Origin of the sequence: Rhodopseudomonas boonkerdii, from assembly GCF_021184025.1 — a bacterium.
Lineage (GTDB): Bacteria > Pseudomonadota > Alphaproteobacteria > Rhizobiales > Xanthobacteraceae > Tardiphaga > Tardiphaga boonkerdii.
Map to the genome: position 1 here is coordinate 2,338,650 of NZ_CP036537.1, position 115,343 is coordinate 2,453,992.

Annotated in this window: 98 protein-coding genes and 2 pseudogenes (2 of these 100 cut by a window edge); 51 read left to right on the forward strand and 49 right to left on the reverse strand. The window is 62.3% G+C overall.

Features of this window, described 5'->3' with window-relative positions; all coding sequences use genetic code 11:
- Window positions 1-1,323 carry the final stretch of a GAF domain-containing protein gene (locus tag E0H22_RS10880; RefSeq protein ID WP_233025659.1) on the forward strand. Its footprint begins 1,869 nt before the window's first position, so 1,323 of the gene's 3,192 nt are visible here — the last part of the coding sequence; the start codon falls outside the window, past its left edge; its stop codon occupies window positions 1,321-1,323.
- 274 nt (window positions 1,324-1,597) lie between these two features.
- On the opposite strand, the pseudogene E0H22_RS10885 reads toward E0H22_RS10880, so the two are convergent.
- The 3 genes and pseudogenes from E0H22_RS10885 to E0H22_RS10895 all read right to left on the reverse strand — a co-directional run.
- Window positions 1,598-2,173: pseudogene (locus tag E0H22_RS10885) on the reverse strand (FAD binding domain-containing protein); the annotation flags it as partial.
- Between the two features lie 2 nt (window positions 2,174-2,175).
- A complete protein-coding gene (locus E0H22_RS10890; RefSeq protein ID WP_430715272.1) occupies window positions 2,176-2,739 on the reverse strand; it encodes a 2Fe-2S iron-sulfur cluster-binding protein in 564 nt (187 codons plus the stop codon).
- 163 nt (window positions 2,740-2,902) lie between these two features.
- Entirely contained in the window at window positions 2,903-3,784 is an 882-nt protein-coding gene (locus tag E0H22_RS10895; RefSeq protein ID WP_233025661.1) for a helix-turn-helix domain-containing protein, read from the reverse strand.
- Window positions 3,785-4,084: 300 nt separating this feature from the next.
- Here E0H22_RS10895 and E0H22_RS10900 point away from each other — a divergent pair, with 300 nt between their 5' ends.
- The 6 genes from E0H22_RS10900 to E0H22_RS10925 all read left to right on the forward strand — a co-directional run bounded on the left by E0H22_RS10900 (window position 4,085) and on the right by E0H22_RS10925 (window position 15,005).
- Window positions 4,085-5,668, forward strand: coding sequence for a Do family serine endopeptidase (locus tag E0H22_RS10900; RefSeq protein WP_233025662.1), 1,584 nt, complete (start codon window positions 4,085-4,087; stop codon window positions 5,666-5,668).
- A gap of 313 nt (window positions 5,669-5,981) precedes the next feature.
- Window positions 5,982-6,722 (forward strand): response regulator transcription factor, encoded by a 741-nt coding sequence (locus E0H22_RS10905; RefSeq protein ID WP_283818813.1) that lies wholly within the window; start codon window positions 5,982-5,984, stop codon window positions 6,720-6,722.
- 182 nt (window positions 6,723-6,904) lie between these two features.
- Window positions 6,905-8,344 (forward strand): sensor histidine kinase, encoded by a 1,440-nt coding sequence (locus tag E0H22_RS10910; protein ID WP_233025663.1) that lies wholly within the window; start codon window positions 6,905-6,907, stop codon window positions 8,342-8,344.
- Window positions 8,341-11,301, forward strand: a complete 2,961-nt coding sequence (locus E0H22_RS10915; protein WP_233025664.1) for a bifunctional [glutamine synthetase] adenylyltransferase/[glutamine synthetase]-adenylyl-L-tyrosine phosphorylase — start codon at window positions 8,341-8,343, stop codon at window positions 11,299-11,301. Before E0H22_RS10910 ends, E0H22_RS10915 begins: the two co-directional genes overlap by 4 nt.
- Window positions 11,302-11,507: 206 nt before the next feature.
- Entirely contained in the window at window positions 11,508-12,515 is a 1,008-nt protein-coding gene (locus E0H22_RS10920) for a Vgb family protein (RefSeq protein WP_233025665.1), read from the forward strand.
- 228 nt (window positions 12,516-12,743) lie between these two features.
- Window positions 12,744-15,005: a TonB-dependent receptor gene (locus E0H22_RS10925; protein ID WP_233025666.1), complete on the forward strand. Its 2,262-nt coding sequence runs from the start codon at window positions 12,744-12,746 to the stop codon at window positions 15,003-15,005.
- 80 nt (window positions 15,006-15,085) lie between these two features.
- Here the strand turns inward: E0H22_RS10925 and E0H22_RS10930 are convergent, their stop codons facing one another.
- The 3 genes from E0H22_RS10930 to E0H22_RS10940 all read right to left on the reverse strand — a co-directional run bounded on the left by E0H22_RS10930 (window position 15,086) and on the right by E0H22_RS10940 (window position 19,844).
- On the reverse strand, window positions 15,086-17,410 hold the full coding sequence (locus E0H22_RS10930) for a PAS domain-containing sensor histidine kinase (protein WP_233025667.1): 2,325 nt from the start codon (window positions 17,408-17,410) through the stop codon (window positions 15,086-15,088).
- Between the two features lie 257 nt (window positions 17,411-17,667).
- Entirely contained in the window at window positions 17,668-18,636 is a 969-nt protein-coding gene (locus E0H22_RS10935; RefSeq protein ID WP_233026282.1) for a zinc-binding dehydrogenase, read from the reverse strand.
- A 212-nt stretch (window positions 18,637-18,848) separates the two neighbouring features.
- Window positions 18,849-19,844 (reverse strand): NAD(P)H-dependent flavin oxidoreductase, encoded by a 996-nt coding sequence (locus E0H22_RS10940; protein WP_233025668.1) that lies wholly within the window; start codon window positions 19,842-19,844, stop codon window positions 18,849-18,851.
- A gap of 219 nt (window positions 19,845-20,063) precedes the next feature.
- Between E0H22_RS10940 and E0H22_RS10945 the strand changes: the two genes are divergently transcribed.
- The 5 genes from E0H22_RS10945 (at window position 20,064) to E0H22_RS10965 (ending at window position 25,051) form a co-directional block, all read left to right on the forward strand.
- The gene (locus E0H22_RS10945) at window positions 20,064-20,510 is read left to right on the forward strand and encodes a MarR family winged helix-turn-helix transcriptional regulator (RefSeq protein ID WP_233025669.1); all 447 of its coding nucleotides are present in this window, start codon (window positions 20,064-20,066) and stop codon (window positions 20,508-20,510) included.
- Between the two features lie 75 nt (window positions 20,511-20,585).
- A complete protein-coding gene (locus tag E0H22_RS10950; protein WP_233025670.1) occupies window positions 20,586-21,095 on the forward strand; it encodes a (2Fe-2S)-binding protein in 510 nt (169 codons plus the stop codon).
- The gene (locus E0H22_RS10955) at window positions 21,092-22,078 is read left to right on the forward strand and encodes an FAD binding domain-containing protein (RefSeq protein ID WP_233025671.1); all 987 of its coding nucleotides are present in this window, start codon (window positions 21,092-21,094) and stop codon (window positions 22,076-22,078) included. The genes E0H22_RS10950 and E0H22_RS10955 overlap by 4 nt, the downstream gene beginning before the upstream one ends.
- A gap of 41 nt (window positions 22,079-22,119) precedes the next feature.
- Window positions 22,120-24,387, forward strand: a complete 2,268-nt coding sequence (locus E0H22_RS10960) for a xanthine dehydrogenase family protein molybdopterin-binding subunit (RefSeq protein WP_233026284.1) — start codon at window positions 22,120-22,122, stop codon at window positions 24,385-24,387.
- Between the two features lie 178 nt (window positions 24,388-24,565).
- Window positions 24,566-25,051, forward strand: coding sequence for a hypothetical protein (locus tag E0H22_RS10965; protein WP_233025672.1), 486 nt, complete (start codon window positions 24,566-24,568; stop codon window positions 25,049-25,051).
- A gap of 304 nt (window positions 25,052-25,355) precedes the next feature.
- Here E0H22_RS10965 and E0H22_RS10970 read toward each other — a convergent pair whose 3' ends face one another.
- Complete coding sequence (locus E0H22_RS10970) at window positions 25,356-26,192, reverse strand: APH(6)-I family aminoglycoside O-phosphotransferase (RefSeq protein WP_233025673.1); 837 nt, start codon at window positions 26,190-26,192, stop codon at window positions 25,356-25,358.
- Between the two features lie 208 nt (window positions 26,193-26,400).
- Here E0H22_RS10970 and E0H22_RS10975 point away from each other — a divergent pair, with 208 nt between their 5' ends.
- A complete protein-coding gene (locus tag E0H22_RS10975) occupies window positions 26,401-26,922 on the forward strand; it encodes a GNAT family N-acetyltransferase (protein WP_233025674.1) in 522 nt (173 codons plus the stop codon).
- A 76-nt stretch (window positions 26,923-26,998) separates the two neighbouring features.
- Here the strand turns inward: E0H22_RS10975 and E0H22_RS10980 are convergent, their stop codons facing one another.
- The 9 genes from E0H22_RS10980 to E0H22_RS11020 all read right to left on the reverse strand — a co-directional run bounded on the left by E0H22_RS10980 (window position 26,999) and on the right by E0H22_RS11020 (window position 37,272).
- Window positions 26,999-27,430, reverse strand: coding sequence for a CBS domain-containing protein (locus E0H22_RS10980; protein ID WP_233025675.1), 432 nt, complete (start codon window positions 27,428-27,430; stop codon window positions 26,999-27,001).
- A gap of 339 nt (window positions 27,431-27,769) precedes the next feature.
- Window positions 27,770-29,056, reverse strand: a complete 1,287-nt coding sequence (gene oxlT / locus E0H22_RS10985; protein WP_233025676.1) for an oxalate/formate MFS antiporter — start codon at window positions 29,054-29,056, stop codon at window positions 27,770-27,772.
- 217 nt (window positions 29,057-29,273) lie between these two features.
- Window positions 29,274-30,779, reverse strand: a complete 1,506-nt coding sequence (locus tag E0H22_RS10990) for a tripartite tricarboxylate transporter permease (protein ID WP_233025677.1) — start codon at window positions 30,777-30,779, stop codon at window positions 29,274-29,276.
- Between the two features lie 38 nt (window positions 30,780-30,817).
- Window positions 30,818-31,315: a tripartite tricarboxylate transporter TctB family protein gene (locus tag E0H22_RS10995; protein WP_233025678.1), complete on the reverse strand. Its 498-nt coding sequence runs from the start codon at window positions 31,313-31,315 to the stop codon at window positions 30,818-30,820.
- 91 nt (window positions 31,316-31,406) lie between these two features.
- On the reverse strand, window positions 31,407-32,432 hold the full coding sequence (locus tag E0H22_RS11000) for a Bug family tripartite tricarboxylate transporter substrate binding protein (protein ID WP_233025679.1): 1,026 nt from the start codon (window positions 32,430-32,432) through the stop codon (window positions 31,407-31,409).
- A 494-nt stretch (window positions 32,433-32,926) separates the two neighbouring features.
- On the reverse strand, window positions 32,927-33,064 hold the full coding sequence (locus tag E0H22_RS11005) for a hypothetical protein (protein WP_233025680.1): 138 nt from the start codon (window positions 33,062-33,064) through the stop codon (window positions 32,927-32,929).
- Window positions 33,065-33,374: 310 nt separating this feature from the next.
- Window positions 33,375-34,652, reverse strand: a complete 1,278-nt coding sequence (frc, locus tag E0H22_RS11010) for a formyl-CoA transferase (RefSeq protein WP_233025681.1) — start codon at window positions 34,650-34,652, stop codon at window positions 33,375-33,377.
- Between the two features lie 67 nt (window positions 34,653-34,719).
- On the reverse strand, window positions 34,720-36,450 hold the full coding sequence (gene oxc / locus E0H22_RS11015) for an oxalyl-CoA decarboxylase (RefSeq protein WP_233025682.1): 1,731 nt from the start codon (window positions 36,448-36,450) through the stop codon (window positions 34,720-34,722).
- Window positions 36,451-36,540: 90 nt separating this feature from the next.
- Window positions 36,541-37,272, reverse strand: coding sequence for a GntR family transcriptional regulator (locus E0H22_RS11020; RefSeq protein WP_233025683.1), 732 nt, complete (start codon window positions 37,270-37,272; stop codon window positions 36,541-36,543).
- 189 nt (window positions 37,273-37,461) lie between these two features.
- On the opposite strand from E0H22_RS11020, the gene E0H22_RS11025 reads away from it, so the two are divergent.
- Window positions 37,462-39,624, forward strand: coding sequence for an acetate--CoA ligase family protein (locus E0H22_RS11025; protein WP_233025684.1), 2,163 nt, complete (start codon window positions 37,462-37,464; stop codon window positions 39,622-39,624).
- A gap of 139 nt (window positions 39,625-39,763) precedes the next feature.
- Here the strand turns inward: E0H22_RS11025 and E0H22_RS11030 are convergent, their stop codons facing one another.
- Both E0H22_RS11030 and pncB read right to left on the reverse strand, forming a co-directional pair.
- Entirely contained in the window at window positions 39,764-41,083 is a 1,320-nt protein-coding gene (locus tag E0H22_RS11030; RefSeq protein ID WP_233025685.1) for an alpha-amylase family protein, read from the reverse strand.
- 31 nt (window positions 41,084-41,114) lie between these two features.
- A complete protein-coding gene (gene pncB / locus E0H22_RS11035; RefSeq protein ID WP_233026286.1) occupies window positions 41,115-42,365 on the reverse strand; it encodes a nicotinate phosphoribosyltransferase in 1,251 nt (416 codons plus the stop codon).
- Between pncB and E0H22_RS11040 the strand changes: the two genes are divergently transcribed.
- Entirely contained in the window at window positions 42,318-42,506 is a 189-nt protein-coding gene (locus E0H22_RS11040; RefSeq protein WP_233026627.1) for a hypothetical protein, read from the forward strand. The two genes, pncB and E0H22_RS11040, sit on opposite strands and share 48 nt — an antisense overlap.
- Before the next feature lie 176 nt (window positions 42,507-42,682).
- Here the strand turns inward: E0H22_RS11040 and E0H22_RS11045 are convergent, their stop codons facing one another.
- The 3 genes from E0H22_RS11045 to E0H22_RS11055 are packed head-to-tail and all read right to left on the reverse strand — an operon-like array spanning window position 42,683 to window position 45,247.
- Complete coding sequence (locus E0H22_RS11045) at window positions 42,683-43,480, reverse strand: ABC transporter ATP-binding protein (RefSeq protein ID WP_233025686.1); 798 nt, start codon at window positions 43,478-43,480, stop codon at window positions 42,683-42,685.
- Window positions 43,477-44,220: an ABC transporter permease gene (locus tag E0H22_RS11050; RefSeq protein ID WP_233025687.1), complete on the reverse strand. Its 744-nt coding sequence runs from the start codon at window positions 44,218-44,220 to the stop codon at window positions 43,477-43,479. Before E0H22_RS11050 ends, E0H22_RS11045 begins: the two co-directional genes overlap by 4 nt.
- A 46-nt stretch (window positions 44,221-44,266) precedes the next feature.
- The gene (locus E0H22_RS11055; RefSeq protein WP_233025688.1) at window positions 44,267-45,247 is read right to left on the reverse strand and encodes an ABC transporter substrate-binding protein; all 981 of its coding nucleotides are present in this window, start codon (window positions 45,245-45,247) and stop codon (window positions 44,267-44,269) included.
- Window positions 45,248-45,448: 201 nt separating this feature from the next.
- Here E0H22_RS11055 and E0H22_RS11060 point away from each other — a divergent pair, with 201 nt between their 5' ends.
- From E0H22_RS11060 to E0H22_RS11095, 8 genes are all read left to right on the forward strand, one after another.
- Window positions 45,449-46,309: an alpha/beta fold hydrolase gene (locus E0H22_RS11060; RefSeq protein ID WP_233025689.1), complete on the forward strand. Its 861-nt coding sequence runs from the start codon at window positions 45,449-45,451 to the stop codon at window positions 46,307-46,309.
- Between the two features lie 4 nt (window positions 46,310-46,313).
- Entirely contained in the window at window positions 46,314-47,099 is a 786-nt protein-coding gene (locus tag E0H22_RS11065; protein ID WP_233025690.1) for an enoyl-CoA hydratase-related protein, read from the forward strand.
- A gap of 30 nt (window positions 47,100-47,129) precedes the next feature.
- The gene (locus E0H22_RS11070; protein WP_233025691.1) at window positions 47,130-47,939 is read left to right on the forward strand and encodes an SDR family NAD(P)-dependent oxidoreductase; all 810 of its coding nucleotides are present in this window, start codon (window positions 47,130-47,132) and stop codon (window positions 47,937-47,939) included.
- A 296-nt stretch (window positions 47,940-48,235) separates the two neighbouring features.
- Window positions 48,236-49,444: an ABC transporter substrate-binding protein gene (locus E0H22_RS11075; RefSeq protein WP_233026287.1), complete on the forward strand. Its 1,209-nt coding sequence runs from the start codon at window positions 48,236-48,238 to the stop codon at window positions 49,442-49,444.
- 68 nt (window positions 49,445-49,512) lie between these two features.
- Window positions 49,513-51,399: an ABC transporter permease gene (locus E0H22_RS11080; protein WP_233025692.1), complete on the forward strand. Its 1,887-nt coding sequence runs from the start codon at window positions 49,513-49,515 to the stop codon at window positions 51,397-51,399.
- Entirely contained in the window at window positions 51,396-52,163 is a 768-nt protein-coding gene (locus tag E0H22_RS11085; RefSeq protein WP_233025693.1) for an ABC transporter ATP-binding protein, read from the forward strand. Before E0H22_RS11080 ends, E0H22_RS11085 begins: the two co-directional genes overlap by 4 nt.
- Window positions 52,160-52,888, forward strand: coding sequence for an ABC transporter ATP-binding protein (locus E0H22_RS11090; RefSeq protein ID WP_233025694.1), 729 nt, complete (start codon window positions 52,160-52,162; stop codon window positions 52,886-52,888). Before E0H22_RS11085 ends, E0H22_RS11090 begins: the two co-directional genes overlap by 4 nt.
- A 131-nt stretch (window positions 52,889-53,019) precedes the next feature.
- Complete coding sequence (locus E0H22_RS11095; protein WP_233025695.1) at window positions 53,020-53,478, forward strand: MarR family winged helix-turn-helix transcriptional regulator; 459 nt, start codon at window positions 53,020-53,022, stop codon at window positions 53,476-53,478.
- Window positions 53,479-53,566: 88 nt separating this feature from the next.
- Here the strand turns inward: E0H22_RS11095 and E0H22_RS11100 are convergent, their stop codons facing one another.
- Genes E0H22_RS11100 through E0H22_RS11110 form a run of 3 tightly spaced genes read right to left on the reverse strand, consistent with a single transcriptional unit; the run spans window position 53,567 to window position 57,187 of the window.
- The gene (locus tag E0H22_RS11100) at window positions 53,567-55,864 is read right to left on the reverse strand and encodes a xanthine dehydrogenase family protein molybdopterin-binding subunit (protein WP_233025696.1); all 2,298 of its coding nucleotides are present in this window, start codon (window positions 55,862-55,864) and stop codon (window positions 53,567-53,569) included.
- A complete protein-coding gene (locus E0H22_RS11105; protein WP_233025697.1) occupies window positions 55,861-56,340 on the reverse strand; it encodes a (2Fe-2S)-binding protein in 480 nt (159 codons plus the stop codon). The genes E0H22_RS11100 and E0H22_RS11105 overlap by 4 nt, the downstream gene beginning before the upstream one ends.
- 40 nt (window positions 56,341-56,380) lie before the next feature.
- Window positions 56,381-57,187, reverse strand: coding sequence for an FAD binding domain-containing protein (locus E0H22_RS11110; protein WP_233025698.1), 807 nt, complete (start codon window positions 57,185-57,187; stop codon window positions 56,381-56,383).
- Between the two features lie 440 nt (window positions 57,188-57,627).
- Here E0H22_RS11110 and serA point away from each other — a divergent pair, with 440 nt between their 5' ends.
- Both serA and dusA read left to right on the forward strand, forming a co-directional pair.
- Window positions 57,628-58,881, forward strand: coding sequence for a phosphoglycerate dehydrogenase (gene serA, locus E0H22_RS11115; protein WP_233026289.1), 1,254 nt, complete (start codon window positions 57,628-57,630; stop codon window positions 58,879-58,881).
- 72 nt (window positions 58,882-58,953) lie between these two features.
- Complete coding sequence (dusA, locus tag E0H22_RS11120; RefSeq protein ID WP_233026290.1) at window positions 58,954-59,910, forward strand: tRNA dihydrouridine(20/20a) synthase DusA; 957 nt, start codon at window positions 58,954-58,956, stop codon at window positions 59,908-59,910.
- Between the two features lie 121 nt (window positions 59,911-60,031).
- Here dusA and E0H22_RS11125 read toward each other — a convergent pair whose 3' ends face one another.
- The 4 genes from E0H22_RS11125 to E0H22_RS11140 all read right to left on the reverse strand — a co-directional run bounded on the left by E0H22_RS11125 (window position 60,032) and on the right by E0H22_RS11140 (window position 63,546).
- Window positions 60,032-60,544 carry a TIGR02281 family clan AA aspartic protease gene (locus E0H22_RS11125; protein ID WP_233025699.1) on the reverse strand — a complete coding sequence of 171 codons (513 nt, stop codon included), beginning with the start codon at window positions 60,542-60,544 and terminating at the stop codon, window positions 60,032-60,034.
- 25 nt (window positions 60,545-60,569) lie between these two features.
- Window positions 60,570-60,788, reverse strand: coding sequence for a DUF1289 domain-containing protein (locus E0H22_RS11130; RefSeq protein ID WP_233025700.1), 219 nt, complete (start codon window positions 60,786-60,788; stop codon window positions 60,570-60,572).
- A gap of 103 nt (window positions 60,789-60,891) precedes the next feature.
- Window positions 60,892-62,493 (reverse strand): sensor histidine kinase, encoded by a 1,602-nt coding sequence (locus tag E0H22_RS11135; protein ID WP_233025701.1) that lies wholly within the window; start codon window positions 62,491-62,493, stop codon window positions 60,892-60,894.
- A gap of 183 nt (window positions 62,494-62,676) precedes the next feature.
- Entirely contained in the window at window positions 62,677-63,546 is an 870-nt protein-coding gene (locus tag E0H22_RS11140; protein WP_233025702.1) for an NAD(P)-dependent oxidoreductase, read from the reverse strand.
- A gap of 236 nt (window positions 63,547-63,782) precedes the next feature.
- On the opposite strand from E0H22_RS11140, the gene E0H22_RS11145 reads away from it, so the two are divergent.
- Window positions 63,783-64,928, forward strand: coding sequence for an Mrp/NBP35 family ATP-binding protein (locus E0H22_RS11145; RefSeq protein WP_233025703.1), 1,146 nt, complete (start codon window positions 63,783-63,785; stop codon window positions 64,926-64,928).
- Between the two features lie 207 nt (window positions 64,929-65,135).
- Window positions 65,136-66,227: a TRAP transporter substrate-binding protein gene (locus E0H22_RS11150; RefSeq protein WP_233025704.1), complete on the forward strand. Its 1,092-nt coding sequence runs from the start codon at window positions 65,136-65,138 to the stop codon at window positions 66,225-66,227.
- 188 nt (window positions 66,228-66,415) lie between these two features.
- Here the strand turns inward: E0H22_RS11150 and E0H22_RS11155 are convergent.
- A pseudogene (locus E0H22_RS11155) lies at window positions 66,416-66,763 on the reverse strand (GFA family protein).
- A gap of 180 nt (window positions 66,764-66,943) precedes the next feature.
- Between E0H22_RS11155 and E0H22_RS11160 the strand changes: the two are divergent.
- Window positions 66,944-67,687 (forward strand): 2-keto-4-pentenoate hydratase, encoded by a 744-nt coding sequence (locus E0H22_RS11160; protein WP_233025705.1) that lies wholly within the window; start codon window positions 66,944-66,946, stop codon window positions 67,685-67,687.
- A gap of 12 nt (window positions 67,688-67,699) precedes the next feature.
- On the opposite strand, the gene E0H22_RS11165 is transcribed toward E0H22_RS11160, so the two are convergent.
- The 5 genes from E0H22_RS11165 to E0H22_RS11185 all read right to left on the reverse strand — a co-directional run bounded on the left by E0H22_RS11165 (window position 67,700) and on the right by E0H22_RS11185 (window position 72,384).
- Window positions 67,700-69,109 (reverse strand): TRAP transporter large permease, encoded by a 1,410-nt coding sequence (locus E0H22_RS11165; RefSeq protein ID WP_233025706.1) that lies wholly within the window; start codon window positions 69,107-69,109, stop codon window positions 67,700-67,702.
- A 60-nt stretch (window positions 69,110-69,169) separates the two neighbouring features.
- Entirely contained in the window at window positions 69,170-69,679 is a 510-nt protein-coding gene (locus tag E0H22_RS11170; RefSeq protein WP_430715273.1) for a TRAP transporter small permease subunit, read from the reverse strand.
- A gap of 215 nt (window positions 69,680-69,894) precedes the next feature.
- On the reverse strand, window positions 69,895-70,926 hold the full coding sequence (moaA, locus tag E0H22_RS11175; protein WP_233025708.1) for a GTP 3',8-cyclase MoaA: 1,032 nt from the start codon (window positions 70,924-70,926) through the stop codon (window positions 69,895-69,897).
- Between the two features lie 181 nt (window positions 70,927-71,107).
- Window positions 71,108-71,551, reverse strand: a complete 444-nt coding sequence (locus tag E0H22_RS11180; protein ID WP_233025709.1) for a hypothetical protein — start codon at window positions 71,549-71,551, stop codon at window positions 71,108-71,110.
- 149 nt (window positions 71,552-71,700) lie between these two features.
- Window positions 71,701-72,384: an HAD family hydrolase gene (locus tag E0H22_RS11185; protein ID WP_233025710.1), complete on the reverse strand. Its 684-nt coding sequence runs from the start codon at window positions 72,382-72,384 to the stop codon at window positions 71,701-71,703.
- A 187-nt stretch (window positions 72,385-72,571) separates the two neighbouring features.
- On the opposite strand from E0H22_RS11185, the gene rpiA reads away from it, so the two are divergent.
- The 3 genes from rpiA to gor all read left to right on the forward strand — a co-directional run bounded on the left by rpiA (window position 72,572) and on the right by gor (window position 75,402).
- Window positions 72,572-73,270 (forward strand): ribose-5-phosphate isomerase RpiA, encoded by a 699-nt coding sequence (rpiA, locus tag E0H22_RS11190; protein ID WP_233025711.1) that lies wholly within the window; start codon window positions 72,572-72,574, stop codon window positions 73,268-73,270.
- A 24-nt stretch (window positions 73,271-73,294) separates the two neighbouring features.
- Entirely contained in the window at window positions 73,295-73,834 is a 540-nt protein-coding gene (locus E0H22_RS11195) for a DUF2059 domain-containing protein (protein ID WP_233025712.1), read from the forward strand.
- Window positions 73,835-74,007: 173 nt separating this feature from the next.
- On the forward strand, window positions 74,008-75,402 hold the full coding sequence (gor, locus tag E0H22_RS11200) for a glutathione-disulfide reductase (protein WP_233025713.1): 1,395 nt from the start codon (window positions 74,008-74,010) through the stop codon (window positions 75,400-75,402).
- Window positions 75,403-75,670: 268 nt separating this feature from the next.
- Here the strand turns inward: gor and E0H22_RS11205 are convergent, their stop codons facing one another.
- The gene (locus tag E0H22_RS11205) at window positions 75,671-78,025 is read right to left on the reverse strand and encodes a TonB-dependent receptor (RefSeq protein ID WP_233025714.1); all 2,355 of its coding nucleotides are present in this window, start codon (window positions 78,023-78,025) and stop codon (window positions 75,671-75,673) included.
- Window positions 78,026-78,484: 459 nt separating this feature from the next.
- Entirely contained in the window at window positions 78,485-79,375 is an 891-nt protein-coding gene (locus E0H22_RS11210) for an alpha/beta hydrolase family protein (RefSeq protein WP_233025715.1), read from the reverse strand.
- Between the two features lie 172 nt (window positions 79,376-79,547).
- Here E0H22_RS11210 and E0H22_RS11215 point away from each other — a divergent pair, with 172 nt between their 5' ends.
- The 4 genes from E0H22_RS11215 (at window position 79,548) to E0H22_RS11230 (ending at window position 83,834) form a co-directional block, all read left to right on the forward strand.
- Window positions 79,548-80,936: a class II 3-deoxy-7-phosphoheptulonate synthase gene (locus E0H22_RS11215; RefSeq protein WP_233025716.1), complete on the forward strand. Its 1,389-nt coding sequence runs from the start codon at window positions 79,548-79,550 to the stop codon at window positions 80,934-80,936.
- Window positions 80,937-81,025: 89 nt separating this feature from the next.
- Window positions 81,026-81,379 (forward strand): diacylglycerol kinase, encoded by a 354-nt coding sequence (locus E0H22_RS11220; protein WP_233026292.1) that lies wholly within the window; start codon window positions 81,026-81,028, stop codon window positions 81,377-81,379.
- A 192-nt stretch (window positions 81,380-81,571) separates the two neighbouring features.
- Window positions 81,572-83,323 carry an NAD+ synthase gene (locus E0H22_RS11225; protein ID WP_233025717.1) on the forward strand — a complete coding sequence of 584 codons (1,752 nt, stop codon included), beginning with the start codon at window positions 81,572-81,574 and terminating at the stop codon, window positions 83,321-83,323.
- A 130-nt stretch (window positions 83,324-83,453) separates the two neighbouring features.
- A complete protein-coding gene (locus E0H22_RS11230) occupies window positions 83,454-83,834 on the forward strand; it encodes a VOC family protein (protein ID WP_233025718.1) in 381 nt (126 codons plus the stop codon).
- Here the strand turns inward: E0H22_RS11230 and E0H22_RS11235 are convergent, their stop codons facing one another.
- A complete protein-coding gene (locus E0H22_RS11235) occupies window positions 83,835-84,320 on the reverse strand; it encodes a MarR family winged helix-turn-helix transcriptional regulator (protein ID WP_233025719.1) in 486 nt (161 codons plus the stop codon).
- 97 nt (window positions 84,321-84,417) lie between these two features.
- Here E0H22_RS11235 and E0H22_RS11240 point away from each other — a divergent pair, with 97 nt between their 5' ends.
- Window positions 84,418-85,584 (forward strand): MFS transporter, encoded by a 1,167-nt coding sequence (locus E0H22_RS11240; protein WP_233025720.1) that lies wholly within the window; start codon window positions 84,418-84,420, stop codon window positions 85,582-85,584.
- Window positions 85,585-85,597: 13 nt separating this feature from the next.
- Here the strand turns inward: E0H22_RS11240 and E0H22_RS11245 are convergent, their stop codons facing one another.
- The 3 genes from E0H22_RS11245 to E0H22_RS11255 all read right to left on the reverse strand — a co-directional run bounded on the left by E0H22_RS11245 (window position 85,598) and on the right by E0H22_RS11255 (window position 89,524).
- Window positions 85,598-87,655, reverse strand: coding sequence for a DUF1217 domain-containing protein (locus E0H22_RS11245; RefSeq protein WP_233025721.1), 2,058 nt, complete (start codon window positions 87,653-87,655; stop codon window positions 85,598-85,600).
- A 185-nt stretch (window positions 87,656-87,840) separates the two neighbouring features.
- Window positions 87,841-89,007, reverse strand: coding sequence for a DUF2865 domain-containing protein (locus E0H22_RS11250; RefSeq protein ID WP_430715242.1), 1,167 nt, complete (start codon window positions 89,005-89,007; stop codon window positions 87,841-87,843).
- Window positions 89,008-89,218: 211 nt separating this feature from the next.
- Window positions 89,219-89,524: a hypothetical protein gene (locus E0H22_RS11255; protein ID WP_233025723.1), complete on the reverse strand. Its 306-nt coding sequence runs from the start codon at window positions 89,522-89,524 to the stop codon at window positions 89,219-89,221.
- 311 nt (window positions 89,525-89,835) lie between these two features.
- On the opposite strand from E0H22_RS11255, the gene cysS reads away from it, so the two are divergent.
- The 3 genes from cysS to E0H22_RS11270 all read left to right on the forward strand — a co-directional run bounded on the left by cysS (window position 89,836) and on the right by E0H22_RS11270 (window position 92,386).
- Entirely contained in the window at window positions 89,836-91,230 is a 1,395-nt protein-coding gene (cysS, locus tag E0H22_RS11260; RefSeq protein WP_233025724.1) for a cysteine--tRNA ligase, read from the forward strand.
- 115 nt (window positions 91,231-91,345) lie between these two features.
- Entirely contained in the window at window positions 91,346-91,840 is a 495-nt protein-coding gene (locus tag E0H22_RS11265) for a GNAT family N-acetyltransferase (protein WP_233025725.1), read from the forward strand.
- Between the two features lie 156 nt (window positions 91,841-91,996).
- On the forward strand, window positions 91,997-92,386 hold the full coding sequence (locus E0H22_RS11270; protein WP_233025726.1) for a VOC family protein: 390 nt from the start codon (window positions 91,997-91,999) through the stop codon (window positions 92,384-92,386).
- 69 nt (window positions 92,387-92,455) lie between these two features.
- On the opposite strand, the gene E0H22_RS11275 is transcribed toward E0H22_RS11270, so the two are convergent.
- On the reverse strand, window positions 92,456-93,061 hold the full coding sequence (locus E0H22_RS11275) for an LOG family protein (protein ID WP_233025727.1): 606 nt from the start codon (window positions 93,059-93,061) through the stop codon (window positions 92,456-92,458).
- 202 nt (window positions 93,062-93,263) lie between these two features.
- Here E0H22_RS11275 and E0H22_RS11280 point away from each other — a divergent pair, with 202 nt between their 5' ends.
- From E0H22_RS11280 to E0H22_RS11330, 11 genes are all read left to right on the forward strand, one after another.
- The gene (locus tag E0H22_RS11280; RefSeq protein WP_283818816.1) at window positions 93,264-95,228 is read left to right on the forward strand and encodes an ABCB family ABC transporter ATP-binding protein/permease; all 1,965 of its coding nucleotides are present in this window, start codon (window positions 93,264-93,266) and stop codon (window positions 95,226-95,228) included.
- 50 nt (window positions 95,229-95,278) lie between these two features.
- Window positions 95,279-95,977, forward strand: coding sequence for a phosphatidylserine decarboxylase (locus tag E0H22_RS11285; RefSeq protein ID WP_233025728.1), 699 nt, complete (start codon window positions 95,279-95,281; stop codon window positions 95,975-95,977).
- Window positions 95,978-96,051: 74 nt separating this feature from the next.
- A complete protein-coding gene (gene pssA / locus E0H22_RS11290) occupies window positions 96,052-96,909 on the forward strand; it encodes a CDP-diacylglycerol--serine O-phosphatidyltransferase (RefSeq protein WP_233025729.1) in 858 nt (285 codons plus the stop codon).
- A 60-nt stretch (window positions 96,910-96,969) separates the two neighbouring features.
- Window positions 96,970-97,686, forward strand: coding sequence for an RraA family protein (locus E0H22_RS11295; protein WP_233025730.1), 717 nt, complete (start codon window positions 96,970-96,972; stop codon window positions 97,684-97,686).
- 207 nt (window positions 97,687-97,893) lie between these two features.
- Entirely contained in the window at window positions 97,894-98,667 is a 774-nt protein-coding gene (locus E0H22_RS11300; protein WP_233025731.1) for a motility protein A, read from the forward strand.
- Window positions 98,668-98,696: 29 nt separating this feature from the next.
- Window positions 98,697-99,527 carry an OmpA/MotB family protein gene (locus tag E0H22_RS11305; protein WP_233025732.1) on the forward strand — a complete coding sequence of 277 codons (831 nt, stop codon included), beginning with the start codon at window positions 98,697-98,699 and terminating at the stop codon, window positions 99,525-99,527.
- Between the two features lie 151 nt (window positions 99,528-99,678).
- Window positions 99,679-101,583: a potassium transporter Kup gene (locus E0H22_RS11310; protein ID WP_233025733.1), complete on the forward strand. Its 1,905-nt coding sequence runs from the start codon at window positions 99,679-99,681 to the stop codon at window positions 101,581-101,583.
- Window positions 101,584-101,709: 126 nt separating this feature from the next.
- Window positions 101,710-103,632, forward strand: a complete 1,923-nt coding sequence (locus tag E0H22_RS11315; RefSeq protein ID WP_233025734.1) for a potassium transporter Kup — start codon at window positions 101,710-101,712, stop codon at window positions 103,630-103,632.
- Window positions 103,633-103,895: 263 nt separating this feature from the next.
- Entirely contained in the window at window positions 103,896-104,216 is a 321-nt protein-coding gene (locus tag E0H22_RS11320) for a rhodanese-like domain-containing protein (RefSeq protein ID WP_233025735.1), read from the forward strand.
- 7 nt (window positions 104,217-104,223) lie between these two features.
- Window positions 104,224-105,378 (forward strand): aminotransferase, encoded by a 1,155-nt coding sequence (locus tag E0H22_RS11325; protein WP_233025736.1) that lies wholly within the window; start codon window positions 104,224-104,226, stop codon window positions 105,376-105,378.
- 11 nt (window positions 105,379-105,389) lie between these two features.
- On the forward strand, window positions 105,390-106,475 hold the full coding sequence (locus E0H22_RS11330) for a polyamine ABC transporter substrate-binding protein (RefSeq protein WP_283818817.1): 1,086 nt from the start codon (window positions 105,390-105,392) through the stop codon (window positions 106,473-106,475).
- Window positions 106,476-106,630: 155 nt separating this feature from the next.
- On the opposite strand, the gene E0H22_RS11335 is transcribed toward E0H22_RS11330, so the two are convergent.
- From E0H22_RS11335 to E0H22_RS11360, 6 genes are all read right to left on the reverse strand, one after another.
- On the reverse strand, window positions 106,631-107,566 hold the full coding sequence (locus E0H22_RS11335; RefSeq protein WP_233025738.1) for a lipid A biosynthesis lauroyl acyltransferase: 936 nt from the start codon (window positions 107,564-107,566) through the stop codon (window positions 106,631-106,633).
- Window positions 107,566-108,588: a zinc-binding dehydrogenase gene (locus E0H22_RS11340; RefSeq protein ID WP_233025739.1), complete on the reverse strand. Its 1,023-nt coding sequence runs from the start codon at window positions 108,586-108,588 to the stop codon at window positions 107,566-107,568. Before E0H22_RS11340 ends, E0H22_RS11335 begins: the two co-directional genes overlap by 1 nt.
- Window positions 108,589-108,820: 232 nt before the next feature.
- Window positions 108,821-110,101, reverse strand: coding sequence for a beta-ketoacyl-ACP synthase (locus E0H22_RS11345; RefSeq protein ID WP_233025740.1), 1,281 nt, complete (start codon window positions 110,099-110,101; stop codon window positions 108,821-108,823).
- A 39-nt stretch (window positions 110,102-110,140) separates the two neighbouring features.
- Window positions 110,141-111,346 (reverse strand): beta-ketoacyl-ACP synthase, encoded by a 1,206-nt coding sequence (locus E0H22_RS11350; RefSeq protein ID WP_233025741.1) that lies wholly within the window; start codon window positions 111,344-111,346, stop codon window positions 110,141-110,143.
- A gap of 152 nt (window positions 111,347-111,498) precedes the next feature.
- The gene (locus E0H22_RS11355; protein WP_002711294.1) at window positions 111,499-111,780 is read right to left on the reverse strand and encodes an acyl carrier protein; all 282 of its coding nucleotides are present in this window, start codon (window positions 111,778-111,780) and stop codon (window positions 111,499-111,501) included.
- A 190-nt stretch (window positions 111,781-111,970) separates the two neighbouring features.
- Window positions 111,971-112,306, reverse strand: coding sequence for a hypothetical protein (locus tag E0H22_RS11360; RefSeq protein ID WP_233025742.1), 336 nt, complete (start codon window positions 112,304-112,306; stop codon window positions 111,971-111,973).
- Window positions 112,307-112,477: 171 nt separating this feature from the next.
- Here E0H22_RS11360 and E0H22_RS11365 point away from each other — a divergent pair, with 171 nt between their 5' ends.
- The gene (locus E0H22_RS11365) at window positions 112,478-113,104 is read left to right on the forward strand and encodes a ParB-like protein (protein WP_233025743.1); all 627 of its coding nucleotides are present in this window, start codon (window positions 112,478-112,480) and stop codon (window positions 113,102-113,104) included.
- Here E0H22_RS11365 and E0H22_RS11370 read toward each other — a convergent pair.
- Together E0H22_RS11370 and E0H22_RS11375 are read right to left on the reverse strand one after the other, a co-directional pair.
- Window positions 113,065-113,574, reverse strand: coding sequence for an MgtC/SapB family protein (locus tag E0H22_RS11370; protein WP_233025744.1), 510 nt, complete (start codon window positions 113,572-113,574; stop codon window positions 113,065-113,067). The genes E0H22_RS11365 and E0H22_RS11370 overlap by 40 nt on opposite strands.
- 88 nt (window positions 113,575-113,662) lie before the next feature.
- On the reverse strand, window positions 113,663-115,343 hold the 3' portion of the coding sequence (locus E0H22_RS11375; RefSeq protein WP_430715243.1) for an ATP-binding protein. Its footprint extends 74 nt past the window's final position; the window shows 1,681 of its 1,755 coding nt (coding positions 75-1,755); its start codon lies off the right edge, out of view — the gene reads right to left on this strand; the stop codon is at window positions 113,663-113,665.

Genomic DNA, 115,343 nt, shown 5'->3' on the forward strand with positions numbered 1-115,343 from the left:
CTTGGCATTGCAGGACACGCGGCGACCGCCATCGACAACGCTCGGCTGTTCAACGCTGCCGAGCGCGAACTGAACGAACGTCGCCGCGCAGAAGCCGAGCTGCAGGCCTTGAACTACAGCCTCGAGCAGCGCGTGCAGGAAGAAATCGCAGAGCGATCCAAAGCTGAACAACAGCTGCAACAGGCGCAGAAGATGGAGGCGGTCGGCCAACTGACTGGCGGCATCGCGCATGACTTCAATAACATGCTCGCGGTCGTCATCGGCGGACTCAATCTTGCCAAGCGGAAGCTCGATCGCGGCGAAATCGACGTCACGCGGTTTATCGACGGGGCGCTGGATGGCGCGAATCGCGCAGCCAATTTGACGCAAAGACTGTTGGCATTTTCCCGCCAGCAGCCGCTTGCGCCCAAGGTGCTGGGGGTCAATCGGATGATCTCAGGGATGAGCGACCTGCTCGATCGCTCGCTTGGAGAGCTCATTCAGATCGAATCCGTGCTAGCGGCTGGACTGTGGAATGTGAAGGCGGATCAGGCTCAGCTTGAAAGCGCCGTGCTCAATCTGGCGGTCAACGCCCGGGACGCGATGCCGAAGGGCGGGCGTCTCACCATCGAGACCGCAAATGCCGCAGTCGATGAGAAGTATGCGCATGAGTACGCCATTCAGCCGGGCCAGTACGTTTTGGTTGCTGTCACGGACACCGGTGCAGGCATGCCCGCAGATGTGCTCACAAAAGCCTTCGACCCGTTCTACACTACGAAGGAGATTGGTAAAGGGACGGGCCTCGGCCTCAGCCAGGTCTACGGTTTCGTTCGGCAGTCGGGCGGTCACGTCAAAATCTACTCGGAAATCGGCGTCGGCACCTCGGTCAAGATCTACTTGCCACGGTTTCTGGGCGAGGACAGTGCGCACGAGCCGGCCAATGAGGGTATTCGGCAAAGCTGCGGGCAGCTCAAAGAGGTCATCCTGGTCGTCGAGGATGAAGATCGCGTCCGTGCCGTTTCGGTCGAGACCTTGCGGGAGCTCGGCTATAGCGTGATTGAGGCCGGTGGCGCCACGGAAGCCCTGCGCAAGATCAAGGACGGTGCAAAGCCGGACCTGCTGTTCACCGACGTGGTGATGCCCGAGATGACCGGCAGCGAACTCGCGAAGATCGTGGGAGAGCTCTGCCCCGGCATCCCTGTGCTTTACACGACCGGCTATACACGCAACGCCATCGTGCACAACGGCGTGCTGGACGCCGGGACGCAGCTGATCTCAAAGCCTTATACGATTGAAGAGCTGGCCAAGAAGGTCCGAAACCTACTCGATGACCTCGACAATTGAGGCGCGGGGCCTCTTAAGCCGATTTCCTGCTTGAAAGCTTCGCGCATGTCCCGCCGGGCCCAGCTCTTCTGCTGCTCGCCCTACGTGGCCCGGATGCCGTAGAGCGGCTGTTTCACTGTCCAATCGTGGCGGGCGCTAGCGAGTTCGATATATCTCTGCACATGTCGTTCGGCCAAATCATCATTGAGGCCCAGCCGTCCATGTCGGCGTTGCGGTTGGCCCTCAATCACCAGTCCGCTAAACTGGGCCACGCATCGTCACGCGCGGAGTCTCGATCGCCGATGCCGAACTTTCGCGTTTGGCCGGTCGCATCGACCGTCTCGATCTGTGCGTCGAGTGCGGTCATTGCGACCGCCATGTCGGAGGGATGCACGGCGATGCAGGATGAACTGGCGCCGAGAATGGCATGGGCGCGATTGAAGCCGCCGATGGCCGCGCAGCCGGAGCCCGGCACGCGTTTGTTGCAGGGCGTGTGGGTGTTGTAGAAATACGGGCAGCGCGTTCGTTGCAGCAGATTGCCGCCGACCGATGCCTTGTTGCGCAATTGCCCGGATGCGCCCGCAAGCAGCGCCTGGGTGAGCAATGGGAAATGCATGCGCACATGCGGATGCGCCGCGAGGTCGCTGTTGGTTGCCTGCGCACCGATCCGTAGGCTGCGATCGGGCTGTGTTTCAATCTCGTTCAGCGGCAGGCGGCTGATATCGACGAGATGCGCGGGCCGTTCGATGCCGAGCTTCATCAGATCGAGCAGGTTGGTGCCGCCGGCGATGAATTTGGCGTCGGGGCGCCTGACGACCGAGGCGATGGCGCCGGAGACGGTCGTGGCACGTTCATAGGTGAAGGGCTGCATGGTCAGGCCTTCCCGGCTGCGTCGCGGATGGCGGCGACGATGTTGGGATAGGCGGAGCAGCGGCAGATGTTGCCGCTCATGCGCTCGCGGATTTCGTCATCGGTGAGGGCGATGGTGGTCGCCGCGACATTGCCACTCACATGGCTCGGCCAGCCCGCCCGCGCTTCCTGCAGCATGCCGATGGCGGAGCAGATCTGGCCGGGGGTGCAATAGCCGCACTGGAAACCGTCGTGCGCGATGAAGGCAGCCTGCATCGGGTGCAGATCGTCACCTGTCGCAAGGCCCTCGATGGTGGTGATGTCATCGCCCTGATGCATCACGGCGAGCGACAGGCAGGCATTGATGCGCCGGCCGTGAACGAGCACGGTGCAGGCGCCGCACTGGCCGTGATCGCAGCCCTTCTTCGTGCCGGTGAGACCGAGATGTTCGCGCAGCGCGTCGAGCAGTGTGGTTCTTGTATCGAGGTGCAACGCCGTCGGCTGGCCGTTTATGATGAGCGTGAATGCGACAGGCTCGATGGCGACCGCCGATGCGACCTCCGTAGCGGGCGATGCAGCCTCCGCCATGCCGTTGGCCATCACCAGCGCAAGGGCCGAGCTGCCCTCCAGGACCTGCCGCCGCGTCGGCAGAAAGGGATTGATCGCACCGTCCATCGCACACTCCATGTCGTGGGTGTGCTGGAGATGGACCTTTCAGCGGCGATGGTCTTCCACGATCCCGGGACGGATGTCAGGATTCCGGAACGGCGCGTGCGAAAGCGGCGGGCGTGATGCCGCGCAGGCGCTTGAAGGTGCCGGAAAAGTGGCTCTGGCTGCAAAATCCGGTCCGTGCCGCCACACTGGCGATCTGTGTCTCGCCGGCGCGCAGGATCATCTCGGCGTGGCGGACGCGCTGTTCGAGGATGAAGGCATAGGGCGCAAGGCCGGTGGTGGCCTTGAAGCGCCGCGCGAAGGTATCGACGGGCAGCCGCGCGATGTCTGCGAGCTGCTGCAACGTCATCTCGCTGGCGAGATGGGCATCGATGAAGTCTTCCAGCCGGCGCATGACGCCGCCGCTCAACGCGCCGTAAGTCTTGCGCTTCACCTTGCGGCGGTCGAGCTGCGCGATCCGGTGCACGATGAAGCCGGTGAGATGCTCGACATAGCCGCTGTCGAATTCGACGCCTGCGGCGAGATCTTCCTGAAAGGCCTGTAGCGCCGCCGCTATGGCGGTGTCGCGCTGATTGAGCAGGATGGGAAGCGTCTCGTTGCGGATGCCGAGCCGGGATGTGAAGTCGGGATCGATCCAGAGCGCCGTATAGACCAGATCGGCGTCACGATAACTGCCGTCGCGAACGACATTGGCGGGGACGAAGGACAGCGAGCCCGGCCGGTCCATGCCACGATAGCTGGTCTCGCCGGCACAGGTGATCGATGTCAGCGACGTGCCGCCACGGCGGGTCAGGATCACGACATGGGAGGGGGCCGACCAAGTCAGGTCGGCCTCGCGACATGTCCAGCGGCGATGGTCGAGGATGACGCGGCCGCCGAGCCAGCCGCGCGATGCAGCCGGATTCGCCATCACGCCTGATGCCCGGATACGACCTTTGCCGAGCAATGGGTCCAATGACATGTCGATCCTGCGTGTTTCGGGTGGCCGATGGCCGAAAGTCCTACGGGACGGGCAGGGCGGCAAGATGACGACGCGCTGCAGTTCGTAGCAATTGGCGGGATTTAGCGGCGTTTTCGCGCGATTTCGGCGTCCTTTCGGCCGTAAAGGGCAGGATGCGAAGCCCCGCGTCATCCCGCCACACCCCTTCCCGCCAAATTACAAAACCTTAATCCCGCTGCCAGCGGGCGGTAAGGTTCGCTCGTTCATCTTCGGATCACACAAGGCGCCTTGCCCCCCGCGCCGTGCTCTGGAGATTTCTCGATGTCCGACCGTCCCACCGATTTTTCCGGCCTGCCGTCCTACAAGGCGCCGCGTCGTTCGTTGCTGTCCATGCGCAAATTCGCCTTGATGGCCTCGGTCGTCGCCGGCCTCGGCGTCGCCGCTTATGGCATCTCGCCGTCGAACAACGGCATCAACTTCACCACCGCCGCCCATGCGCAGGTCGACAAGCAGGTCAAGGCACAGGCCGCCCAGCCGGTCGGCTTCGCCGACATCGTCGAGCGGGTGAAGCCGTCGGTGATCTCCGTCAAGGTCAACATCAAGGAGAAGGTCGCGTCGAAGGACGACGACAGCAGCGACTCGCCGTTCCAGCCGGGCTCGCCCATGGAGCGTTTCTTCAAGCGCTTCGGCCAGGACGGCCTGCCACCCGGCCTGCGTCCCGGCCCGCGCGGCGGCCGCGGCCCCATCAGCGGCCAGGGCTCGGGTTTCTTCATCTCGGCTGACGGTTATGCCGTGACCAACAACCACGTGGTCGATGGCGCCGACAAGGTCGAGGTCAACACCGACGACGGCAAGACCTATTCGGCCAAGGTGATCGGTACGGACCCGCGCACGGATCTCGCGCTGATCAAGGTCGAGGGCCGCACCGACTTTCCGTTCGCGAAGCTTGCCGACGGCAAGCCGCGCATCGGCGACTGGGTGCTGGCGGTCGGCAACCCGTTCGGCCTCGGCGGCACCGTGACCGCCGGCATCGTCTCGGCTTCGGGCCGCGACATCGGCAACGGTCCGTATGACGATTTCATCCAGATCGACGCGCCCGTGAACAAGGGCAATTCGGGTGGACCGGCGTTCGACGTGTCCGGCGAGGTGATGGGCGTCAACACCGCCATCTATTCGCCTTCGGGCGGCAGCGTCGGCATCGCCTTCTCGATCCCCGCTTCGACGGTGAAGACGGTGGTCGCCCAGCTGAAGGAGAAGGGCTCGGTCTCGCGTGGCTGGATTGGCGTGCAGATTCAGCCGGTGACGCAGGACATCGCCGACAGCCTCGGCCTGAAGAAGGCGGAAGGCGCGCTGGTCGCCGAGCCGCAGGCGGATGGTCCGGCGGCCAAGGCCGGCATCAAGTCGGGTGATATCATCACCCAGGTGAACGGCACGCCGGTGAAGGACGCCCGCGAACTCGCCCGCACCATCGGCGGCTTCGCGCCGGGCAACACGGTGAAGCTCAACGTCCTTTCGAAGGGTGAGGACAAGGTGCTGTCCATGACGCTGGGCACGATGCCGAGCGTGCAGGAGGCCAAGGCCGACTTCGACGGCGACAAGGGCTCGTCGTCGCGCGGCGCCGATGTGCCGAAGCTCGGCCTCACGGTCTCGCCGGCGAGCAGCGTCGCCGGCGCCGGCAAGGAAGGCGTCGTCGTCACCGGTGTCGATCCGAACAGCGCGGCAGCGGAGCGTGGCTTCAAGGAAGGCGATGTCATTCTCGAGGTCGCCGGCAAGAGTGTCGCCACTCCCGGCGAGGTGCGCGAGGCCATCGTGACCGCGCACAACGACAAGAAGAACAGCGTGCTGATCCGGGTTCGCTCGGGCGGCTCCTCCAAATTCGTCGCGGTGCCGCTCGCCAAGGGCTGAGTACCGCGGGGCGTCTGAGCATCGTCGATGATCGGACGCCCGGATTCTCCGAGTTGAGCATGATGGTTTCCGAAGATCGTATTCGCTTTTCGGGATCATGCTTTCGAGACGGAAGGTATCGCCGGCATAGTCGCCCCCGCTGACGGTGCTTTCCAGGGAGCGAGCCTCAAACTCGCTCCCGCCTCTTCCTTCCCTCGGCTGTGCCCGTTTCCGTCGGAAGGTACATGGGCGGTGAAGTTCCCCCAGCTTCACCGCCCATCCCCCATCAAAAGGCGACGACGATGCCGCCTTGCATGAGAGCGCAGTGCACGCCATGGTGACAGAGATTCAACCGATCCGCAGCGAAACCGCCACGTCCAGAGCCGTTCCCGAAATGCGCCTGCTCATCATCGAAGACGATCGCGAGTCCGCAGACTATCTGGTCAAGGCATTTCGCGAGGTCGGCCATGTGGCCGATCACGCGGCCGATGGCGAGGAAGGGTTTGCGCTCGCCGACAGCGGCGATTACGACGTGCTCGTCGTCGATCGCATGCTGCCGAAGCGCGACGGCCTGTCCGTCATCGGGGCATTGCGCGAGAAGGGCAACCGCACGCCCGCGCTGATCCTCTCTGCGCTCGGCCAGGTCGATGACCGCGTCAAGGGTCTCCGCGCCGGCGGCGACGACTATCTGCCGAAGCCCTATTCGTTTGCCGAACTGCTTGCGCGCGTCGAAGTGCTGTCGCGCCGCCAGGGCGGCCCGGCAGAAGAAACGACCTATCGCGTCGGCGATCTCGAACTCGACCGGCTGTCGCACGGCGTCAGCCGCGGCGGCCAGGAGCTGATCCTGCAACCGCGCGAATTTCGTCTGCTCGAATATCTGATGAAGCATGCCGGGCAAGTGGTGACACGCACCATGCTGCTCGAAAATGTCTGGGACTATCATTTTGATCCGCAGACCAATGTGATCGATGTCCACATCTCGCGGCTGCGCTCGAAGATCGACAAGGGTTTCGACCGCCCGTTGCTGCACACGATCCGCGGCGCCGGCTACATGGTGCGCGACGGGGTGAAGTGAGCTGCAATGCTTAAAGCTTGTCCCGGACGCCGTGCATCACGGAGTGGTGCGCTGCTGAGCTGGGACCTTAGGAATGACGGCGCTTCGGGCGGTCCCGGCTCTGCGGCGCAGCGCAAAAGCGCTGCACCGCGTCCGGGACATACTATATGGCTGACGTCATTCGTGTTCTTCAGAGACAATCCGTGACCGCCCTCGGCAAACTCTTCCGCACCACCGCATTCCGGTTGACGCTTGCTTATCTGCTGCTGTTCGCGTTCTTTGCGGCGGCGCTGCTCGGCTATTTCGCCTGGAATACGAACCGGCTGATCAACGATCAGATCACCACCACGGTGAATGCCGAGATGAGCGAGCTCAGTGAGCTCTATCAGCGCCGGGGGTTGCGCGGCATCGTCTTCGCCATCGAGAACCGGGCACTGCGGCCGGGCGCCAATCTCTATCTCATCACCACACCGGCTGGGCAGTCGGTGGCTGGCAACGTGTCCTCGCTGGCACCGGGCGTGATGGCGAGCACGGGCTGGTCGGAAACGCCGTATCGCCGGCTCGACGATCCGGACTCGTCGAACCATCGCGCGCTGGTCAAGGTGGAGCAGCTTTCCAGCGGCTTTCGCCTGCTGATCGGCCACGATCTGGAGGAGCGGCGGCGGCTGTTCGACATCGTCGGCGATGCCGCCAAATGGTCGGTGCTGATCGTCGTCGTGCTCGGTCTCGGCGGCGGCATTTTCGTGTCGCGCCGTGTGCTCCGCAAGATCGATGCGATCACCGGCACCACCCAGCGCATCATGGCGGGCGATCTCTCCGGCCGGCTGCCGGTGGGCCGCAGCGGCGACGAACTCGACCGGCTCGCGGAAAATCTCAACACGATGCTGGAGCGCATCGAGGCGCTGATGAGCGGCCTCAAGGAGGTCTCCGACAACATCGCCCACGATCTCAAGACGCCGCTGACGCGGCTGCGCAATCGCGCCGAGGAAGCGCTGGCGCGTTCCAGCAACGAGGCCGACTATCGGGCCGCGCTGGAAAGCACGATCGACGAATCCGATGGTCTGATCCGCACCTTCAACGCGTTGCTGATGATCGCACGCGCCGAATCCGGACAGGCGCGCGACAACATGACCTTGTTCGACGCGGCCGATGTGGCGGCCGGCATTCACGAACTGTATGAACCGCTCGCGGAAGACGCCGATCTCGTTCTCAAGGTCGAAACGTCGCTCGCCCCCTTGCGCGGCAATCGCGAACTGATCAGCCAGGCGCTCGCCAATCTCGTGGAGAACGCCATCAAATACGGCAAGCCCGAAACGGATGACGGCGCGGCCGCGTCCGACATTCTGATCGAGGCACGCCGCGAGGGCGATCACGTCCTGCTGAGCGTTGCCGATCACGGGCCGGGCATTCCGGAAGCCGATCGCAAACATGCGGTGGAGCGATTCGTGCGGTTGGAAGCCAGCCGGACATTGCCGGGTTCGGGTCTCGGTCTCAGCCTTGCGTCGGCGGTTTCCACGCTGCATGGCGGCGAACTGCGACTCGGCGACAACCATCCGGGACTGCGTGTGACACTGGTATTACCGGCCGCAGCGGGCGAGGCCCTTGCAGGGCAAAGCGCGAATGTGCAACAGAAGTCCGTATGACTTCAGCTACCGCAGGCGAGGGCCAGTCGATGCTGGCCGCGCAGTTCGTGAGCGGACCGGAACTGTTCGATCCTCATGAGGCCGAGCGCCGTTTCGCCGACTGGCTCACGGATATCGCGCCCGAACAGGCCAGCGCATTGCGGGCCATCGTCGATCAGTATCCCCATGCCCGTGCGATTCTGTTCGGCATTGCGGAAGCGTCTCCCTATCTGTTCGATCTGATCCGCGCCGACGCCGCGCGCGCCTTGCGCGTGCTGACTGGTGACGCCGACAAGGCGCTGCCCGATCTCATGGCGCGCGCCGTGAGGCTGGTTGGCGAGGCATCCAGCGAGGCCGACGTGATGACTGCGCTGCGGCGGATGAAGTCCGAGGCGGCGCTGATGATTGCGCTATGCGACATCGGCGGCGTATGGCCGGTGATGCGCGTGACGCGTGCGCTGACGGATCTCGCCATCGTTTCGGTGCAGACGGCGATCCGCTATCTGCTGACCCAGGAAGCCGGGCGCGGACGTATCCTGCCGCCGAACCCGGCTGCGCCCGAGGAGGGCAGCGGCGTGATCGTCTTCGCCATGGGAAAGATGGGCGCGGGCGAGCTGAATTACTCCAGCGACATCGATCTGATCGTGTTCTTCGATCTCGAGGCTCATTCGCTGCCCGAAGATATCGAGCCCAATACGTTCTTCGTGCGCATCGCGCAGGGGATGTCGCGGCTGCTGCAGCAGCGCACCGGCGACGGCTATGTGTTCCGCGTCGATCTGCGGCTGCGACCGGACCCGGCCTCGACGCCTGTGGCGGTCTCGACGGCGTCCGCGCTGTATTACTACGAGCGCGAGGGACGTACCTGGGAGCGCGCCGCGATGATCAAGGCGCTGCCATGCGCCGGCGATCCCAAAGCCGGTGAACGTATGCTGGCGGACATCGCACCGTTCGTCTGGCGCAAGCATCTCGACTTCGCGGCGCTTGCCGATGTGCACGACATGAAGCGCCAGATGCAGACCTATCGCGGCCAGAGCGAGATTTCGGTCGAAGGCCATAACGTCAAGGTCGGGCGCGGCGGCATTCGCGAAATCGAGTTTTTCGCACAGACCCAGCAATTGATCGCCGGCGGCCGTCATCCGGACTTGCGCGTGCGACCGACTCTCGACGCGCTGGGCGTTCTCGCCGCCAGCAACTGGATCACCGGCGACGTCCGGGACGAGCTGACGGTCGCCTACGAATTCCTGCGTCGGGTCGAGCACCGGCTGCAGATGATTGCCGACGAGCAGACGCACGCATTGCCGGAAGACGAGGAGGCCGTCGAACGCTTCGCGCGCTTTTTCGGCTATGCAAGCCGCGAGGCTTTCGCGCGCGATCTTCTGATGCACTTGAATTGCGTGCAGGGGCACTATGGCCGCCTGTTCGAAGGGGATGCGACGGACGACATTCATCTGCCCGCGGTCGATTACAAGGCCGGCGCTTCCGACCAGCGCCTGCTCGAACATCTCGCCAAGCTCGGATTCCGCAAGCCGGCCATGGTGGCGCAGACCGTGCAGCACTGGATGCTGGACGAGGACTATCGCGCGCTGCGGGTCGAGAGCACGCGGCAGGCCTTTCTCGATTTCGTGCCTTTGCTGATCGTCGGGCTGGCCAATGCCGAGGAGCCCGACAGCGCCGTGATCGCCTTCGATCGCTTCCTGCAGGCCCTGCAACGCGGTGCACGATTGATCTCGCTGCTGAGCCAGAATCGCGATCTCGTGGCACTCGTTGCGCTCGTGCTCGGCGCTGCGCCGCGGCTTGCCGACATGCTTGCCCGGCAGCCGCAGCTCGTCGACGGTCTGATCGATCCGCGCTTTTTCGGGGCCATGCCTGACCGCCGCGAACTGTCCCTGCGTCTCGCCGTCACGCTCGAAGATGCCAACTCCTATGAGGAATTCCTCGATCGTTTGCGTTTGTTCGGGCAGGAGAGCCTGTTCCTGATCGGCACGCGCATCCTGTCCGGCACGGTGACGGCGCCGCAAGCGAGCACGGCTTTCGCCGATGTCGCCGAAGGCATCGCGCAGACGCTGCATGGTCTCGTGCTCGATCAATTCGTCGAACAACATGGCCGCATCAAGGATCAGGAAACGGCGATCATCGCCATGGGACGGCTCGGCAGCCGCGAGATGACGGCGTCATCCGATCTCGATCTGATCCTGATTTACGACTTCGACCACGACGCACCCGATTCCGATGGCGCGCGCTCTCTGCATGGCGCACAATATTTCGCACGCCTGACGCAGCGGCTGATCAGCGCTTTCACGACGCGCACCAATTATGGCGTGCTGTATGAAGTGGATATGCGTTTGCGGCCGTCGGGACGATCCGGACCGCTGGCGTCGCGCATCGATTCCTTCTCTGAATATCAGCAGAACGAAGCCTGGACCTGGGAACATATGGCGCTGACGCGCGCGCGCGTCATCTCGGCGTCGCCGGCTTTCCGCGAAAGGGTGGAAGCCGCCATTCGCGACGTGCTCACCCGCCCGCGCGAGCACGGAATCATCGCCAACGATGTCGCCGAGATGCGTCAGGCGATCGCCGAGGAAAAGGGCGAGGACGATATCTGGGATCTCAAATATGCCGCCGGCGGCATGGTCGATATCGAGTTCATCGCGCAATATCTGCAGCTCGTTCATGCCGCCGAGAAACCCGCCATTCTGAACGTCAACACGCAGCAGGTGCTCGAAAACGCCGCCAGGCTGGGTGTGCTGCAAACCGAGCATTTCGACGTGCTGCGCCGTGCGGTGCGTCTGTTCAACGATCTCACCCAGATCCTGCGGCTCTGCGTCAGCGAGGGCTTCAAGCCGGAGTCCGCAGGCGCCGATCTGTTGCGGCTGCTGGCGCGTGTCAGCAACGAACCTGACTTCTCGTCGCTGGAAGCGCGCGTCCGCGAAATCCAGCAGGATGTGCGGCAGGTCTTCCGGCAGATCGTCGGTGGTTGAGAGACCTTCTCGGTCGAGCGCGTCTGCACGCTGTGCGTGAATGTTCCCCGGATAATCGGATTTGTGAACCGGTTAGACGAAATCTAATCGGTCGCAATTGTTGTCGCACCTCCTTGTCCGCTAGCTCCGGTCTTTTCGTCGCGTGAGCGTAACCTGAACGGTTGCGTGGCGCGCGGTGATCGAGCGCTTGGGGGGACGAGATGCGGTTGAGGTTTTTTCGTGTGATCGCAGCCGTTGCGGCCATGCTGGTGGCATGGGCCGGAGAAGGCGTGACGGCCGATGAGGTTGCTATCGTCGAGACGGCTCTGCCTGGCGAAGGGCAGCGGCCGCAGGCCATGGTCGTCGCGCCCGATGGCAATCTGTGGGTGACGGAAGTCCTCAAGCATCAGATCTTCCGCATCGAACCCAGCGGCGCCATCACGCCATTTCGTGTTCCGGGTGAGGCGGTCGGCGTTCTGCAGGGCATCGCATTCGGGCCCGACGGGCACATCTGGTTCACCTCGCGCGAAGAGAATGCGATCCGCCGCATGTCGGTGACGGGTGAGTTCAACGGCACCTTCGTCATTCCCTCACAGGCCACGAAGCCGACGCAGCTCAACAAGGGCTCATGGCCGCGCGGCATCACCGTCGGACCCGACGGACATCTCTGGTTTGCGGAAATGGCGGCCAACAAAATCGGTCGCATCACCGTGAATGGCGAGTTCACCGAATTCACGATTCCAACCGAGGACGCGCAGGCCTATGGCGTCGTAACCGGCCCGGACAGGAATCTGTGGTTCACCGAAAGCGGCGCCGGCAAGATCGGCCGGCTTGATGTGGCGACCGGCAAGATCACCGAATTCGCTCTGAGCAGTCCGCAGGCGAGACCGCGCGATATCACGGTGGGACCGGACGGTCATCTCTGGTTCTCGATGAACGGCACCGACCGCATCGGGCGCATCTCCATGCAGGGTGAGATGACGGAGTTTCCGCTTCCCGCCGACACCAAGCCGATCGGCATTGCAGCCGGCGGCGACGGCAATGTGTGGTTCACCGCCTTCAAGCCGAACAAGATCGGGCGCATCACGCCGGCCGGTTTCGTGACTCTGTTCGATCTGAAGACGGCGAATGCGCAGCCGTTTGGGATGACCGCCGGACGGAATGGTGTGGTCTGGTTCTCGTCGCAGGCCAATCACATCGGCCGCATCGCGCTTGCTGCCAAGCCTGCGCAATAGCGAAAGCCGCGAAGAGCTTGTGCGTGCGTTTTTCACAGTCCGGTGTGAAGCGGGGAGTCAAGCGAGGCTGCACGCTGCGGTCGGTTGCGTGCAGCAGTCATCGTCATCTGCAGGCGAAGTGCTAGACAGAATCTAAGTGCGCCGCATTGTGAACGCACAGTGACGTCCTGTAAGGCCCCAACGAGTTGGCTGATCGAACATCGGCCGGGACTTGGGGCGATCAGGCAAATGAACGACGCAACTACACTTCGCACGAATGGACTTCTGGCTGCAGCGAGCGCGCTTGCGTTGACGGTTGCCGGCAGCAACGAATCCGTTGCGCAGACGGCGCGCGAGCTTCCGGCCGTCGAAGTCCACGCGCCGAAGCCGCGTGCGACGCGCCGCGCGGTGCCGCGCCAAAATGCCGCAAGAGCACAGCAGGCGCAGCCGCGCGCGGTCGAGCGACGCGCACCCCCGACGCCGGCAACCGGTCTCACGGGCAATCTGCCGGCCGCCTATGCCGGCGGGCAGGTGGCTTCGGGCAGCCAGGTTGGCCTGCTCGGCAACCGCGGTGTGATGGACACGCCGTTCAACCAGACCAGCTACACCGCGCAGACCATTCAGGATCAACAGGCGCGCAAGCTCGACGACGTGTTCGCGAACGATCCGTCGGCACGCATCACCGTGCCGCGCGCCTATGGTTTCGATCAGTTGAACATCCGCGGCTTCAGCGTTTCCAGCACCGCTTATGGTCTGAACGGACTTTACGGCATCGCTTCCGCATTCTCGCTGTCTTCGCTCGGCGCCATCGAGCGCGTGGAGGTGCTGAAGGGACCGTCGGCGCTGCTCAACGGCATGCCGCCCGGTGGCGGCGGCGTTGGCGGCAGCGTCAATCTGGTGACCAAGCGCGCCCAGGACGTGCCGGTCGCGCAGATCACCAACACCTATTCGTCGCGCTCGCAGGTCGGGACACATATCGATGTCGGTCAGCGGTTTGGCGAGTTCAAGGAGTACGGCGTTCGCTTCAACGGCAGCTACAAGGATGGTGGCACCGAACTCGCCAACCAGAATCAGGAAGTCGGCAACGCCTTTGTCGGGCTCGACTACCGTGGCGAACGGGTGCGGCTGTCGGCCGATATCGGCTATGAGAAGAACAACACCACGGCGATGACACGGTTCATCGATCTCGGCAATCTCACGGCGCTTCCGGCGCCGCCCGATGCGCGCGCGAATTATATGCCGAACTGGGGCTTCTGGCAGTCGGAGTCCCGTTACGCCATCGTGCAGGGCGAAGTCGATATCACCGAGAACCTGACGGCCTATGCCCAGGCCGGCATCGGCACGAGCGACGTGCGCTATCTCTATTCGGATATCCGGATGGATAGTCTGAACGGAAACTTCAACGGGACGCCGCGGCGTAACAATCAGGCGCACGAGCGGTCGGCGGGCCAGGCAGGCTTCCGCGCCAATGTCGATACCGGGCCGGTCAACCACGCGATCAACTTCAACGTGGCCGCATCGGAAGCCTATGTCGGCATCCTGAACACCTCCGGCAGGCTGTTCCGCTCCAATCTTTACAATCCGACGCAGAGCGCAGTGCCGAATGTCGAGGTGGGTGCTCCGCGCCGGACTTCCGGCACGCAGCTCTCCAGCTTCGGTATGGCCGATACGATGTCGATCCTGGACAACCGGGTCCAGTTCACGGCCGGCGTGCGTCATCAGTATGTGGAATCGGAATCGTTTGCCCAGGGCACGGGCGTTCGCACCGGCGGCTATGACGCCTCCGCGACCACGCCGGCATTCGCTCTCGTGGTCAAGCCGCTGGAGAACGTCTCGCTCTATGGCAACTATATCGAAGCGTTCGAACCCGGTTCGGTCGTCGGCGAAAGCTTCGCCAATGCCGGGCAGGTGCTTGCGCCCTATCGCTCGAAGCAGAAGGAGGTTGGCATCAAGGTCGATTGGGGCCGTATCACGACCACCGTCAGCGCATTCGACATCATGCGCCCGTTCCAGATCGTGGATCGCGCGACCAACACCGTATCGCAGGGGGGCGCGAGCCGGAATCGCGGCATCGAGTTCAACGCCTTCGGCGAGGTAACCGAAGGCTTGCGCCTGCTCGGCGGCTTCATGTTCATCGATGCACGGCAAGAGACGACGCAGAACGGCACCTATGACGGGCTGCGCACGTTCAATGTGCCGGATGTTCAGGTCAATATCGGCGGCGAATGGGACGTGCCTTTCTTGAGCGGGCTGACGTTGACCGGCCGTGCCATCCACACGGGCGCCTATTACGCCGACCAAGCGAACCGGGTCGCGGGTGCGAGCTGGACGCGTTACGATGCCGGGGCGCGCTATACATTTGCGTCGCCGTGGAACAACAAGCCGGTGGTGTTGCGGTTCTCGGTCGAGAACGTGCTTGACAGCAATTACTGGCAGGCCGCGACCAACGATGGTTACGTCATCCTCGGTGCACCGCGAACCTATCTGGTCTCGACGACTTTCAATTTCTGAGGCGGCGCGTCTGGGCCGATACGTCTGTGCTGGCGGCTCGATCGGCATCGGACCGCCGTGGCTGCGGGGGCGGTCTTCTATCAGGCCGCTCTGGAAACGTAGAGCGCGCGGCGCTCGCCTTCCAGCGGCAGCGAAATGCAGACGACGGTGCCGACGTCGGGCTTGGAGCGCAGCTTCATCGCGCCGCCATGCAGGCCGGTCAGCGATTTGGCGATGGCGAGGCCGAGGCCCGAGCCGTGATAGCTCTTGGTGAGCTGGCTCTCGACCTGCTCGAAAGGGCGCCCCAATCGCTTCAGCGCATGCGGTGCAATGCCGATACCGCTGTCGGCAATGATCAGCGCGACCGAATGCTTCATCACGCGGCTGCGCACGGTGACACGTCCGCCATCAGGGGTGAACTTCACCGCGTTGGACAGAAGATTGACCAGGATCTGCTTGATGGCACGGCGGTCGGCGACGACGGCAGCGTCGGTCGCGATGTCGGCGCCGAGCGTGAGGTTCTTGGCTTCGGCGCGACCGGAGACGACGCGGATCGATTCCGACAGGATCTGGCCGAGATCGAGCGGTTCGAGATCGAGCTTCATGCGGCCGGCTTCGATCTTCGACATGTCGAGAATGTCGTTGATCACTTCCAGCAGGTAGTGACCGCTGGTGAGAATATCGTGGCAGTATTCCGAATATTTCTCCGAACCGAGATGGCCGAACATGCCGCTGCCCATGATTTCGGAGAAGCCGATGATGGCGTTGAGCGGCGTGCGCAGCTCGTGGCTCATATTGGCGAGGAATTTCGATTTCGTGGCGTTGGCTTCCTCGGCGCGGGTCTTTTCCTCGGAATATTTCTGCGCGAGATCGGCGAGTTCGAGCGCCTGTTTCTCGAGCGCCGCCTGGGAGTGCTTGAGATCGATGACCGAGGCGCGCAGGCGCAGGTCGTTGTCGATCAGCTTCTGCTCGTGTTCCTTGATGCGGGTGATGTCGGTGCCCACCGAGACGTAACCGCCATCCTTGGTTCGGCGCTCGCTGATATGCAGCCAGGCACCGTTTTCTAGCTGCGCCTCGAAGGTGCGTGCGCCCTGCGAGGCGTCGGCGGCGTCCGCAAGCCGGGAGCGTACTTCCGGCATGCTGCCGACCTCAAGCACGGTCTCATAGGGCGTGCCGGGCCTCACCGCGGAATCCGGCAGCTTGTGCAGGCGCTGGAAGTGTGAATTGCAGAGCACGAGGCGATCGTCGGCGTCCCATAGCACGAAGGCTTCCGGGATCGTCTCGATGGCATCGCGCAGGCGGACATCGGCTTCGATGCTCTTCTGTGCGAGGCTCTTCTGCTCTGTGACGTCGATGGCGATGCCGATCAGATGCTGGCTGCCGTCGCTCTGGCCGGCCACGAGCTCGCAGCGCAGCTGCAGCCAGATCCAGTGGCCGTCGCTGTGCTGCATGCGGAAGGTTCGATCGATGTAGTCGAGCTGCTGCGAGACCAGCTGATCGGCAATTTCGAACAGGTTGATATCTTCCGGGCGCACCAGCGCGTTTACTTCGCCGAAGGTGAGAAGGTCGCTGCGGCTGTCGAGGCCGAGCATGGTAAACATCGATTGCGACCAGAATATCCGGCCGCGCGACAGGTCCCAGTCCCACAGGCCGCAGCGGCCGCGGTTGAGCGCGGTGTCGATACGGCCGCGCACGGCATCGTTGATGGCGTCGCCTTCGCGGGCGCGGGTCGATTGCCAGTGGAAGGCGAAGCCGAGGATCAGCACGACGAAGCCCGTCGTCGCGGAAAGCGTGATCGACAGCGCCGATTCCGAAGGCCAGATCGACTCGTTGTTTTCCTGCAGCACGACGATCTGGCCGGGCAGCGCACGCACGATGCGGCGCGTGGCGAGAGCGTGATGGCCGTCGGATGTGACGATCTCGAACACATCCGTCCGCTGACTCTGTGCCGATATGTTCTGTACGGCGCTGAGAATGTCGAGGACGCGCCGGTCGTCGCCGGCGGGCACATCCGTCGGCATGCGGGCGATGATGCTCTGATCGGCGCCGAGCACGATCACGTGGCGGCCCGGGGCGATACCCCAGGCCGGGATCAGGCTCGGCAGCAACGCCTGCAGTCGCTCGAGGGAGGCTTGGCGATCCTGTCGAACGGCGCCGTTGCGATCGAGACGTTCGGCAACCATGTCGCCGAGCGCAGTGAGGTCACGCTTGAGAGAAGTCTGCTTCTGGCGGCTCTGGTCGACGACCTGCACGAAGGCGCCGAAGAAGATGGTGATGAGGAACGCGATGATCAGCGTGGGAACGGCGCGACGGAGTGCGGGCTCTGCGATGAGCAGCCGGTGATAGGCCGGCTTCGCGATCGATTGCGCCAATCCTTTGATGGAATCGGATTGGACGCATGCGTTGTCCGCATGCGCACGCGACATACTTGGCCCCCTCGGAAGATGTGTAGTGTCGATTCGACCCCCAACGCCCCGCCACTTCGAATCGACAAGGCAATATGAATCCACTTTCCGCACAGTGTCGAGAGTCAACGAAACGTTAACGTGAAATAAATGCTATCCAACGAAAACTGAGTGCGCGTTCGGACTCAAAAACGAGTCCGAAACGCGAACGCCGCGCAGACTGGCTCTCATGATGAGGGGCAGTGCGTGTGGAGATGCGAGGACTCGCATTGCGCGAGCTACAGCGTCACCACGATCTTGCCAAGATGCTTGTTGGCTTCCATGTGGTTGAACGCCATTGCGATCTCCGCGAACGGATACACCTTGTCGATCGGCAGTTTCAGCTTGCCGGCCTCGACCGCCGGCCAGATGTCGGCGCGCACCGCGCTGAAGATATCGCGGATCTCCTGCATCGACCGGGTGCGGAACGTGACGCCGATATAGCTGATACGCCTGGCCGCATGCAGATCGAAATTGAAATCTGCATGGGTGCCGCCGAGGCGGCCGACATTGACGATGCGGCCGAGCACCTTCGTTGCCTTGAGGTTCTGATTGGCAACGGGGCCGGAGATCTGGTCGACGATCAGATCGACACCGTCGCCAAGCGTCGCCTTGAGTACCTCGTTGACCCAGCCAACTTCTTTCGAATCGATGGCGAGATCGGCGCCAAATTCGCCCAGCCGGCCGCGGCGTGCGGCATGCGTGGATGAGCCGATCACCGGCCTGGCGCCCTTCAGCCTGGCAATCTGCAGGGCCATCAGGCCGACCCCCGAACTCGCGCCTTGAATGAGTACGGATTGCCCGGCCTGCAATCCGCCGACGGTGACCAGCGCGTTGTGCATCGTCGTCAGCGCCACGGGCAGGGTACACGCGGTGTCGAAACCCATGCCGGGCGGGATGTGGAACAGGCGGCCATGGTCGGTCACCGTGAATTCCGCGAATGCCGCGCCGCCCGAGCCCATTACGCGCTCGCCGACCGTGAAGCCTTTTGCCTCCGGTCCCAACTCGGCGATCTCGCCTGCCCATTCCATGCCGAGCACGGTGCCGACGCCGCCGGCTGCACCATGGACATGGCCCTTGGTCATGCCGAGATCGGCGCGGTTAAGGCCGCAGGCCTTTACCTTCACCAGCACCTGCGTGCCGGTCGGTTTTGGCGCAGCGACATCGACGATGGCCGCGCCGTTCTCTGTGTAGACGTAAGCCTTCATGATGTTGCTCTCTGCGAAGGTGTGCCTGGTGCTAGTCACTCAGGCTTGTCCCGGACGCGATGCAGCGCGCCTCTTTGGCGCGGTGCTTCGCAGAGCCGGGACCGTATCAGTCGCCGGAGTTTGTGACGGTCCCGGCTCTGCGAAGCGGCATAAAGAATGCCGCATCGCGTCCGGGACACCCGGAAGTGCGCAATGGCATTTCGCCGTTGTGATCACTCCGCGGCCTGACGCCGGGCGCCCGACAGCATCGCATCGAGGCGACCGCGAATGATGGTCTCCGCCTCATGCATGATGCGCGACACCAGTTCCTGGCATGACGGGATGTCGTTGATCAGGCCCTGGACCTGGCCGGCCGACCAGATGCCGTCCTCGCTGTCGCCGGTGGAATAGACCAGCTTGCCGCGCGCGCCGGCGACGAGATCCTTGATCTGTTCGAAGGTCGCGCCTTGCTTCTCCATCGCCACCACCTGCTGGCTCACCGCATTCTTGGCAACGCGCGAGGTGTTGCGCATGGTGCGGAAGATCAGGTCGGTGGCGCGCTCGTCATTGGCGACGATGCGCTCCTTCACCAGCTGATGGATCGGGCTTTCCTTGGTGCACATGAAGCGCGTGCCCATGTTGATGCCCTCGGCGCCGAGCGCGAGTGCTGCGACAAGGCCGCGTCCGTCGCCGAAGCCGCCGGACGCAATCATCGGAATCTTGACCTTGTTGGCGGCGGCCGGGATCAGGATCAAGCCGGGCGTATCGTCCTCGCCGGGATGGCCGGCGCATTCGAAACCGTCGATGGAGATGGCGTCGACGCCCATGCGCTCGGCGGAGAGCGCATGGCGCACGCTGGTGCATTTGTGGATCACCTTGATGCCGTGTTTGCGGAATTCGTCCACATGCTCCTGCGGCTTGTTGCCGGCGGTCTCCACCACCTTGATCCCGGCCTCGATGATGGCCTGGCGATACTCGGCGTAAGGCGGCGGCTTGATGGTCGGGAGAATTGTGAGATTCACACCGAACGGCTTGTCGGTCATCTCGCGGGTGCGCGCGATTTCCTTGGTCAGGTCTTCCGGAGTCGGCTGCGTCAGCGCGGTGATCAGCCCGAGCGCGCCGGCATTGGCGACGCCGGCGACCAGCTCGGCGCGGCCGACCCACTGCATGCCGCCCTGGACGATCGGGTGTTCGACGCCGACGAGTTCGGTGAAGCGTGTCTTGATCATGATGGGTCCTCTGGTTTCCCCGTGGCGCGCTTTCGACGCGGGCCGATCTGGTTGTTGTTTGTTCGCGGCGGAGGATGCCGGTGGCACGCGGCATTGTCTACCGCATCCGGGCATGGGCCCATGCGCAACCTCATGCATGACCAATGGAGATCGCAGACATTCCGTGGCGCGAGCTGCCATCGCTGGAACTGACGGGGCGAACATGCTTTTGTCGGCGTCATGACCAAGACAGCCACCGAGCCGACCCCGCAGCAGATCGAGCAGCTGACGCGCGCCTTCGAGCGATTTACGCGAAAATTCAAGGTCGCCGAAGCCGCCGCTGCCGCCGACAACGCGCTCAACGCCCTCGATGCGCAGACGCTGGTCTATGTCGAGGAACATCCCGGATGTTTGATGGGCGATGTCGCCCGCTATCTCAATGTCGCCATGACCACGATGTCCTCTGCCATCGACCGGCTGGTGAAGAAGGCCCTGGTCGAGCGCCGCCGCCCCGAGGATAACCGCCGGTCCGTGGCGCTCACCGCCACCGAGAAGGGCCGGGGGGCGGTCGAGGATCTGGCTGCGGGCTATCGCGCCGCCTGTCAGATGATGCTGCGGTCCCTCGACCCTATCGAGCGTAACGAGTTGATTCGGCTCACAGAAAAAATCGCCGGCAACGAAACTTGAACATTACGAAGTTCGTATTATTTCGGGGGTGCCCGCCGGCTTCATGTCGAATGCCGGCCGGAGGAGGAGGCGCCCGTGGCTGTTGCCGTCAATGGTACCGAATATCCGCTGCCCGATGACCCCAGGGTGTCGTTGCTTGATCTGCTGCGTGAGCGCGTCGGCCTGACCGGTACCAAGCTCGGCTGCAATCAGGGCGCCTGCGGTGCGTGCACCGTCATCGTCGACGGCCAGCGGGTGCTGTCCTGCCTGACACTGGCCGTGCAGGTCGACGGGCGATCGGTGACGACCATCGAAGGGCTGTCGAACGGCGATGGCGCGCTGCATCCGTTGCAGCAGGCCTTCATCGCCCATGACGGGCTGCAATGCGGCTATTGCACCCCCGGCCAGATCTGTTCCGCCGTCGCCATGATGGACGAGCTGCGCCGCGGCGACCCCAGCTATGTCACCGCCGATCTCGCCGTGGGGCCGGGCCCCCGGATGCGCGAGGAAATTCGCGAGCGCATGAGCGGCAATCTGTGTCGCTGCGGCGCGCATAACGGAATCGTCGAAGCCATCGAAGGCGAGCTCATCGGAGACGCAGCATGACGCCGTTCCACTATCAGCGCGCGACCGACGCGGCCGAAGCCTTGACCCTCGCGGATGCCAGCCGCTGCCGCTTCCTCGGCGGCGGCACCAATCTCGTCGATCTGATGCGGCAGAATATCGAGGCGCCGGCCGCGCTGGTGGATGTCAGCCGCATGCCGGCCTCCATCGAGGAGGAGGGCAATGGCGGCCTCGTGATCGGCGCGGCCGTCCGCAACAGCACGCTGGCTGCGCATCCCGTGGTCCGCGCGCGCTATCCCATGCTGTCCCGCGCTTTGCTGGCCGGCGCCTCGGCGCAGATCCGCAACATGGCGACGGTCGGCGGCAATCTGCTGCAGCGGACGCGATGCGCCTACTTTTATGACGCCGCCGGCTCGCGCTGTAACAAGCGCCAGCCCGGTGCCGGCTGCGATGCCATCGATGGCTTGAGCCGCAATCACGCGATCCTCGGCGTGTCGGACCACTGCATCGCGACGCATCCGTCCGACATGTGCGTGGCACTCGCGGCGCTGGATGCGACGGTGCATGTCAGCGGCGCCGACGGCACGCGGCATGTTCCGCTGGTGGATTTCCATCAGCTGCCCGGCACGCGTCCCGACATCGAGACCGTGCTGCGCCCGGGCGAATTGATCACGGCCGTCTCGATTGCACCGAGCGCGGCCGCCGCGCATTCGCGCTACCGCAAGGTGCGCGATCGCTCGAGTTACGCTTTCGCGCTGGTGTCCGTCGCGGCCGGGCTGGATGTGGCCGACGGCCGGATCAGGGATGTTCGTATCGCGCTCGGCGGTGTGGCGGCCAAGCCGTGGCGTGCGATGCGCGCCGAAGACGCCTTGCGCGGCGAAGCGCCGACGCAAGACAACTTCCTCCGCGCGGCCGAAGCCGAACTCGCTGCGGCCAAACCCACCGACGCCAACGCCTTCAAGGTCGAACTCGCCAAGCGAACCATGGCCGCCGTTCTCGGCGAACTGGCAGGAGGGCGCGCATGAGCAAGCTGCAGAACGCGATCGTCGGCGGTGTCCGTACGGCGATGGGCTATGTGCCGTCGAGCTGGCTACCGGGCGGTGTGCCCGATCCCTTGATCGACAAGCGCGTGGTGCTCGGCACGCAGCAGTCGCGCATCGACGGTCCCGACAAGGTGCGGGGCGCCGCGCGCTTCGCCGCCGAAGTGCGTATGGACCGGCTGACCTACGCGGCCTTCGTGCATTCGACCATCGCGCGCGGAAAGATCGCGCAGCTCGACCTCGCGGCGGCCGAGGCCGCGCCGGGCGTCGTGCTGGTGATGACCCATCGCAATGCGCCAAAACTGGCGCTGCCGCCGCCGATCGGCCTCACCAATCTCAAGGCCGCCGGCAACAACATCCTGCCGGTGATGCAGGATGCGGAGATCCGCTGGAACGGCCAGACGGTGGCCGTCGTGGTGGCGGAGACGCAGGAACAGGCCGATCACGCGGCCTCGCTGATATCAGTGCAGTATGAACAGGCCGTGGCGCGGACACGCTTCGACGATGCGAAGGCGCATGCGCAAACGCCGGACTCGCTAATGATCGAGCCCAACCGGCTCAAGCGCGGCAACGCCGATGCCGCGTTCAAGGCAGCGGCAGGCCGTGTCGATGCGGTCTATCGGACGCCCTGGCACAATCACAATCCGATCGAGCCCAATGCGGCGACCATCGCCTGGGACGGTGACCGCCTGATCATCCATGACGCCACCCAGGCGCTGAACGGCACGGCCGGGTCGCTCGCAAAGGTGTTCGGTATCAAGGAAACCCAGATCCATGTCAGCTCGCCCTATGTCGGCGGCGCATTCGGTGGCAAGGCGCTGTGGGATCACCAGATCCTCGGCGCGGCTGCGGCGAAGCTCGCCGGGCGGCCGGTGCGCATCGCGCTGTCGCGCGCGAGCATGCATCGCCTGATCGGCGGCCGGTCGCAGACCGAGCAGCGCGTGGCGCTCGCCGCCGCTGCCGATGGCAAGCTGACGGCCGTTCTCCATCACGGCTATTCGGTGAAACAGCCGCACAGCGCCTGCGATGAAGCTTTCACGCTGGCGAGCCGTTCGCTCTATGCGTCGGACAGTCACGACATCGTGCAGCACACGATCGATCTCGACCTGCTGGCGAACACGTTCATGCGTGCGCCGGGCGAGGCGGTGGGGACCTTTGCCATCGAGAGTGCGATGGACGAGCTTGCGCATGAGCTGGGCATCGATCCGATTGCGCTCCGGCGCCGCAATATCGGCGACAGCGATCCGGTGAGCGGCGCTCCCCGTTCGCAAAGCGACCTGATGCTGGCCTATGATCTCGGCGCAGCGCGGTTCGGCTGGCATCGCCGCGCGGCACAGCCGCGGTCGCATCAGGATGGCGAGTGGCTGATCGGAATGGGCTGCGCAACCGGCTCTTTCCCTTATGCGCGCATGCCCGGCATGTCGGCGAAAATCACTATCGATAGCGATGGATACGCGACCGTCGCCAGCGCCGCGCATGAGATGGGCATGGGCACCGCCACGGTGCAGCGGCAGCATGCCGCCGACCGTCTCGGCCTGCCGCTAGAACATGTGTCGGTCAGGATCGGCGACACCAGCCTGCCATTCGCCAGCTTTGCCGGCGGCTCCTCCCAGACGGCCTCGCTCGGTGCGGCCATCAATGCGGCCAGCAGCAAACTCGCGGGCGAATTGCTGCGGCTCGCAGGCAACGACACGCCGCTCGCAGGCTTGCGGGCGAGCGAGGTCGAGTTCGCCAATCACGGTCTGCGCAAGATCGGCGAGCCGTCGCGCTACGAGAGTTTTGCGTCGATCCTCAAGCGCGCGGCACGCAACGACGTCAGCGCGACGGGCGAGAGCGGCGCACCGCTGGAAATGCTGAAATTCTCGATGCACAGCCGGTCGGCGATTTTTTGCGAGCTGCGCGTCAGCGACGTGACCGGCGAGGTCCGCATCGATCGCCTTGTCGGCGCCTTCGATTGCGGGCGCATTCTCAATCCCAAGACGGCGACGAGCCAGTTCAAGGGCGGCATGATCATGGGCATCGGCATGGCGCTTACCGAGGAGACGCTGCTCGATCCGCGCAACGGCCGCATCATGAGCGCATCCATGGCGGACTATCATGTGCCGGTTCACATGGACGTACCGGAGATCGACGTTGTTTGGACCGACATTCCCGATCCCCGCACGCCGATGGGTGCGCGCGGCATCGGCGAGATCGGTATCGCCGGCGTCGCCGCTGCCGTCGCGAATGCGGTGTTCAACGCCACCGGTAAGCGCGTCCGCGATCTGCCGATCACACCCGACAAGCTGCTGTGAAGCAATGCCGTAGGGCGGATGAGCGAAGCGTCATCCGCCGCGGAGTTTCAACTTTGAAGTCGGCCGGCGGATGACGCCTTCGGCTCATCCGCCCTACGGAAGAAGCAATGAACCACCCGACACGATGCCGGCACAAATGATGCGACGCGACCGGCGTCGTTCGAAAAGGACACCTTCCATGATGACTTCACAGAAAGCTTTTGTGGCAGTCGCCGGTCTGGCGGCATGCATTCTCGCAGCGGCCACGCCGGCCTTCGCGCAATCGCCATTCGCGGGAATGCATGGCGCCTGGTCCGGCTCGGGCACGATTATGCTTTCCGACGGATCGAAGGAACGGCTGCGCTGCCGCGCCAGCTATCGCGTGTCGTCCGGCGACAATGCGCTGCAACAGTCACTGCGCTGCGCCAGCGACAGCTACAAGTTCGAGCTCAGCAGCGATGTGGTGAGCGAGGGCGGGCGTGTCTCGGGCTCGTGGAGCGAGACCTCGCGTGGCATCAGCGGCAGCCTGCAGGGGCGTGCGAGTGGAGGGCGGATCAATGTTGTGGCCGACTCGCCTGTCTTCACCGCGAATATCACGCTGACGACGACGGGTAACAAGCAGTCGGTATCGATCACCTCGCAAGGCGATATCCGCCAGGTGTCGATCGCGATGGTGAAGAGCTAGGTATTTTTAACCTAGAACCGTGTCCCGGGCGCGCTGCAGCGCAGGCGATGCGTCGCATCGTCGACAACGCTGCTGCGCAGAACCGGGACCGTGAAAAGCTCGGCGTTCGTTGCGGTCCCGGCTCTGCGAAGCGGCATAAGCATGCCGCATCGCGTCCGGGACACGAGTCCATCAAAGCAGAAACTGATTTAGCCGTCGCGTTACGGGTAAGGGACGTAGCGTCGGCCAATTCCCGCACCTTTTGGCGCTCCCATCATTTGATGATGCGACCGGAATGGCGGGGATCGCTTCGAATGCGGCGATGTCATCGCCCGCGCAATTGCTGCGCCAGCGCGTAGACTTGGAGGTCGATCTCCGCGCCGGCGTGATCGCCGTCCCCGATAAACCAGGCTGCGGAAAGTCCTGTCCAGGCCACGATCCACTCGAGAAGGCGAACGGTTTCGATACCGGTCTCTTCCGTGACAATGCCGAGACGCGCTTCAAATCGCCCTGGCAGCGTCGCCACCTGTTGCGTGGGATCGGCAAGGTCCGGGTTGGTGAAGATATTGGCAAAGTCGAATATGCGCTCGCCGACCAGCCCATGCGGATCGATGGCGAGCCACCCACGTTCGCCGAAGTCGAGAACGTTGTCATGGTGAAGATCGCCATGCAGCGGCCGGATGTCACGTTGATCTGCCAGCAGTCTCCGAGCTTGCTCTGCCGCAGGTGCCAGGACCGGATGGCTTGGCGACAGATCGAAAAGCGGCTGGAACCAGATATCCAGGCGATACAGCTCGGGCAAAGGTTCCGAACGCCGGACATGCAGTTGTTCGGCTGTCCGGCAGAGGATGCGGCAGGCCTCATCATCGCGTCCCGAACGCGCCATGTGAGCCAGACTGCGCGGGCCGGTGGCGCGCTCCAGAAGCAACGCGCCGTTTGAAGCGGCGATGGTCTTCGCCGCCCCTTGTCCGTTCCACCACGACATCAGCTGGTATCCGGCGTGCTCATCGGGAATGCGCGCGACTTTCAGCGTCGCAGGCTCGGATTGGCAGAGAACGGGTAACACCCAGCTCGAACGTGTGGTGATCAGAGGACCGTCAGGGACGAGAGCCCAATCCCTGAGGTATGGGTCAATCTCTTGCGGAAGGGATGCAGCGGTCATGCCCGCTGTATGAGGAAGCATCACGTGGAACGCAAGCGCACGTTCTTCATGGCCCGCAGGTCCGGGACGCGAGGTCGATCAGGCCACGGCGGCGTGAAGCTGTGGCGGCATCGTGGAGTAACGATGTCGCAAGCCCCATGGCAATCTCGTTGTTTTGCTAATGTCGCGCTCTAGAATGGCGACTTGAGTCATCCAGAAGAGCTTGATCATGGGCGCTGTGACTGCAATCCGACGCTTGAGATCAGACGACGCTGCGGCTTTCAAAGCCATTCGGCTGGAGGCACTGGCAGAGCGGCCGGAGTTGCTACGCAGCACTGTTGAGCTGGAGTCCAGACTGGATGTGTCCTGGTTCGCGGGCCGACTTGAAGACGCGCATGTGATGGGTGCGTTTCGCGACGACGAGCTTGTTGGGATGGCAGGCTTCGCTATTCAGCAAGGGGACCCCAATGCCCATAAGGGCAGGCTGTTTGGCATGTATGTTCGACCGAGCCTGAGAAATGCCGGCATCGGGCGGCTTTTGTTGAATGCCGCTCTGGAGGTCGCTCGTGAAAACGTCGAGTTGATTCAGCTAAGCGTGGTGAGCGACAACGAACCTGCTGTGCGGCTCTATGAAAGTGCCGGCTTTGAGGCGTTTGGCCGAGAGATAAAAGCGTCCAAGTATGGCAACCGATATTATGATGAAACGCTGATGGTTCTCGACTTCAGCCACACCTCGGCCGTAGGCGGATGAGCGAAGCGTAACCCGCCGGCGGAGTGTATTTGGCGAAGAACGGCGGATGACGGCTTCGCCTCATCCGCCCGACGGGCTACGCCACTGCCGCATGCAGCTGCGGCGCGTCGTCTCGATCGAGCGCACGGCTGATGTCGCGGATGCTGATTACGCCGACCAGCGTGTAGTCGTCGATCACAGGCACGTGGCGGATGTGATGACGGTTCATCAGGCGGCGGACATGTTCGAGCGTGTCGGTGGAGGAGCAGGAGATCAGCTGCTGCACCGAGATCATGTCCGACACCTTGCGATTGACGCCGGCGGCGCCGTGCTCGGCGATCGCGCGCACCACGTCGCGTTCGGAGAACATACCGACCGCGGTGTTGCCTTCGGTGCGGCACACATCCTTCACCACCAGCGCGCTGATATTCGCCGTGCGCAGCAGCTGGGCGGCGATGGCGACGGTCTCATTCATCCGGACCGTGGCGATACGGGTGCTCTTACGACGCAGAACGTCTCCGACTTGCATGGCAACCTCCCTCGATTTCCACTCGATTTTTCCTTGGGCCGATCGGCTGAGGATCGATCTCGCGACAATGAGATTGGTATATGGTATGCCAGTTGTCAACGCGTGATATCGCGGATTACAACCAAAATCCGCAAATGGGACAGTGATGCTGCCGTTTCTCGCCGTTTTTGTCGTGCGTTTTCGGTATCACGAGATTTCGTAGCGCTTTATCTGGTATGCCACGGTAGTTTTCTCTGCCTTCGTGACGCCTCTGATCTGCCACAAGGACTGCCACACGAAAAATGCGCTCATCCCCGCGAATGAGCGCATTTCGACGGTTTGAGAAACCGCTTTCCGGCGTCAGTTCATCGCCTTGGCCACGACCACCTTGCGCCACGGCTTGAGCACGAACAGGGCCAGCAGCGAGGCGAGGATGTTGGCGCCGGCGGCGATCAGGAACACGCTGTCCCAATGGCCGGACGATTGCTGCATGTAGTTCGCGACCGGCACGAGCAGCGCCGCGGTGCCTTTTGCCGTGTAGAGCAGGCCGGCATTGGTGGTGGCGAATTTGGCGCCGAACGTGTCCGTACAGGTCGACGGGAAGAGCGAATAGATCTCACCCCAGGCGAAGAACACGAAGCCCGACAGCAGCACGAACCACAGGGGATCCTGGCCCCACATATACAGCGCCCAGATGCCGAGGCCTTCCATGCCGAAGGCGATGAACATCGTGTTCTCGCGGCCGATCATGTCGGAGACCCAGCCGAAGAACGGACGCGTCAGGCCATTGAGTACGCGGTCGATGGTGGCGGCGAAGGTGACGGCGGTCATCGTCATCGCCATCAGTGTCACCGGCACATTGTCGATTTTCCAGTCGGCGGCGATGGGCTTGAGGTTCGCGGTCACCATCAGGCCGCCGGCGCCCACAATCACGAACATGAAATACATCAGCCAGAAGATCGGGTGGCGGATGACTTCGGTGGGCGCGTAGTTGCGGCGGGTCTGGATGATGTTGGCATTCTGCACCACCGTCGGGACCTGGCCGGCCTTCGGCGCGAACAGGAAGAAGGCGAGGAGCACGATGATGATGCCCTGGCCGAGACCGAAATAGAGGAACGTGGTCTGGAAGCCGGAATCCTTGATCATCGCCTGGATCGGCGCCACGGTGAGCGCGGAGCCCGCACCGAAGCCGGCGGCGGTGATGCCGGCGGCGAGGCCGCGCTTGTCGGGAAACCACTTCAGCGCATTGCCGACGCAGGTGCCGTAGACGCCGCCGGCGCCAATGCCGGCGATGATCATGCCGAGATAGAATCCGTTGAGCGTGGTGGCCTGCGCATTGATCGCCCAGCCCAGGCCGCAGAGGATGCCGCCGACGAGCACGACGATCTTCGGGCCGTATTTATCCACGAACCAGCCCTCGACCGGCACCAGCCAGGTTTCGAACAGCACGAACAGCGTGAAGGCCCACTGGATCGAGGCGCGGTCCCAACCGAATTTTTTCTGGATGTCGGGGACGAAGAACGTCCAGCCGTATTGATAGTTGGCGATCATCACCATGGCGCCGACGCCGATAGCGAGTTGCGTCCAGCGATAGGCATCGCTGACCCGCGCGGCCGTGGGCGCCGCTCCGTGAACTGCATCAGTCATACTTCCTCCTAATGCGCTGTTCTATTGCGTGTTCGACAGCTGCAACCGGGAGTTTGGTATATGATATGCCAACTAACAAGCGGAATTTTGACAATTTGTCGCAGCTAGTTTCGCATAACTGAATGTTGCGCCGCAGAAGGGCTGGCCTTCAACCAATAGCAAAAACCGGCGGGAAAATCCGCCGGCTTTTGTTTTTGAACGGCTATTTGACCTGTCGTTACGCTGTTGCAGTACGTGTGCGCAGGCGGGCCAGGCCGTTCGAGATCACCGACCAGAACAGCGCGATGAGACCAAGGATCATGATGGTCGAGACCAGCGGATTGGAGAAGAAGATCCCGAGCGATCCCTGAGAGCCGAGCAGGGACTGCCGGAAGGCTTCTTCGGCCTTGTCGCCGAGCACGATGGCGAGCACCAGCGGTGCCAGCGGATAGTTACATTTCTTCAGTGCGTAGCCGATCACGCCGAACACCAGCATCATCACCACGTCGAACGTGGAGTTGTGCACGGAATAGGCGCCGATCGCACACAGCACGAGGATGAGCGGCGCGATGATGCTGAATGGCACGCGCAGGATGGCGGCGAAGATCGGCACGCAGGTCAGCACGATGATCAGACCGACCAGATTGCCGAGATACATCGAGGCGATGAGGCCCCAGACGAATTCCTTCTGCTCGACGAACAGCATCGGACCGGGCTGCAGACCCCAGATCAGCAGACCGCCGAGCAGCACGGCTGCAGTCGGCGAGCCGGGGACGCCGAGCGACAGCATCGGCAGCAGCGCCGAGGTGCCGGCGGCATGCGCGGCGGTCTCCGGCGCGATGACGCCCTCGATTTCGCCCTTGCCAAAATTCTTGCCGTTCTTCGACACGCGCTTGGCGATGCCGTAGCTCATGAAAGAGGCCGGTGTTGCGCCCGCGGGCGTGACGCCCATCCAGCAGCCGATGATGCAGGAGCGCAGCGACGTCATCCAGTATTGCGGCAGGCTCATCCACGTGCGCAGCACGACACGCAGGTCGATCTTCGCCTTGCCGCCGCGGAAGTTGAGGCCTTCTTCCATGGTCAGGAAGATTTCGCCCAGGCCGAACAGGCCGATGACCGCGATCAGGAAGTCGAAACCGTTCAGCATTTCGGTGAAGCCGAAAGTGAGGCGAAGCTGGCCGGTAATGGAATCGAGGCCGACGGCGGCGAGCGCGAAGCCGATCATCATGGCCGCAATGGTCTTGAATGGCGGCTCCTTGCTCAATCCGACGAAACTACAGAAGGCGAGGAAATAGACCGCGAATTTCTCCGCGGGCCCGAATCGTAAGGCGAAGCCTGCGACCAGTGGCGCGACCAGCGTGATCATGATGACGGCAAACAGTGCGCCAACGAAAGAGGAGGTGAACGCGGCGGTGAGCGATTCCGCGGCTTTGCCCTGCTGGGCCATCGGATAGCCGTCGAAGGTGGTCGCCACCGACCATGGTTCGCCCGGGATATTGAACAGGATCGAGGTGATCGCACCTCCGAACAGCGCGCCCCAATAGATACAAGACAGCATGATGATCGCCGAGGTCGGCGGCATGCTGAAGGTGAGGGGGAGCAGGATGGCGACACCATTGGCGCCGCCGAGACCAGGCAGCACGCCAATGATCACGCCAAGCACGATGCCGAGTATCATCACGGCGATGTTGAAGGGCTCCAGAGCGACCGCGAAGCCGTGAAACAGATTGACGAGTTCTTCCATGTCGAAAAGTCCTTGAACCGACTGTCAGGCGCGACGGATTACAGACCGAGCAGTTCTTCGACCGGCCCTTTCGGAAGCGGCACGAGGAACCAGCGTTCGAAAATGAGATAGGTGACGATCGGCATGCCGAGCGAAATCGCGGCGACGATCGGCCAGTTGTATTTGCCGAGCCAGCGCATGAACCAGGCGATGAAGATCATCGATGCGACGTACAGTCCGATGAAGGGCAGGGACGCCACATAGATTCCTGTGGGAATGACGACGCTGAACACCTGACCGAGCTGCCCCCATTCGGCGAAGAGCAGATCGTCCTCTTCTCGCAAGGTGTTGAAGAGGTTCACGAGGCTGGAGATGATGATGAACAGGCCGATGTAGAACGGGAAGAAGCCCGCCTTTGGCCCTTCCGCGCCCCAGTTGATGCCGGCCTTGATGCTGCCATAGACGACAAGGGCTCCGAACAGGCCGATAACGGTGGTGACGCCGGCCTCGACCGCTTTATGAGTCGGACCTGTGGTGTGGGAATGCTGCGTGGTCATGAGACGTCCATTTCGAACTTGCGGATCGGGCTGGGAGCGGTCGGCTCAGCGACGTGAGCCGGCGCTGCGTGTGCGTCCTCGGTTCCCGCGTTCAGTTGCTCGCGAGGAAGCCGGCTTCCTTCATCAGCGTCTCGTGACGCTTCTCTTCGGTGCCCACCCAGCCGGCGTAATCGCCGCCGGTCATGAAGGTGGTGTTGAAGGCGCCGCTCTTCATGAGGTCCTGCCATTCTGGCGTGGCGCGAACCTTCTTGAACAGCTCGACATAGTAATCGACCTGATCTTTGGTGGCCTTGGGCGACATGAAGATGCCGCGCAGCATCACATATTCGATATCGAGGCCCTGCGACTTGCAGGTCGGAATGTCCTTCCAGCTCTTGCCGTCGGCGATGGGCTCGTCATAGGCCATCGGCTTGCTATCGAACACGCAGAGCGGACGAACCTTGCCGCCGCGCCACTGCGCTACTGCCTCGATGGGATTGTTGACGGTGGAGTCGACGTGCTGGCCGACGAGCTGGACCGCGACTTCGCCGCCGCCCTTGTACGGGATGTAGGTGAACTTGCTGCCGATCGCCTTTTCCATGGCGACGGTGATGATCTGATCTTCCTGTTTCGAGCCGGTGCCGCCCATCTTCATGGTGCCGGGAGGCGCCGCCTTCACGGCGTCGACAAAGTCCTTCACCGTCTTGTAGGGCTTGTCAGCGTTCACCCAGAGGACGAACTCGTCGAGCGCCAGCATGGCGACAGGGGTCATGTCCTTCCAGTTGAACGGAATGCCCGTCGCGAGCGGCGTCGTGAACAGGTTCGACAATGTAATGATGATCTTGTGCGGATTGTTGTTGGCGGTCTTCACGTCGAGAAAACCTTCGCCGCCGGCGCCGCCCGACTTGTTGATGACGACAAGGGGCTGCTTCATCAGATTGTGCTTGGTGATGATGCCCTGAATGGTGCGCGCCATCTGATCGGCGCCGCCGCCGGTGCCTGCCGGCACGATGAATTCGACCGGCCTCACCGGCTCCCATGCTGCGGAAGCAGGGAGGCTCGTCCCCAAGGCAAGAATGGACGCCGCGGCGGCCAGCGTGAGACATGAAGCCAAGCGATTCGAGGCAAAGCGTTTCATTGTTTCTCTCCCATTCGTTCTGATGCGTCGGTCGTCCGCCGACTTGTCATCGTCAGTGCAAAGGCGTCAGCGCGTGGTCAGTTGTCCTTCGAGTTTCCAATCGGCGGGCGGGCGAACATGCCCTTGCGCACGCCACATGCGCGCGTCAGACTGTTGAGCCGAAACGGCTCTCCTGCGGATTGGGTGGGTGGGTTTGGATCGCTGTGTCATAGCGCATACGGCATCGCGCGCCCGTCCAGGGCCGCTCGGCCTTCGTCCTCCCCCGGTATGCTTTCTATTCAAACCTGAAGCATTACCGTTGACGCAGTTTGGTATGCGATATGCCAGACGGCAAGCGATTAGAGACGTTAAAAGCGAGGGATGCCAATATGTCGCAGGGAGCGGGAATTCCCGCTGCAATGCAACCTTGAGGGCAAAAAAGAAGCCCCGGAAAACCGGGGCTAAGGTCGGGAGGAACGCAAACCGTGCGGGCGTATGCCCGCAGGAGTTGGAAATCAGAGGCCGAAACGCGGCAGGTCGCCGTTGCGGATCGAAATCCTGGCGCTGGTCATCAACGCGCGGTCGATCGAAGCGAGCAGGCGGCCGAACAAGCTGGTGTTGGCGCTGACCTCAAATGAAGCAATCTTGGACATCGGTATTCCCTTCCAAATGGCACCGGGCGCCACGTTCTGATCTTGGATTAATCTACGTATACCAGATGCCACGGACCAGTCGTTTGTTTGCATGGCAGCAGGAGAATTTTTCAATGCAAAATCAAACGATTGGGAATTCTTATTGAAGTTCCAGCTGTCATTTTGAGGAGCCAGCGACGAAGCAATCCGGTCTTTGTTTGTTGCCTATGGATTGCCTCGCTGTGTTCGCAATGACGACCGAGAGGTCAATGCAAAAAAAAGGCCGCCCACTGGGCGGCCTTTCGCATGAGACATTTACTGGCGGCGTTGCTTACTCCGCGGCGACCTTGCGCGGCGGATCGACGGCGCCGCTGTCGTGAATTTCGGCGATCTGGTGATCGCTGAAGCCGAGCACCTGCTTGAGGATCTCGTCGGTGTGCTCGCCGAGCAGCGGCGAGCGCTGCACGACGGTGGGGCTATCCGACAGCTTGATTGGATTGCCGACCGAGAGATATTCGCCGCGTGTGGGATGATCGACCTTGACCATGGTGCCGGTGGCATAGAGCGATTTGTCCTCGGCGATTTCCTTCATGGACAGGATCGGACCGCAGGGGATGTCGTCCTTGTTGAGGATGTCCATCGCCTCGAACTTGGTCTTGGTCATCGTCCACTGTTCGATGCGGGCGAAGATCTCGTTGAGGCGCGGCAGGCGGACAGCCGGCTTCGCGTAGTTCGGGTCGGTCTTCCAGCCGGGCTCGCCGATGACGTCGCAGATCTTCTCCCACACCGGCGCCTGGGTGATGAAATAGATATAGGCGTTCGGGTCGGTCTCCCAGCCCTTGCACTTCAGGATACGCCCCGGCTGACCGCCGCCGCTATCGTTGCCGGCGCGCGGCACGGCATCGCCGAACGGGACGCCTTCGCCATACTGGCTGTATTCCTTCAGCGGGCCATGGGCGAGGCGCTGCTGGTCGCGCATCTTGACGCGCGAGAGGTTGAGCACGCCGTCTTGCATCGCGGCGGTGACCTTCTGGCCCTTGCCGGTCTGGGTGCGCTGATACAGCGCGGTGACGATGCCGAGCGCGAGATGCAGGCCGGTGCCGCTGTCGCCGATCTGTGCGCCGGTGACGAGCGGCAGGCCGTCGCGGAAGCCGGTCGTCGATGCGGCGCCGCCGGTGCACTGGGCGACGTTCTCATAGACTTTGCAGTCTTCGTACGGACCGGGACCAAAACCCTTGATCGAGGCGACGATCATCTTCGGGTTGATCTCCTGGATCTTCTCGAACGGAAAACCCATGCGATCGAGTACGCCCGGTCCAAAGTTCTCGACGAGCACGTCGCACTGTTTCATCAGTGCGGTAAGGACTTCCTTGCCCTTCGGGTTCTTGGTGTCGAGGGTGATGGAACGCTTGTTGTGGTTCAGCATGGTGAAATACAGGCTGTCCACATTCGGGATATCCTGCAGCTGACCGCGGGTGATGTCGCCGACGCCAGGGCGCTCGACCTTGATCACGTCGGCGCCGAACCAGGCGAGAAGCTGCGTGCAGGTCGGACCCGATTGCACATGAGTGAAGTCGAGAATGCGAACGCCTTTGAGCGCCTGTGTCATGATGTTACTCCCATTATCATTGGTCTGCCGTATCGGCAGGTGAAAGTTGAAAGGGGGCGAACGCCCCTTATTTCTTTTTGCTCAGCACGCTCTGCGGATTGAGGTTGCCGATGCGGCCGCTTTCGCTGCCGGCGGCCGGATCGATGACCGCATTGATGAGCGTCGGTTTGCCCGAATCCATCGCCGCATTGACGGCGCGCTTGAGCTCGTCGGGTGAGGTGGCGTTCACGCCGACGCCGCCGAAGGCTTCCATCATCTTGTCGTAGCGCGAGCCCTTGACGAAAACGGTGGGGGCGACGTCCGGGCCACCGGTCGGATTGACGTCGGTGCCACGATAGATGCCGTCATTGTTGAAGACGACAATGCAGACCGGCAGATTGTAGCGGCAGATGGTTTCGACCTCCATGCCGCTGAAGCCGAACGCGCTGTCGCCCTCGATGGCCAGCACCGGCTTGCCGGTCTCGACGGCGGCGGCGATGCAATAACCCATGCCGATGCCCATGATGCCCCAGGTGCCGACGTCGATGCGCTTGCGCGGCTTGTACATGTCGACGATGCCGCGGGCGAGATCGAGCGTATTGGCGCCTTCGTTGACGAGCATGGCGTCGGGACGCTCGGCGATGATGGTGCGGAGGACGCCGAGCGCGCCGTGATAATCCATCGGCGAGTTGTTGTTCATGAGCTTCGGCGCCATCTTCGACACGTTCTCGTCACGCTTCTTGGTAACGGCGCCGATCCAGTCGGAGGATGCCTTCTGCCAGTTCTTGCCCATGCCATCGAGTAGCGCAGCCACGCAGGAACCGATATCGCCGACCACGGGCGCGACGATCTCGACGTTGGAATCCATTTCCTTCGGTTCGATGTCGATCTGGATGAACTTCTTCGGCTGATCGCCCCAGGCCTTGCCCTTGCCATGCGACAGCAGCCAGTTGAGGCGCGCGCCGATCAGCATGACGACGTCGCTATCCTTGAGCACGGTGGAGCGTGCTGCGCCAGCGCATTGCGGATGGGTGTCCGGCAGGAGGCCCTTCGCCATGCTCATGGGCAGGAACGGAATGCCGGAGGTCTCGACGAGCGCCTTCACGGCTTCGTCGGCCTGCGCATAGGCGGCGCCCTTGCCGAGAATGATGAGCGGCTTCTTTGCCGACTTCAGCACGTCGAGGGCGCGCTTGATGCTATCCGGGGCAGGGATCTGCGCCGGGGCCGCATCAATGACCTTTACCAGCGACTTCCTGCCGGCTTCGGCATTCATCACCTGGCCGAACAGTTTTGCGGGCAGGTCGAGATAAACACCGCCGGGACGGCCGGACACCGCCGAGCGGATCGCGCGGGCGAGGCCGATGCCGATATCCTGCGCATGCAGCACGCGATAGGCAGCCTTGCACAGCGGCTTGGCGATGGCGAGCTGATCCATTTCTTCATAGTCGCCCTGCTGCAGATCGACGATTTCGCGCTCGGACGAGCCGGAGATCAGGATCATCGGGAAGCAGTTGGTGGTAGCGTGGGCGAGGGCGGTGAGACCGTTGAGGAAGCCCGGCGCCGAGACGGTGAGGCACACGCCCGGCTTCTTGGTGAGATAGCCGGCGATGGACGCGGCATAGCCTGCAGCCTGCTCGTGGCGGAAGGAGAGAACACGAATGCCTTCGGCCTGCGCCATGCGGCCGAAGTCGGTAATCGGAATGCCGGGGACACCGTAGATCGTGTTGAGGCCGTTCAGCTTGAGTGCATCGATGATCAGATGGAAGCCATCTGTCAGTTCCTGTTCGGTTGAAGTGTCGATGCTGTGAACTGCGGACATTCCGCTCTCCCGTGACGTTTCTGAACGCGTATGGTTGTTGGTGGAAGCCACGCGGCAGGCCGCGCGACGGCGTTGGGTTAAAAGCAGGCTCTAGGTAAAAAGCTCCTGGCCATGCGCCTCGACATATGAGGCAAGGCCAAGCGTGTGATCGCGCGCAAGCTTCTCGGCGAGCTCGGTGTCGCGCTCTTCGAGCGCTTCGATGATGGCGAGATGCTCGGGCAAAGAGGTTGCGGTACGATCGACCCGGCCGATGGTGAGCTGACGATAGCCGCGCACATGCAGCAGGATATCGTTGGTCATGTCGATCAGCACCGGACTTTCGCTGAGCGACAGCACCGCCTGGTGAAAGGCGATATTCGCCTTTGAATATTCTTCGACATGATCCTGCGGCAGGCGGTCCTTGCCGAAATCCTTGAAGAAATCGCGCAGCGCCGAGATATCCTTCTTGCGTGCGGTGGTGGTGATCAGGCGCGCAGCCATGCTTTCCAGCGCCGCCCAGGCGCGGATCATGTCGACGATCTCGTTCTTGGTCTTGCGGACCACAACGATGCCGCGGCGCGGCACGGTTTTCACGAAACCGTCCTGTTCCAGCATCGCGATCGCTTCGCGGATCGGCGTACGGCTGACGCCGAGACGTTCGGACAGGGCGCGCTCGTCGAGCATCACCGGATCCGGCGTCGTGTAGATGTCCATCTTAAGAATGGCTTCTTTCAAGGCTTCATAGGCCTTGGTCTTGAAGCTGGTCTCGGGTGCGATCCGAACGATCGCAAGGTCGGCCTCAGACATAATGGACGGCGCCTTGGTTGGTTTTCGCGTGGGCATGAATCATCTCCGGTCGGAGATGTCGTACCACAGAAACAACGTGCAGAGTTTTTGGCATGCCAGATGCCAGCATGTCAAGCTGACGGCTATTTCGGCATTTTTGCGTTGCACCGCGCCTTGACTTTCAAGTTTCTGGCATACCAAATGCCATTAATTCGTCCGCGTCAAGAAACGCAATGGGAGAAGGCCATGTCTCAATCGAATCTCGCCATCAAAGAAGCTGCGCCCTCAGCCAAGGAGGCCGTGCGCAAGGTGCTGGATGCCGTCAAGGCGGACAAGCGGACCAGCCTGACGGCGCCGGAAGGCAAGCTCGTCTGCGACGCCTATGGCATTCCCGTTCCGAAAGAGGGCGTGGCCACCTCGGCGGCGGATGCTGCGAAGCTCGCCGGCGGCATGGGTTTTCCGGTGGTGATGAAGATCGTTTCGCCGGACATTCTCCACAAAACCGAAGCCGGCGGTGTCATCGTCGGTGTTAAGACGGCCGAGGGCGCGCAGAAGGCTTATGACACCATTCTGGCCAACGCGAAGAAGTACAAGGCCGATGCGAAGATCGAAGGTGTCCAGGTTCAGCAGATGCTGATGGGCGGCACCGAAGTGATCATCGGCTCGATCACCGATGGTTCGTTCGGCAAGCTCGTCGCCTTCGGTCTCGGCGGCGTGCTGGTGGAAGTGCTGAAGGATGTGACGTTCCGTCTTGCGCCCGCGACCAATGACGATGCACTGTCGATGCTCGACGGCATCCAGGCTGCAGAGATGCTGCACGGCGTGCGCGGCGGCGATCCCGCCAATCGCGAGGCGCTCGCCGACATCATCGTCAAGGTGTCGCAGCTCGTCAGCGATTTCCCGGAAATGGTCGAGCTCGATCTCAATCCGGTTTTCGCGACCAAGAAGGACGCGATTGCGGCCGACGTCCGCATCGTCGTCGATTTCGACTACAAGCCACGCCCGGCGCCGCGCCCGACCGCGGAAATCGTCACCGCGATGAACCGTATCATGCAGCCCAAGGCCGTTGCCGTGATCGGCGCATCGGCGGAGGACGGCAAGATCGGCAATTCGGTCATGAAGAACCTGATCAATGGCGGCTACAAGGGGCAAATCTATCCGATCCACCCGAAGGCCGACGAGATCATGGGCCTCAAGGCCTATAAGAGCGTCAAGGATGTCCCGGGTGAGATCGACACAGCGGTGTTCGCTATCCCAGCGAAGTTCGTTGCTGCCGCGCTGACCGAATGCGGCGAGAAGAAAATTCCGGGCGCGGTGCTGATTCCGTCGGGCTTCGCCGAAGCCGGTGCACCTGAATTGCAGGAAGAGATCGTCGCCGTCGGCAAGAAATACGATATCCGCCTGATGGGCCCGAATATCTATGGCTTCTACTACACGCCGTCGAATCTCTGCGCGACTTTCTGTACCGCCTACGACGTGAAGGGCTCGGCAGCGCTGTCGTCGCAGTCCGGCGGCATCGGCATGGCGATCATCGGCTTCTCGCGCTCGGCAAAAATGGGCGTGTCGGCCATTGTCGGTCTCGGCAACAAGTCGGATATCGACGAGGACGATCTGCTCGCCTTCTTCGAGCAGGATCCGAACACCACGATCATCGCGCAACACTGTGAAGACCTGAAGGACGGCCGTGCTTTCGCGGAAGCGGCCAAGCGCGTCTCCAAGAAGAAGCCGGTGGTTGTCCTCAAGGCAGGGCGTACCTCGGCCGGCGCCAAGGCGGCTTCGTCGCATACTGGCGCACTTGCCGGTAACGACAAGATCTATGAAGACGTGCTGAAACAGTCTGGCGTCATCCGCGCCCGCTCGCTGCGCCAGCTGCTCGAATTCGCCCGCGGCATTCCGGTGTTGCCGACGCCGAAAGGTGAGAACGTGCTGATCATCACCGGTGCTGGTGGTTCGGGCGTATTGCTGTCGGACGCGGTGGTGGACAACGGCCTGTCGCTGATGGCGATGCCGCCGGATCTCGATGCGGCATTCCGCAAGTTCATCCCGCCCTTCGGTGCCGCCGGCAATCCGGTGGATATCACCGGCGGCGAGCCGCCGATCACCTATGTCAACACGGTGAAGCTCGGCCTCGAAGATGAGCGCATCCATTCGCTGATCCTCGGCTACTGGCACACGATCGTAACGCCGCCGATGGTGTTCGCCAGGAACATGGTCGAGATCAAGAACGAGATGAAGAAGAAGGGCATCGAGAAGCCGATGGTGGCTTCACTCGCGGGCGATATCGAGGTCGAGGAGGCCGCGGAATATCTCTATCAGAACGGCATCCCGGCTTACGCTTATTCAACGGAGCTTCCCGTAGAAGTGCTCGGCGCCAAGTACAAGTGGGCGCGGGGGGCAGGGCTGCTGTAAGGCCTTCGTAGCGTTAGAAGACAAACGCCGTCCGGGAAAGCCGGGCGGCGTTTTTTGTCGTGTGCAGCCACTCTCAGCCGTCATTGCGAGGAGTGCGGCGATCAAAACGATCACCGGCTGCGCGACGATGCGCTGAGATTTACGTTTGCCCGAATACAGCCCAGCCGTGGCCGGGGATATGCCACTCGCCGGAATTGTTGCCGACGCCGTCGCTGCCGGCGAGTTTCGGCAGCTGTTCTGCGTCTTGCACCACCAGAATCTCCTCGCCGAGATTCAGCGCAACGGTGATGCGCCGGTCGCGGTCGACGCATTCATAGACGAATTGCGTGTTGGCCAGCGACAGCGTGTGGCTGCGCGCGCGGTGCAGCCAGGAATGGCGGCGCCGCAGACCGATCAGGTCCTGATGGTGCCGGTAGATCGGCCAGCCGAACGGCGCCAGATCCGCCGGTGCTGCGGGGAATGCTGGCCGGATTGCGTCGTCGCCGCCGGCGCGGGCTTCCTTGAGGCCGCGAAATGCCTGCTCGTCGCCGTAATAGATGCAGGGCGTGCCGGCGCATGTGAACAGGATCACCAGCGCGTGCGGCAGATGGCGCTGGTCGGCGATCTCGGTCGCGATCCGGGTCACGTCGTGATTGCCGACGAATGTCAGCGGCACGAATGTGTCGAGCCAGGTGTTGTGCCGTTGCAGCGTCCAGGCCAGTTCGAAGAAGTTGCGATCCTTGATCGAGCTCCAGATCGCCTTCCACAGTTCATATTGCGTGACGGCGTCCACCGTGGTGTCGCGGACGAAGCCGGCATAGTCGCCGTGAATGACCTCACCGAAAATATAGGCCTCAGCAAAATCCTCGCGAACGCGCGGCAGCACGTTTGCCCAGAAAGTGCAGGAGACCGCATAGGCTGCATCGAGCCGCCAGCCATCGGCACCGCGCGCCAGCCAGTGCCGCATCACATCGGTGACGAGGTCAGCCACCGCAGGTTCGTCGTGATTGAGCGCAGGGAGCTGCTGGTGGCCTTCGAAGGTCGCATATTCCGGTTCGCCGTCGGGCAGCCGCTTGTCGAGGTCGATATGAAACCACGATGCCTCGTGAGCCTGGGGACCTTCGCCGATGGCCCGCCGAAACGCCGGGAAATCGCGACCGACATGGTTGAACACGCCGTCAAGCACCACACGCAGCCCGCGGCCATGTGCCGCCACGATCAGAGCATCGAAATCGGCCTCGTCGCCGAGGCGGGGATCGATCCTGAAATAATCCGTGGTGTCATAGCCGTGGCTGGTCGACTGAAAGATTGGCGCCAGCAGCAATGCGGAGGCGCCGAGCTCGACGGCATAGTCGAGCCAGGCTACGAGCTGCGGCAGCCGATGCACAACGCCGGGCTCTGTGCGGAGCTGCCGTTCAGCGCCGGTGAAACCGAGTGGATAGACATGCCAGAAGACCGCGTGTTCGACCCAGTTCGGCAACGGCCTCGTCCTCTTCGTGTGGAACGCCGGTTCAGACAATCACCTTCTGCTCGGCGACGCCCTCGCGGCCGAAAATGCGCAGATAGCGGTCGATCTCTTCCGGACTGCCTCCCGTCGTCTTGGCCGGATTGTCTGACAGTTTCACGGCCGGTCGTCCGTTGGCCGCCGTGATCTTGCAGACGAGGCTGATCGGATCGAGCGTATCGAGCCCGCGCGGATGCGCGCCGCGGAAGTCGTTGGTCGCCATGGTGCCCCAGCCGAAGCTCTCGCGAATGCGACCGCGGAAGCGCTTATGCAGATCGATCATCAGATCGACTTCGAGCCCGTCGCTGAACATCGCGCGCTTCTTGCGCGGATCCTCGCCGCGCATGGCGTACCAGGCAATGACTTCCTCCCCGGCAGCGACAGGCTCCTTGCTGTCCATGCGCATGCCCGTCCATTTCGATGCCCATGTCGGGGCATCGCGCAAAAACTGGGTCATGCCGAACGTGTCGGGCAGGATGATCAACAGCTCGCCGTCATAAACTTCCTGCCACTTTGCCAGCACCTCATACTGCGCCTTTTTCAGCGCCTCGTCGCTGTCTGCGAGACAGCCGAACACCATGGGCAATTCGTGCGAATTGGTGCCGATGGCTTCGAACGAGTGCTTGAAGGCGAGCAGGGCATTTGAGGTGCCGACGAAACTGCGGCCGAGTTCGTTGGCCATCGCATCCGTCACCCATTCCTGCCAAAGGAAACCGTGACGGCGGCGGGTACCGAATTCGGCGAGGCGCAAATCCGGATAGGCCTGCAGCTTTTTGATCTTGCCCCACAGCTTGGTCTTGGTGTGGGCATAGAGAATGTCGAGCTCGAACTTGTCGAGCGTCGCCATCGCCATGCGCGAACGCAATTCGCTGACGATGGCGAGGGCGTAGATTTCCCACATGGTCACCGCGGCCCATTCGCCCTCGAAAGTGAGGACATATTGGCCATCAACCGTCTCGAGTCTGTAGTCGGGCAGCCGGAAGGTGCGCAGATACTCGATGTATTCCGGCCGGAAAATATCGCGGCGGCCGTAGAAGCGGTTGCCGGCCAGCCAGATCAGTTCGTTCTCGCGGAAGGTGAGGGTGCGGGCATGATCGAGCTGCGCGCGTAGAATGGCTTCCGGGATGATCTCCGCCAGCCGCACCGTTCTTGTGCGGTTGATCAGGCTGAAGGTCACCGGCACCTTCGGATACAGCATCCAGATAAACTGGTGCATCAAGAATTTGTAAAAATCCGTGTCCAGCAAGGAACGGATAATCGGATCGAGCCGGTAATTGTGGTTGTGGACCCGGGTGGCGAAATCCATCATCGCAACGCCACTCCCCAAATCATGCCTGACACGGCATTTTTCCATCAGCGGCATCGCCGCAATATCGGCGCCGCACCTGCGGCCCATTGATGAAATTGGCGTATCCGCCGGTCAAAAGGATGTCAACGCAATGACTGAATCCGGAATCCGCAAGCCGTGGCTGCGGATTAGGGCGGATGGAATGGGGGGCACAGTGAAACCCATCATTCCGTCGGTTGCCGGGGAGTTCGGCCGATGGAGTTGCTCCAGCGCTACGCGCCGACGCTCTACCCGTCCTCGAGTCCGCGCTTTAACCGTTCGTCGGGCGCATTCATCTGCAAGGTGTTCTGGATAGCGGAACGTAGCGTGGCGTGATCGCTGCGGCCCCAGTCGTTCATCCGGATATCGGCGAGCAGCGCAGCCGATTTGCCGAATACGACGATGCGATCGCCGACCGCCATGGCTTCTTCCAGCTGATGCGTGATCAGGATGGCGGTCGAGCGGAATTCGCGGGCGAGACCGACGAAGGTCTTGCGCAGGTCGTTGGCCGTGACCTCGTCGAGCGCGCTGAAGGATTCATCGGCGAGAAGGATTTCCGGCTGCACGGCAAAAGCCCGCGCGATGGCCACGCGTTGTCGCATGCCGCCGGAGAGTTCACGCGGATAGGCATTGGCGAATTTCTCCAGACCAAGCCGCTTCAGCCAGGACATTGCGCGCTCCTGCTGAATGTCCTCGGCGATCCCGATCAGTTCTAGCGGAAGCTTGACGTTGTCGATCGCCGAGCGCCATGGAAACAGCCGGTCCTGCTGGAAGATCGTGGCGATCTTGCCGCGAAAATCGCCAAAGTCGTCATAAGGCGTCTTGGTGCCGATCGTGATGCTGCCGGCGGTGGGATGTTCGAGGCCGATCAGGAGATCGAACAAGGTCGATTTGCCGCAACCCGTCTTGCCCACGATGGCGACCAGTTCGCCGGGAGCGATGCTGAGCGTGAGCTGATCGATGGCGACGATGGCTTCGCCCGTCGTGGTCTGCCGGAATACCTTTCGTAGCTGCGCGATCTCGATGGACGCCGATGTGCTGGTCACGCGCGCCACCTGAGTGCTCTGGTCTCGAGCAGCACGATCAGCGCCTCCAGGATGAAGAGCAGAACCACCAGTACGAAGGTCCATGCGAAAACGTCGGCGACCGAGAACAGTTCTTGTGCGACGGATAGCTGATGACCGATGCCTGTGACCGCGCCGACCAGTTCTGCAATGGTGACGACACGAATGGCGAGGCTGAGCGTGATCTTCCAGCTGGTGATGATGCCGGGGGTGATGGCCGGCAGCATCAGCTTGGCGAAGAATTGCAGCGGCGTCGGACGGAAGGAGCGGATCATCTGCTTCAGGTCGCGTGAGACGTCACGCATGTTGTCGAGCGCATCGACGGTGAAGACGGGTGCGCAGACGACGACCAATACGAAGACGATGCGGAATTCGACGCCCTTGAACCACAGTACGGCGAACAGGATCCACGACACCACCGGCACCGCCATCAGGATGCGGATCATGGGCTTGAGATAGCGCTCGATACTGCCAGACACGTACATCAGAACGGCGACGAGCATGCCGATGACGAAGGACACGAACAGCGAGAGCAGGACGCGGCCGAGCGTCACCGCCACATCGAGCGGGGTGATTTTGGTCAGGCTTTGCGCGATGCGGCCGAGACCGGGAATCGCGAAGGCCGGGATGCCGAGCGACGGCGCCAGATAGGACATGATCTGCCAGACGGTTGCGAAGAGCACAACCGAGATGATCGTCTCGCGCGGAAGGCCTGGCATCATGAGGACGCGATGCGGCTCTTCGAATGGCGTTGCCGGCCGCCCCTCGTCAGGGGGCATAGATGATCGCATCGTCAGGCAGCTTGGGATGAAAGCCGGCAGCGACCGCGCGCTCGAACGTATCCCAGATGCTCTTCTTCTCTGCGGCATCCCAGGCCGGCTTGGCGTCGAACACCCAGCGCTTGGCGTGGACGGCCTCCTTCAGGATGCCGGGTGGCAGTTTCACCGTCTCGACGGCAATCTTGTCGGCGCCGTCGGGATCGGTCTGCAGATATTTTGTGACATCCGCGAGAGCCGCGACAAATTGCTTCGGCGCGTTTCCGTTCTTCTTGATGGTGTCCTCGCGCATCGCATAGACGAGCTCCCAACCCGTCACACCGGCCATTTCCTTCCATGCTGCATCGGTATTGAAGACGATCTTCAGGCTGGGGTCTTCCTTGATCATCATGGTGGCGATGGGCTCGATGATCATCGCGGCCTCGACGCGTCCTGCCGCCAGTTGTGCGCGTGCCACGGCGAAGTTGGCATTGACCAGTGTCATGTCCTTGGCGAGATCGATCCCCTTCGACTTTGCGTAGATCGAAAGGATCTGAAATTGGCCGCTGCCCATATCGGCGGCGAGCTGCTTGCCTTTGAGCTCTGCGAGCGACTTGATCGCCGGATCCTTGGCGATGACCACGAGGTCGGCCAGCGTCGCCCCCGTTGCGACGATGCGCAGCGGCACGCCTTCGAGGCGGAGCTTCTGGAAATAAGTGGGGCCGCCGATCAGCGTATCGATTTCGCCGGTGGCGAGGCCGGCATAGTAGGCAGAAAAGGATGGATAGGTCTGCACCTCCGCTTCGAAACCATTCTTGGTATCGAACTTCTGCGCCTTCATGATGTTGACGACGATGGGAGCAAACACTGGAAGTGTAAGGCTGCCGACGCGAATTTTCGGGAGCGCCTGCGCCGATGAATTTGTGGCGTGTGTCGTGCCTAGCAGCGTAGCAGCGATGCCCAAGTTGAAGGCGCGTCGCGAAAGACCGATCATAAACATCTCCCGGGAAACGTGGTGGCAAACGTCGTGGCGCGTAGCTTTTCGATCATTTCCATGCGGCAATGCGGCATTCGTTTGTAAGCAAACGATATGCCAAAATTACATTCACTAAATCCTCTTGCTCAGGCGAACTAACGCTACTAGCATTTTGTATGTGCGCAAATGAAATCTGCTTTTGGCTTGCAGGAGACCAATATGCCGCACCTCACGACGCCGGACGGGACGAAGCTTTATTATGAGCAGGTCGGCACCGGGAGTCCTGTGGTTTTCGTGCACGAATATGCGGGCGATTATCGCACCTGGGAGCCTCAACTTCGTTACTTCTCGCGCGCGCATCGCTGTGTGACCTACAGCCAGCGCGGCTACCCGCCGTCGGATGTGCCGACGGACCCCGCGAAATACGGCCAGGATATCGCGCGCGACGACGTCATCGCGCTGATGGACGCGTTGAAGATCGAGAAGGCGCACATTGTCGGCCATTCCATGGGCGCATCGACGGCGCTGCATGTCGGTATCCATTATCCGGATCGCTGTCTTTCGGTGACGGCCGCGAGCTGTGGCTACGGTTCGAGCCCCGATCCGGCCTTTGTCGAACAGGGGCGTGCCGCTTCGCGCGAAACCGCAAAAATGTTCGAGACGGTCGATTGGCGAACGGCGGCAGCGCGTTACGCCGATGGTGCGACGCGGCAGACGCATAAGCATAAGGACCCGCGCGGCTTCGCGGAATTCGCCAGTATGCTGGCCGATCATTCGCCGATCGGTCACGCGCTCACCATGCGCGAGTTGCAGGCCAAGCGGCCGATGCTTTGGGAGATGAAGCCGCAGCTGGAAAAATTCACGCCGCCGCTGCTGATCGTCGTCGGCGACGAGGACGACTGGTGCCTCGATCCCAGCATTTTTCTGAAGCGCACGGTGCCGACGGCGGGCTTGCTGGTGTTGCCGCGCGCCGGCCATACCATCACCAGCGAGGAGCCGGCGGCTTTCAATGCCGCGCTTGCCGAGCTCTTTCCGGCAGCCGAATCCGGCCGCTGGATGTCACACCGGCCGGCGGTCTGATCCGATGGCAGCGCCCGGCGATATCTTCATCGATATTGCGGACGGCATTGCAACGCTGCGGCTCGCCTATTCGGCACGCCGCAATGCGATCTCAACGGTGATGTGGAACAAGATCGCGGCCTTCGCGGTGGAGGTGACGGCCCGCAAGGATATCCGCGTTGTCGTCATCCGCGGAGATGGAGAGGACATGTTCTCTGCCGGCGCCGACATCTCCGATTTTGCGACCGCGCGGAGCGGCGAGGGCAACGCCAGGGCCTATGACGATCTCGTCGAGAACACCTGCCGCGCCATCGAGGCGATCCCGCAGCCGACCATCGGCGTGATCTTTGGCGGCTGCATGGGCGCCGGCTCTTCGGTTGCCGCGAGTTGCGACATGCGGATCGCAGCGTCCGATGCATTCTTTGCCGTGCCGGCTGCGAAGCTTGGTCTCGGCTATGATCCGCGTGGCATTGCCCGTTTCATTCGCGTGTTCGGCGCCGGTGCTACGCGTCAGGTGTTGTTTACCGCCGATCGACTTCCTGCATCGCGTGCCTATGAGCTCGGCGCAGTGCATGTCCTCGTGCCAAAGGCGGAAGTCGCGCCGCTTGCCGTAGCACTCGCGCAGAAAATTGCCGGCAATGCGCCGCTGACGATCAAGGCGGCCAAAGCCGCGATCCGCGCGCTGACCGCCGACGCCGATCTCATGGCCGAGGCCGAACGCCTCTACGCCGATGCCGACGCGAGTGCTGACTACACCGAAGGCCGAGTGGCTTTCGCCGAGAAGCGGGCTCCGCGCTTTACCGGGAGCTGACACGACCTTTCAACCCAGAAGGACGATCTCATGGACCTCCAACTCAAAGGCAAATGCGCACTCATCACCGGTGGCAGCGAGGGTATCGGCAAGGGCATCGCCATGACGCTGGCGAAAGAGGGCGTCAACGTCGCGATCTGCGCGCGCCGCCCCGAACCGCTGGAGAAGACCGCCGAAGAGATCAGGGGAGCAACCGGCGTGACGGTCGTTGCGATCCCGGCCGATCTCACCAAGGATGCCGATGCCAAAAACTTCGTCGACACCGCGCACAAGAAGCTCGGTGCTATCGATCTGATGATCAACAATGCCGGTTCGGCGCCTGGCGGTGTGATCGAGACGCTGACCGAAGCCGACTGGGAACAGGCGCTGCAGCTCAAATTCATGGGCTATGTGCGCTGCCTGCGCTACGCGCTGCCGATCATGGTCAAGCAGGGCGGCGGTCGCGTGGTCAATCTTATCGGGAATGATGGCGTGAAGCCGTCCTATTGGGAAATCGCTCCCGGTGCGGCTAATGCCGCTGGACAGAACATGACGCTGTCCCTCGCTGGACAGTATGGGCGCCACAACATCTCGTTCTGCGCCGTGAACCCCGGTCCGGTCCGGACCGAACGCTGGGCTGGTCTTGTCGGCGCGATGTCGCGTGACATGAAGATCTCTTACGAGGACGCCGACAAGTTGGCGCCGGCCTCGATTCCACTCGGACGTATCGCGGAGGTCGAGGAAGTCGCCAATCTCGTGGTGATGCTGTCGTCGCCCCTGGTTCAGATGGCGAACGGCACCATGATCGAGATCGATGGCGGCCAGGACAAGGCGTTGATGGATCGCTTCCGCGACCGCTAGTCGCGGTACACGCGCGGCGACGTTGATTTCGTCGCCGCGTGCTGCTTTGTGTGTCCGGTCGATTCACGGGATGCGCCTGCAATGATCAAAAGATCAGCGATGTGCTTTGCACATTGCTAAAAGACCAGCCTTGACAACCTCAGGGGTGCGCCAGACTATTTGCGTACAAACTAATTCGAGTTGCTCGGCAAGATGCCATCGGCAGGATCGACCGATCCGCAGAGAAATGGCGCAGCCCGCGAAATTTCGACGATAACATCCATCGCAATCGTTGCTATCAACGGAGTTCGATCATGATGACGGCTCGTATATCTGGTTCATTCGCCCTAGCTGGCCTGTTCGCTCTTTCACTCACCCATGTCGCTGCTGCACAGGACACGATCAAGATCGGTGAGCTCAACAGCTACAAGACGCAGACGGCATTCCTGGATCCCTACAAGAAGGGATGGGAGCTGGCGATCGAGGAGATCAACGCCAAGGGCGGCGTGCTCGGCAAGAAGCTCGAAGTGATCTCGCGTGACGACGGCTCTTCGCCGGGCGATGCTGTGCGTGTCGCCGAAGAACTGGTGACGCGTGAAGGGGTGAATATTCTCGCCGGGACCTTCCTGTCGAACACCGGTCTTGCGGTGACGGAGTTCGCCGGCAAGAAGAAGGTATTCTTCCTCGCTGCCGAACCGCTGACCGACAAGATCACCTGGCAGAACGGCAATCGCTACACATTCCGCTTGCGCGCCACGACCTACATGCAGGTCGCCATGCTGGTGCCGGAAGCGCTGGCTGCGAAGAAGAAGCGCTGGGCGCTGGTTTATCCGAACTACGAATACGGACAGGCCGCGGCGGCGACCTTCAAGGAGATGATGAAGGCCAAGCAGCCTGACATCGAATTCGTCACCGAACAGGCGCCGCCGCTCGGCAAGGTCGATGCCGGCGCCGTCGTGCAGGCGATCGACGATGCGAAACCGGACGGGATCTTCAATGTGCTGTTTGGCGCAGACTTTGCCAAGCTGGTGCGCGAAGGCGGCACGCGCGGTGTGTTCAAGGATCGCACGGTCGTGAGCGTGCTGTCCGGCGAGCCGGAATATCTTGATCCGGTCAAGGAAGAAGCGCCTGTTGGCTGGATCGTTACGGGTTACCCCTGGGACAAGATCAAGATCCCGGAACACGCGACATTCCTCGCTGCCTATCAGAAGAAGTATAATGACTATCCGCGTCTCGGATCGATCGTCGGCTATGCCACCATGAAGTCGCTTGCTGCCGGTATCGCCAAGGCCGGATCGACGGACACCGAAAAACTCATCACGGCATTCCGCGGTCTTGATGTCGTTGGTCCGTTCGGCCCGTTCACCTATCGCGCCAGCGATCATCAGGCGACGGCCGGTGCTTTTGTCGGCAAGATCGCGCTGGAGAACGGCAAGGGCACCATGAGCGACATCAAATATGTCGATGGTGCCGCCGTGTTGCCGAGCGACGACGAAGTCAAGAAGCTTCGTCCGGCTACCGAGTAAGGTCACGAGCCGATGGCCGCAACGCTTGCTCTTCCCACGATCCCCGCGCGGGAAGAGGCGGGATTCTAATGAACCTGAATGCGTTCGTATTCCAGGCGATCAATGGACTGTCGGCGGCATCGGGCCTCTTTCTGGTCGCCGTCGGCCTGTCGCTGATCTTCGGCGTCACCAGGATCGTCAACATCGCTCACGGGTCCCTCTACATGCTAGGGACCTATATCGCCTATAGCCTCGCCACCAAGATCGGCGGTGCATTTGGCTTCTGGGGTGGCATCGTGCTGACCGCCATTCTGGTCGGCATTCTTGGTGCGATCATCGAGGTCTTGCTGCTTCGACGCATTTATCGCGCGCCCGAACTGTTTCAGTTGCTGGCGACATTCGCGCTGGTGCTCGTCTTCAACGATGCGGCGCTGTGGATCTGGGGACCGGAAGACCTGCTCGGTCCGCGTGCGCCGGGTTTGAAGGGCTCCATCGAAATCCTCGGGCGCCGGTTGCCGACTTACGATATCTTCCTGATCATTGTCGGTCCGGTCGTTTTGCTGCTGCTTCATATGGCGTTGTCCAAGACGCGTTTCGGTCGCCTCATGCGGGCGGCGACGCAGGACCGCGAGATGGTCGGCGCGCTCGGCGTCAATCAGGCCATGCTGTTCACCGGCGTATTCGCGCTCGGCGCCATGCTCGCGGGCCTCGGCGGCGCGCTCCAGATCGCCCGCGAGCCGGCGACGTTAACGACAGACCTGAATGTCATCGGCGACGCCTTCGTGGTGGTTGTGGTGGGCGGCATGGGATCGATCACCGGCGCCTATGTGGCCGCGGTGCTGATCGCCGAGGTGAAGGCTTTATGTATCGCGCTTGGCGTGATCGATTTTGGCTTGTTCACCGTCAATTTTTCCAAGATGACGCTGGTTGCCGAATTTCTGGTAATGGCCATCGTGCTGATTGCACGGCCTTATGGATTGCTTGGCCGCGAGCAAGGTGTGGTGCGCAGCGTCGCCGAGCCGGAGGAGCCGCTGCGTCCGGCCACCATGGCGACCAAGATCGGCGGACTTGTGGTGTTGTTTGTGCTGATCTGCCTGCCACTGATCGCGAAGGACTCGCCTTACACGCTGGTGCTCGGCATCGATGTGCTGATCGCGATCCTGTTTGCGACCAGCCTGCACTTCATCATGGGGCCGGGCGGGATGCATTCATTCGGCCATGCGGCTTACTTCGGTCTCGGCGCCTATGGTGCCGCTCTGCTGGCGAAGTGGTTCGCTGCTCCTATGGGGATTGCGCTTCTGTCCGCTCCGCTGGTGGCGCTGGCCGGCGCGTTGCTGTTCGGTTGGTTCGCCGTGCGCCTGTCCGGCGTCTATCTCGCGATGCTGACGCTCGCCTTTGCGCAGATCGTCTGGGCTGCCGTGTTCCAGTGGGAGACTCTGACAGGCGGTTCCAATGGCGTACTCGGCGTCTGGCCATCCGCACCGTTCGAGAGCCGTCCGATGTTTTATTATCTCACGCTTGCCCTCGCTGCGCTTGGCGTGTTCGCGATCCGGCGCTTCCTGTTTTCCCCATTCGGCTATGCCATGCGGGCGGGGCGTGACTCGCCACTGCGTGCCGAGGCAATCGGACTCGACGTGAAACGCATCCATTGGCTGGCCTTCGCCATCGCCGGGTGTGTCTGCGGCGTTGCCGGCGGGCTGTTTGCCTTCGCCAAGGGATCGATCTCGCCAGAGACGATCGCCGTCGGCCGTTCTATCGATGGTCTGGTGATGGTGCTGCTCGGTGGCCTGCAGACATTGACCGGTCCCATCGTCGGCGCCTCGGTCTTTGCCGTACTGCAGGACAGCATCATGCGTTCCACGGAATACTGGCGCGCGCTGCTCGGCGGCGTCATCCTGCTGTTGGTGCTGGCATTCCCGGCGGGGATCGTCGGCGGCCTCTCGAAACTGGTCGTGCGTCGGAAAGCTACGTCATGAGCGATCTCAGCATCCGTCGGCTGTCAAAATCCTTCGGCGGTGTGCGCGCCGTCAACGATGTATCGTTCGAGATCAAGCGCGGAGAATTTCTCGCGCTGATCGGGCCGAACGGTGCCGGCAAATCCACCTGTTTCAACATGATCAATGGTCAGTTGCCGCCGGATTCCGGCGAAATCTGGTTCGAGGGCAATGCGCTGAACGGCAGGAAACCGCGCGATATCTGGCGGCTCGGCATCGGTCGCACGTTTCAGGTGGCGGCGACTTTCAATTCGATGACCGTGATCGAGAACGTGCAGATGGCGCTGTTGTCCCATGCCGGTCAGGTCTATCGGCTGTGGCGACCGGCCCGCACGCTGCACCGCGGCCGTGCGCTCGAACTGCTAGCCCAGGTCGGCATGCAGGATGCGGCCGATCGGCCGAGCCGTGAACTGGCCTATGGCGACGTCAAGCGCGTTGAGCTTGCCATCGCCCTCGCCAATGATCCGCGGCTGCTGCTGATGGACGAGCCCACTGCAGGAATGGCGCCGAAAGAGCGCAACGATCTGATCGCGCTGGTAAAGCGGCTGGTGATCGAACGCGGAATCTCGGTGCTGTTCACCGAGCATTCCATGGATGTCGTATTCGCCTTCGCCGATCGCATCATCGTGCTGGCGCGCGGGCGCTTGATCGCCGATGGCGACGGGAAATCGATCCGCGATAATCCGCAGGTGCAGGAGGTCTATTTCGGTACCGGCAAGACCTTCAAGGTGGAAGCGAAGACATGAGCGTGCAGATGCTCACGGTGGAAGGGCTACGTGCCTCCTATGGCGCGGCGCAGATCCTTTACGATATCGGCCTCGAGGTCGGGCGCGGCGAGGTGGTGGCCCTGATGGGCCGCAACGGCGCCGGCAAGACCACCACCATGAAAGCGGTGATGGGTCTGATGACGCAATCGACCGGCAAGATCATGTTCGACGGGCACGACATCTCGGACTGTCAGCCTTACGAAATCGCGCGGCTCGGTCTTGGTTTCGTTCCGGAAGATCGCCGCATTTTCTCCGACCTGACCGTGCTGGAAAATCTCGACATCGGCCGTCAACCGCCGCGAAAGTTCAGCGACGGCATCGACGCGCCCGTATGGAACGAGCAGAAGCTCCTTGCCCTGTTTCCCAATCTCGGCGAGATGCCGAACCGGCCGGGTGGTCGCATGAGCGGCGGCGAACAACAGATGCTGACGGTGGCGCGGACGCTGATGGGTAATCCGCTCCTGATCCTGCTCGACGAGCCCTCGGAGGGTGTTGCACCTGTGATCGTGGAAATGATGGCGAACACGATCCTCGAACTCAAGAAAGCCGGTGTCTCCATTCTGCTCTCGGAGCAGAACGTTCATTTCGCAGAACTGGTGTCCGATCGCGCTTACATTCTTGAGAAAGGTCAAATTCGATGGAATGGGACCATGGCTGAGCTCGCCGACAACGTGGATATCCAGCGTGCTTATTTGACCGTCTAGCACGTGGTCCCTGAAAGCGGATCGCTCAAGTCAGCTTCATCGAAGGTGAATGAGACTTGGCGATCAAAACTTCATCTGTTCCTGTCGCCGCGGATCGTTCATAACTGAGGTCGCACAACGGGATCGCGGTGATGCAGAAATCGGGCAAGGTGAAATCTCAAGCCGGCGCCGAAGCGTCCGCCGGCTATGAGCTCGATGTACAGGTGGGTTTCCTGCTCCGCGTCGCGATGCAGCGTCACACCTCGATTTTCATGTCCAACATGATCGAGGAACTCACGCAGACCCAATTCGCCGTCATGGCCAAACTGCACGAAGTCGGGCCATGTTCTCAAAACCACCTCGGTCGTCTGGTCTATCTGGATGCTGCCACCGTCAAGGGTGTGGTGGACCGACTTGGACTACGCGGCTTTGTCAATGTGGGGGCCGATCCCGATGACCGTCGCCGACGAGCGGTGTCGCTCACGGAAAAGGGCAGCAGCGTGGTCGAGGCCGCTATTCGGGTGGCGACGGATGTCACCGCCAGGACGCTGAGGCCGCTGACGATCGACGAGCAGCGCACGCTGACGCGGCTGTTGAAAAAGATAACGTAGCAACTTGTAGAGGGGCAACGGCGCGAAGCGCCGTGCCTGCCATTGTCCGCTATGCATGGGAAGGTGCGCACGTTGCGCTTTGCCCGCCCTACATTTTCCGATTGATCAACGCCTTGATCTGCTGCGGCGACACCGGGAGCCGCGTGATGGCGCCAGGCCGGCCAAGCGCATCGTCGATGGCTGCGGCGATTGCCGCGCCGACCGCATTTGCGCCGCCTTCGCCGGCGCCTTTCAGCCCCATCGGATTGAGCGGGCTTGGTGCATCCTCGGTGATGAGGACCTCCACGGGTGGCACCTCGCGTGCGGTTGGCATCAAATAGTCTGCAAGCGTCACCGCCAGCGGTTCGCCGCGATCGTCATAGTTAAATTCTTCAAACAGCGCGCCGCCGAGGCCTTGTGCGACCCCGCCGACGATCTGGCCGCTCACAAGCATCGGATTGATCGCTTTGCCGATGTCGTAGGCCACCAGATAGCGCTCGACGGCGACGCAGCCGGTATCCGGCGCGATCGAGACGACAGCGATATGGACCCCGTAAGGATAGGTCATATGCTTGGATTCGAACGAAGCCTCCGCGACAAGACCCGGAGCGTGGTCATCCGCTTCAAGCACTTTGGCAATTTGGGCCAGCGACATCGACGGCCCGGCGCTGCCATCGGTACGCACGATCTCGCCATCGACGATATCGAGTTGATCGGCAGGCAACTGCATCAACTCCGCCGCGGTTGCAAGCGCCAGATCGCGCAGCTTCAGGGCGGCGAGGCGGGTGGCTTCGCCGGTCATCACGGTGACGCGGGAGGCGAAGGCGCCCAGACCGCGATCGATGCGATCGGTCTGGCCGTGGATGACGCTGACGCGGTCATAACCGACGCCAAGCTTCTCCGCGCAAATTTGTGCGATCACCGTCTCGACGCCTTGGCCCACCGAGGCGGCGCCGGTGACGACTTCCACATGGCCATCGATGCTGACGGCGATCCTGACATCGTCGAAGGGACCTAGCCCGCTCTTTTCCACGAACATGCCAAGGCCGGCGCCGACCCATTCGCCGGCCTTGCGCCGTTCGTCGATCTGTACACGCAGTTCCATCCAGCCGATCCCGTCGAGCGCTTTGTCGAGCAGTTTCGCATAGTCGCCGGAGTCGAGCACGATATCGGTGCCGAGCGTCTCCAGCGCGCGTTTCATCGGCATCTCGTCGGTATGGATCAGGTTGCGGCGACGGACTTCGGCGCCATCGATCCCGACCTTGGCAGCGACGGCATCGAGCAGGCGCTCGCGCACAAAAGTGCTTTCGTAGCGGCCCGGCGCACGATAGGTGCCGCCGGGCGTCTTGTTGGTGAGCCGGATATGCCCGCGGGCACGATAGGCGGGAATGCGATAGGGGCCCGGCAGCATTGCTGCGGTGAGGTCGGGGACGGTGGCGGCATGCGTGCGCATATAACCCCCCTGATCGTGGAAAAATTCGTCGTCGATGGCGAGAATATTGCCGTCCTTGTCGATGGCTGCGCGGATGTGATGCGTCTGCTGTCGGGAATGATTGGCCGATATCAGATGCTCGCGGCGATCCTCGATCCATTTTACTGGACGCCTGAGGCGCATGGCTGCGAGGCACACCAGCACATCCTCCGGATAGAGCTCGCCACGAATGCCGAAGCCGCCGCCGACATGGCCTTCATAGAGATGGGTGTTGGAAGCCGTGCGGCCGAACATTCTTGCTAGCTGGTCGCGGTTCCAGTGGGGCACCTTGGCGGCGCCGTACATTTCCAGCATGTCTGTTTCGACGATGTAGCGCCCGATGGCTCCCCGGGTTTCCATCGGAACGCCCGAGTGGCGCCCGATGGACAGAGAGAGCTCGATGGTCGCGTGCGCCATCGCGAAGGCGGCGTCTACGTCGCCATAGCTCTTGTCGATCAACGCCGCTTCGGTCGGCAGACCGTCCCGGAATTCGCCGATCTCTCCATCGGCATGCAGGATCACGGGCAGCTCCTCGATCTCGACATCGACATGGTCGGCTCCATCCTCGGCGAGATACGGATCTTCCGCGAACACGACGGCGACGGGATCGCCGACATAGCGTACCTTGTCCTTGGCTAGAATGGTCTGGCGATAGGCGGCGAGCTGTTCGAGGCGCGTCAGGCGAAAATCGATCGGAGGAATATCCGCGACATCCTCGAAGCTCCAGGCAGCGACAACGCCGGGCAGAGCGAGGGCTGGAGCGACATCGACCGATACGATGCGGCCATGCGCATAAGCGGAGCGGACAACGCGCATATGCAGCTGGTTCGGGAAGCTGATGTCGGCGGCGAACTTGCCTTGTCCGCGCAGCAGCGGTTCGTCTTCCTTGCGGGGAACGGATTTGCCAACCAGCATAGGCTTGGCTGGAGCGCTCACGGCAGGCGCATCTCGGCGGCCGCGGCGCGTACTGCCTTGATGATGTTCTGATAGCCCGTGCACCGGCACAGGTTCGATGACAGCACGTCGACGAGATCGAGATCGGAAATGTCTGGTTCACGTTCCAGCACGCCGACAGCGAGCATCAGGAAGCCCGGCGTGCAGAAACCGCATTGCAGGCCATGATTTTCGATGAAAGCGCGCTGCATCACATGCATCGTGTCGCCATCGGCGAGTCCTTCCACGGTGCGGATCGGCTTTCCCTCCGCCTGGTGGGCGAACATCAGGCAGGCGCGCACTGGTTCGTCATCCACCAGCACGGTGCAGGCGCCGCAGACGCCATGTTCGCAGCCGATATGGGTGCCGGTCAGCCCACATTCCTCGCGGATGGCATCCACCAGCGTGCGACGCGGCTCGACGCATATTGCATGCATTTTGCCGTTGATGGTGAGGGTGACGTCGCCCTTGTCGGTCATGGTGGTTTCCCGCTGTTGCGGGCGTGCTTTGCGAGCATGGTCATTGTTGCGAATGTTCGAGTGCGCGTCGCGTCACGGCACGGGCGAGATCGCGGCGATATTCGGCAGTCGTCTGGGCGTCTTCCATCGGATCGATGGCAATCGCAGCCGCTTCGCCGGCTGCGACGAACAGATCGTGGGAGGGCGGCCGCCCGTTCAGCACATGCTCTATCTCGGCAATCCGCCGCGCGCGGTCTTCGGCGCCTCCGATGCCGACGCGGGCATCGGTGATTTTTCCGTCCACCACCCGATAAACGACGAGCGCCGCGCACATTGCAAAATCGCCGGCGCGACGGCTAAATTCATAAAATCCGAATTTGGTGTCGCCCGGCAACAACGGCAGCCGCGCTTCGGCAAGCAATTCGTCTTCCTGCAGTGCCGTCGTCATAACGCCTTCAAGGAAGTCTTCGGTCAGCACGATGCGTTCGCCGCGAACGCTCTTTATGACCAGTTGCGCGCCAAGCGTCGCAGAGACGAGGCACCATTCCGATGATGGATCGGCCTGGGCGAGGCTGCCGCAAAAGGTCCCTCGCATGCGGATCGGATAGTGCGCGATATGTTTGGCGACATAGGCCAGCAGGGGCCCAAGCGGCCCGCCGACCACCGGCTTGTGGAAAGCGCCGTGGCGCACGCACGCGCCGATCGACAGATAGCCCGCATCGACGGCGAGGCGGTCAAGCCCTTTGACCTCGTTGATATCGATCAGATGTGCCGGCCGTGCCATGCGGAATGCCATGATGGGCACGAGACTTTGCCCACCGGCGAGAATACGTCCGTCCAGCGGCGCATATTCGGCCAGGGTACTCACGACTTCGTCCACTGTGCGCGGAACGTGGCGAGTAAACGGCGCCGGTTTCATTCGACCAACTCCAGAAGGAGTGCCAAAAATCGCTTGTATGCTAATAATCATCCCTTCCTTGTCAATCGGCGTGACTGATGGAATCGGGTCGGTTATCGCCTGCGAACGGGCACTCCTCAGGCGCGCGCGTGACGTTGCGCTGGGCCCCGAACGATGCAGCGACTCCCGGGCGAGCCGCTAAGACCGGAGCCGATACGGTCCTATGGTCAAAAAATCTTATTTTTCAATTTGTTGTGTCCCCACTTGGCATGATCGGGACGGCCGGATTAAAGATGCGGCCAAATCGAACCAGCGTCTGGCGTCCCGTCGCGCCGGAGCCCTCTGGGCTCCCGTTGCGTCGCCATTCCAACTGCCCCGCAAAGGACACCGCGCCCGTGTCAAAGACCGCCATGCTCGCCCCGCAGCTCTCGCTCCCGAAGGATAAGATCAAGATCCTTCTGCTCGAGGGCGTCAATGACAGCGCCGTCGAACTGATCGACATGGCCGGCTACACCAATGTCACGCGCCTGACCAAGGCGCTCGGTGGCAGCGAACTCAAGGAAGCCCTCAAGGGCGTGCATCTGCTCGGCATCCGTTCCCGCACGCAGATCACCCAGGATGTGCTCGACGCTGCGGATCGCTTGATCGCGATCGGTTGCTTCAGCGTCGGCACCAATCAGGTCGATATCGATGCCGCGCGCCGCAGCGGCATTCCGGTTTTCAACGCGCCGTTCTCCAACACCCGCTCGGTGGCCGAACTGGTCATGGGCGAGATCGTGATGCTGTTCCGCCGTATCGTCGACCGCTCGGTTGCCGCACATCAGGGCAAGTGGGATAAGTCGGCCACCAACAGCCATGAAGTCCGCGGCAAGACGCTCGGCATCGTCGGCTATGGCAATATCGGCTCACAGCTGTCCAACCTCGCCGAGACTTTCGGCATGAAGGTGATTTTCTACGATCACACCGACCGCCTGCGTCATGGCAATACGGAGCCGGTGGCGACGCTGCAGGAACTGATGGCGCAGAGCGACGTGGTCAGCCTGCATGTGCCGGAAACGCCGGCAACCCAGGGCATGATCGGCAAGACGGAGCTGTCCTGGATGAAGGATGGCGCCTATTTCATCAATAACAGCCGTGGCACAGTGGTCGATCTCGACGCGCTCGCCGACGTGTTGCGCAACGGCAAGCTGCGCGGCGCAGCCGTGGACGTATTCCCGGTGGAACCCAGCTCCAATCAGGAGAAATTCGTTACGCCGCTGCAGGGACTTCCCAATGTGCTGCTGACGCCGCATGTCGGCGGCTCCACGGAAGAGGCGCAGGAGCGCATCGGCGCCGAAGTGGCGCGAAAGCTGATCGACTACAGCGACACCGGCTCGACCGTGGGCGCCGTGAACTTCCCGCAGGTGCAACTGCCAGCCCGTCCGCAGGGGACGCGCTTCATCCAGGTCCAGCGCAACATGCCGGGCATGCTCGGCCGCTTGAACGAAGTGTTGGCACGCCATGCCGTCAATATCGCCGCGCAGTACTATGAGACCAATAACGATATCGGCTACGTCGTGCTCGACGCCGACGCGTCGGCCGCCGACAGCCAGCGCGTGCTGGAAGACATCCGTGCGCTCGATGGCACTATCCGCGCCCGTCTGCTGTACGAATACAAGGATTGATCGGAACGCCCGCCACTGCGGGCAGGGACCAAGCGCTTGACCTATCCGAACTGCACATTCTCCGTAGCGCCCATGATGGACTGGACTGATCGGCATTGCCGGGTGTTCCACCGTCTGCTGACGCGGCGTGCGCTCCTCTACACGGAGATGGTGACAACGCCTGCGATCATTCACGGTGATCGCCAGCGCCTGCTTGGCTTCGACGCGAGCGAGCATCCCGTTGCGCTTCAGCTCGGCGGTTCAGATCCGGTGCAGCTCGCCGAAGCCGCCAAGATCGGTGCCGATTTCGGTTACGACGAAATCAACATCAATGTCGGGTGCCCGTCGGATCGGGTGAAGGAAGGTCGCTTCGGCGCCTGCCTGATGGCCGAGCCCGATCTGGTTGCACGCTGTGTTGCCGCGATGAAAGCGGCCGTCGATGTGCCGGTGACGGTGAAATGCCGTATCGGCGTCGACGATCAGGACCCGGAAGTCGCGCTTGATGCTCTGGCGAAAGCGGTGGTCGCGGCAGGCGCCGATGGCCTCATCGTGCATGCCCGTAAGGCGTGGCTGAACGGTCTCTCGCCGAAGGAAAACCGCACCATCCCGCCGCTCAATTACGATCGCGTCTATCGGCTGAAGCTGGAGATGCCGGATGTGCCGATCGCCATCAATGGCGGCATTCCCGGGGTCACCGAGGCGAAGGCGCATCTGGCGCATGTGGATGGCGCGATGCTCGGACGAGCGGCCTATCAGGAGCCGTGGCGTCTGCTTGCCGTCGATCCCGAAATTTTCGGCACCCCTGCGCCGCACGCGACGATGAAGGACGCGATGGAAGCGATGATGCCTTACATCTCGGACCAGATCGCGCAGGGGACGCGGCTGCATTCGATCACCCGGCATTTCGTCGGCGCGTTCCATGCGGTGCGTGGTGCGCGGGCATTCCGCCGGCACCTTGCCGAACATGGCGTGAGGCACGGCGCGGGGATCGACGTGCTGCGTGACGCGATCGCGCTGGTGGAAGATGAGCCGGTCGCGGAAGCGGCGTAAAATGAGCTCCGCCCTCATCCTGAGGAGCGCGCCTTGCGCGCGTCTCGAAGGATGAACATAGAACTCCACATCTTATGGTTCGAGACGGCGCTTCGCACCTCCTCACCATGAGGGACGGAACTTACGGGTAACCACGCAGTTTTAGCTTGTCCGCACGCACTTCCCAGCTTTCCAGGCGATCCAGAAAGCTCATGCCCAGCAGATTGGTCTTCATCGATCCGCGCGGGACGATGAGGGCAGGGACTGCACGTTCCACCAGCTTGCCAATGGCGAGGCGATCCAGGGTCAGCCGCGCCGCTTTGGTCCGGCCGGAGACGGTTTCGACGTCGATATTGTAGGCGAGCAGTTCGACGGGCAGGCCGATCGCTTTCGCGGTTTCGTAGGACAGCATCACCGAGGTGGCGCCGGTATCGATAACCATCGGCGTGGCGATGCCGTTGATTGTCGCCTGCAAAGCGAATTCGCCGCCGTCGCCGCGCGGAACGTCGACGATGCGCGGCATCGGCGGGACCTGTTTGCGCAGGATTTCGGTGACGAGCGACCCCGCTTTCGTAATCTGTTTGGCATCGCCATAAGCGAGCGCCGCACCAGCAGTGGCGAGAATTGCGGCGATCAGCAGCAGGACGCGTGTCACGCTGCGCTCCCGAGGATTGCGCTGGTCAGGATGTCGCGGGGCGCGGCTTGCGAACGTAAGTCGAGGGGGGCGCGAAGCCGGCTTCCGTCATGCGCGTTTCGAGAGACGCCATGATGCCGAGGCGTTCTGCGCTCTCCATCCGGCCCCAACGCGCGATTTCCTGCAGCGTGCGTCCGCATCCAAGGCAGAGCTTCGCTTTGGGATCGATGACACAGATGGCGACGCACGGCGTTTCTTTGTTCATACGAGGATATTTGAGCGGTTTGGCGCATGTGTGCAAGCCGCGAAATTTGTTGTTCGCGCATGACCTGATCCGAAAACCGCTGCACACTTTTCGGGATCATGCGCTACAGACCCGTTCCCGCGTTCATGATCGGCTTGTTGCGGGCACGCCGTTTGTCGTCGGCGATGTTGAAATCGTAGTCCGGCTGGAGCGGCGGTGCGTCCTCCGTCACCGGCGCGAGCGCCGACATCACGCGCTCGGGCGGGAAGGTGATGATCACCTCGGTGCCGATGCGCAGCTTCGACTTCAGCGTGAAAGTGCCGCCATGCATGTCGATCAGACTTTTTGCGATCGGCAGACCGAGGCCGGCGCCTTGCTCGGCGGATTTGATCGAGTTCGAGCCCTGGCCGAACGAGGCCAGCACGATCGGAATCTCGTCTTCGGCGATGCCCGAGCCGGTATCCTTGCAGCTCAGATATTGGCCGCCCGAGGCCGTCCAGCCAACCTTGAGCCAGATCTCGCCGCCCTGCGGGGTGAACTTGATGGCGTTGGAGAGCAGGTTGAGCACGATCTGCCGGCAGGCACGCTCATCGCCCCAGATGCGCGGCATGCCGTGCTCGAACACCTCATGGATGGTAATGCCGCGGCTGGTGGCGCGCAGTTTCAAGAGATGATGACAGTCGGCGACGACATGTTCGAGCGAGACGGCTTCCTCGTTGAGTTCGTAGCGGCCGGCCTCGATGCGCGAGAGGTCGAGGATCTCGTTGATGAGGTTGAGCAGATGGACGCCGGAATTATGGATGTCCGCCGAATAATCCTTGTAGACGCCAATTGCATGCGCGCCGAAAATCTCGCTCTTCATCACTTCCGAGAAGCCGAGAATGGCGTTCAGCGGCGTGCGGAGCTCGTGGCTCATTTGCGCAAGAAAGCGCGACTTGGCGACATTGGCGGCCTCGGCGCGGTGGCGCGCTTCGTCCGAGATGGCCTTGGCCTGTTCGAGTTCGCCGATCAGCGCATCCTTCTCGGCGCGCGCTTCGAGCGCGGCCAGCGTGGTAGAGTGCAGGCGCTGGGCAAGCAGGATGAAATAGCCTTCCGCTGCAATGGCCAGCGCAGCGAGGACATAACTGTCGAAATTACCCCGCAGGATGAAGCTCAACGCCACGCCGAAGGTCACCGGGGCGGTGGCGGCGATGGCGGCGATGGGCAGGCTCGAGGCAAGCATACTGGAGACCGCCACCACCAGCAGCATCAGGAACATCATCATCGAATTGGAGACGATATCCGCGCCGGTGGGATGCACCAGGATCGATGTCCAGGCGAGGCCGTAGACAACGTCCAGCGCCATGAAACGCGTACGCCACTTTCGCGTGGTGTTCGGGCCGGTCGGCTCGGCGAGATAGCGGTTGCAGGCGCGCAGGATCGCCGCATGGATGCATAGCATGCCGCAGGCCCAGGCGGCGGCAGGCAGCGGCTGCAACCAGACGCCGAACACGATGCCGGTGCCGACCACCAGCAGCGTGACAACCAGCGAGGCGGAAAGGCGGGTCTGGGCGTATTGACGGAGAAGTTCGCGGTCGAAGGCGGGGCGCGTGCCGGACGTCGACGTCAGGCGGTCGCGGGCCTCGCGCACACGCTGCTGGGCTACCCGCCGGTTGCGTGCCGGTGCAGCGACGGGCTCTTCAGCCGGCAGCTGGACGACCTCGGGCCTGACGGCGGGCTCACTCATCACGCTTACACAAATCCTGCACGCAGAAGCGGGCGGTTTTCACAGATCATTATCTGTGCCGCACAATTCTTAAAGGGCGCCTTAAAGAACGCGGCAATCCGGTTAATTATCCGTGAAAATGAGTGCGGCCGGGGAAGCGCAAGACGCTTACCCGGCCGCAGCTTTGTGAGCGGTTAGAAGCGTTTACTTCTCGAATCTTGCGAGAAGGCTCGAAGTATCCCAGCGCTTGCCGCCGATCTTTTCCACCTCGGCATAGAAGTTGTCGACCAGCGCCGTGACGGGCAGGCTGGCGCCGTTGCGGCGGGCTTCGGCGAGGCAGATCGACAGGTCCTTACGCATCCATTCGACGGCGAAGCCGAAGTCGAACTTGCCCTCGTTCATGGTCTTGTGGCGGTTCTCCATCTGCCACGATTGCGCTGCACCCTTGGAGATCACCTCGACAACGGAGTTGACGTCCAGCCCTGCCTTCTTCGCAAAGTGGATGCCCTCGGACAGCGCTTCGACGAGGCCTGCGATGCAGATCTGGTTGACCATCTTGGTGAGCTGGCCGGAGCCGGCCGGACCGAGCAGCTTCTGCATCTTGGCATAGGCGGTGATGATCGGCTCGACCTTGGCATAGACGTCGGCCGTGCCGCCGCACATCACGGTAAGGGCGCCGTTCTCGGCGCCGGCCTGACCGCCGGATACCGGCGCATCGATGAAGTGGAAACCGCCCTTGGTCGCGGCTGCATCGAGCTCACGGGCCACTTCGGCCGAAGCGGTGGTGTGGTCGACGAAAATCTTGCCCTTGCCCATGCCGCTGAAGGCGCCATCGGAGCCGGTGGTCACCGAGCGGAGGTCGTCGTCGTTACCGACGCAGGCCATCACGAAATCCTGGCCCTCTGCGGCGGCCTTCGGGGTCGGGGCAGACTTGCCGCCGAACTTCTCTACCCATGCTTTCGCCTTGGCCGTATTGCGATTGTAGACGGTAACCTCGTGGCCGCCTTTGGTGGCGAGATGGCCGGCCATGGGGAAGCCCATGACGCCGAGACCGATGAAAGCAACTTTGGCCATATCCGAACCCTTAATGTGTTGCCGGCTTGGTCGCCGGCTATCGACTGTGGGGAGGTGAGCGTTCCGCCGGGGGAAACGCGAAGTCGGCGCAGCATAGTCGCTGGACAGGGTGGGGCAAGGGCCCGTTCTGGGCGCGCACATGGGCCTCATGACGAATTTGCGACCGAATTGGCATGGACATGAGACGCAAAGCCTCTATCTCTGCGGTCTGACTTGCGCCGACCGGGAGAGAGCATTTGAGCGTTTCGAAACAACAGGTTCTCGATGGCCTCGCCAAGGTGGCGTCGCCGCGCGGCGTGCCGCTTGTGCATGCCAATGTGTTGTCCGAAATCGCCATCATGGATGGCAAGGTGATGTTCTCCATCAATGTGGATGCGGCCGAGGCGCGCGCCTGGGAGAGCGTGCGTGCGCAGGCGGAAACTGCAGTGCGCGCCATTCCTGGCGTCATCGGTGCGATGGTGGCGCTGACGGCGGAGCGCAAGCCCAGTGCCGCGCCTGCTGCACCGGCGCCGCACCGCCACGGCCCGGGCCATTCCCATGGCGTGCAGCCGGTCTCCGCGCATCGGCCGCATCAGCCGCCGGGCGCACCGTCAGCCATGAGCAAACAGACGGAGATTCCCGGCGTGAAGGCGGTCATCGCCGTGGCGTCGGGCAAGGGCGGTGTCGGCAAATCCACCACCGCGCTGAATGTCGCGCTCGGCCTGCGCGATCTCGGGCTGAAGGTCGGGCTGCTCGACGCCGATATCTACGGCCCGTCGGTGCCGCGTCTCACCGGAATCAACGAGAAGCCGGTGCTCGATGACGAAAAAAAGATGATCCCGATCCAGCGCTTCGGCCTGGCGATCATGTCGATCGGCTTCCTCGTCGAGGAGGAGACCGCGATGATTTGGCGCGGGCCGATGGTGATGTCGGCGATCACCCAGATGCTGCGCGATGTCGCCTGGGGGCAGCTCGACGTGTTGGTCGTCGACATGCCGCCCGGCACCGGCGATGCCCAGCTGACGTTGGCGCAAAACGTGCCGTTGAAGGGCGCGGTGATCGTCTCGACCCCCCAGGACCTGGCGCTGATCGATGCCCGCCGCGGGCTTGCGATGTTCACCAAGGTCAACGTTCCCGTGCTCGGGATCATCGAGAACATGAGTTACTTCCAGTGCCCGGAATGCGGCACCCGCTCGGATATTTTCGGTCATGGCGGCGCCCGCCACGAAGCAGAGCGGCTGGGCGTACCTTTCCTCGGCGAGGTGCCGCTGCATATGTCTATTCGCGCGATGTCGGATGCCGGCACGCCGGTGGTGGTGAGCGAGCCGAACGGCCCGCATGCCGCTGTCTACCAGTCGATCGGCAAGCAGATCCGGGATCGGCTGCAGGCCGTTTTGGCCTGATCGCGCTGCGCCTGCGAAGCCGGCGCAGATGCCGTATAGAACTTTCGTCCAATCAGGCGAACTACGACGCTCGTCTCATTTTCCGCCGCTTCATAACCGTGTTACATCAGCCGCTACCAAGAGCGGCGGCGGTTGAATCGCGCGGTAGTCGCGCCGTCGAAAAGCTCGAAGGATTCGTGGGGAAACGCTTTCAAAAGGAGAGCTTGAATGAAGCGTCGTGAGTTTTTGAAGGTCTCGGCGGCTGGCGCTGCCGGGGCCGCAGCCATTGCCTCGCCGGCGATTGCGCAGTCGATGCCGGAAGTGAAATGGCGCCTAGCGTCGTCATTCCCGAAGTCGCTCGACACCATCTATGGCGGCGCCGAGATGATGGCGAAGCAGGTCTCCGAAATGACCGACGGCAAATTCCAGATCCAGGTCTTCGCGGCCGGTGAACTGGTGCCGGGCCTGCAGGTGCTGGACGCCACCTCGAATGGCACCGTCGAGATGTGCCACACCGTTTCGTACTACTATGTCGGCAAGGACCCAACCTTTGCGATCTTCGCGTCGGTTCCGTTCGGGCTCAATGCGCGCCAGCAGAATTCCTGGTGGTATCAGGGCGGCGGTGAGCAGCTCGGCACCGAGTTCTACAAGAAGTACGGTCTCATCGGTCATCCCTGCGGCAACACCGGCACTCAGATGGGCGGCTGGTTCCGCAAGGAGATCAAGACCGTTGCCGATCTATCCGGCCTCAAGATGCGCATCGGCGGCATTGCCGGTCAGGTCCTGCAGAAGGTCGGCGTCGTACCGCAGCAGCTCGCCGGCGGCGACATCTATCCGTCGTTGGAAAAGGGCACCATCGACGCGGCCGAGTGGGTCGGTCCCTATGACGACCAGAAGCTCGGTTTCCAGAAGGTCGCGAAGTACTACTACTATCCCGGCTTCTGGGAAGGCGGCCCGACGATCCATGCCTTCACCAATCTCGACAAGTTCAACGCGCTGCCGAAGAACTATCAGGCGATCCTCGCCAACGCCTGCGCCAACGCCAATAGCTGGATGGCGGCGCGGTACGACCTGCAGAACCCGCAAGCGCTGAAGCAGCTCGTGGCGTCTGGCACACAGCTGCGTCCGTTCACCAACGAAGTGCTCGATGCCTGCCTCAAGGCGACCAATGAGCTCTGGGCGGACATCTCGTCGAAGAATCCCGACTTCAAGAAGACCATCGATGCGATGCAGGCCTATCGTTCCGACGAATATCTGTGGTGGCAGGTCGCCGAATACACGTTCGATAGCTTCATGATCCGCTCGCGCACCCGCGGCTGATCGAGGCTTCCGGAAGATACGAAAAGCCCGGTCTCCGCGAAGAGGCCGGGCTTTTCATTTTCGTCATTGCGAGCGAGGCGAACCAATCCGGTTCTGTGCTGGCGGTTTGCTGGATTGCTGCGTCGCTTCGTTCGGGGAAGAGCCTTCGGCTTTTCCCGATCTCGCAATGATGGTGATATCTGCTGGCGCTAGAAACTCGCTCCGTCCACTTTTCGGATCTCCAGCGTCGCGAGATCGATCGACGGCACGCAGCGCAGATTGATGGCGGCCATCACCGCACCATTCGGGCCTTTGCCCTCGCCATAAGGTGCGATGCCACAGGTCGCACAGAAATGGTGCGCGATATTGTGCTTGTTGAACTGGTAAGTCGAGATCTTCTCAACAGGCGTTTTCAGCGTGAACTACTCGCGCGGTACGAAAGCCAAAAGCCCACCGCGCCGCCGGCACATCGAGCAATTGCAGTCTATGGCCGAGGTGAACTCTCCATCGACGTCGAATGCAATGCCGCCGCAATGACAGCTTCCTTCATAGCGCATGGATGATACTTCCCTTAGACGCAGCGATTCTATCGGTCAGTCAAATGAATACTACAGGCGACTGTTCATGTCTCGCTTCAAGCCCGCAACAGGTGCACTATGCTTGCGTCTCATGATGCGTCAGGATCGAAGGACTGGCGCGGTGTGAATAAGCAGAGCCGATCTGAAAGAAAGATTGTCATGACCGAAGCCGAAATCGCCGCCGCCGCCGAGATTCTCACCCAGGCACGTCGTAACGGAACTCAAATCGACGGCTTGCCGGTGACGCCATCATCGGTGGCGGAGGGACATGCGATTCAGGATCGCGTGGCGGCACTGCTCGGCGAGCCCATCGGCGCCTTCAAGGCCAGCGCGCCGCCGGATGGCGAGCCCACCCGCGGCCTGATCGAGGCGCGGATGGTACGTACGAGCCCGGCGCGGATGTTGGTCTCGGAAGCTCCGCATTGCGGCGTAGAGGGCGAGACCGCCTTTCGGTTCACCCGCGACCTGCCGGAGCGCAGCGAGCCCTATTCGCGCAAGGAGGTTGCCGCTGCGGTGTCGGTTTTGCCTGTCATCGAGGTCGTCTCAGGCCGCTTTCGCGAACCGCTCGCCCGACCGAAGCTGGAGCAGCTTGCCGATGGTGGGATCAATGCGGGACTGGTGATCGGGCCGGAGACAGCGGACTGGTCGCATCTCGATCTGGCGAACCTGCGCATGACCTTCATCGTCAACGGCGAGGTGCTGATCGAGCGCGAAGGCGGTCATCCCACCGATGATCCGATCGCAGGTGCCGTGGCACTGGCAAACATGATGCCGGGTGGCGTGAAAGCGGGGCAGATCGTGACGACGGGAAGCTGGACCGGACTGCCGTTCTTGCAGCCCGGCGATCGATGCATCGTTCGCTTTGAAGGGTTGGGCGAAGCCGAAGTGGTGTTCGACGGCTAGCCCGTTCTTCGACTATTTCGGCTGCCCGAAGTCCGGCATCGCCGGCATCTCGATCTGCGGGATCTCGATTTTCACGTTGCTCGTATCGACCACCGTGTTGTCGATCCAGTAGGTCACGAGGCCCGGCCACATGATGACGATGATCACGAGCAGGATCTGCATGCCGACCCACGGGATTGCGCCGAGATAGATGTCGCGGCTCTTCACTTCCGGCGGAGCGATGCCGCGCAGGTAGAACAGTGCGAAGCCGAACGGCGGATGCATGAATGAGGTCTGCATGTTGACGCAGAGCAGCACGCCGAACCAGACGAGATCGATGCCAAGCTTCGCTGCGACCGGTGCCAGCAGCGGAATGATGATGAAGGCGATCTCGAAGAAGTCGAGGAAGAACGCCAGGAAGAACACGAAGATGTTCACGAAGACCAGGAAACCGACCTTGCCGCCGGGCAGGCCCGTGAGCAGGTGTTCGATCCAGTGAGAACCGTCCATGCCCTGGAATACGAGGCTGAAGCAGGTCGAACCGATCAGGATGAACACCACCATCGAGGTCAGGCGCATGGTCGAGGTCATCGCCTGTTCGACCAGCGGCCAGGTGAGGCGCCGATGCAGAGCGGCGAGTACCATGGCGCCGACCGCGCCCATAGCGCCGGCTTCGGTCGGCGTTGCGAGGCCGAGGCCGATGGTGCCGAGCACCAGGAAGATCAGAACGATGGAGGGGATCATGCCCCACAGCACTCGGCTGATCAGTTTCCAGCCCATCGGCTCGCGTGCGTGCTCCGGAATCGGCGGCATCGAATTCGGACGCAGGATCGACATCATGACGATGAACAGCAGGAAGATCACGACCTGCAGGATCGAGGGGCCGATGGCGCCGAGATACATGTCGCCGACCGAACGGCCGAGCTGGTCGGCGAGCACGATCAGCACCAGCGACGGCGGGATCAACTGGGTGATGGTGCCGGATGCCGCGATAACGCCGGTGGCCAGCTTCATGTCGTAGCCGTAGCGCATCATGATCGGCAGCGAGATCACGCCCATGGCGATCACGGATGCCGCAACCGTGCCGGTGATGGCGCCGAGAATCGCGCCGACGATGATGACCGCGTAAGCGAGACCGCCGGGGACCTTGCCGAACAGTTGCCCGGTGCCTTCGAGCAGATCTTCGGCGAGACCGCAGCGCTCCAGAATGGCGCCCATGAATGTGAAGAACGGGATCGACAGCAGCAGGTCATTGGAGATGGTGCCATAGAAGCGGAACGGCAGCGCCTGCAGGAACGACGGATCGAAGTGCCCCGTGAAGATGCCGAGAATGCCGAAAAACAGGCCGACGGCGGCGAGTGAGAAGGCGACCGGGAAGCCGAACACCATGAAGCAGATCATGGTGCCGAACATCAGCGGGGGCATCACGCCATAGGAAAACATCGGTGGTCCCTAACTATCGAATGCGTATCGTCGAATGGGCGGGGCAAAAAGAAAACGCCGCTATTGCAGCGGCGCTTCGTAATGGGTGTCGATCTTGACGAGGCCGGCGAGGGCGGCGATGCGCTTGGCGAGTTCGGCAAAGCCCTGCAGCACCAGCAGCGCGAAGCCGACCGGCAGCACGAGTTTCACCGGCCACAGGATCAGGCCGCCGGCATTGCTGGAAGATTCCTGAGAATTCCACGAATTCAGGAAGAACGGGATCGTCATGTAAGTGAGATAGATCATCGCCGGCAGCAGGAAGACGCACAGGCCGATAATGTCGATCCACAGTCGTGTGCGGTCGGAGACGGCGGAGTAGAGCAGATCGACGCGCACGTGCTCGTTGAGGCGTAGGGTCTGCGCGGCACCGAAGAACACGATGCCCGCGAACATGTACCACTGGATTTCGAGCCAGCCGTTCGACGAGTAATGGAAGAGATAGCGGATGGTCGCGTTGCCGGCGCTGATCAGGCAGGCCAGCATCACCAGCCATTTTGCGACAAAGCCGAAGGCATCGCTCAGCCTGTCGATGGCGCTCGTGAATTTGAGTACGTCCACGGTTTCCCCCGAAATTCGCCCAGGTCTTCGCGAGCCTCGTCTTTCCCACTGAGAAAGCGGAGCTTTTTCCGCTGCGCGAAGAAAATTTGCGGCACCATTTCAGCGCGTCATGCGATCGTCAATCAGAAATTGACGATTGCGGACAGGCCATTGGTCGGGGGTCTTGGGGCGGGTACCGGGCGGGCAGGTCAGCCGCCGGTGACGCTCATATGCCGGGACACGCTCGGCCGGTTGTGACGGCGGTCGATGATGAAATCGTGGCCTTTCGGCTTCAAGCCGATGGCGCGGTCGATGGTGGCGTTCAGGAGATCGTTGTCGGCGGAGGCGCGCAGTGGCTTGCGCAGGTCGGACGCGTCCTCGTGGCCGAGGCAGGTGTGGATTGTGCCGGTACAGGTGATGCGGACGCGATTGCACGATTCGCAGAAGTTATGGGTCATCGGCGTGATGAAGCCGAGCTTGCCGCCGGTTTCCGCGACGCGGACATAGCGGGCAGGGCCGCCGGTATTGTCGGGCAGGTCGGTGAGCGTATAGCGGCTGGCGAGCCGCGCGCGCAGTAGCGACAGCGGGACATACTGGTCGATACGGCCTTCGCCGATATCGCCCATGGGCATCACCTCGATCAGCGTCAGCGCCATGTCGCGGCCATGTGCCCATTCCATCAGCAACGGGATCTCGTCCTCATTGAGATTCTTCAGCGCGACGGCATTGATCTTCACGGCGAGGCCGGCGGCCTGCGCGGCATCGATACCGGCCATCACCTTGGCGAGATCGCCCCAGCGCGTAATGGTCCTGAATTTGTCGGCATCCAGCGTGTCGAGCGAGACATTGATCCGCTTCACGCCGCAATCGGCGAGTTCGTCCGCATATTTGGCGAGCAGCGAGCCGTTGGTGGTGAGCGTCAGCTCCTTCAGTGCACCGGTCTTCAGATGTCGCGACAGCGAGCGTACGAGGCCCATCACGTTCCGGCGCACCAGAGGCTCACCGCCGGTGAGCCGGAGCTTGGTGACGCCCTTGGCAATGAAAGCCGAGCAGAGGCGGTCGAGCTCTTCCAGCGTCAGCAGATCGGCTTTCGGCAGAAAGGTCATGTCTTCCGACATGCAATAGAAACAGCGCAGGTCGCAGCGGTCGGTAACAGATACACGCAGATAACTAATCCGCCGCCCGAACGGATCGGTCATGGCAGAGGGGGTCTGTGCGGGGGTGAGCGTAGTGACCGACATTCCAAACGCCTTGCTACATGCAACGGACGGCGCGTCCGCCACTTGTCACAATGTAATCACGCAGCATCTCTGGCACAATTGCGCCGAACGTCGAGAGGCGTTTGCTTATGAGGCGATTTGAAAACCCTATTCCGGAGGATGATGGCGGATCGAACCTGGTCCGATCCGCCTGTCCGCGCCATCAGCGCGGATTGGGGAAAGGCGAGGTGCCCGCTTCAGCGGGGGCCGCTGCCGGAGCAGGCGCGGCGGCGCGCTTCTTGGCAGCCTTGCGGCCCTTGCGCGGTGGCGTCGCCGGCTGCAGCTCGGCGACAACCGGGCTCGGATCGACGGTGGTCCGGGCAGGCGAGGTGAAATCGCCGGGCACACGGGTCACGCTCACCGGAACCGTTACGGGCTGGAACTTCGGCAGCGTGAAGGTCACTTCGAAATTGCCTTCGGTGACGATCGGCAACGAACAGGGAGTCGTACAGGCCGGCCCGATCGAGGTCTTCGCCTCGGCGCCGGGCGGCGTCGATTCGAACTGGACGGTAACGGGCTCGGGTGCCGATTTGAAGGCATCCATGGAGAACGATGAGCAGCCAGCGAGGCTCAGGCCCGCTGCCGTCAATACCAATACTCGACGCATAGTTGAATCCGTATACTTTCGCGGCTTGCCGCAGTCCCCACAGGCACAATAGGAGCGCAGGTCCAATGACGCAACCAGCCGGCGCGTGATAGTTAATAGATGGTTAATCCCATCGTGGAGAAGCCTGAAAAACTCAACTAATTGAGCGGCTAAGGGCGTGTGGCATGGATCAGTCGCTCAACCGTGGCGGGCAAATCGCGGAAATGATCGATGATCACGTCGGGCTTCAGTTCGGCGATAGGGGTCTCCGTATAGCCGAAAGTGACGCCGATCACCGGCACATTGGCGCGTCGTGCCACGCCCACATCCGGTCCTGCATCGCCGACCATCACCACCGCCGACATCACGCCGCCGGCCTGGGCCACAGTCTGCTGCAGGATCACGGGATCGGGCTTGGAGACACCGAAGGTGTCGGCGCCGCAGATCGCCGCGAACCGCGCGCTGAGGCCGAGCTTGTCGAGCAGCAGTTTCGACAGCCATTCCAGCTTGTTGGTACAGACAGCGAAGCGGTAGCCCTTCCTTTCCAGCACATCCAGCGCCGCGACCAGCCCGTCGAAAGGGCGCGAGTCGTCGGCGATATGCGCGGCGTAATAATCGATGAAATCCGCGGTCAGCCGGGTCACCTCCCCGGGCGTCATTTCGCGGCCCTCGATCTCAAGCCCGCGCTCGATCAGGCGGCGGGCGCCCTGGCCGATCATCTTGCGCGCCGATTCCAGCGGCACGGGCGCGAGGCCTTCGCGCGCCAGCACATGATTGAGGGCGCTGATCAGATCGGGGGCGGTATCGACGAGGGTGCCGTCGAGGTCGAAAACGACGAGGGGAGCTTTGGTCATGCGGGATCGCTAGCGGGCCACGCCCGATCCCGCAAGACCGCTCTGCGGACGCCAGTCGGCTTTCCCGGGAAAGCAGGCCTGTTTCCTGGGAAAGCAGGTCTTGCACCCTGTTCCTCCCCCACAAACGTCGCTAGATATGCCGCGCTCCCGCCTGCGGGACCGATCTGACTGCGAGGACGACCAGCCAATGGATATGGATGCACTGAAACGACAGGCCGCCGCCAAGGCGCTGGAACAGGTGCAGGACGGCATGAAGCTCGGCCTCGGGACCGGCTCGACCGCGAAGCATTTCGTCGATCTTCTGGGCGAGCGCGTGAAGGGGGGGCTCAAAGTGGTCGGCGTGCCGACATCGGAGGCCACGCGCATCCAGGCCGAAGCTTGCAACATCCCGCTGACCACGCTGGACGACATCGATCATCTCGACATCACCGTGGACGGCGCGGACGAGGCCGATCCCGACCTCAATCTCATCAAGGGCGGCGGCGGCGCGCTGCTGCGTGAGAAAATCGTCGCGGCAGCCTCGGACCGCATGATCGTCATTGCCGACGACAGCAAATGGGTGCCGAAGCTCGGCCGTTTTCCGCTGCCCATCGAGGTCGTTCCGTTCGGTCTCGGCGCCACCCGCCGGGCCATCGAAAACGTGTTCGCGCAATGCCGCCTGTCCGGCGAGATGGCGGTTCGTCTTGGCAAGGACGGTCATGCTTTGGTCACCGATGGCGGCCACTGGATCGTCGATGCCAAGCTCGGAACCATCACCGACGCACCCCGTCTGGCGGCGCTTCTCGGTGCCATTCCCGGCGTCGTCGAACATGGACTGTTTATCGGCCTGGCGCGCACCATCGTGCTCGCCGGCTCGGATGGAATTCGCGTCGTTGAGCGGCCCTAGGGCTGCGTTCTCAAGGAGACTCCCATGAAAACCCTGTCGAAACTGCTGCTCTCCGCCAGCCTCGTGCTCGGCGCCGCGGCCGCAACCTTGCCGGCCTCCGCCCAGCAGCCCGCGACGCCGCCGGCTGAGCGTCCGATCAAGCCGGCATCGCCGGCCGCCATCGGCTACGCCAAGGAAATCCTGCAGATGAAGAATGCGAGCGCGATGTATGCGAACGCCATTCCGAACATGGTCCAGCGCGTCAAGGATTCGCTGCTCTCGAGCAATCTGAACTACCAGAAGGATCTCAACGAGGTCGCGGTGATCGTCGCGCAGGCCAATGCCGGCCGCGACAAGGAGATCGGCGAGCAGATGGCGAAGATCTATGCCAGCGACTTCACCGAAGCCGAGCTGAAGGATCTCGCGGCGTTCTACAAGTCGCCACTCGGCCAGAAGCTGCTGCAGATGGAGCCGCAGTCCATTTCTGCCAGCGTGAACTATATGCAGCAGTGGGCGCAGCAATTCGCCGAGCAGGTGAACGGCCAGTTCCGCGCCGAAATGCGCAAACGCGGCAAGGAAATCTGAGGAGGCGAACCTGTCCCGGACGCGGTGTAGCCTTGCGATGCAATTGCATCGCTGGCTTGCGCAGCTCCGCAGAGCCGAGACAGTTCTAAACGCCGGAGTTTGCGACGATCCCGGCTCTGCGAAGCGGCACTTCGCGCCGCATCGCGTCCGGGAAACAGAGTTCGGAGCAATTCATGTCCAGCAAGTCTGACTTCGACGTCGACCTCTTTGTTATCGGCGGTGGTTCAGGCGGCGTTCGCGCCGCCCGCATCGCCGCCGGTTACGGCGCCAGCGTCATGGTCGCCGAGGAATATCGCTTCGGGGGCACCTGCGTCATCCGCGGCTGCGTGCCGAAGAAGCTGATGGTCTATGCCTCGCATGTCGCGCGTGACATCGATGATGCCAAGGGATTTGGCTGGACGATCCCGACCGCGACCTTCGACTGGCCGACCTTCATCGCCGCGAAGGACAAGGAAATTGCCCGACTCGAGGGCATCTACACCGCCAATGTGGAGAAGCCCGGCGCAAGGACCGTCAAGGCGCGCGCCGTGTTCGAGGACCCGCATACGCTGAAGCTCAGCAATGGCGAGACCGTCCGTGCCAAACACATCCTGATCGCCACCGGCGGCACGCCCAGCCACGGGCCCGCGATCCCCGGCATCGAGCATGTGATCTCGTCCAACGAGGTTTTCCATCTGCCCGAATTGCCGAAGCGCATCGTCATCCAGGGCGGCGGCTATATTGCGCTGGAGTTCGCCTGCATCTTCGCCGGTCTTGGCTCGGCAGTCACCGTCGTCTATCGCGGTGACAATATCCTTCGCGGCTTCGATGAAGACGTCCGCGTCCATGTCCGCAAGGAGATGGAGAAGCAGGGCATCACCATCCTGACCGGCTGTACGGTCAAGGCCGTTGACAAGCATCGCCACGAACTCACGGCGCATCTGTCCGGCGGCGCCAGCATCGCCGCAGACCAGGTGCTGTTCGCCATCGGCCGGCACGCCAATACGAAGAACCTCGGCCTGGAGAAGGCCGGTGTGAATTTCAAGCACAGCGACGGCGCTATCATCGTCAACGAATTCTCGCAGACCAATGTCCCGCACATCTATGCGGTGGGCGATGTCACCAATCGCGTCAACCTGACGCCAGTGGCGATCCGCGAGGGCCATGCCTTTGCCGATACCGTGTTCGGCGGCAAGACCGTGAAGGTCGATCACAGCAATATCCCGACGGCGGTGTTCACGCAGCCGGAAGTCGGCACGGTCGGCATGACCGAGGAAGAGGCGCGCGCCAAATTCAGTCTCGTCGATATCTACAAGACCGATTTCCGCGGCATCAAATCCACCATTTCCGGCAGCGAGAGCCGTGTGCTGATGAAGCTGATCGTCGACGGTTCGACCGATGTGGTGGTCGGCTGCCACATCGTCGGCCCGGAGGCCGCGGAGTTGATCCAGATCCTCGGCATCTGCATCAAGCTAAAGGCGACGAAGGCGGATTTCGATGCGACGGTCGCCGTGCATCCCAGCGCCGCCGAAGAGCTGGTGACGATGAGGACGCCGACGGCGCGTTACGTGCGCGAGGCGGCGGAATAACGCTCTGTCCCTCATGGTGAGGAGGCGCGCAGCGCCGTCTCGAACCATGAGATGGCTGGCTCGGCGCTCTTCGGCCATCCTTCGAGACGCCGCTACGCGGCTCCTCAGGATGAGGGACGGAGAAGCGAGATGCTGAGTTGAACGCGGTATTGTCCCAAGCAAAAGCAGTCGAAAAGCGCCCCAGACCGCTTTATGAGTCAGACTTTCAGGATGAGGGAAGAGATAAAACGGGCGGCCCGAAAATAGGCCGCCCGTTTTGATATGCGCATCAAAAATTCCCGATCGCCGAGATACGGAATGTCCGCGGCAGGCCCGGCGACAGGTTGTTGTTGCCGTCCGCTGAGGCCCAGTAGCCCTTGTTGAAGATGTTCTCCACGTTGAGCTGCAGCTTCCAGTTCTGGTTGATCTTCGCATAGAGCGCGGCATCGAAGCGGACGAAGCCGGGCAGGCGTACGCTGTCATCCGACGAGGCGTAAGAGTTGGAGAAGTAGATCATGCCTACGGCCGCAGCCCAGATCGGATCGATCTGCACCTTGTTCCACCATGAGAACTGATTGTAGGGTACGAGCTGGACGCGATTGCCGGCGAGGATGGTCGCCGATGTATCGCTGGTCACCCGCGCATCCGTATAGGAATAGCCCACCGTCGACTGCCAGATATCCGTGACATAGCCGTTGAGGGTGGTTTCGAAGCCGCGGATGCGGTTCTTGCCGGACAGGAAGAAGGTGCCGTCGCCGTTCGGGTTGGCCAGCGGCACGTTCGTGCGGTCGAGCTGATACACCGCCGCAGTATATTGCAGGCGCGGCAGGATGTTGTACTTCACCCCGACTTCCTTGTTGTCGAACTTCTGCGGATCGAGCAGCACGGTGGACGACGACAATGCGCTGAACTGGTCGCCCGATGCCGGCAGATACGAAATGCTGTAGCTGCCATAGACCGAGAGATTGTCGATCGGCTTGACGATGACGGCGGCGCGCGGCGACAGCTTGCCGTCGGTACGGCTACGCGAGATACCGGTGTTCTGGTCGAGCGCCTGCAGATCGAAATTGTCGTAGCGTACGCCCGCGATCACCTGCAGCCAGCGGGTAATGTCGATCTGGTCCTGCACGTAACCCGACGCGATATTGAGGCGATATTTGCTGTTCGCATCGCTTGCCTGGTGAATGAAGGTCACCGGGCCGAGATAGGCGCTGTCGAAAGGATTGGCCGCGATGGTGTTGCTCAGGCCGCCGCCGGCCGTCGGGAAAAAGCCGGTGTTGCGGAAGGAGAGGCCACTCTGGCGGCCGAATTCGGTACCGAAAGCGAGGGTGTGGAACACCGGACCGGTCCACGTCTTGTAGGTGAAGTCGGTCTGGTTGAAGATGTTTTCGCGGTTTGTGGTGTTGTTATAGGCGGCGCGGTTGAACGATGTGTCTGACGTATTGACTGCGCCCGACAGTGCGCCGCCGCCGGGACAGATGTTCTGATAGCCGCGCTTGAAGTCGGCATACATCGTCGCATTGCGTACGGTGAGGCCGTTCTCGAAATCATGATCGATCACTGCCGATGCGCGGTTCATGTCGACATAGGACCGGTTCAGCCCCGGCGCGCCGAAAAAGGCGGTGAGGTCGCCATTCGGTGCGAAGGGCAGCGCCGGATTGAAGCGCGTCGAGGACGGTGCGGTGTTGCTCAGCGCCTGCGAGGGATTGCCGCGATCGGCGGTGCGCTCGTCATGGAACAGTTCGTAGTCGAGCTTGATCGTGGTGGTGTCGTTCGGTTTCAGCGTCACCGAGGGATTGAGGCCGTAGCGTTCCAGCTTGCCAAACTGGCGGAACGTGTCGGAGCCCTCATACATCGCGTTCAGGCGCACCGCGACGTCGGGATTGACGCTTTGTCCGAAATCCAGCGTGAAGCGGCGGTCGCCATAGGAGCCTGATTGCAGCGTGGTTTGATAGACGCGCTGGCCATCGGCTTCCTTCAGCGTGCGGTTGACCAGACCGCCGCCGGCGCCGCGGCCGAAGATCAGCGCGCTCGGGCCCTTCAGTACCTCGACGCTCTGCGCGTTGTAGAGATCGCGGAAATACTGCACGTCATCGCGGAAGCCGTTGACGAAAAAGTTGGCGCTGGAATCGACGCCGCGGATCACCAGTTCGTCGCGATTGCCCTCGCCCTGATGGATCGCGACGCCGGGCACGTAGCGCGTCACGTCGGTCATCCCCGGAAAGGCCTGGTCCTGGATATAGTCCTTGGTCAGTACGCTGATCGATTGCGGAATATTTAGCAGCGGCGTGTCGGTCTTGGTCGCGGTGGAGGTCGAGTTGGCATAGATGCCGACGGTGCCGGTGCGCACGTCATGCGGTTGGTTGAAGGCCGGCACCGGTTTGGCAGGGGGGTCCGGTCGCGTGGCGGCGGTACGGCGACGCGTGGTCGCGGCCGCACGCGGGGTGGCGGCGGTGCGGCGCGAGCGGCGTACGGTGTTCGGCGCATCCACCGTGACCGGCGGCAGCGCGGAGGCGCGCGGGGTCGTGGTCTGGGCGTGGGCATCCGGCGTTGCCAGCAGCGTCAGCGCCAGCGTGCTGGCGGACAGCAGCGTCGCGTGCGCCAGCAGTTTCGTGAGTGATAGTGTCTTGATGCCGTGACGCATGCGTCGCTCCCCAGAGGTCCCCGTACAAATTGTCGCACCTGTAAGTGCTTGATCGCTCATGGGGGAGGAAGGGCGCGCGCGTAAAGCCCAAAGGTGGCAACTAAATTTGTCCGCGCGGACGGAATAAATCCGGAAGTGTGCTGTCTGGAACGAGTCTAAGTTTGATGCGACGAAAAGCCCCTGAAAAATCGACGTTTTTCGATTGACGCCGTTTCGGCTCCGCCACCGGACGGCCTGGGATTGTTCGAGATATTCTAAGGTTGTGGGGAAATTGTAGAGGTCGTTTTGAACGTCGCACTGCTCCTCCGCCTCATCCTGAGGCGCGCGCATCGCGCGCGTTTCGAAGGATGGCCGCGCGCTCGGAGCCGGACAATCTCATGGTTTGAGACGGCGCTGTCAGCGGCGCAATTGCGCCGCTAGGCCTCCTCACCGTGAGGAGCGGACTAAGCCGCGCCGCCGCTAATCCTCCATCTGCAGCCATTCGGCCGCGCCCCGCCATAGCGTGTCGCGATGCTCCGGGCGGAAGAACCCGAAGTGTCCGATCTTGTCGCTGCCAGCCTCGATCGGCCGGATCGTATCGATGTCCGGCTTGATTGATGTGAAGCCCGCACACAGCATCTCTACCGCCGGCCGTGTCGCCCATGGGTCATCGGAGAAGCTCAGTGCCCGCAGTGCGCCGCGATATCTTGGGAAATTCGCCAAGGCGCGCAGTTTGCGGTCATCGAAGAAATAATGGTCGCTGGTCACCCAGTTCGCCCATTCGAGGAACACGCCTTTTGGCAAATCGAGCCCAAGGCCGATCTTGCCTGGGGCATAGCCCATCGCCTGTGCCAACGGCTTGCCGATGAATTTCATCAGCGCGTAGATGCGATAGTTCTCCGGCGGCGTCATCAGACGCCATGTGCCGGCCTGCGCCGCGACGAGCAAGGCGCGCGATACGTCCGCATTGTTCGGGATCAGTCCCAGCGCCTGGCCGCCGAAGGAGTGGCCGACATAGCCGAGCGGCAGCTTGTAGCGCTCGCGCATCCAGTTGACCGCCGCGACAACGTCGAGCGCTGCCCAGTCGGTCATCGAGGCCTTGAAGCCGCGCAGCGACGTCGCGCCCTTCGGCCGGGAGTCGCCGGTGCCACGATAGTCGTAAGTGAGTACGGCGCAGCCACGGTTCGCCAGATAGCTGGCAAAGCCCTTGTAGATTTTCCGCGGTACGGCAGTGGCGGAGTTGATCAGGACGGCATGGGTGCGGGTACCGCGCGGCAGATACAGCGTCGCGCCGAGCGGAAAACCGTCGGTGGCCGGAATAGCGATGTCGTCGGAAAATGCGTCGTCAGGCGCAGCGTCCGGCAGTCTCATCCTTTAGTTCCCCCAAATCACGACAAGCAAATGCGAATTCGGCTGCTCTGGCAAGGGCTTGACGCGCATCGCCGAAGCGCGCGGGGGTGGATTTCCAACTGGCGGAGCGTATATGACCCATGTATAACGCGGCCTCCGCAGCCATAACGCGCGGTTTTCAGGAGACAATTCAATGTCCGAGCGGTGGACACCCGAGAGCTGGCGGGGCAAGCCCGTCATGCAGATGCCGGAATATCCGGATGCCAAGGCCTTGGCCGATGTCGAGGCGCAGCTCGCAACGTTTCCGCCGCTCGTTTTTGCGGGTGAGGCCCGCAACCTGAAGAAGCAGCTCGCCAGAGTGGCCAATGGCGAGGCTTTCCTCCTGCAGGGCGGTGATTGCGCCGAGTCCTTTGCCGAGCATGGCGCGAACAACATCCGCGACTTCTTCCGCGCCTTCCTGCAGATGTCGGTGGTGCTCACCTATGCCGGCGCGCTGCCGGTGGTGAAGGTCGGCCGCATCGCCGGCCAGTTCGCCAAACCGCGCTCCTCGCCGATCGAGAAGGCGAACGGGCAGGAGCTGCCGAGCTATCGCGGCGACATCATCAACGACATCGCCTTCACGGCGGAATCCCGCGTGCCGGATCCGCAGCGCCAGCTAATGGCCTATCGCCAGTCGGCCGCGACGCTGAACCTCTTGCGCGCCTTCGCCTCGGGCGGCTTCGCCAATCTCGGCAGCGTGCATCAGTGGATGCTCGGCTTCCTCAAGGATTCGCAGCAGTCGCGCCGTTACAAGGAATTGGCGGACCGCATCTCCGACGCGCTGAATTTCATGCGCGCCTGCGGCCTCGATCTCGAAGCCCATCCGGAGCTGCGCTCGACGGATTTCTACACCAGCCACGAAGCGCTGCTGCTCGGCTACGAGCAGGCTTTCACCCGCGTGGATTCCACGACGGGCGACTGGTACGCGACCTCCGGGCACATGCTGTGGATCGGCGATCGCACGCGCCAGCTCGACCATGCGCATGTCGAATACTTCCGCGGCATCAGGAATCCGATCGGTCTCAAATGTGGCCCGTCGCTGAAGCCGGATGAGCTGCTGAAGCTGATCGATGTCCTCAACCCGGACAACGAGGCCGGCCGCCTGACGCTGATCGGCCGCTTCGGCCATGAGAAGGTCGGCGAGCATCTGCCGGGCTTTATCCGCGCCGTGCAGAAGGAAGGCCGCAAGGTGGTGTGGTCGTGCGATCCCATGCACGGCAACACGATCACGTCGAATTCGGGCTACAAGACCCGTCCGTTCGACCGCATCCTGTCCGAAGTGAAGTCGTTCTTCCAGATTCACCAGGCCGAAGGCACCCATGCCGGTGGCGTGCATCTGGAGATGACCGGTCAGAACGTCACCGAATGCACTGGCGGCGCCCGCGCGATCTCCGACGAGGATCTCAACGACCGCTATCACACGGTCTGCGATCCCCGCCTGAACGCCGAGCAGGCCATCGATATGGCGTTCCTGATCGCCGAACTGCTGAAGACCGCGCGCGCCGACAAGGCCCAGCCGCTGCCGGCCGTCTCGGGTCTCTGATTGCGTGTCCCGGCTCTGCGAAGCGGCACCTCGTGCCGCATCGCGTCCCGGACAGGGCGGGATGGTTCGTGTCGGGATCTGGTTTCGGATTGCATCGGCTCTGGCGGGCCACCGTCAATTCCTGGAATGGCCTGCGTTCCGGCATCAGATCGGAGCAGGCCATTCGTGAGGAGTTGGTGGCGCTTGCCCTCGCGCTCCCGCTGGCATTCCTGATCGGCACCAGCATGGCCCGGCGTTTGGAAATGATCGCGGTGGTGATGCTCGTCCTCACCGTCGAACTCCTCAACACCGCCATCGAGAAACTGGCTGACCGCGTCACGCTGGAACACGATTCACAGATTGGTCGTGTGAAGGATCTAGGCTCGGCGGCGGTGGGCGTCGCGCTGCTGATTGCGGGAATGGTGTGGCTGTTCGCGCTGGGTGAGCGGGTGGGGATGTTTTGAGAATAACGGAAGCATCGAAACTCCGTCTGTCATCGCCCGCGAAAGCGGGCGATCCAGTATGCGGGGACTTCTCGGTTCTATTTCGTCCGACAGTGTTTACTGGATCGCCCGGTCAAGCCGGGCGATGACAGTGGAGGTGCGTTGCGATCCCAGGCGGTTGCAACGCTTCAGCCCAAAGGCTTGAATGACGCCATGACAGATTCAAAGCGCTTCACCATCACGCTGGCCCAGCTCAATCCAACCGTCGGCGACATCGCCGGCAATGCCGACAAGGCCCGTCGCGCGCGTGCCCGGGCTGCCGCCGACGGCGCCGACGTGGTCGTGCTGCCCGAACTCTTCCTTGCGGGCTATCCCCCCGAAGACCTCGTGCTCAAGCCCGCTTTCCAGATGGCCTGCCGCGCTGAAGTGGAGGCGCTCGCCCGCGAGACCGCGGACGGCGGCCCAGCCATGCTCGTCGGCACCCCCTGGGTCGATGGTGGCAAGCTCTACAATGCCTGCGCGCTGCTCGACGGCGGCCGCATCGCCGCCATTCGCTTCAAGGTCAACCTGCCGAATTACGGCGTGTTCGACGAGAAGCGCGTATTCGCCCGCGGCACGGTCGGCGGTCCCATCACCATCCGCGGCCTGCGCGTCGGCGTGCCGATCTGCGAAGACACCTGGATGGAAGAGTCCGCCGATTACGAGGACGTGGTCGAGACCCTGGCCGAGACCGGTGCCGAAATCCTGATCGTGCCGAACGGCTCGCCCTATGCCCGCGGCAAGCACGATCTGCGCATGAATGTGCAGGTCGCCCGCGTCACCGAGAGCCATCTGCCGATGGTCTATCTCAATCAGGTCGGCGGCCAGGACGAACTGGTGTTCGATGGCGCCAGCTTCGTGCTCAATGCCGATCGCTCGCTCGGCGCACAGCTGCCGTCCTTCGCCGAAAACATCACGACGCTGATATTCGAGAAGGCGGGTGGCGCATGGCGTTGCAACGGCCCTGTCGCCAAGGTGCCGGAGGGCGATGAGGGCGACTACGCCGCCTGCGTGCTCGGCTTGCGCGATTACGTCAACAAGAACGGTTTTCCCGGCGTGCTGATGGGTATTTCCGGCGGCATCGACAGCGCGCTCTGCGCCGCGATTGCCGTGGATGCGCTTGGCGCCGACCGCGTGCGCGGCATCATGCTGCCGTTCCGCTACACCGCGCAGGTATCGCTCGACGACGCCGACAAGCTCGCCAAGGCGCTCGGCTTTCGCTACGAAATCCTGCCCATCGCCGATGCCGTGAACGGCTTCGAAAACATCCTCGCGGACACCTTCAAGGGCTTCGCCCGCGACATCACCGAAGAAAACCTGCAGGCGCGCACGCGTGGCACGCTGCTGATGGCGGTATCCAACAAGACCGGCGCCATGGTGGTGACGACAGGCAACAAGTCAGAAATGTCGGTGGGCTACGCCACGCTCTATGGCGACATGAATGGCGGCTTCAATCCGATCAAGGATCTCTACAAGACCCAGGTGTTCCGCATCTCGACCTTGCGCAATTCATGGAAGCCCGAAGGCGCCATGGGGCCGGAGGGTGAGGTGATCCCGAACAACATCATCATCCGGCCTCCCACGGCGGAATTGCGCGAGAATCAGACCGATCAGGACTCGCTGCCGCCTTACGATATTCTGGACGCGATCCTCGAACGCCTCGTCGAGCGCGAGCAGCCGCTGTCGGAGATCATCGCCGATGGTTTCGACAAGGATACGGTGCTGCGCATCGATCGCCTGCTCAACATCGCCGAATACAAGCGCCGTCAGGCTGCCCCGGGGGTGAAGGTGACGCGCAAGAACTTTGGCCGCGACCGCCGCTATCCCATCACCAACCGTTTTCGCGATCAGGCAAAGCCATTGCCGAAGCCCGATGAGGACTTGGTAACGCGTCCCGGCAAAGGCACGAGCGAGGCGTTCGATTGACCCGGTAATTCGTAGGGCGGATGAGGCGAACCCGGAATCCGCCGCTAACGCGCCAAAAGGATAGACCGCGGCGGATTACTCTGCGCTAATCCGCCCTACGGTCGTTGACGCCAGCTCTGAAGGAGAGCGCATGCTCACCGATGTTTCCGTTGGCGCCTTTGCCATCGTGCCGAGCAACGACCTTAAAGCGTCCATCGCATTCTGGGAACGACTGGGCTTCACACGCACAGGCGGCGAGGGCGACTATGTCGTCATGACCGGCTGGAATTGCGAAGTGCATGTGACGCAGGCGGGCGAAGGCCCGTGGCGCGTGCCGGAAGCCAACCCGTTCGGCATTTTCATTCGCACGCCCGATGTCGATGCCATCGCTGCGCGGGTGGACGATCTGATCGTCCGCCCCGGCGGCATCCTGCGCCATCGCGAATGGGGCATGTATGAGGTCGGCATCAACGGCCCGGATGGCTTGCTGGTCCGCATCGGATGGCCATCCCGCTTGATGAAAGCGGAATAGCTACTTCTGCGATGCCAACAGCTTCGCCAGCAACCCCGATAACTGACTCTGCTCGCGTGCGTTAAGGCCGCTCACGATGGCCTGCTGGTTCGCCACATGCGCATCGATCACGCGATCGATCAGAGCGAGCCCTTGCACCGTGAGCCCCACCAATGTGCCGCGTTTGTCGGCCGGGTTCGGTTTGCGCATGACAAAACCGACCTTTTCCAGCCGATCGATCCGGTTGGTCATGCTACCGGACGAGATCATCGCAGCTTCATAGAGTTCGGTCGGTGTCAGCGCATGCGGCTTGCCGCTTCGCCGCAGCGTCGCCAGCACGTCGAATTCCCCGGGCTGCAGATCGAAGCGTGCGAACAGCGGATTGAGTCTGTCGCGCGAAATCACCAGCGCGGCCTCGGCCAGCCGGCCGAGCAGCACCATCGCTCCCGTGTCGATCTCCGGCCGCTCGCGGGCCCATTGCTCGGCGGCACTCTCGGCTCTGTCCATCACAATCGTCTGTCTTGACGTCGAGACATAATTGTCTCTACGTCAAGATATATGAAGGCGCCCGCGAACGCAATCGGAAGGTGCCGATGGAGTCGTCATGTCTCGTTTTTCTTCCCGGCTGCTGTTTCCGGCGGCCGTCATCATCGTCGGCATCAATTTGCGTCCGGCGCTGGCTGCAGTCGGCCCGCTGCTCGATGCGATCCAGCGCGACACCGGTCTCGGCGATACCGGCGCCAGTCTGCTGACCACGCTGCCGGTGGTGCTGATGGGCGTGTGCCTGTTCGGCGCGGCGTGGCTGCGGCGTCTGTTCGGCGAGCGCGGCGGCATCGCGCTCGGCGCGGTGCTGATCGTGCTGGCCTGCGCCATGCGCTGGTGGTTTCCCGACCTGTCCACCTTGCTGTTGACTGCCGTGCTCGGCGGCATCGGTATCGCCATCGTGCAGGCGCTGATGCCGTCAGTGATCCGTGCGCAGGCCGGGGGAAGCGCGGCGCGGCTGATGGGACTGTATTCGACGGCGATCATGGGAGGCGCGCTTATTGCGAGTACGCTGAGCCCTTGGATCGCACGCAGCGTAAGCTGGCCTGCGGCGCTCGGCATCTGGGCCGTGCCGGCGCTCGTCGGGCTTGCCGCATGGTGGAAGGTGATGGATCGCCCCGACACTGCCACAAGCGGCTCTGCGCATCGTGCCATCTATCGCTTTCCGCGCGCATGGGTTCTGCTCGCCTTCTTCGGCCTTGGCACCGGCGCCTATACGCTGGTGCTGGCGTGGCTGCCGCCGTTCTACACCCGGTTCGGATGGACCGCGGAGGCGGCCGGGGCGTTGCTTGGTCTCGTGACCCTTGCCGAGGTGGTTTCGGGAATCGCGGTATCGCTCTGGATCAACCGTTTGCCGGATCGTCGCCCTGCGCTCCTGGTTGCGATCGGCGCGCTGCTTGTCGGCTTGCTCTGCCTGTGTCTTGCGCCGCTATCGCTCGCTTGGCCGGCAGCACTGTTCGCCGGACTCGGCATCGGCGCGCTGTTTCCGTTGTCGCTGATCGTATCGATGGATCACGCCGGGGATGCCGGCGAGGCCGGTGCCATCGTCGGCTTCGTGCAGGGCGGCGGCTATGTGCTCGCAGCCTTGCTGCCTTTCATTGCAGGGCTGTTGCGCCAGCATCTCTCGGATCTCACGCCGGCCTGGTGGCTGATGGCGCTACTCTGCGTCGTGATGGCCGGAATTGCAGTGCGGCTACGTCCCGAATGTCGCCTGTTATGTGACGTTTAGAGCTGTAAGGGTGTCACCGCGCCGTCTTCGCCACTGCGGCAAAGGCCGTATTACTCAGCAACCCGCCGCCTTGGTAAAGGGTGATCACCGGTGAGGATGCGACACCGGTGCCGTTCTTGATGTCATACAGCGCCGAGAAACGGTTCAGCAGCTTCGCGAGTTTGGCGGGGTCGGCGAGGTCCTTCAGGTTGAGGTGTTTTTCAACCACCTTGGCCTGCTGGTCGATATCCATGGCACCGACCTCGTCGGGCAGGCCGAAGGTGGTGCGGAATACTTCCGCCAGCGCCTTGTCGGCGAGCAGGTCATAGGCCGAAGTGATGCCCGGCGCCTTGCGCTCGAAATAAAGCGCGAGCCGGACGCCCGGATTGGTCTCACCCTGCTGCGTTTCCAGCGTCTGCTGCAGATACTTGCGCTGGGTTTCCATAAACTGGTCGCGGGTCTGCGGTCCGAATTTCGGCAACCGGGCGACCTCGCCGTCGTTGTCGAAATTGAACGAAGCCACCAGCTCCGCGAAGCGCGGATCGGTCTGGGTGTTGACGAAACTCTTGGGGTCTGTGAGGTCCGAGTCGAACATCTTGCGCAGGTCGGCGGTCGTCACCTTGGCGGGATCGAGACCCCTGGCGACGAGCGCGATGTCCATCAGCTTCCTGTCGGCGAGCAGCTCCTTCACGCTTCCGATATTGGCGATGGTGTTCTGATAGTAAACGGCGTCCTTGTCGGCGGCCTTGCGCAGCTCGGCCTGTTCCTTGTCCTTCGTGAAGCGCGTCTTGGCGATGATGTAGTCCTTCATCACCAGCTTCACTTCCGCGCCGTCCTGCGCCACCACTGGTGTGGTGACATTGCCGCTGCTGTCGAAATTGAACGCGCGCGCAAGCTGGACGAAGCGATCATCCTTCAGCTTGTTGACATAACTCTTCGGATCGTTCGGATCGCTCTTGAGTACATTCTTGATGATGGTCGGCGACACCGTCTCCGGATCGATTCCGAATGATTTCAGCGCGAAATTGAAAACGTTTGGCGTCTTCAGGAACTGGTCGACGGTCGTCACCTTGGCGAGGCCCGCGCGATACTGCTTGATCAACGATTCGGAATAGCTCGGGTCCGCCGCGAGATAGACCGCGCCCTGGCTGTTGACATATTTGGCATGGGTGTCGCTCTGCTGGGCAGCCGTCTGCGGGTCGGTGCCGGCAGGTAATGTCCCGTCCGATGCGAACTGAAAGGCGCTGGCAAGCGCGACATAGCTGTCGATCGTTTCGAGCGCCTTTCGGTAGCTGACGATGCTGATCTCGTTCATCGAACCGCGCGCGCGTTCCAGATCGATCTTGCGGCGCAGATCGGCCATATCGGCGCCGGGCTCCTTGAGTTGCGCCGTATAGGCGTCGATCTTGCTGGCGGCGTCGGCCATCGCCGCCTGCGCCTTGGTGATGTTGGCGTTGATGTCGTCTTTCTGCGACACCCAGACGGAATTGACATAACTGTTCGGATCGGATGGGTCGCTGCCCAGCACCTTGCTGATCGTGTCGTGCGACCAGTTGCTCTTGTCGATTCCGTAAGCCGAGAAGACGTAGTCCCGCAGTTTGTCGTCGGCGAGCAGGGCATTGACGTTGGTGATCTTGCCGATCGTCAGATTGTAGTAGTTCTTGTTCGCGTCCAGCGCATCCACGCCGCGTTTCGCCACTGCCGTATACAGGCCGATCATGTCGTCGATCTGGTTCGCGGACTGGGCGGTCTTGGTGTCGGCGCTGGCCGTGCCGAATGGGAAGGCAGCCGCGAATTCCCGGTAGCGCTTGTCGCTCAGCTTGTTGGCAAAGCTGTTGGCATCGGAGAGGTTGCTCTCCAGCACCTTGCGGATGAAGGCCTTGGCATAGGCCATATCCTCCAGGCCATAGGCCTTGGTGGCGTAGGTGTAGAGTCGATGGTCGTTCAGGAGATCGTCGACGCTCGTTACCTTGCCGATATTGGCTTTGTAGTAAGCGCTGTCCTTGCTCACTGCGGCCTGCTGCGAGACTTTTGTCATCGACTTCTGCAGGTCGCGCGAGACCAGATTGTAGTTGATATAGGTCGACACCATCGGACAGCGCCTTTCGGATTATTCCGATGATATTGCCGCGAGGTTATCCGAAGCTTGCGCGATTGCAGCCAACTGTCGCGATCGCGGTTGTCGCCCGAACGGTACGCAAGGCGAACGGATCGCCGGGATAGGCTGCAATTGTCCGCCAGGCGAGCGATGACGGATTTGGCGCGTCGCGATCTCGACTATTGCTTTGCGTTGTTCGGCAAGAATTGCGGGCCGACCTGACGGATCTGGCCAGGATTGCTCGGCGCCGCCGGCTGCTGTGCGGGTGCGGGCGATGAATCCGGCGTCGGGTTCTTTTTCAGTGCGGCCGGCGTGCCCTTTTGAGGCTGCGACAATCGCTTGGCGCGCTCTTCGGTGACGATGATGTCGCCATTTTCCGCCGCGGCCTTGTCGTCGATGGTCTTCAGCGCATCCGCCCAGGTCTGGCCCTGCGCCTTGCAGGAGCACGACGGATTGAACTCGGTGCGATACTTGAACGCGTTTGGCGACGATGAATAAGGCTGACCGGCGATCGATACCGCCGCATTCATGTCCTCGCCGGGATTGCGATAGGTGTAGAGATTGGCATCCGTGGCCGGGCACTGCGCCTTGCAGGCGCGCTCGTCATCGGCGAAGCGGGCAGGGACGGTCGTGAACGAGATCGGGAAGTAATACCCGTCGCAGGTGCGCACGCAGACGGTGCGATAGGTGCCCTGCGGGACATTGCTCATCATCGCGTCGCCGGCCGGCGGGATTTCGCCAGGGCTGGATTCGTTGTTACCGAACAGGTTGCTGAGGAAGCCGCCGGGGCCGGAATTCTGCTGCGCGCTGCGCGCTGCGGCGGCATATTGTGGACCGCAGCCGTTCTGCGCGAGTGCCAGCAGCACGGACCGGCGCTGGCTGTCGCGGTCCGACAGTCCCGGCGTGCCGACGCGCAGACGCTCGAGACTGTTGGTCATCTGATCGAGATTGCCGCGCATCTGCTGGATCTGGTTGTTGACCGGACCGCATTGCGCCGACTGGCCGGAGAACAGCGAGAAGAAGCCGGATGAATCGCAGCCCATCCGCCGCGCCTGCTGCGAGACGCGATCGAGCTCGGCCTGCTGGCGACTGATGGAATCTTCATAGCGCCTGATCTGATCGGCGCGCGCGGGGTCAATGCCGTTGCCGCGATCGATGGTGGCGAGCTGCGCCTCAAGCCGGCCGCACATCGGATTGGCGGATTGCTGCTGCTGCGCCTGGCCCGGCGGATAGACCTGCGCAGGATATCCCTGCGCGTATGCGTCACCATGAAATGCAGAGGCGCCGATCAGCGCGGCGCAGGCGAGGGCCCAGCGGAAAAAAGTGGCAGTCACAGGTACAGACATATCCGGCCGATGAACGAGGAACGGTCGGGTGCGCAATCAGCCGCGACCCGGGCCGTCATTGCCATATGCACGCGATGAAATTGCGGCGATGAACGCGTCTCATAGCCGCTTCTCAGGGCCGGGTCACGTCGAATTCCGGTGCCGCAAAGCCGCCGCAACGCGGCCTCCAGACTGCCGCACCGAACAGGTGCAAAAGCTGCAGAAAGAGGCGTTATCGCTGGCAGGTGATGGCGACGAATTCGTCGCATTTGCCGGACTTGCAGGCGCCGGTGCTCGACGAAATCGAGCCGGTCACTTCATCGGGATCGACCCGGCGATAGGCCACCGCCTGAGTGAATTCGCGCGACCTGCAATAGGATAGCGCAGCCGGCGCGCCGCATTTCTCGCCCTTGGCCAGACACTGGTCGATGCCATAGCCGTCGGACTGGTTGGCGACGATGAAAACGCGGGAATCGGCTGAGGCAGCCGAGGAGACGACCGCAAATGCCGCGGTCAGAGCAGCAAAAATGACTTTCATAACCCACCAGGCAGATGAGGAACCGAGTTCCACTCGATAAACCTCAATGGTTAACAAGGGTTAACCGTGACGGCCGGGTACGCACCGATTGCGGCTGAAATGTGCCGTCCTTGCGGGTTTCCAGAGGCGGATGCGGCACCTCGGTGGCGCTTGACGGTGAAACCGTGCTGCCCCATGGTGCCCGCATGAACGGTTTCCTCGCCATTTGCGGCATTTGCCGCGAGATTATGCGCTAGCGATTCGCTGGCTGAGGCCGTCTTTTTCTCATCCGAGATCACCGGACGCCCGGCCGCCAAGCCGACGGACATCCTATGGAACTGCGCCTCTACGACACCCTGACCCGCGAGAAACGGGTTTTTACGCCGATCGATGCGAACAACGTTCGGATGTATGTCTGCGGCCCAACGGTCTACGATTTCGCCCATATCGGCAATGCGCGGCCGGTGATCGTGTTCGACGTGCTGTTCCGCCTGCTGCGGCACATCTACGGCGAAAATCACGTCACTTATGTTCGCAACATCACCGACGTTGACGACAAGATCAACAACCGTGCGCTACGCGACTATCCCGGCTTGCCGCTCAACGAGGCGATCCGCAAGGTCACGGAGAAGACCGCCGATCAATTCCAAGCCGACGTGAAAGCACTCGGCTGCCTGCCGCCGACGGTGCAGCCGCGCGCGACCGAATTCGTGCTGCCGCGGCCCGATGGCAAGACCGATATGGTGACGTTGATCAAGGAGTTGATCGCGCGCGGTCACGCTTATGAAGCGGCGGGCGAAGTGCTGTTCGACACGCAGTCGATGCCGGATTACGGCGCGCTGTCGGGCCGCAAACTCGAGGACCAGCAGGCCGGCGCACGCGTCGCCGTGGACGCGCACAAGAAGCATCCGACCGATTTCGTGCTGTGGAAGCAGTCGTCACCGGAGGAGCCCGGCTGGGACTCGCCATGGGGCAGAGGCCGGCCCGGCTGGCACATCGAATGCTCGGCGATGTCAGCCGCCTATCTCGGCACGACTTTCGATATCCATGGCGGGGGGCTCGATCTGATCTTCCCGCATCATGAAAACGAGATCGCGCAATCGCGCTGCGCCCATGGCACGCATGCCATGGCGAATTACTGGATGCATAACGGCTTTCTGCAGGTGGAAGGCGAGAAGATGTCGAAGAGCCTCGGCAACTTCTTCACCATCCGCGAATTGCTCGATGACTGGCCGGGCGAAGTGCTGCGCCTGAACATGCTGAAGACCCAGTATCGCTCTCCGGTCGACTGGACGGTGAAGGGCCTCGAGGAAAGCGCAAAGACACTCGACGACTGGTATGCCGTGGCTGCCGATCATGCTGGTGGCGAGGTGTCGCCGAAGGTTATCGAAGCGCTGTATGACGATCTGAACACGCCGTTGCTTGTGGCGGCTTTGCATGGCCTGCGCAACAGCGCAGCCGCGGGCAGTGAGGCTGATCGAGCGACGTTTGCAGCATCGATGCGCATGCTTGGTTTCCTATTGGATTCAGCTTCAGCGTGGAACGATCGCAAGCAGCAAGCGAGTGGTATCGATGCAGCAAAGGTCGATGCGTTGATTATCGAACGCACCGCTGCCCGTGCTCGCAAAGACTTCAAGGAATCGGATCGCCTTCGCGACGAACTCGCTGCGATGGGCATTGTGATCAAGGACTCCAAGGAAGGCACCACTTGGGAGGTCGCGCGATGAGCCGTCCTGACACGCCGTTTCCAAAGCACTGGAAATACTACATCGCCATCAAATGGGCGCTCATCATCGGCGCCATCGCGCTGGCGCTGAAGCTCGTCGATTACTGGTGAGACCGATGGCTGCATCGAACGCCAAGCCGGGCCTGCGTCCGTTTCTTCCCGAAGACACCGCGATTGCCGCGGCGATCTATGTTGCGTCGATCGCGGAATTGACCGGTGACGATTACAGCGAGGCGCAGCAAGAGGCCTGGGCGCAGGCCGGCGATGACGAGGAGCGGTTCGGCAAACGCCTCGCCTCGCAGCTCACGCTGATCGCGACGCTCGATGGGATTCCGGTGGGATTCGCTTCACTGAAGGGCGCCGATCATATCGATCTGCTCTATGTGCATCCGAATGCGGTGCTGAAGGGGGTGGCTTCCACATTGATCGACGCGCTGGAGAAACTGGCTGGTGCGCGCGGTGCGACGGCGCTCACGGTGGATGCGAGCGACACTGCGCTCGAATTCTTCATGAAGCGCGGTTATGTGGCGACCCAGCGCAACAGCGTGCCGGTTCATGACGAGTGGCTGGCGAATACGACGATGAAGAAGGCACTCGCGGCAAATGCGTAGGATGGGTAGAGCGCAGGCGCGATAGCGCCGGAGTGAAACCCATCGGCCGAGTTTGCCGCAACGACGGAATGATGGGTTTCGCGGAGTTTATCATCGGGCGCGCTTCGCGCGACCCGTTGGCTCCACCGATCCTACGGTTCGGAGTTGGAGGCGAACATGATCGATCACGTCTCGATTGCCGTCAGCGACCTCGATCGCGCTGTCCCGTTCTATGAACGAGTCTTCGCACCGCTGGGCATGACCCGCCTGGTGACGAGGCCGAGCATGGTCGGCTTCGGCAAAACCTATCCGGAGGTGTGGATCAATCTTCGCGTCGGGATGGCGCCGCTATCACCAAGCAGCGGCGCGCATCTGTGCCTGCGCGCTAAGACGGCGACAGAGATCGACGCGTTTTATGCGGCTGCGATGCAAGCGGGCGCGGTCTCCGAAAGTGGGCCATCGATCCGGCCGCACGACCGTGTGCGCTACTACGCGGCCTTCATCGCTGATGCCGATGGCAATCGAATCGAAGCGGTGACGTTTCCGCAGGACGAGATGTCTCACTGACCGTGTCCCGGGCGCGATGCAGCGCTGCGGAGCGACACTGCATGCTGCGCCGCGTCCGGGATATAGACGTCAGAGACGCGCCGCGACGTCCGGGGCGAGCTTCTTGCCTTCATCCGGCGTCTTGGCAGCGGCCGCGCGCAGGCGGGGCAGGATGTCTTCGGTCTGATCGGCGGTGAGCACGTCGAGCGGCAGCGTCGGGCGGATGAAGGCCGTGGTGCGCATATGGATCAACAGCGTCAGCAGCGGCTCCCAGAAGCCGTCGATATTCGCCAGCAGAATGGGTTTGCTGTGGCGGCCTAGCTGCTGCCAGGTGAGCTGTTCGACCAGTTCCTCCAGCGTGCCGATACCGCCGGGCAGAGCGACGAAGGCGTCCGAGCGCTCGAACATCAGGCGCTTGCGCTCGTGCATGTCGTGGGTGACGATCAGCTCCTGCGCACCGACCAGCGCATTTTCGCGTTTGGTGAGGAATTCAGGGATGATGCCGGTGACGTGGCCCCCATGCTCCAGCACGGACTTCGCAACTGCACCCATCAAACCGATGGAGCCGCCGCCATAGACGAGACCGATACCGTTCTCGGCCATGATCTTTCCGAGGTGGACCGCCGATTGGATGAAGTGGGGATTGGTACCGGGGCCGGAGCCGCAATAGACGCAGATTGTTTTGATAGTGTTCATGTCGGGCATGTGGCATCGCCATATGACATGGTCAAGACGCTCTGAACGCATAGCGGGAAAATGATCCCCGATGCAGTCCGCCAACGGTAAATGATTCTTCGCAAGGGTGCGACAACGCGTCAAAGCTCCTATATGACGGCGATGACAATGACGTTTCCTGCGCGGCCCGGCGCCGCTGCTCGTCTTCTGCCGGGTGCGATCGATGACCGACAACTCTTCCAATAAGATGCCGAACAAGGTTCCAGCCGATCAGCTGGGGCAGGCGACACTGCTCGGCACGCTCAGACATCTGTGGCCCTATATCTGGCCGAGCGATCGCGCTGATCTGAAGCGCCGTGTCGTATGGTCGATGGTGCTGCTGCTGGTCGCCAAGCTTGCCACGTTGATCGTGCCTTTCACCTTCAAATGGGCGACCGACGCGCTCAGCGGCACCGGTTCGGCGCCGATTGCGCCATCGAACTGGATGCTGTGGCTGATCGCTTCGCCACTGGCGATGACGGCGAGCTACGGGCTGGTGCGCATCTTGATGGCGCTGTTTACGCAATGGCGCGATGGCATCTTCGCCAGCGTCGCCATGCATGCGGTACGCAAACTTGCCTATCTGACATTCGTGCATATGCACGAGCTGTCGCTGCGTTTCCATCTGGAGCGCAAGACTGGCGGCCTGACGCGCGTGCTCGAGCGCGGACGCGAGGGTATCGAGGTCATCGTCCGCATGGTTATCCTGCAGGCGATTCCTACGGTGGTCGAACTCGCGCTGGTGATGGCGGTGCTGGTCTGGCAGTTCGACTGGCGCTATGTCGTCGTGGTGGCTCTGACGGTGGTTGTCTATTGCTCGTTCACCTATGTCGCCACCGAGTGGCGCATCGGCATCCGTCGCCGCATGAACGAGTCTGACAGCGAGGCGAATACCAAGGCGATCGACTCGCTGCTGAACTACGAGACGGTAAAGTATTTCAGCGCCGAGGCGCGCGAGGCCGAACGGTACGATCGCAGCGTCGAGCGCTTCGAGCGCGCCAGCGTGAAGACCTATACGTCGCTCGCCGTGCTCAATGCCGGGCAGGCTGTCATCTTCACCATCGGCCTGACGCTGACCATGGTCCTGTGCGCCATCGGCGTCCGTGACGGTACGCATACGGTGGGCGATTTCGTCATGGTCAACGCGATGATGATTCAGCTCTATCAGCCTTTGAATCTCGTCGGCATGATGTATCGCGAGATCAAGCAGGCGATCATCGACCTGGAGAAGATGTTCGGCGTGCTGAATCGAGATGCCGAGGTGAAGGATCGCATCGGCGCCGCGCCGTTGGTGGTGACGTCCGGAGCGATCCGCTTCGACGATGTGCGTTTTGCTTACGATCCGGAACGGCCGATCCTGAAAGGCCTGAGCTTCGAAGTGCCGGCCGGCAAAACGGTCGCCGTGGTCGGCCCGTCCGGCGCCGGCAAGTCGACGATCTCGCGGCTGCTGTTTCGTCTGTATGACGTCTCAGGCGGACGCATTACCATCGACGGTCAGGACATTCGCGACGTCACGCAGTCGTCGCTGCGCGCGAGCATCGGCATGGTGCCGCAGGACACCGTACTGTTCAACGACACCATCCGTTACAACATCCGTTATGGCCGCTGGGATGCGACCGATGCCGAGGTGGAGGAGGCGGCGCGGATGGCGCAGATCGATCCGTTCATTCGCATGGCTCCAAAGGGTTACGAGACCGAGGTAGGCGAACGTGGCCTCAAGCTTTCGGGCGGCGAGAAACAGCGCGTGGCGATCGCGCGCACCGTGCTGAAGGCGCCGCCCATCCTGCTGCTGGACGAGGCGACATCGGCACTCGACAGTCACACCGAGCAGGAGATTCAAGATGCGCTGGAAAAGGTCTCGCGGGGCCGTACCTCGCTGGTGATCGCGCATCGGCTGTCCACCATCGTCGGCGCCGACGAGATCATCGTGCTCGAGCAGGGCCGCATCGCCGAACGTGGTACACATGAGCAGCTTATGGTGGCCGACGGCCTTTATGCCAGCATGTGGAACCGGCAGCGCGAGGCGGAAGCCGCCCGCGAGCGGCTGGCCCAGATCGATGACGAGGATGCGGCGCCCAACCGCCGTCCGCCGCTGGTGGCGGAAGAGGGAGAAGGGGAGGCCGTCGCAAGACATGACGCGGCGGAATAATCTCTGCTAAAGCAGACGCAGATTTTTCTGAACACAGGTCCCAAGCACTCATGTCCATCGCCAATTCCATCCGTGGCCAGATTCCCCCGATCCACAAGGAGGGCTATCCGTTCATCGGCATTTTCGCGCTGGCGAGCCTGGTTCTGTTCTGGATCTGGACGCCGCTCGGCTGGATCGGTACCGGCCTGACCGTCTGGTGCGCGCTGTTCTTCCGCGATCCGGTTCGCGTCACCCCCATCCGCGAAGGCGTCGTTGTGTCGCCGGCCGACGGCAAGGTGTCGATGGTGCAGCCGGTGCTGCCGCCGGCCGAGCTCGGTCTTGGCGATCAGCCGCTGTTGCGCATTTCGGTGTTCATGAGCGTGTTCAACGTGCACGTGAACCGCAGCCCGGTGGCCGGGCGGATCGAGCGCATCGCCTATCGGCCCGGAAAGTTCATCAATGCCGAGCTGGACAAGGCCAGCGAGGACAACGAGCGCAATTCGCTGGTTATCTCGACCCCGGGCGGCCGCATCGGCGTGGTGCAGATCGCCGGTCTGGTGGCGCGGCGAATCGTCTCCTTCGTGCGCGAGGGGCAGGTGCTGGAGGCCGGCGAGCGCTTCGGCCTGATCCGCTTCGGGTCCCGCCTCGACATCTATCTTCCGGAAGGCAGCAAGGCGTTGGTCGCGGTGGGGCAGACGGCGATCGCCGGCGAGACGGTGCTCGCGGACTTCCGCATCGGCGACGGCGGACGCACCTACCGGACCGATTAACCGCATTGGCGGGCCTGCCACGGCCCGCGGGTGCCGTCATGGCGGACCCAGGTGGGGTCTGCTAAGGTCGGTTCATGGAAATGCCTGACACTCCCCAAATCCCCGAAACCCGTCGCCGCCGGTTCCGCACCATCCCGATCCGGATGCTGGTGCCGAATCTCATCACCTTGCTGGCAATCTGCGCCGGCCTGACCGCGATCCGGCTGTCCACGGAAGGCCGGATGGAGCTTGCGGTGGCCGCCATCGTGTTTGCCGCGGTGCTGGACGGCGTCGATGGCCGCATCGCGAGGATGATCAAGGGCCAGTCGAAATTCGGCGCCGAGCTGGATAGTTTGGCCGATTTCGTCAATTTTGGCGTGGCGCCGGGGCTGATCCTGTATTTCTGGCTGCTGCACGACCTCAACAATGTCGGCTGGATCGCTTCGATGGTGTTTGCCATCGCCGGCTCCCTGCGGCTGGCGCGCTTCAACGCCACCATGGACGATCCGGACAAGCCGGCTTTTGCCGCCAACTATTTCACAGGCATGCCGGCGCCGCTCGGTGCGATCACGGTGATGCTGCCGGTCTATCTGTCGTTCCTTGACGTGCCGACGCCTCCGGCCGTGATCACCACTGCCTATGTGCTCGTGATCGGTTTCCTGATGGTGTCGCGCCTGCCGGTGTTCTCCGGCAAAGCCGTGAACATGCGGGTGCCGCGCGAACTGGTGCTGCTGATCTCCGCATCGGTAGTGCTCTTCGTGGCGCTGCTCATCGGTTACCCCTGGCATATGCTCTCGCTGATCTCGATCGGCTATTTGGCCAGCCTGCCATTCGGCTGGAAGTCCTATCGCGAGCAGGAGCGCGCGCTGGCAGCGCAGACGGAGGCAAGCGGGCAGGCACAGGGTGCGGAGCCGCTGCCATCATCCGACGACCCGCTGCCGCCTTTGCCTTGACTGGCGGCGATAAGATCCCCGGCAACGACCGGGTAAAATCATCAAAAGGGAGAAAACACCGTGACGAAGCCCGATACCCTGCTGCCCGCATCCGTGCTCGAGGCGCTCCGCCGCTACGATACGCCGACGATCTGCAACGCGCTGGAGATCGTGGCGCCGGAGCGCCGCCTGATCGGCTACACCACGCGGCCGCTGGTCTGCCCGTTCCCCAACCTGCCGCCGATCGTGGGCTATGCGCGAACCGCCACCATCCGCGCCACGGTGGCATCCGGTCTGCCTGCGGCGGAGCAGAAGGCGCGGCGTCTGGCCTATTACGAATATGTCGGCAGCGGCCCCGGACCGCAGATCAGCGTCATCCAGGATATCGACGGGCCGGATGCCGGTTATGGCGCATTCTGGGGCGAGGTGAACAGCGCAGTGCATAAAGCGCTCGGATGCCTCGGCGTCATCACCGACGGTTCGATCCGCGATATTCCGCAATGGGCCGACGGCTTCCAGGCGCTGGCGGGATCGATCGGTCCGTCCCATGCACATGTTCATGTCACCGACTTCGGCCATGAAGTGAGGGTTGCCGGCATGACGGTCGCCTCCGGCGATTTGATCCACGCGGACAGTCACGGCGCAGTCGTGATTCCGCCGGATGTGGCAGCCAAGCTGCCGGACGCCGCCGAGCTTTGCGCACGACGCGAGGAGCCGATTCTGGCCGTCGCACGCGATCCGTCTTTCTCGCTGGCCAAGCTGCGCGATGCGATGGCGAAGGCTTCGGAGATTCACTGACGCAAAACGCGGGCGACATGCGGAGGCGGAAACATCTCCGCATTTTCGTTCCGGCCAGCGCCGTTCCGACGTTAAGCCATCGTTAATGCGAGGTGAACGGTAACCCGTCTTTAATCGTAGTATCGCTAAGTTGCCTCCGTGCGCTCGATGGGAGCGCGCCGCCGTCCAGGACGGACGAGAGTCGGTACGCGTAGCGTCGGAGCTGTCATGGATATCACAACACTGCTCGGTTTTGTCGCCGGTGTCATCGTGTTGGTCACCCTCGTCCTGATGGGCGGCAGCTTCGGGATGTTCTACGACGTCCACGCCGTCATCATCATTTTCGGCGGTTCGTTTGCTGCCACGCTCATCCGCTTTCCGCTCTCGTCGATCCTTCATGGCATGCCGCTCGGCGCCAAATTCGCGTTCACGCTCAGCCGTCTGAACGCCCGCGATCTCGTCGACGAACTCGCCCGCATCGCTGAGATCGCGCGCAAGCAGGGGCCGGTCGGTCTGGAGAAGGTCGAGACTGCCGATCCGTTTCTTGCCAAGGGCATTCGCTTCGTGGCCGACGGTTACGACCTCGAATTCATTCGCGACAATCTTGAGCGCGACCGCGATAATTTCCTCATGCATCTCGACGAAGGCTCGAAGATCTATCGTGCGATCGGCGATTGTGCTCCGGCCTTCGGAATGATCGGCACGCTGATCGGCATGGTGCAGATGTTCTCGAACATGTCGGATCCCTCGAAGCTCGGCCCGTTCATGGCGGTCGCGCTGCTGGCAACGCTCTATGGCGCCATCGTCGGCAATCTCGTCTGCCTGCCGATCGCCGACAAGCTGCACGTCAAGGTGCTGGACGAGGAGACCAACCGCACGCTGATCATCGACGGCATTCTGATGATCCGCGATTCCAAGAGCCCGGCGCTGGTGCGAGAAATGCTGCTGGCCTATCTGCCGGAGAAGCATCGACACGAAGAGGGTGAGCCGGTCCCGGCATAGTGGCTGCTGGATCTGCGGAGTAGCGGCAGATGGCCAAGAAAAAGCGCGGCGCGGCACATGGCGGTCACGGCTGGTTCGTGACCTTTGCCGACCTGATGGCGTTGCTCATGAGTTTCTTCGTGATGCTCGTGGCGTTCTCGACGCAGGACTCGGCAAAGCTCAAAATCGTCGCCGGTTCGATGCGCGAGGCGTTCGGCGTACAGACCGACGCCCGCTATTCCGGCATCATCGAATCCGACGGTCTGCCCACGCGCGGCCTGGCCAAGAACAAAGATCATGTTTCGCCGCAGGATGCCTCCAACGTCACTACCCCTGACGAAAAGTCGGCCACTGCGCGTGCGTCCGGTGCGAGGCTGAAGCTGGACCGCGAATTCGCGCTGGCCTCGGCTTCGCTGCGGCAAGCGCTGCAGGACATGCCCGAGATCACCGAAATCTCCAAGAACATCATGTTCGAGGAAACCAAGGAGGGTCTCAATCTCGAAATCATCGACCAGAACGGCCGCTCGATGTTTGCTGAAGGTTCGAAGGTTCCGTATGAGCGTACCCGGCAGTTGCTGCAAAAACTGGCGGTTCCGCTAAAAGCCACACCATTGCGGGTGGCGATCGTCGGCCACACAGCCGCGGGCTTCGTGCCGTCGCGGAACGATTACGATGCGTTCGATCTGTCATCGGATCGCGCCAATGTCGTCCGCCAGATCCTCGAACGGGAAGGGTTGCCGCCGTCGCATATCTTCTCGGTGTCCGGTAAAGCCGACAGCCAACCGCTGTTCCCGGACGATCCGACAATGGCGGCCAATCGGCGCGTGACCATCACGCTGATGCGGGAAGACCCGCCACTCCCGCCGAACCTCAAACCGTAGTGCAGTCAAATCCTTTTTTTGCTGCTCCACGCCCTTTTTGCCATGTCCCGGGAGAGGCATCTGGCAGCGGGATCGGCTAGGCTGGCGGTTGACTGGCATGGTCCGGCACGCCATAGCGGGCGCCGGATTATTCTTAGGCGTTACCACCGGCATGGCTGTCACGGAAACAACAGGCGAGGTTACGACCGAAGCTCCGGCGGCGCAGGCCAGTTTCTGGTCCCTCATGGTCGGCAGCATCGGTGTCGTGTTCGGCGACATCGGAACCTCGCCACTCTACGCATTTCGCGAAGCGGTTCACGGCGCCACTCATGGTGGTCCTCCGACGCCTGTCATCGTGCTCGGGGTCCTGTCGCTGATCCTGTGGGCGCTGTTCATCGTCGTCACCGTCAAATACGTGCTGTTCCTGTTGCGCGCCGACAATAACGGCGAGGGAGGAACATTGTCGCTGATGGCGCTCGGTCAACGCGCGCTCGGTCGTCAGAGCTGGATTTTGCTTGCGCTTGGCGTGCTTGGCGCCTCGATGTTCATCGGTGATTCCATGATTACGCCGGCGATCTCCGTGTTGTCGGCAGTCGAGGGGCTCAAGCTCAAGGCTCCGGCACTCGAGCCCTATGTCGTTCCGATCACCATCATCATCCTCGTTGCGCTTTTCTCGGTGCAGCGGATCGGCACAGCCAAAGTAGCCTCCGCTTTCGGCCCGATCATGATCGTCTGGTTTTCCGCACTCGCATTGATGGGAGCTTCGCATATTTCAGACGACCCGACGGTGCTGAAGGCAATCAATCCGTACTATGCGGTGCAGTTCATGCTTACGCATGGCACGATCGGTCTGGTAACGCTCGGTGCAGTGTTCCTGGCGGTGACTGGCGGCGAGGCGCTCTATGCCGATCTCGGCCATTTCGGTCGCAGGCCGATCCAGTATGGCTGGTTCTTCTTCGTGCTGCCGGCGTTGCTGATCAATTATTTCGGGCAGGGTGCGCTCGTGCTGTCCAATCCGATGGCCATCGAAAATCCATTCTATCGCATGGCACCGGAAGCGATGCTGATTCCGCTGGTCGTGCTTGCCACCGCAGCCACCGTCATCGCCAGCCAGGCTGTGATCACCGGCGCCTATTCGCTGGTTCGCCAGGCGGTGCAACTCGGTCTGCTGCCTCGCTTCGAGGTCCGCTTCACTTCGGAAACGCATGCCGGGCAGATTTATCTGCCGCGCGTCAATCGCCTGCTCCTGATCGGCGTCGTGCTGCTGGTGCTAATGTTCAAGTCATCGAGCGGGTTGGCTTCGGCCTATGGCATCGCTGTGTCCACCACGATGGTTGTGGATGGCATCATGGGTTTCGTGGTGATCTGGAAGTTGTGGAACTGGAAGGCAGCGACAGCCTTCGCGCTGATCGCGCCACTGGTCTTCGTCGATCTGACCTTCCTGAGCGCCAATCTTCTGAAACTGCTCGAAGGCGGTTGGGTGCCGCTGCTGTTCGGTCTGCTGGTCGCCGGTATGATCTGGACGTGGCGGCGTGGCGCCGCGATCCTGATCCTCAAGACCCGTCGCACCGAAGTGCCGTTGCGCGATCTCATCAAAAGTCTCGAGAAGCGCCCGCCGCATATCGTGAAAGGCACTGCGGTATTTCTCACCAGCGATCCCGAATTTGTGCCGACGGCGCTGCTGCATAATCTGAAGCACAACAAGGTGCTGCACGAGCATAATGTCATCCTGACCATCGAGACCGCGCAGACTCCGAAGGTCGATCTAACCGAGCGCGTGCGGATGGAGAACATCAGCGACAAGTTCTCAATGGTGAAGCTGCGCTTCGGCTTCATGGAACAGCCGAATGTGCCGAAAGCGCTCGTCATCGCGCGAAAACTCGGCTGGCAGTTCGACATCATGGCGACGTCCTTCTTCGTGTCGCGGCGTTCGCTGAAGCCGTCGGCGCAATCGGGGATGCCGCTGTGGCAGGACCACATCTTCATTGCGCTCAGCCGCTCGGCCAACGATGCCACCGACTACTTCCAGATCCCGACCGGCCGTGTCGTGGAAGTTGGTACTCAGGTAACGATCTAGCGGCCGCCTTTTGTCGTTTGCGGTTCGCGGATTTGCGCTAGACTGAGGGAGATCATCGGGGCCGGGAAAGGCCTCGCTGCCCCGTTGTTCAGATGCCCGTACAGACAGCTGCCCGAGGCCATTTCCATGACAAGCGATAATGCCACTCCCGCCGTGGACCCCCCGGCGGATGCGGGCCATGGCCATTCCACGGCGAGTTTCGGCTCGCTGATCCTGGGCTGCATCGGCGTGGTCTATGGCGACATCGGCACCAGCCCGCTTTATGCATTTCGTGAGGCCATCATCGCCGCAGGCGGGCATAAGGCGCCGGGCGTGGGCAATGAGGCCATCCTCGGCGTTCTCTCACTGATCCTGTGGGCGCTGATTATCGTGGTCACGCTCAAATATGTCGTGATCCTGCTGCGTGCCGACAATAACGGGGAGGGCGGACCGCTGGCTTTGATGGCGCTCGCGCAACGTGCCATCGGATCGCGGGGGACGACGATCGCAATGCTCGGCATCATCAGCGCGGCGTTGTTCTATGGCGATGCAGTGATTACACCGGCGCTGTCGGTGCTGTCGGCGATCGAGGGCGTCAAGCTCGTGACCTCGGCCTTCGATCCCTATGTGGTACCGATCACCATCGTTATTCTGGTGGCGCTGTTTGCCGTGCAGTCGCGCGGCACCGCGAGGGTAGCAACCTTCTTCGGTCCGATCATGGTGCTGTGGTTCACCGTCATCGCCGCTGCCGCGATTCCGCAGATCGTCCAGCATCCCGAAGTGCTCGCGGCGCTCAATCCCTGGCATGCGATCTACTTCATGTTTCATCACGGCATCGTTGCCTTCGTGACGCTGGGTGCGGTGTTCCTGGCGGTCACCGGGGCTGAGGCGCTGTATGCCGATCTCGGCCATTTCGGCAAGAAGCCGATCCGGCTCGCCTGGCTGTTCCTCGTCCTGCCGTCGCTGGCGCTGAACTATTTCGGGCAGGCGGCGCTGGTAATGCATGATCCGACCGCGCTGGAGAATCCGTTCTATCTGATGTTCCCCGATTGGGCGCTGATCCCGATGGTGATCCTGGCGGCCACCGCTACGGTGATCGCCAGCCAGGCCGTCATCACCGGCGCTTATTCGCTGACACGGCAGGCGATCCAGCTCGGCCTGCTGCCGCGCTTCGAAATCCGCCATACGTCGGAGTCGCATTCCGGCCAAATCTATATTCCGCGCGTCAACATGCTGCTGTTGATCGTCGTGATCGTGCTGGTGGTGATGTTCAAATCATCGAGTTCGCTGGCGTCGGCTTACGGCATCTCGGTTACCGGAACGATGGTTGTGACTGCGATGATGGGCTTCGTGGTGATCTGGCGCGGCTGGAAGTGGTCGGCGATCGCGGCGGGGGCGCTCATCGTGCCGTTCCTGGTCATCGATCTCACCTTCCTGACGGCCAACCTGTTGAAGGTTTTCGACGGCGGCTGGGTGCCGTTGGCCATGGGCGGAGCCATCGTATTGCTGATGTATACGTGGCGACGGGGCAGCCGGCTGTTGTTCGAGAAGTCGCGAAAACTGGAGTTCCCGCTCGCTGATCTTGTCGCCATGCTGGAGAAGCGACCGCCGCAGCGCGTGCCCGGAACGGCGGTGTTTCTCACCAGCGATCCACTCAGCGCGCCGACCGCGCTGATGCATAGTCTGAAGCACTACAAGGTGCTGCATGAGAAGAACGTTATTCTCACGATCGAGACAGCGCCGACACCGAAGGTGGATATTGCCGAGCGCGTGCGCATGGAGGAGATCAGTGCGACCTTCTCGAAGATCACGCTGCGTTTCGGTTTCATGGAATCGCCGAATGTACCCAAAGCCCTCGCCATCGCGCGGAAAACGGGATGGCAGTTCGACATCATGGCAACCTCGTTTTTCCTGTCGCGGCGTGCGCTGAAGCCGGCCGCGCATTCCGGCATGCCGCGCTGGCAGGATCATTTGTTCATCGGTCTCAGCCGCACGGCCAATGACGCCACCGACTACTTCTCGATCCCGACGGGCAGGGTGGTCGAGGTGGGCACCCAGGTGACGATTTAGACTTCCTTGTATCCCGGACGCGGCGCAGCGTGTAACGCTGCTCCGCAGAGCCGGGATCGCCACGAACGCCGGCGTTCGTTAGGGCCCCGGTTCTGCGAAGCAATGCTTGGCATTGCATCGCGCCCGGGGCACGGATGCCCGATTTATTCGTCTCTTTGCGAGCTTGATTTTCGGCCTCCAAAGCGCGAGTTTGGCCCCCGAAAACAGGGGCCGATCCGGCCCCTTCTGATTTGCTCCGGACGCCGGAGTACAGGAGGTTTGTGGTGGCAGGCGAAGTTCAGGATTTGACGCCAGAGGAAGTCGCACAGGGCATCAAGGACGGCAGGTATCTGCTGGTCGATGTGCGCGAGCCGAACGAGGTCGAAGTCGAAGCCTATCCGGATTCCGTGGTGGTGCCGCTCTCGACCTTCGACCCCGCGCAGATTCCCGATCCGGCCGGCAAAGAGGTCGTGTTCGCGTGCCGCTCGGGTAAACGCTCGGTGACTGCCTCGCTCGCGGCGCAGGCTGCGGGTCTCGCTTACGACAAGCACCTTGCCGGTGGCATCATTGGCTGGAAAGCCGCGGGCCTGCCGACGAAAGCCTGATCCTTCGATGAACAAGATTTTCTCGGAGCTGCCCGTCACCGTCTTCGAGGCGATGTCGCAGCTCGCTCGCGACAATAACGCCATCAATCTCGGCCAGGGTTTTCCCGATCATCCCGGTCCCGACGACATCCGTCAGGCCGCAGCAGACGCCACTATTCACGGCTACAACCAGTATCCGTCGATGATGGGTATCCCAGAGCTGCGTCAGGCCATCGCTACGCATTATCAGCACTGGCACAAGCTGGCGCTGGATCCGATGACCGAGGTGATGGTGACGTCGGGTGGCACCGAAGCGCTGACCTCCTCGATCCTGGCCGTGGTGCAGCCGGGCGATGAAGTGGTGGTGTTCCAGCCTGTCTACGACAGCTATCTGCCGATCATCCGGCAGGCTGGCGGCATTCCGCGACTTGTCAGCTTGAAGCCTCCGCACTGGCGGCTAACGGAGGAGGATCTGCGTGCCGTCTTCAATCACAAGACCCGCGCTGTCCTGTTCAATTCGCCGCTCAATCCGGCGGCGGTGGTTTATCCGCGCGAAGATCTCGAACTGCTGGCAAGGTTCTGCCAGGAGTTCGATGCCATTGCGATCTGCGATGAAGTGTGGGAGCACGTCACCTTCGACGGCCACGAGCACATCCCGCTGATCACCATTCCGGGCATGCGCGACCGTACCATCAAGGTCGGTTCGGCCGGCAAAATCTTCTCGCTGACCGGCTGGAAGATCGGCTTCGTCTGTGCCGCCCCGCATCTGCTCCGCGTCTGCGCCAAAGTGCATCAATTCCTGACCTTCACCACGGCGCCGAACCTGCAGGTGGCGGTAGCCTATGGGCTCGGCAAACCGGACGAATACTTCAAGTCGATGCGCGCCGATCTCGCGCGCAGCCGCGATCGTCTGGCGGCAGGCCTCGAGCGGATCGGCTTTCCGGTGATCAGGTCGCAGGGGACATACTTCCTGACGGTCGATCTGTCGCCGCTTGGGCTCAACGAGACCGATGAGGATTTCTGCAAGCGCATCGTCACGCAATACAAGGTGGCGGGCATTCCGGTGTCGGCCTTCTATGAGCAGGACAAGGTGACCTCGGTAGTGCGCTTCTGTTTTGCGAAGAACGACGCGACGCTGGATGCTGCACTGGAACGGCTGTCGGACGCGGTGCATCGACGTTGAAGGAGATGACCATGCGCAAGGCGGGACTGGCATTGGTTGCACTGTTGCTGGCCTCACCCGCAGGGGCGCAGCAGCGCGTGGTCAATTTTTACAACTGGTCGAACTATATGGCGCCGGGAGTCCTGGAGGACTTCACCAAAGAGACCGGCATCAAGGTCGTCTACGACACGTTCGACGCCAATGAGACGCTGGAGACGCGCTTACTCGCCGGCAAGTCCGGTTACGACGTCGTCGTGCCCACGGCCTATTTCCTGCAGCGTCAGATCAAGGCGAAGGTGTTTCAGCCGCTCGACAAGAGCAAGCTGCCGAATCTCGCCAACGCCTGGCCGGAAGTGACAAAACGCCTCGCGATCTATGATGCCGACAATGCGCACGCCGCCAACTACATGTGGGGCACCACGGGGATCGGCTACAACGTCAAGCAGGTTGCCAAAATCCTCGGCCCGGATGCGAAGATCGATAGCTGGGATATCGTCTTCAAGCCGGAAAGCCTCGCAAGATTCAAGGATTGCGGCGTTCACATGCTGGACAGCGCTGATGACATCCTGCCGGCGGCGTTGAATTATCTCGGCCTCGATCCGAACTCGACCAAGCAGCCAGATCTTGAAAAGGCGGCGGATCTGATCGCGAAGATCAGGCCGAGCGTTCGGAAATTTCATTCGTCCGAATATCTGAATGGCCTGGCCACTGGCGAAATCTGCCTCGTGGTGGGGTGGTCCGGCGACATCATCCAGGCCAGAGCGCGGGCTGCCGAGGCCAGGAACGGCGTCGAGATCGGCTATGCGATCCCGAAAGAGGGCGCGCAGATGTTTTTCGACAATTTCGCGATTCCGGCGGACGCGAACAATGTCGCCGAGGCTTACGAGCTGATCAACTATCTCTATCGGCCGGAAGTCGCCGCGAAGAACTCGAATTTCCTCGGCTACGCCAATGGCAATCTGGCGAGCCAGAAGTTGGTGGATGCGAAGATCATCGAAGACAAGACGATCTATCCGGACGAGGCGATGCTGGCGAAGCTGTTTATCATCACGGCACGCGATCCGCAGACGCAGCGCGTGATCAACCGGTTGTGGACCAAGGTGAAGACGGGGAAGTGAGCGACACCGTTAAGGCTCCGTTCTCATCCTGAGGAGCCGCGCAGCGGCGTCTCGAAGGATGGCCGCAACCGCAGAGCCAAGCCAACATGGTTCGAGACGGCGCCAAAAGGCGCCTCCTCACCATGAGGGCGGAGTGGGCGGCAAGAGTGCCACAGCTAACGCCACCTTCTGTGCAGCCACAGCCACTGATCCGGATATTCGCGGATCCAGCCTTCCAGCACCGACGTCACTGCCTGCATGGTGCCTGCGATGTCGACCTTGCCGTCGGCCGTGCGCACCGGCTTCACTTCCTCGGACAGCTCGATGCGGAAGCGATGGTTTGGCAAGCGGATCACGCGCACGCCATGGATCGGGCAATCGACCTGACGCAGCAGGCGCGGCAACATGGGATTGGCGCGTGTCTTGCGGCCGAAGAAATCCACCTCGGCGCCCTTGGTGAACCATTGGTCCACCAGCATCGCCACATGCTTGCCCTCGTCGAGCGCATGCGCGAGCTTTACCGGTGCATCGTGGCTGGCGGCGATCAGATGGCCCATGCTCACCGCCCGGATTTTTTTAATGGCACGGTCCGCCGCCGCGATGTTCGGTGGGCGATACAGCACTGCGGTATCGAGCCCATGTGCGACAGCGGCGAGGGCAGGAATCTCCCAATTGCCGAGATGGCTCGCAAAGATCAGCGCAGGCTTTCCGTCATCGCGGAGCTGATCGAAAATCTCGCCGGTGCGCGCCGAAAATTCGACATTGCTCGGCTTGTCGGGGTTAGCGGGGTCGTAATCCCAGATGCGATCGAGATGCGCGAATTCGGCGCCGATGCGGCCGACATTGTCCCATACGCCAGTGACAATCCTGTCGATTTCTTCCGGCGACTTCTCAGGGAAGGCGGCGGTGAGATTCGCGCGCGCGATCTTGTCTTCGCGGAACAAGGGACCGATACGGCGGGTGATCTTGCCGAACAGGTTGGCGGTCTTGATCGGATCGAACCATCGCGTTGTGCGCAGCATGCCGATGGTCAGCGCGCCCACGGCAGCTTCGCCCGCTGGCTTCAGGGCGTCGCGGATGCGCGCCTTGGTGCGAAGCAGCAGGCGGAGCATCAGAAGTGGACGATGATCTTGCCGAACACCTGACGCGTCTCCATCCGCTTCAGCGCGGTGGCAACGTCATCAAGCGGCACTTCGGTGTCGATCACCGGCAGCATGCCGTCGGCCATCTTGTCGAGACTTTCGGCAATGTTGCGCATGGAGGCGCCGAAGGAGCCGAAGATGCGATATTGCTGCTGGAACAGCTGCATCAGATTGATGGTCGTCGACGGCCCCGAGGTCGAACCGCAGGTGACCAGACGACCGCCGCGCTTCATCACCAGCAGCGAGCCGTTGAACGTGTCGGCACCGACATGCTCGAATACGACATCGACACCTTTCTTCTTGGTGATTTTGCGTGTTTCGCCCTCGAAGCGGTCCTTGCGGTAGTTGATCACATGGTCGGCGCCGAGCTTCTTCACGCCTTCGATCTTGCTGTCGTCGCCCACGGTGGTGATGACAGTGCAGCCGATCTTTTTCGCCATCATGATGGCGACGGTACCGATGCCGGAGCCGCCGGCATGGACGAGGATCGTCTCGCCCGGCTGCAGCTTGGCATTGTCGAACAGCATATGCTGCACGGTGGAGAAGGCGATCGGTGCGCAAGCGATATCGCGGAAGCTCAGGCTGTCAGGGGCGGGGATCACGAGCCGCGCCGGCATGTTCATCAGCTCCCGCGCAAAACCGTCGATGTGGAAGCCATAAAGGCCGCCGACGTTTTCACAGAAATTGTCACGGCCTTCCTGGCAGGCCTTGCAGTGGCCGCAGGTCAGCGCGCCATACATGGCGACCTTCTGGCCTGGCTTGAAATTGGTCACGCCCTCGCCGACCGCTGCAATCTCGCCGGACGCTTCGGCGCCGATGGTGATCGGCAGCTTGCGCTTGGCGAAGGCCATGCCGCGATAGCCCCAGACGTCGATATGGTTGAGGCCGACCGCCTTGACGCGGATCTGCACTTCGCCGGCTAGGGGCGGCGGGGGCGGGGGAACGTCGGCGGTGATGAGCTCGCGTTCAGCAGCAAGATTGAGCGCACGCATAGGCCGCGTCTCCAGGGTCTAAGATGTTGATTTCTGAGGCCTGCGTATCGCCGGTTCACGCTGGCGCGTCAACCGGTTAGAGCCTTTGAACAGGTAGGTTTGGGGTCTTGGACGCCATGCGGCACGAAGTGCCGCTTCGCAGGGCCGGGACCATCACGAACTCCGGCGCATGGTACGGTTCCGGCCCCGCGGAGCGTTGCCAGGCCGTGCGCCGCGTTCGGGACATGAAATCTTAAACCGGTTCGCCGGTGAGGATCAGGGAGGCGTTCTGGCCGCCGAATCCGAACGAATTCGACATCACCGCCGTGACGCGGGCGTCGCGGGCGGTGTTGGGAACCACGTCGAACGGAATTGCCGGATCCGGAACATCGTAGTTGATGGTCGGCGGAATCCGCTGGTGTTCCAGCGTCAGCAGCGAGAACACCGCCTCGACGGCGCCGGCAGCCGATAGAGTGTGTCCGACCATCGACTTGTTCGACGACACCGGAATGGTCTTGGCGAGCTCACCGAACACGGTGGAGATGCCGAGATATTCCATCTTGTCGTTTTCCGGCGTGCCGGTGCCGTGGGCGTTGATGTAATCGATCTTGTCCACGGTCATGCCGGCATCGATCAGCGCGTTCTTCACGCAACCGATGATCGGCTTGCCGTCGGGGCTCGATCGGGTGCGGTGGAAACTGTCGGCGAGTTCGCCGCAGCCGGCAACGATGCCGAGGATCTTTGCGCCGCGCGCTTTGGCAGCCTCGAGGCTTTCCAGCACCAGCGCGCCGGCACCCTCGGCCATCACAAAGCCCTCGCGGTTCTTGGCGAAAGGACGGGAGGCCTTGGAGGGCGTCTCGTTGTTGGTCGAGAGCGCCGAGAGCAGCGAGAAGCGGATCAGCGCTTCCGGATTGACCGAGCCGTCGGTGCCGACACACAGAGCCGCATCGGCCTCGCCGCGGCGGATCGCCTCGACGCCGAGCTGGATCGCGGTCGCGCCGGAGGCGCAAGCGGTCGAGAGCGAGATCGGCGAACCCTTGGTGCCGAACGTATCGGCGAGGGTGTCAGCGACGGAGCCGAACAGGAAGCGGCGGTGATATTCGGTGAAGTTGCCGGAACCGGCAGCGCGCAGCAGTGTGTCGTAATTGATATCGGAGTTCGCGCCGCCGGCCTTGGCGAGCGCCTGGCGTTGCGGCCATTCCACCTCGACTGGGGCTACGGCCAGGAACAGCGGGCCGGGAAAGTCCCCTTTGGCGCCGATACCGGCCTGGGCGATGGCTTCCTCGGCGACGAGTTCGCCGAGCTTCTCGCAGAGATCAGTGGAGGAGAACGGATCGACATTCAGGAAATCGACCGTGCCGGCCATCGTGGTCTTCATGCCGTCGATGGGGAAGCGCGTGATGGTGCGGATACCGGATTCGCCGGCGGTCAGTTTATTCCAGTTGTCGGTCTTGCCGGCGCCGAGCGAAGTGGCAACGCCCATACCAGTGACGACGACGATCGGTCGGCCGAATTTATCGCGCGTTGCTGACATGTGTTCTCCGTTGCCCGTGCGGACCGCTTAACTCGACAATCAAATCGCTTCGACCAGCGCCATGCCTTCGCCGCGCCAGTGGCCGGTCCCGATCACGACAATCTGGGAGGGCGCCTTCGACATTTCAATCTCAAGGCCGGTGGAATCGTTGGGCGCATAGAGCGCCCCGCGCGAGAGCGATAGTGCCGCGAGGCCGATGCCGAGCGGAAACTGTGTTTCAACCGCATGACCGAAGGACGAGCCTGTCGCGCGCACCGGCACGTTCGCATGCTTCTTCAGGAAGCTCAGCTCCTCCGAAGTTGCCGGCTCGGCGCCGGTGGCGCCGGTGATGATCGCTGTGTTCTGCTCGCCCGCGCCGATATTGCTCCACAACCCGTCGAGCGATGCGGTAATCTCGCCGCCGCCCTTGCGACGCGCACGATCGGCGACCACCGTCTTCAGCCGTGCGAATGGCTTGGCGCCGCGCGCTTCCGCATGGGCCTTCGACTCGATCACGAGGAAGGCGCCGCCGGAGCCAAGTGCAAAACCGCTGTTGTTCTTGCGATCCCATACCGGCGAATATTTGTCGCGCAGATTGAAGTTGTCGAATTCGTACAGCAGCAGCATGTCCTTGCGCTCGCCATTATGGCCGGCGCCGACAAGGGTGATGTCGCTCTGACCATCGGCAATACGTGCGAGCGCGATACGCACGGCGTCCACACCGGCAGCTTCCTCTCCCATGAAGGTGCGGGACGAACCGGTGACGCCATGCACGATAGCGATATTGCCCGCCAGCAGGTTGGAGAGCTGCGCGAGAAAGAGGGTGGGGCGAAGATCGTTGAGCAGCTTCTCGTTCAGATAGTTCGGCGTTGCCGAGCCATAGGCTTCGGCGTTGAGAATGCTGGAGTCGACATTGAGATCGCGTTCGCCGCCGCCGGCCGCGACGATCATGTCCATCTTCGACAGGATGTCCTTGTTGCCCTTTACGCCGGCGGAATCGAGCGCAAGACCGGCTGCGTAGGTGCCGATGCGCTGCCAAGCTTCCATCTGGCGCTGATCGCCCTTCTTGGGAATCTGGGCGTCGTAACTGACCGGAGAGAGCGGATGCACGACATAGGGCGCGAACGTCGTCTCGTCGACATTGACGCGCTTGCCGTTCAGCGCATCCCAATGCGCGTCAGGCCCTTCGCCGAGCGACGACACGATGCCGATGCCGGTGATCCATGCTTCGACGGGCTCGGATGCGACAGGACGGGTTTCAGCCATTGGACGGTACCTTAGAGGATGCCTGGGACTGTGCCTTTAAGGGACATGGCCGCAAGCGGGAAGCGCAGGCGCTTCACCATGGTGTCCATACGCCCGCACCGATCCCGTTGAAAGGTCGGTGCGGCCTTGAACGCTATCAAAAGCAGGAAGCGTTATGCGCCCTTGGCAGCAACCAGCTCATCGATGCGGGCGCTGAGATTCTTCAGGACGAAGTACTGTTCGGTGGTCGCCTTGCCGTCGTTGACTTCCTGGGTCCACTTTTCCAGCGGCAGCTTGATCCCGAATGCCTTGTCGATCGCGAAAGCGATGTCGAGGAAGTCGAGGCTGTCGATGCCCAGATCGTCGATGGCGTGGCTTTCCGGCGTGATCGTGTCGCGCGGGATGTCGCAGGTTTCCGCGATGATGGTGGCGACCTGATCGAATGTGGAGGACATTACTAAGCCTTTGATATATTGAAGATAATTTCATTCTGCGCGCGCAAAGGCTAGGCTTCGCCCCGGTTTGGGCCGGTTCGCCGCAGGGAGTCGTTTGCCCGTATATCGGAGCGGGGGCAGTAGTTCAATGCAGTTGAGCGGTCGCTCACCAACGTGTTGGGGCGGTGGAAAGACACCTGGGGGACGGCCGTCAAGGGTGCTGGATGGCGATACGGGCGCAGTCGCGGCGGCCCATGAGGACGCAATCCTGGGTTTTACGGAGATCGGCGAGGGTCACGGCGAGCCAGATGCCGGCCCCGACCAGCAGGGCTGTGAAGGCAAAGGCAGCGGCATTCGCGAGCATGCGGTGGCGGAAGTCGTCGGGCTCGGGCTTCTGCTGATAGTGCGAGAGATCGCCTGCGGGCTTGAGTGCGGTGCGGGAGGCGGGAATAGCCGGGTGGTCTGGCAGCGTGCTCGACGTACGTGGCACGAAACGCAACACGCGGTGCTCGTCGTCGTCCCGGATGATCGGCTGCTGCGTTTTCATGATCGGTCGTCAGCGATACAGATAGCTGACGGTAGCATGGCGGTGCAGTGTTGAGTCGGTGAAAGTCGCATAACCGCAATGTCGTGATGTCGCGTGATGACGTGGAACTGATCGCTCTTTGCGGGAACGCTATGTCATAGTCGCTATGGAAACCCGTCCACGGAGCCTGACATGTCGAACATCCGAGAACCGATCCTCCAGCCGGTCCCGATATTGTCGCTGCGTCCCACGCAGATGACGGTCGGCATGCGCGAGGTAAAGGAAAAGCGGAAACGCTGGCGCCAGCACAAATCGGCACGCAAGCAATCCGAATTGCTCGGTAAACATATGATCCCGGTGGTGCTGGGTCCGGACAAGCGGTACTATGTCGTCGACCATCATCATCTGGCTCGCGCGCTGCACGACGAGGGCGTCAAGGACGTTCTGGTTACCGTGATCGCCGATCTCACCATGGTCGACAAGGATGCTTTCTGGAGCGTGCTGGATCATCGCCGCTGGGCCTACCCCTATGACGCCAAGGGCGAACGACGGCACTTCCGGGATATCCCGAAATCGGTGACCGGGCTGAAGGACGACCCTTATCGCAGCCTGGCCGGCGAGATTCGCCGTGCCGGCGGCTATGCCAAGGATACCACGCCGTTCAGCGAATTCCTGTGGGCGGATCTGTTTCGTCGGCGGATCGCGCGCAAGGCCGTCGAAGCGGATTTCGCCGCTGCGATCGAGAAAGCGCTGGCGATCGCCAAGAGCAAGGACGCGATCTATTTGCCGGGCTGGTGCGGCCCGTCATCGGATAGCTGAGAGTCGTCTATCGGCTCCGAGGCCGGATCGCCCTTGCCGCCGAGGATGCGATGCAGGAAGCGTTCGACCGTGCCTCCAAACAGCAGAACCACAAAGGTCACGGCGAGTGACACCGAGACCAGGCGCCAGTGGCCGGCACCGCACATGATGCCAATACAGGCGGTGAGCCAGACGCAGGCGGCACTGGTGAGGCCTCGGACGCGGAAGTGCCGTTCGGAGTGAACGATGACGCCAGCGCCGAGAAAGCCGATGCCGGTGACGATGCCTTGTACGATACGGCTGCCGCCATCGGTGAAGCCACCCTGGCGGAGCGGATCGGCGAGCGTCGTCAGCATCGAGGTAGCAAGGCTGACGAGGGCGAGGGTACGCACGCCCACTGGCTTGCCACGCAGGTCACGATTGAGTCCGACGGCGCCTCCGGCAAGGGTGGCAATGCCCAGACGCAGGATAATCTCCGACCAGTCGAGCACTGGCACGCTCCTTCGCTGCTGTTACTTCGGCGGGCGTCTCATCAAGGGATGATGATAGGCGATGACGTCGCTGGCGCAAAGCTGTCGCCTAACGCAGCGGCTTCTTCAGCAACGAGAAGCGGTCGGGGTCGAGGCCGAGCGAGGGCTGAAGAAGCGGCGTATCGACCATGCGCGGTTGCGGCGGCGGGATCGGACGCTCGCTGAAGCCAGGATCGTTCGGTACATCGCGGCTCGAAGTGGCACCGCGCCAGCGCTCCAGCACGGCAGCGACGAAGTTCATGTCGTGGCCGGCTGCCACCGACGGTACGGTGGCGATGGCGGCCTCCGAGCGCGGCAATTGATGTGGAGGCACTTCCTTGAAGCGCAGGCGTGTCGGCAGCGCGACGCCTTCGCCGAATGCCAGGACTTCCCGTGTGCCCAGCGAGGGCACGAAAGAGAGCAGGTTGGCTGCCGCATCCGAGACGGCAGAACGCAGCAGCGCCTGGTCGCGGTCATTGGCGAGACGCATCGCGAACAGCGTGTTGCACTGGGAGATGATGGTGGCGTCGAGCTCGGCCGGACGCTGGGTCACGAGGCCGAGATAGACGCCGTATTTGCGGCCTTCCTTGGCGATGCGCGACACCGCCTTGCGGGTCGGGCCGAAGCCGATATTGCGATCCGCTGCGGCGTAACGATGCGCTTCCTCGCAGACGAACAGCAGCGGTGAGACGCCGTCGCTCCACAGACCGAAATCGAACGCCATGCGGCACAGCACCGATACCACGGAATCGACGACTTCCGCAGGGAAGCCGGCGAGTTGCATGATGGTCATCGGCTTGCCATTGGCGGGCAGGCGGAACAGATGGCTGATCACTTCAGCCATGGTGTCGCCGCCGACATTGGCGTTGTCGAACATGAAAGCGTAGCGCGGATCGTTCTTGACAGCGTCGATGCGCGACAGCAGCTTGTGATACTGTATGCGCGACGAGCGGTTCTCCAGCTTGCCCATACGCTCGTCGATCAGTGAGATCAGGTCCACGAGACGATATGGGACGGGCGTATCCACCGTGTAGCCGACGGTCTTCGGATCGATCCGCTTGAGGCCGATGCGCTCGGCGTTCTGGTATTGTGTATAGATGCCCTTGGCGAGCGGGATGACTTCCGTGAGAATTTCGAGTTCTTCCGGTATGCCGGGCCGGCCGGCGAACAACACATCGACGATCTCTTCGAAATTGAACAACCAGAATGGCAGTTTCAGATTGCGCGGATTGAGTACCAACGCCTTGTCGCCGAAACAGCGGCCATATTCGTTGTGCACGTCGAGCAGGAAGATGCGCAGGTTCGGGCGGACGAGCAGGATTTCGTTGATCAGCAGGGATACACCCGACGATTTGCCGACGCCGGTGGAGCCGAGTACGGCGAAATGCTTGCTGAGCATTTCCTCGACATCGACATAGGCGGTGACCGAGCGATCCTGCTGCAGCGCGCCGACATTGATCTGGTCGGAGCCGGATGGCGCATAGATCGTGCGCAGGTCGGTGGTGCTGATCAGCTCGACGGTGTCGCCGATGGTCGGATAGTTGGTGACGCCGCGTTGGAATTTTGGACGATCGAGGGGGCCGGTTATCTCACCCAGCAGATCTACTGATGCGCTGGCGACATAGATGTCCGACCTGTTCATGTCTTCCGACGAAACTTCCGTGATCATGGCGACGATGGTCGAAGTCGAGCAGCGAATGCTGACGAAGCGGCCGACCGTGCCGCGCATCTCGGCGGGGGTCATCGGATTG

Bases quoted from the DNA above. Each gene is read 5' to 3' on its own strand.
- oxlT (WP_233025676.1), bottom strand. From the start codon at position 29,056: ATGACTGATGCAGTTCACGGAGCGGCGCCCACGGCCGCGCGGGTCAGC.
- E0H22_RS10955 (WP_233025671.1), top strand. From the start codon at position 21,092: ATGACGCCGTTCCACTATCAGCGCGCGACCGACGCGGCCGAAGCCTTG.
- E0H22_RS11240 (WP_233025720.1), top strand. From the start codon at position 84,418: ATGTCTCGTTTTTCTTCCCGGCTGCTGTTTCCGGCGGCCGTCATCATC.
- E0H22_RS11020 (WP_233025683.1), bottom strand. From the start codon at position 37,272: ATGCCCACGCGAAAACCAACCAAGGCGCCGTCCATTATGTCTGAGGCC.
- E0H22_RS11055 (WP_233025688.1), bottom strand. From the start codon at position 45,247: ATGATCGGTCTTTCGCGACGCGCCTTCAACTTGGGCATCGCTGCTACG.
- E0H22_RS11265 (WP_233025725.1), top strand. From the start codon at position 91,346: ATGGCTGCATCGAACGCCAAGCCGGGCCTGCGTCCGTTTCTTCCCGAA.
- moaA (WP_233025708.1), bottom strand. From the start codon at position 70,926: ATGTCGGTCACTACGCTCACCCCCGCACAGACCCCCTCTGCCATGACC.
- E0H22_RS11205 (WP_233025714.1), bottom strand. From the start codon at position 78,025: ATGCGTCACGGCATCAAGACACTATCACTCACGAAACTGCTGGCGCAC.
- E0H22_RS11230 (WP_233025718.1), top strand. From the start codon at position 83,454: ATGCTCACCGATGTTTCCGTTGGCGCCTTTGCCATCGTGCCGAGCAAC.
- E0H22_RS11065 (WP_233025690.1), top strand. From the start codon at position 46,314: ATGGCAGCGCCCGGCGATATCTTCATCGATATTGCGGACGGCATTGCA.
- E0H22_RS11000 (WP_233025679.1), bottom strand. From the start codon at position 32,432: ATGAAACGCTTTGCCTCGAATCGCTTGGCTTCATGTCTCACGCTGGCC.
- E0H22_RS11310 (WP_233025733.1), top strand. From the start codon at position 99,679: ATGGCTGTCACGGAAACAACAGGCGAGGTTACGACCGAAGCTCCGGCG.
- E0H22_RS11140 (WP_233025702.1), bottom strand. From the start codon at position 63,546: ATGGCCAAAGTTGCTTTCATCGGTCTCGGCGTCATGGGCTTCCCCATG.
- E0H22_RS11085 (WP_233025693.1), top strand. From the start codon at position 51,396: ATGAGCGATCTCAGCATCCGTCGGCTGTCAAAATCCTTCGGCGGTGTG.
- E0H22_RS11185 (WP_233025710.1), bottom strand. From the start codon at position 72,384: ATGACCAAAGCTCCCCTCGTCGTTTTCGACCTCGACGGCACCCTCGTC.
- frc (WP_233025681.1), bottom strand. From the start codon at position 34,652: ATGACACAGGCGCTCAAAGGCGTTCGCATTCTCGACTTCACTCATGTG.
- E0H22_RS11275 (WP_233025727.1), bottom strand. From the start codon at position 93,061: ATGAACACTATCAAAACAATCTGCGTCTATTGCGGCTCCGGCCCCGGT.
- E0H22_RS11270 (WP_233025726.1), top strand. From the start codon at position 91,997: ATGATCGATCACGTCTCGATTGCCGTCAGCGACCTCGATCGCGCTGTC.
- E0H22_RS11210 (WP_233025715.1), bottom strand. From the start codon at position 79,375: ATGAGACTGCCGGACGCTGCGCCTGACGACGCATTTTCCGACGACATC.
- E0H22_RS11215 (WP_233025716.1), top strand. From the start codon at position 79,548: ATGTCCGAGCGGTGGACACCCGAGAGCTGGCGGGGCAAGCCCGTCATG.
- E0H22_RS11235 (WP_233025719.1), bottom strand. From the start codon at position 84,320: ATGGACAGAGCCGAGAGTGCCGCCGAGCAATGGGCCCGCGAGCGGCCG.
- E0H22_RS10930 (WP_233025667.1), bottom strand. From the start codon at position 17,410: ATGTCGCGTGCGCATGCGGACAACGCATGCGTCCAATCCGATTCCATC.
- E0H22_RS11350 (WP_233025741.1), bottom strand. From the start codon at position 111,346: ATGGCTGAAACCCGTCCTGTCGCATCCGAGCCCGTCGAAGCATGGATC.
- E0H22_RS11130 (WP_233025700.1), bottom strand. From the start codon at position 60,788: ATGAACAAAGAAACGCCGTGCGTCGCCATCTGTGTCATCGATCCCAAA.
- E0H22_RS11135 (WP_233025701.1), bottom strand. From the start codon at position 62,493: ATGAGTGAGCCCGCCGTCAGGCCCGAGGTCGTCCAGCTGCCGGCTGAA.
- E0H22_RS10990 (WP_233025677.1), bottom strand. From the start codon at position 30,779: ATGGAAGAACTCGTCAATCTGTTTCACGGCTTCGCGGTCGCTCTGGAG.
- E0H22_RS11355 (WP_002711294.1), bottom strand. From the start codon at position 111,780: ATGTCCTCCACATTCGATCAGGTCGCCACCATCATCGCGGAAACCTGC.
- E0H22_RS11300 (WP_233025731.1), top strand. From the start codon at position 97,894: ATGGATATCACAACACTGCTCGGTTTTGTCGCCGGTGTCATCGTGTTG.
- E0H22_RS10915 (WP_233025664.1), top strand. From the start codon at position 8,341: ATGACTTCAGCTACCGCAGGCGAGGGCCAGTCGATGCTGGCCGCGCAG.
- gor (WP_233025713.1), top strand. From the start codon at position 74,008: ATGTCCAGCAAGTCTGACTTCGACGTCGACCTCTTTGTTATCGGCGGT.
- E0H22_RS11345 (WP_233025740.1), bottom strand. From the start codon at position 110,101: ATGTCAGCAACGCGCGATAAATTCGGCCGACCGATCGTCGTCGTCACT.
- E0H22_RS11340 (WP_233025739.1), bottom strand. From the start codon at position 108,588: ATGCGTGCGCTCAATCTTGCTGCTGAACGCGAGCTCATCACCGCCGAC.
- E0H22_RS11075 (WP_233026287.1), top strand. From the start codon at position 48,236: ATGACGGCTCGTATATCTGGTTCATTCGCCCTAGCTGGCCTGTTCGCT.
- E0H22_RS11005 (WP_233025680.1), bottom strand. From the start codon at position 33,064: ATGTCCAAGATTGCTTCATTTGAGGTCAGCGCCAACACCAGCTTGTTC.
- E0H22_RS10970 (WP_233025673.1), bottom strand. From the start codon at position 26,192: ATGACCGCTGCATCCCTTCCGCAAGAGATTGACCCATACCTCAGGGAT.
- E0H22_RS11225 (WP_233025717.1), top strand. From the start codon at position 81,572: ATGACAGATTCAAAGCGCTTCACCATCACGCTGGCCCAGCTCAATCCA.
- E0H22_RS11335 (WP_233025738.1), bottom strand. From the start codon at position 107,566: ATGCTCCGCCTGCTGCTTCGCACCAAGGCGCGCATCCGCGACGCCCTG.
- E0H22_RS10895 (WP_233025661.1), bottom strand. From the start codon at position 3,784: ATGTCATTGGACCCATTGCTCGGCAAAGGTCGTATCCGGGCATCAGGC.
- E0H22_RS11160 (WP_233025705.1), top strand. From the start codon at position 66,944: ATGACCGAAGCCGAAATCGCCGCCGCCGCCGAGATTCTCACCCAGGCA.
- E0H22_RS10940 (WP_233025668.1), bottom strand. From the start codon at position 19,844: ATGATCAAGACACGCTTCACCGAACTCGTCGGCGTCGAACACCCGATC.
- E0H22_RS11050 (WP_233025687.1), bottom strand. From the start codon at position 44,220: ATGATGCCAGGCCTTCCGCGCGAGACGATCATCTCGGTTGTGCTCTTC.
- dusA (WP_233026290.1), top strand. From the start codon at position 58,954: ATGATGGACTGGACTGATCGGCATTGCCGGGTGTTCCACCGTCTGCTG.
- E0H22_RS10905 (WP_283818813.1), top strand. From the start codon at position 5,982: ATGGTGACAGAGATTCAACCGATCCGCAGCGAAACCGCCACGTCCAGA.
- E0H22_RS11195 (WP_233025712.1), top strand. From the start codon at position 73,295: ATGAAAACCCTGTCGAAACTGCTGCTCTCCGCCAGCCTCGTGCTCGGC.
- E0H22_RS11105 (WP_233025697.1), bottom strand. From the start codon at position 56,340: ATGACCGACAAGGGCGACGTCACCCTCACCATCAACGGCAAAATGCAT.
- E0H22_RS11070 (WP_233025691.1), top strand. From the start codon at position 47,130: ATGGACCTCCAACTCAAAGGCAAATGCGCACTCATCACCGGTGGCAGC.
- cysS (WP_233025724.1), top strand. From the start codon at position 89,836: ATGGAACTGCGCCTCTACGACACCCTGACCCGCGAGAAACGGGTTTTT.
- E0H22_RS11060 (WP_233025689.1), top strand. From the start codon at position 45,449: ATGCCGCACCTCACGACGCCGGACGGGACGAAGCTTTATTATGAGCAG.
- E0H22_RS11095 (WP_233025695.1), top strand. From the start codon at position 53,020: ATGCAGAAATCGGGCAAGGTGAAATCTCAAGCCGGCGCCGAAGCGTCC.
- E0H22_RS10965 (WP_233025672.1), top strand. From the start codon at position 24,566: ATGATGACTTCACAGAAAGCTTTTGTGGCAGTCGCCGGTCTGGCGGCA.
- E0H22_RS11285 (WP_233025728.1), top strand. From the start codon at position 95,279: ATGTCCATCGCCAATTCCATCCGTGGCCAGATTCCCCCGATCCACAAG.
- E0H22_RS10975 (WP_233025674.1), top strand. From the start codon at position 26,401: ATGGGCGCTGTGACTGCAATCCGACGCTTGAGATCAGACGACGCTGCG.
- E0H22_RS11245 (WP_233025721.1), bottom strand. From the start codon at position 87,655: ATGGTGTCGACCTATATCAACTACAATCTGGTCTCGCGCGACCTGCAG.
- E0H22_RS10995 (WP_233025678.1), bottom strand. From the start codon at position 31,315: ATGACCACGCAGCATTCCCACACCACAGGTCCGACTCATAAAGCGGTC.
- E0H22_RS11325 (WP_233025736.1), top strand. From the start codon at position 104,224: ATGAACAAGATTTTCTCGGAGCTGCCCGTCACCGTCTTCGAGGCGATG.
- E0H22_RS11250 (WP_430715242.1), bottom strand. From the start codon at position 89,007: ATGTCTGTACCTGTGACTGCCACTTTTTTCCGCTGGGCCCTCGCCTGC.
- E0H22_RS10935 (WP_233026282.1), bottom strand. From the start codon at position 18,636: ATGAAGGCTTACGTCTACACAGAGAACGGCGCGGCCATCGTCGATGTC.
- E0H22_RS11305 (WP_233025732.1), top strand. From the start codon at position 98,697: ATGGCCAAGAAAAAGCGCGGCGCGGCACATGGCGGTCACGGCTGGTTC.
- E0H22_RS11280 (WP_283818816.1), top strand. From the start codon at position 93,264: ATGACCGACAACTCTTCCAATAAGATGCCGAACAAGGTTCCAGCCGAT.
- pssA (WP_233025729.1), top strand. From the start codon at position 96,052: ATGGAAATGCCTGACACTCCCCAAATCCCCGAAACCCGTCGCCGCCGG.
- E0H22_RS11090 (WP_233025694.1), top strand. From the start codon at position 52,160: ATGAGCGTGCAGATGCTCACGGTGGAAGGGCTACGTGCCTCCTATGGC.
- E0H22_RS11365 (WP_233025743.1), top strand. From the start codon at position 112,478: ATGTCGAACATCCGAGAACCGATCCTCCAGCCGGTCCCGATATTGTCG.
- E0H22_RS10925 (WP_233025666.1), top strand. From the start codon at position 12,744: ATGAACGACGCAACTACACTTCGCACGAATGGACTTCTGGCTGCAGCG.
- E0H22_RS11330 (WP_283818817.1), top strand. From the start codon at position 105,390: ATGCGCAAGGCGGGACTGGCATTGGTTGCACTGTTGCTGGCCTCACCC.
- E0H22_RS11315 (WP_233025734.1), top strand. From the start codon at position 101,710: ATGACAAGCGATAATGCCACTCCCGCCGTGGACCCCCCGGCGGATGCG.
- E0H22_RS10960 (WP_233026284.1), top strand. From the start codon at position 22,120: ATGGGCTATGTGCCGTCGAGCTGGCTACCGGGCGGTGTGCCCGATCCC.
- E0H22_RS11025 (WP_233025684.1), top strand. From the start codon at position 37,462: ATGTCTCAATCGAATCTCGCCATCAAAGAAGCTGCGCCCTCAGCCAAG.
- E0H22_RS11165 (WP_233025706.1), bottom strand. From the start codon at position 69,109: ATGTTTTCCTATGGCGTGATGCCCCCGCTGATGTTCGGCACCATGATC.
- E0H22_RS11180 (WP_233025709.1), bottom strand. From the start codon at position 71,551: ATGCGTCGAGTATTGGTATTGACGGCAGCGGGCCTGAGCCTCGCTGGC.
- E0H22_RS10945 (WP_233025669.1), top strand. From the start codon at position 20,064: ATGACCAAGACAGCCACCGAGCCGACCCCGCAGCAGATCGAGCAGCTG.
- serA (WP_233026289.1), top strand. From the start codon at position 57,628: ATGCTCGCCCCGCAGCTCTCGCTCCCGAAGGATAAGATCAAGATCCTT.
- E0H22_RS10980 (WP_233025675.1), bottom strand. From the start codon at position 27,430: ATGCAAGTCGGAGACGTTCTGCGTCGTAAGAGCACCCGTATCGCCACG.
- oxc (WP_233025682.1), bottom strand. From the start codon at position 36,450: ATGTCCGCAGTTCACAGCATCGACACTTCAACCGAACAGGAACTGACA.
- E0H22_RS11255 (WP_233025723.1), bottom strand. From the start codon at position 89,524: ATGAAAGTCATTTTTGCTGCTCTGACCGCGGCATTTGCGGTCGTCTCC.
- E0H22_RS11150 (WP_233025704.1), top strand. From the start codon at position 65,136: ATGAAGCGTCGTGAGTTTTTGAAGGTCTCGGCGGCTGGCGCTGCCGGG.
- E0H22_RS11360 (WP_233025742.1), bottom strand. From the start codon at position 112,306: ATGAAAACGCAGCAGCCGATCATCCGGGACGACGACGAGCACCGCGTG.
- E0H22_RS10890 (WP_430715272.1), bottom strand. From the start codon at position 2,739: ATGGCGGAGGCTGCATCGCCCGCTACGGAGGTCGCATCGGCGGTCGCC.
- E0H22_RS10900 (WP_233025662.1), top strand. From the start codon at position 4,085: ATGTCCGACCGTCCCACCGATTTTTCCGGCCTGCCGTCCTACAAGGCG.
- rpiA (WP_233025711.1), top strand. From the start codon at position 72,572: ATGGATATGGATGCACTGAAACGACAGGCCGCCGCCAAGGCGCTGGAA.
- E0H22_RS11080 (WP_233025692.1), top strand. From the start codon at position 49,513: ATGAACCTGAATGCGTTCGTATTCCAGGCGATCAATGGACTGTCGGCG.